General features: G+C 71.5%; 113 protein-coding genes and 5 pseudogenes (2 of these 118 running past the window's edge). 43 read left to right on the forward strand and 75 right to left on the reverse strand.

What is annotated here, in order from left to right:
• Positions 1–138: the beginning of a DUF6193 family natural product biosynthesis protein gene (locus OG730_RS17650; protein WP_327305131.1), read on the reverse strand. 261 nt of this gene lie to the left of the window's left edge; the window shows 138 of its 399 coding nt (coding positions 1–138); the start codon lies at positions 136–138; its stop codon lies off the left edge, out of view.
• A gap of 192 nt (positions 139–330) precedes the next feature.
• Between OG730_RS17650 and OG730_RS17655 the strand changes: the two genes are divergently transcribed.
• Entirely contained in the window at positions 331–1,644 is a 1,314-nt protein-coding gene (locus tag OG730_RS17655; protein ID WP_327305132.1) for a M28 family metallopeptidase, read from the forward strand.
• A 57-nt stretch (positions 1,645–1,701) separates the two neighbouring features.
• The gene (locus OG730_RS17660; RefSeq protein WP_327305133.1) at positions 1,702–2,121 is read left to right on the forward strand and encodes a hypothetical protein; all 420 of its coding nucleotides are present in this window, start codon (positions 1,702–1,704) and stop codon (positions 2,119–2,121) included.
• Here OG730_RS17660 and OG730_RS17665 read toward each other — a convergent pair.
• The 4 genes from OG730_RS17665 to OG730_RS17680 all read right to left on the reverse strand — a co-directional run bounded on the left by OG730_RS17665 (position 2,095) and on the right by OG730_RS17680 (position 5,339).
• On the reverse strand, positions 2,095–2,511 hold the full coding sequence (locus OG730_RS17665) for a hypothetical protein (protein ID WP_327305134.1): 417 nt from the start codon (positions 2,509–2,511) through the stop codon (positions 2,095–2,097). The genes OG730_RS17660 and OG730_RS17665 overlap by 27 nt on opposite strands.
• Complete coding sequence (locus tag OG730_RS17670) at positions 2,508–2,711, reverse strand: ribbon-helix-helix domain-containing protein (RefSeq protein WP_239516343.1); 204 nt, start codon at positions 2,709–2,711, stop codon at positions 2,508–2,510. Before OG730_RS17670 ends, OG730_RS17665 begins: the two co-directional genes overlap by 4 nt.
• Before the next feature lie 116 nt (positions 2,712–2,827).
• Positions 2,828–4,060: a LolA family protein gene (locus tag OG730_RS17675; protein ID WP_327305135.1), complete on the reverse strand. Its 1,233-nt coding sequence runs from the start codon at positions 4,058–4,060 to the stop codon at positions 2,828–2,830.
• Between the two features lie 268 nt (positions 4,061–4,328).
• Positions 4,329–5,339 carry a polyprenyl synthetase family protein gene (locus tag OG730_RS17680; RefSeq protein ID WP_327305136.1) on the reverse strand — a complete coding sequence of 337 codons (1,011 nt, stop codon included), beginning with the start codon at positions 5,337–5,339 and terminating at the stop codon, positions 4,329–4,331.
• Positions 5,340–5,540: 201 nt separating this feature from the next.
• Between OG730_RS17680 and OG730_RS17685 the strand changes: the two genes are divergently transcribed.
• On the forward strand, positions 5,541–7,058 hold the full coding sequence (locus OG730_RS17685) for a peptide MFS transporter (RefSeq protein ID WP_327305137.1): 1,518 nt from the start codon (positions 5,541–5,543) through the stop codon (positions 7,056–7,058).
• A gap of 67 nt (positions 7,059–7,125) precedes the next feature.
• Positions 7,126–9,132 carry a CocE/NonD family hydrolase gene (locus tag OG730_RS17690; protein WP_327309309.1) on the forward strand — a complete coding sequence of 669 codons (2,007 nt, stop codon included), beginning with the start codon at positions 7,126–7,128 and terminating at the stop codon, positions 9,130–9,132.
• A 46-nt stretch (positions 9,133–9,178) separates the two neighbouring features.
• On the opposite strand, the gene OG730_RS17695 is transcribed toward OG730_RS17690, so the two are convergent.
• Genes OG730_RS17695 through OG730_RS17705 form a run of 3 tightly spaced genes read right to left on the reverse strand, consistent with a single transcriptional unit; the run spans position 9,179 to position 10,420 of the window.
• Positions 9,179–9,373 carry a DUF397 domain-containing protein gene (locus OG730_RS17695; protein ID WP_327305138.1) on the reverse strand — a complete coding sequence of 65 codons (195 nt, stop codon included), beginning with the start codon at positions 9,371–9,373 and terminating at the stop codon, positions 9,179–9,181.
• Positions 9,374–9,392: 19 nt separating this feature from the next.
• Positions 9,393–9,587: a DUF397 domain-containing protein gene (locus OG730_RS17700; RefSeq protein ID WP_327305139.1), complete on the reverse strand. Its 195-nt coding sequence runs from the start codon at positions 9,585–9,587 to the stop codon at positions 9,393–9,395.
• Complete coding sequence (locus OG730_RS17705) at positions 9,584–10,420, reverse strand: helix-turn-helix domain-containing protein (RefSeq protein ID WP_327305140.1); 837 nt, start codon at positions 10,418–10,420, stop codon at positions 9,584–9,586. Before OG730_RS17705 ends, OG730_RS17700 begins: the two co-directional genes overlap by 4 nt.
• A gap of 115 nt (positions 10,421–10,535) precedes the next feature.
• Between OG730_RS17705 and OG730_RS17710 the strand changes: the two genes are divergently transcribed.
• Genes OG730_RS17710 through OG730_RS17720 form a run of 3 tightly spaced genes read left to right on the forward strand, consistent with a single transcriptional unit; the run spans position 10,536 to position 11,304 of the window.
• Positions 10,536–10,766 carry a hypothetical protein gene (locus OG730_RS17710; RefSeq protein WP_327305141.1) on the forward strand — a complete coding sequence of 77 codons (231 nt, stop codon included), beginning with the start codon at positions 10,536–10,538 and terminating at the stop codon, positions 10,764–10,766.
• Positions 10,763–11,002, forward strand: a complete 240-nt coding sequence (locus OG730_RS17715; RefSeq protein ID WP_327305142.1) for a hypothetical protein — start codon at positions 10,763–10,765, stop codon at positions 11,000–11,002. Before OG730_RS17710 ends, OG730_RS17715 begins: the two co-directional genes overlap by 4 nt.
• Positions 10,999–11,304, forward strand: a complete 306-nt coding sequence (locus OG730_RS17720) for a hypothetical protein (RefSeq protein WP_327305143.1) — start codon at positions 10,999–11,001, stop codon at positions 11,302–11,304. The genes OG730_RS17715 and OG730_RS17720 overlap by 4 nt, the downstream gene beginning before the upstream one ends.
• Positions 11,305–11,536: 232 nt before the next feature.
• Here the strand turns inward: OG730_RS17720 and OG730_RS17725 are convergent, their stop codons facing one another.
• Entirely contained in the window at positions 11,537–12,166 is a 630-nt protein-coding gene (locus tag OG730_RS17725; RefSeq protein ID WP_327305144.1) for a hypothetical protein, read from the reverse strand.
• 50 nt (positions 12,167–12,216) lie between these two features.
• Entirely contained in the window at positions 12,217–13,023 is an 807-nt protein-coding gene (locus tag OG730_RS17730; RefSeq protein WP_327305145.1) for a Cof-type HAD-IIB family hydrolase, read from the reverse strand.
• Between the two features lie 140 nt (positions 13,024–13,163).
• Here OG730_RS17730 and fahA point away from each other — a divergent pair, with 140 nt between their 5' ends.
• On the forward strand, positions 13,164–14,387 hold the full coding sequence (gene fahA / locus OG730_RS17735; protein WP_327305146.1) for a fumarylacetoacetase: 1,224 nt from the start codon (positions 13,164–13,166) through the stop codon (positions 14,385–14,387).
• Between the two features lie 150 nt (positions 14,388–14,537).
• A pseudogene (locus tag OG730_RS17740) lies at positions 14,538–14,705 on the forward strand (GntR family transcriptional regulator); the annotation flags it as partial.
• Here OG730_RS17740 and OG730_RS17745 read toward each other — a convergent pair.
• Entirely contained in the window at positions 14,660–14,857 is a 198-nt protein-coding gene (locus tag OG730_RS17745; protein ID WP_327305147.1) for a zinc ribbon domain-containing protein, read from the reverse strand. The pseudogene OG730_RS17740 and the gene OG730_RS17745 overlap by 46 nt on opposite strands.
• 86 nt (positions 14,858–14,943) lie before the next feature.
• Between OG730_RS17745 and OG730_RS17750 the strand changes: the two are divergent.
• From OG730_RS17750 to OG730_RS17760, 3 genes and pseudogenes are all read left to right on the forward strand, one after another.
• Positions 14,944–15,426 (forward strand): annotated as a pseudogene (locus tag OG730_RS17750) (HEAT repeat domain-containing protein); the annotation flags it as partial.
• A 155-nt stretch (positions 15,427–15,581) separates the two neighbouring features.
• On the forward strand, positions 15,582–16,172 hold the full coding sequence (locus tag OG730_RS17755; RefSeq protein ID WP_327305148.1) for a hypothetical protein: 591 nt from the start codon (positions 15,582–15,584) through the stop codon (positions 16,170–16,172).
• A gap of 106 nt (positions 16,173–16,278) precedes the next feature.
• Positions 16,279–16,899 carry a Uma2 family endonuclease gene (locus tag OG730_RS17760; protein ID WP_327305149.1) on the forward strand — a complete coding sequence of 207 codons (621 nt, stop codon included), beginning with the start codon at positions 16,279–16,281 and terminating at the stop codon, positions 16,897–16,899.
• Positions 16,900–16,974: 75 nt separating this feature from the next.
• Here the strand turns inward: OG730_RS17760 and nuoN are convergent, their stop codons facing one another.
• The 14 genes from nuoN to OG730_RS17830 are packed head-to-tail and all read right to left on the reverse strand — an operon-like array spanning position 16,975 to position 32,891.
• A complete protein-coding gene (nuoN, locus tag OG730_RS17765) occupies positions 16,975–18,594 on the reverse strand; it encodes an NADH-quinone oxidoreductase subunit NuoN (RefSeq protein ID WP_442815199.1) in 1,620 nt (539 codons plus the stop codon).
• Positions 18,595–18,632: 38 nt separating this feature from the next.
• Complete coding sequence (locus tag OG730_RS17770) at positions 18,633–20,234, reverse strand: NADH-quinone oxidoreductase subunit M (protein ID WP_327305150.1); 1,602 nt, start codon at positions 20,232–20,234, stop codon at positions 18,633–18,635.
• A gap of 1 nt (position 20,235) precedes the next feature.
• Positions 20,236–22,131 carry an NADH-quinone oxidoreductase subunit L gene (nuoL, locus tag OG730_RS17775; protein ID WP_327305151.1) on the reverse strand — a complete coding sequence of 632 codons (1,896 nt, stop codon included), beginning with the start codon at positions 22,129–22,131 and terminating at the stop codon, positions 20,236–20,238.
• A gap of 9 nt (positions 22,132–22,140) precedes the next feature.
• Positions 22,141–22,440: an NADH-quinone oxidoreductase subunit NuoK gene (gene nuoK, locus OG730_RS17780; protein WP_112449176.1), complete on the reverse strand. Its 300-nt coding sequence runs from the start codon at positions 22,438–22,440 to the stop codon at positions 22,141–22,143.
• Positions 22,437–23,288, reverse strand: a complete 852-nt coding sequence (locus OG730_RS17785; protein WP_327305152.1) for an NADH-quinone oxidoreductase subunit J — start codon at positions 23,286–23,288, stop codon at positions 22,437–22,439. The genes nuoK and OG730_RS17785 overlap by 4 nt, the downstream gene beginning before the upstream one ends.
• Entirely contained in the window at positions 23,285–23,902 is a 618-nt protein-coding gene (nuoI, locus tag OG730_RS17790) for an NADH-quinone oxidoreductase subunit NuoI (RefSeq protein ID WP_327305153.1), read from the reverse strand. The genes OG730_RS17785 and nuoI overlap by 4 nt, the downstream gene beginning before the upstream one ends.
• Positions 23,895–25,265 (reverse strand): NADH-quinone oxidoreductase subunit NuoH, encoded by a 1,371-nt coding sequence (gene nuoH, locus OG730_RS17795; RefSeq protein ID WP_327305154.1) that lies wholly within the window; start codon positions 25,263–25,265, stop codon positions 23,895–23,897. The genes nuoI and nuoH overlap by 8 nt, the downstream gene beginning before the upstream one ends.
• Positions 25,262–27,793 (reverse strand): NADH-quinone oxidoreductase subunit G, encoded by a 2,532-nt coding sequence (locus OG730_RS17800; RefSeq protein ID WP_327305155.1) that lies wholly within the window; start codon positions 27,791–27,793, stop codon positions 25,262–25,264. Before OG730_RS17800 ends, nuoH begins: the two co-directional genes overlap by 4 nt.
• A complete protein-coding gene (gene nuoF / locus OG730_RS17805) occupies positions 27,790–29,139 on the reverse strand; it encodes an NADH-quinone oxidoreductase subunit NuoF (RefSeq protein WP_327305156.1) in 1,350 nt (449 codons plus the stop codon). Before nuoF ends, OG730_RS17800 begins: the two co-directional genes overlap by 4 nt.
• Complete coding sequence (nuoE, locus tag OG730_RS17810) at positions 29,139–29,894, reverse strand: NADH-quinone oxidoreductase subunit NuoE (protein WP_442814945.1); 756 nt, start codon at positions 29,892–29,894, stop codon at positions 29,139–29,141. Before nuoE ends, nuoF begins: the two co-directional genes overlap by 1 nt.
• Positions 29,891–31,225 (reverse strand): NADH-quinone oxidoreductase subunit D, encoded by a 1,335-nt coding sequence (locus tag OG730_RS17815; RefSeq protein ID WP_327305158.1) that lies wholly within the window; start codon positions 31,223–31,225, stop codon positions 29,891–29,893. Before OG730_RS17815 ends, nuoE begins: the two co-directional genes overlap by 4 nt.
• Positions 31,225–31,965 (reverse strand): NADH-quinone oxidoreductase subunit C, encoded by a 741-nt coding sequence (locus tag OG730_RS17820; protein WP_327305159.1) that lies wholly within the window; start codon positions 31,963–31,965, stop codon positions 31,225–31,227. The genes OG730_RS17815 and OG730_RS17820 overlap by 1 nt, the downstream gene beginning before the upstream one ends.
• On the reverse strand, positions 31,962–32,516 hold the full coding sequence (locus tag OG730_RS17825; protein WP_243339941.1) for a NuoB/complex I 20 kDa subunit family protein: 555 nt from the start codon (positions 32,514–32,516) through the stop codon (positions 31,962–31,964). The genes OG730_RS17820 and OG730_RS17825 overlap by 4 nt, the downstream gene beginning before the upstream one ends.
• A gap of 15 nt (positions 32,517–32,531) precedes the next feature.
• The gene (locus tag OG730_RS17830) at positions 32,532–32,891 is read right to left on the reverse strand and encodes an NADH-quinone oxidoreductase subunit A (protein ID WP_030010013.1); all 360 of its coding nucleotides are present in this window, start codon (positions 32,889–32,891) and stop codon (positions 32,532–32,534) included.
• 783 nt (positions 32,892–33,674) lie between these two features.
• Between OG730_RS17830 and OG730_RS17835 the strand changes: the two genes are divergently transcribed.
• Complete coding sequence (locus OG730_RS17835; protein ID WP_327305160.1) at positions 33,675–34,553, forward strand: C40 family peptidase; 879 nt, start codon at positions 33,675–33,677, stop codon at positions 34,551–34,553.
• A gap of 170 nt (positions 34,554–34,723) precedes the next feature.
• On the opposite strand, the gene OG730_RS17840 is transcribed toward OG730_RS17835, so the two are convergent.
• Positions 34,724–35,137: a hypothetical protein gene (locus tag OG730_RS17840; RefSeq protein ID WP_327305161.1), complete on the reverse strand. Its 414-nt coding sequence runs from the start codon at positions 35,135–35,137 to the stop codon at positions 34,724–34,726.
• A 414-nt stretch (positions 35,138–35,551) separates the two neighbouring features.
• On the opposite strand from OG730_RS17840, the gene OG730_RS17845 reads away from it, so the two are divergent.
• On the forward strand, positions 35,552–35,896 hold the full coding sequence (locus OG730_RS17845; protein ID WP_327305162.1) for a hypothetical protein: 345 nt from the start codon (positions 35,552–35,554) through the stop codon (positions 35,894–35,896).
• A 13-nt stretch (positions 35,897–35,909) separates the two neighbouring features.
• On the opposite strand, the gene OG730_RS17850 is transcribed toward OG730_RS17845, so the two are convergent.
• Positions 35,910–36,950 (reverse strand): hypothetical protein, encoded by a 1,041-nt coding sequence (locus OG730_RS17850; protein WP_327305163.1) that lies wholly within the window; start codon positions 36,948–36,950, stop codon positions 35,910–35,912.
• A gap of 188 nt (positions 36,951–37,138) precedes the next feature.
• Here OG730_RS17850 and OG730_RS17855 point away from each other — a divergent pair, with 188 nt between their 5' ends.
• Complete coding sequence (locus OG730_RS17855) at positions 37,139–37,483, forward strand: hypothetical protein (protein WP_327305164.1); 345 nt, start codon at positions 37,139–37,141, stop codon at positions 37,481–37,483.
• Here OG730_RS17855 and OG730_RS17860 read toward each other — a convergent pair.
• Complete coding sequence (locus OG730_RS17860; protein ID WP_243339952.1) at positions 37,449–38,732, reverse strand: geranylgeranyl reductase family protein; 1,284 nt, start codon at positions 38,730–38,732, stop codon at positions 37,449–37,451. The two genes, OG730_RS17855 and OG730_RS17860, sit on opposite strands and share 35 nt — an antisense overlap.
• Before the next feature lie 97 nt (positions 38,733–38,829).
• Between OG730_RS17860 and OG730_RS17865 the strand changes: the two genes are divergently transcribed.
• Entirely contained in the window at positions 38,830–39,360 is a 531-nt protein-coding gene (locus OG730_RS17865; protein ID WP_327305165.1) for a GNAT family N-acetyltransferase, read from the forward strand.
• Between the two features lie 453 nt (positions 39,361–39,813).
• On the opposite strand, the gene OG730_RS17870 is transcribed toward OG730_RS17865, so the two are convergent.
• Together OG730_RS17870 and OG730_RS17875 are read right to left on the reverse strand one after the other, a co-directional pair.
• Positions 39,814–40,725, reverse strand: a complete 912-nt coding sequence (locus OG730_RS17870; protein WP_327305166.1) for a glutaminase — start codon at positions 40,723–40,725, stop codon at positions 39,814–39,816.
• 15 nt (positions 40,726–40,740) lie between these two features.
• Positions 40,741–41,436 (reverse strand): demethylmenaquinone methyltransferase, encoded by a 696-nt coding sequence (locus OG730_RS17875; protein ID WP_327305167.1) that lies wholly within the window; start codon positions 41,434–41,436, stop codon positions 40,741–40,743.
• Between the two features lie 171 nt (positions 41,437–41,607).
• Between OG730_RS17875 and OG730_RS17880 the strand changes: the two genes are divergently transcribed.
• Positions 41,608–42,489 (forward strand): CPBP family intramembrane glutamic endopeptidase, encoded by an 882-nt coding sequence (locus tag OG730_RS17880; protein ID WP_327305168.1) that lies wholly within the window; start codon positions 41,608–41,610, stop codon positions 42,487–42,489.
• Here the strand turns inward: OG730_RS17880 and OG730_RS17885 are convergent.
• The 4 genes from OG730_RS17885 to OG730_RS17900 form a co-directional block, all read right to left on the reverse strand.
• Positions 42,455–43,117 carry an imidazolonepropionase-like domain-containing protein gene (locus tag OG730_RS17885; RefSeq protein WP_327305169.1) on the reverse strand — a complete coding sequence of 221 codons (663 nt, stop codon included), beginning with the start codon at positions 43,115–43,117 and terminating at the stop codon, positions 42,455–42,457. The genes OG730_RS17880 and OG730_RS17885 overlap by 35 nt on opposite strands.
• Positions 43,118–43,124: 7 nt before the next feature.
• Positions 43,125–44,324 carry a cyclic dehypoxanthinyl futalosine synthase gene (gene mqnC, locus OG730_RS17890; RefSeq protein ID WP_327305170.1) on the reverse strand — a complete coding sequence of 400 codons (1,200 nt, stop codon included), beginning with the start codon at positions 44,322–44,324 and terminating at the stop codon, positions 43,125–43,127.
• Between the two features lie 119 nt (positions 44,325–44,443).
• Positions 44,444–45,424, reverse strand: coding sequence for a prepilin peptidase (locus tag OG730_RS17895; protein WP_327305171.1), 981 nt, complete (start codon positions 45,422–45,424; stop codon positions 44,444–44,446).
• 341 nt (positions 45,425–45,765) lie between these two features.
• Entirely contained in the window at positions 45,766–46,629 is an 864-nt protein-coding gene (locus OG730_RS17900) for a menaquinone biosynthetic enzyme MqnA/MqnD family protein (protein WP_327305172.1), read from the reverse strand.
• A gap of 237 nt (positions 46,630–46,866) precedes the next feature.
• Between OG730_RS17900 and OG730_RS17905 the strand changes: the two genes are divergently transcribed.
• Positions 46,867–47,070 (forward strand): cold-shock protein, encoded by a 204-nt coding sequence (locus OG730_RS17905; RefSeq protein WP_112451444.1) that lies wholly within the window; start codon positions 46,867–46,869, stop codon positions 47,068–47,070.
• Positions 47,071–47,195: 125 nt separating this feature from the next.
• Here the strand turns inward: OG730_RS17905 and OG730_RS17910 are convergent, their stop codons facing one another.
• Entirely contained in the window at positions 47,196–47,366 is a 171-nt protein-coding gene (locus OG730_RS17910; protein WP_327305173.1) for a GNAT family protein, read from the reverse strand.
• A gap of 183 nt (positions 47,367–47,549) precedes the next feature.
• Here OG730_RS17910 and OG730_RS17915 point away from each other — a divergent pair, with 183 nt between their 5' ends.
• The 3 genes from OG730_RS17915 to OG730_RS17925 all read left to right on the forward strand — a co-directional run bounded on the left by OG730_RS17915 (position 47,550) and on the right by OG730_RS17925 (position 49,318).
• Positions 47,550–47,714: a TetR/AcrR family transcriptional regulator C-terminal domain-containing protein gene (locus OG730_RS17915; protein ID WP_327305174.1), complete on the forward strand. Its 165-nt coding sequence runs from the start codon at positions 47,550–47,552 to the stop codon at positions 47,712–47,714.
• A gap of 120 nt (positions 47,715–47,834) precedes the next feature.
• Positions 47,835–48,419 (forward strand): TetR/AcrR family transcriptional regulator, encoded by a 585-nt coding sequence (locus tag OG730_RS17920; RefSeq protein ID WP_327309311.1) that lies wholly within the window; start codon positions 47,835–47,837, stop codon positions 48,417–48,419.
• 5 nt (positions 48,420–48,424) lie between these two features.
• Complete coding sequence (locus tag OG730_RS17925) at positions 48,425–49,318, forward strand: alpha/beta fold hydrolase (RefSeq protein ID WP_327309312.1); 894 nt, start codon at positions 48,425–48,427, stop codon at positions 49,316–49,318.
• Here OG730_RS17925 and OG730_RS17930 read toward each other — a convergent pair.
• Positions 49,315–51,051 carry a lytic transglycosylase domain-containing protein gene (locus OG730_RS17930; protein WP_327305175.1) on the reverse strand — a complete coding sequence of 579 codons (1,737 nt, stop codon included), beginning with the start codon at positions 51,049–51,051 and terminating at the stop codon, positions 49,315–49,317. The two genes, OG730_RS17925 and OG730_RS17930, sit on opposite strands and share 4 nt — an antisense overlap.
• Positions 51,052–51,475: 424 nt before the next feature.
• Here OG730_RS17930 and OG730_RS17935 point away from each other — a divergent pair.
• Both OG730_RS17935 and OG730_RS17940 read left to right on the forward strand, forming a co-directional pair.
• Positions 51,476–51,787, forward strand: a pseudogene (locus tag OG730_RS17935) (zinc ribbon domain-containing protein); the annotation flags it as partial.
• Between the two features lie 162 nt (positions 51,788–51,949).
• Entirely contained in the window at positions 51,950–52,750 is an 801-nt protein-coding gene (locus tag OG730_RS17940) for a thioredoxin domain-containing protein (protein WP_327305176.1), read from the forward strand.
• A gap of 23 nt (positions 52,751–52,773) precedes the next feature.
• On the opposite strand, the gene OG730_RS17945 is transcribed toward OG730_RS17940, so the two are convergent.
• Complete coding sequence (locus OG730_RS17945) at positions 52,774–53,292, reverse strand: hypothetical protein (RefSeq protein WP_327305177.1); 519 nt, start codon at positions 53,290–53,292, stop codon at positions 52,774–52,776.
• 109 nt (positions 53,293–53,401) lie between these two features.
• Positions 53,402–53,821 carry a hypothetical protein gene (locus OG730_RS17950; protein ID WP_327305178.1) on the reverse strand — a complete coding sequence of 140 codons (420 nt, stop codon included), beginning with the start codon at positions 53,819–53,821 and terminating at the stop codon, positions 53,402–53,404.
• A 187-nt stretch (positions 53,822–54,008) separates the two neighbouring features.
• On the opposite strand from OG730_RS17950, the gene OG730_RS17955 reads away from it, so the two are divergent.
• Positions 54,009–56,303 (forward strand): tetratricopeptide repeat protein, encoded by a 2,295-nt coding sequence (locus tag OG730_RS17955; protein WP_327305179.1) that lies wholly within the window; start codon positions 54,009–54,011, stop codon positions 56,301–56,303.
• 17 nt (positions 56,304–56,320) lie between these two features.
• Here the strand turns inward: OG730_RS17955 and OG730_RS17960 are convergent, their stop codons facing one another.
• Complete coding sequence (locus OG730_RS17960) at positions 56,321–56,749, reverse strand: ATP-binding protein (protein ID WP_327305180.1); 429 nt, start codon at positions 56,747–56,749, stop codon at positions 56,321–56,323.
• Between the two features lie 264 nt (positions 56,750–57,013).
• Between OG730_RS17960 and OG730_RS17965 the strand changes: the two genes are divergently transcribed.
• A complete protein-coding gene (locus tag OG730_RS17965; protein WP_327305181.1) occupies positions 57,014–57,883 on the forward strand; it encodes a helix-turn-helix domain-containing protein in 870 nt (289 codons plus the stop codon).
• Positions 57,883–58,131, forward strand: a complete 249-nt coding sequence (locus tag OG730_RS17970) for a DUF397 domain-containing protein (RefSeq protein WP_327305182.1) — start codon at positions 57,883–57,885, stop codon at positions 58,129–58,131. The genes OG730_RS17965 and OG730_RS17970 overlap by 1 nt, the downstream gene beginning before the upstream one ends.
• Positions 58,132–58,173: 42 nt before the next feature.
• Here OG730_RS17970 and OG730_RS17975 read toward each other — a convergent pair whose 3' ends face one another.
• The gene (locus tag OG730_RS17975; protein ID WP_327305183.1) at positions 58,174–58,932 is read right to left on the reverse strand and encodes a sporulation protein; all 759 of its coding nucleotides are present in this window, start codon (positions 58,930–58,932) and stop codon (positions 58,174–58,176) included.
• A gap of 556 nt (positions 58,933–59,488) precedes the next feature.
• Positions 59,489–61,342, reverse strand: coding sequence for an AMP-dependent synthetase/ligase (locus OG730_RS17980; RefSeq protein WP_327305184.1), 1,854 nt, complete (start codon positions 61,340–61,342; stop codon positions 59,489–59,491).
• A 120-nt stretch (positions 61,343–61,462) separates the two neighbouring features.
• On the opposite strand from OG730_RS17980, the gene OG730_RS17985 reads away from it, so the two are divergent.
• Complete coding sequence (locus OG730_RS17985; RefSeq protein ID WP_327305185.1) at positions 61,463–62,485, forward strand: AraC family transcriptional regulator; 1,023 nt, start codon at positions 61,463–61,465, stop codon at positions 62,483–62,485.
• 83 nt (positions 62,486–62,568) lie between these two features.
• On the opposite strand, the gene OG730_RS17990 is transcribed toward OG730_RS17985, so the two are convergent.
• From OG730_RS17990 to OG730_RS18005, 4 genes are all read right to left on the reverse strand, one after another.
• Positions 62,569–62,943 (reverse strand): hypothetical protein, encoded by a 375-nt coding sequence (locus OG730_RS17990; RefSeq protein ID WP_327305186.1) that lies wholly within the window; start codon positions 62,941–62,943, stop codon positions 62,569–62,571.
• Positions 62,940–63,488 (reverse strand): DUF6232 family protein, encoded by a 549-nt coding sequence (locus OG730_RS17995; protein WP_327305187.1) that lies wholly within the window; start codon positions 63,486–63,488, stop codon positions 62,940–62,942. The genes OG730_RS17990 and OG730_RS17995 overlap by 4 nt, the downstream gene beginning before the upstream one ends.
• Before the next feature lie 104 nt (positions 63,489–63,592).
• A complete protein-coding gene (locus OG730_RS18000; RefSeq protein ID WP_327305188.1) occupies positions 63,593–64,141 on the reverse strand; it encodes a DUF6232 family protein in 549 nt (182 codons plus the stop codon).
• A gap of 273 nt (positions 64,142–64,414) precedes the next feature.
• Entirely contained in the window at positions 64,415–64,669 is a 255-nt protein-coding gene (locus tag OG730_RS18005; protein ID WP_327305189.1) for a hypothetical protein, read from the reverse strand.
• Positions 64,670–64,911: 242 nt separating this feature from the next.
• Between OG730_RS18005 and OG730_RS18010 the strand changes: the two genes are divergently transcribed.
• The gene (locus OG730_RS18010) at positions 64,912–66,081 is read left to right on the forward strand and encodes a lipase family protein (protein WP_327305190.1); all 1,170 of its coding nucleotides are present in this window, start codon (positions 64,912–64,914) and stop codon (positions 66,079–66,081) included.
• 109 nt (positions 66,082–66,190) lie between these two features.
• On the opposite strand, the gene OG730_RS18015 is transcribed toward OG730_RS18010, so the two are convergent.
• The 3 genes from OG730_RS18015 to OG730_RS18025 form a co-directional block, all read right to left on the reverse strand.
• Entirely contained in the window at positions 66,191–67,813 is a 1,623-nt protein-coding gene (locus tag OG730_RS18015) for a hypothetical protein (protein WP_327305191.1), read from the reverse strand.
• A 147-nt stretch (positions 67,814–67,960) separates the two neighbouring features.
• Positions 67,961–69,559, reverse strand: coding sequence for an alpha/beta hydrolase (locus OG730_RS18020; protein WP_327305192.1), 1,599 nt, complete (start codon positions 69,557–69,559; stop codon positions 67,961–67,963).
• Positions 69,560–69,720: 161 nt separating this feature from the next.
• Positions 69,721–71,589, reverse strand: coding sequence for an AMP-dependent synthetase/ligase (locus tag OG730_RS18025; RefSeq protein ID WP_327309313.1), 1,869 nt, complete (start codon positions 71,587–71,589; stop codon positions 69,721–69,723).
• 224 nt (positions 71,590–71,813) lie between these two features.
• Between OG730_RS18025 and OG730_RS18030 the strand changes: the two genes are divergently transcribed.
• Entirely contained in the window at positions 71,814–72,401 is a 588-nt protein-coding gene (locus tag OG730_RS18030; RefSeq protein ID WP_327305193.1) for a DinB family protein, read from the forward strand.
• Between the two features lie 167 nt (positions 72,402–72,568).
• Here the strand turns inward: OG730_RS18030 and OG730_RS18035 are convergent, their stop codons facing one another.
• Both OG730_RS18035 and OG730_RS18040 read right to left on the reverse strand, forming a co-directional pair.
• A complete protein-coding gene (locus OG730_RS18035) occupies positions 72,569–73,552 on the reverse strand; it encodes a helix-turn-helix domain-containing protein (RefSeq protein ID WP_327305194.1) in 984 nt (327 codons plus the stop codon).
• A 238-nt stretch (positions 73,553–73,790) separates the two neighbouring features.
• A complete protein-coding gene (locus OG730_RS18040) occupies positions 73,791–74,831 on the reverse strand; it encodes a hypothetical protein (protein WP_327309314.1) in 1,041 nt (346 codons plus the stop codon).
• A gap of 141 nt (positions 74,832–74,972) precedes the next feature.
• Here OG730_RS18040 and OG730_RS18045 point away from each other — a divergent pair, with 141 nt between their 5' ends.
• On the forward strand, positions 74,973–75,566 hold the full coding sequence (locus OG730_RS18045) for a GNAT family N-acetyltransferase (protein ID WP_327305195.1): 594 nt from the start codon (positions 74,973–74,975) through the stop codon (positions 75,564–75,566).
• Here OG730_RS18045 and OG730_RS18050 read toward each other — a convergent pair.
• A complete protein-coding gene (locus OG730_RS18050; protein WP_327305196.1) occupies positions 75,542–75,928 on the reverse strand; it encodes a GNAT family N-acetyltransferase in 387 nt (128 codons plus the stop codon). The two genes, OG730_RS18045 and OG730_RS18050, sit on opposite strands and share 25 nt — an antisense overlap.
• Positions 75,929–76,280: 352 nt before the next feature.
• Here OG730_RS18050 and OG730_RS18055 point away from each other — a divergent pair, with 352 nt between their 5' ends.
• Positions 76,281–77,156: a hypothetical protein gene (locus tag OG730_RS18055; RefSeq protein ID WP_327305197.1), complete on the forward strand. Its 876-nt coding sequence runs from the start codon at positions 76,281–76,283 to the stop codon at positions 77,154–77,156.
• A 159-nt stretch (positions 77,157–77,315) separates the two neighbouring features.
• Positions 77,316–77,894 carry an O-methyltransferase gene (locus tag OG730_RS18060; protein WP_327305198.1) on the forward strand — a complete coding sequence of 193 codons (579 nt, stop codon included), beginning with the start codon at positions 77,316–77,318 and terminating at the stop codon, positions 77,892–77,894.
• Positions 77,895–77,918: 24 nt separating this feature from the next.
• Here the strand turns inward: OG730_RS18060 and OG730_RS18065 are convergent, their stop codons facing one another.
• From OG730_RS18065 to OG730_RS18095, 7 genes are all read right to left on the reverse strand, one after another.
• Positions 77,919–78,122, reverse strand: a complete 204-nt coding sequence (locus OG730_RS18065; RefSeq protein WP_327305199.1) for a hypothetical protein — start codon at positions 78,120–78,122, stop codon at positions 77,919–77,921.
• A gap of 145 nt (positions 78,123–78,267) precedes the next feature.
• Positions 78,268–79,668, reverse strand: a complete 1,401-nt coding sequence (locus OG730_RS18070; protein WP_327305200.1) for a dicarboxylate/amino acid:cation symporter — start codon at positions 79,666–79,668, stop codon at positions 78,268–78,270.
• A 465-nt stretch (positions 79,669–80,133) separates the two neighbouring features.
• The gene (locus tag OG730_RS18075; protein ID WP_442815200.1) at positions 80,134–80,406 is read right to left on the reverse strand and encodes a DUF4229 domain-containing protein; all 273 of its coding nucleotides are present in this window, start codon (positions 80,404–80,406) and stop codon (positions 80,134–80,136) included.
• Between the two features lie 195 nt (positions 80,407–80,601).
• Positions 80,602–82,803 (reverse strand): FG-GAP repeat domain-containing protein, encoded by a 2,202-nt coding sequence (locus tag OG730_RS18080; protein WP_327305202.1) that lies wholly within the window; start codon positions 82,801–82,803, stop codon positions 80,602–80,604.
• Between the two features lie 114 nt (positions 82,804–82,917).
• Entirely contained in the window at positions 82,918–83,442 is a 525-nt protein-coding gene (locus tag OG730_RS18085) for a GNAT family N-acetyltransferase (protein WP_327305203.1), read from the reverse strand.
• A gap of 143 nt (positions 83,443–83,585) precedes the next feature.
• Complete coding sequence (gene mqnE, locus OG730_RS18090; protein WP_327305204.1) at positions 83,586–84,749, reverse strand: aminofutalosine synthase MqnE; 1,164 nt, start codon at positions 84,747–84,749, stop codon at positions 83,586–83,588.
• Between the two features lie 103 nt (positions 84,750–84,852).
• Positions 84,853–85,308 (reverse strand): Lrp/AsnC family transcriptional regulator, encoded by a 456-nt coding sequence (locus OG730_RS18095; RefSeq protein ID WP_243340137.1) that lies wholly within the window; start codon positions 85,306–85,308, stop codon positions 84,853–84,855.
• A gap of 130 nt (positions 85,309–85,438) precedes the next feature.
• Between OG730_RS18095 and OG730_RS18100 the strand changes: the two genes are divergently transcribed.
• Positions 85,439–85,573: a hypothetical protein gene (locus tag OG730_RS18100; protein ID WP_266905748.1), complete on the forward strand. Its 135-nt coding sequence runs from the start codon at positions 85,439–85,441 to the stop codon at positions 85,571–85,573.
• On the opposite strand, the gene OG730_RS18105 is transcribed toward OG730_RS18100, so the two are convergent.
• Positions 85,570–86,259, reverse strand: a complete 690-nt coding sequence (locus OG730_RS18105) for a UbiX family flavin prenyltransferase (RefSeq protein WP_327305205.1) — start codon at positions 86,257–86,259, stop codon at positions 85,570–85,572. The genes OG730_RS18100 and OG730_RS18105 overlap by 4 nt on opposite strands.
• A gap of 85 nt (positions 86,260–86,344) precedes the next feature.
• Here OG730_RS18105 and OG730_RS18110 point away from each other — a divergent pair, with 85 nt between their 5' ends.
• A complete protein-coding gene (locus OG730_RS18110; RefSeq protein WP_442814947.1) occupies positions 86,345–86,974 on the forward strand; it encodes a rhomboid family intramembrane serine protease in 630 nt (209 codons plus the stop codon).
• Here the strand turns inward: OG730_RS18110 and OG730_RS18115 are convergent.
• The 4 genes from OG730_RS18115 to OG730_RS18130 form a co-directional block, all read right to left on the reverse strand.
• Positions 86,971–87,555, reverse strand: a complete 585-nt coding sequence (locus OG730_RS18115; RefSeq protein WP_327305206.1) for a Uma2 family endonuclease — start codon at positions 87,553–87,555, stop codon at positions 86,971–86,973. The genes OG730_RS18110 and OG730_RS18115 overlap by 4 nt on opposite strands.
• A 78-nt stretch (positions 87,556–87,633) precedes the next feature.
• On the reverse strand, positions 87,634–88,560 hold the full coding sequence (mqnP, locus tag OG730_RS18120) for a menaquinone biosynthesis prenyltransferase MqnP (RefSeq protein ID WP_327305207.1): 927 nt from the start codon (positions 88,558–88,560) through the stop codon (positions 87,634–87,636).
• The gene (locus OG730_RS18125) at positions 88,557–89,024 is read right to left on the reverse strand and encodes a hypothetical protein (RefSeq protein WP_327305208.1); all 468 of its coding nucleotides are present in this window, start codon (positions 89,022–89,024) and stop codon (positions 88,557–88,559) included. Before OG730_RS18125 ends, mqnP begins: the two co-directional genes overlap by 4 nt.
• Positions 89,021–90,478, reverse strand: coding sequence for a menaquinone biosynthesis decarboxylase (locus tag OG730_RS18130; protein ID WP_327305209.1), 1,458 nt, complete (start codon positions 90,476–90,478; stop codon positions 89,021–89,023). Before OG730_RS18130 ends, OG730_RS18125 begins: the two co-directional genes overlap by 4 nt.
• 117 nt (positions 90,479–90,595) lie before the next feature.
• Here OG730_RS18130 and OG730_RS18135 point away from each other — a divergent pair, with 117 nt between their 5' ends.
• The gene (locus tag OG730_RS18135) at positions 90,596–90,907 is read left to right on the forward strand and encodes a PLD nuclease N-terminal domain-containing protein (protein ID WP_327305210.1); all 312 of its coding nucleotides are present in this window, start codon (positions 90,596–90,598) and stop codon (positions 90,905–90,907) included.
• 54 nt (positions 90,908–90,961) lie between these two features.
• On the opposite strand, the gene OG730_RS18140 is transcribed toward OG730_RS18135, so the two are convergent.
• Positions 90,962–91,873 (reverse strand): LysR family transcriptional regulator, encoded by a 912-nt coding sequence (locus OG730_RS18140; RefSeq protein WP_327305211.1) that lies wholly within the window; start codon positions 91,871–91,873, stop codon positions 90,962–90,964.
• A gap of 153 nt (positions 91,874–92,026) precedes the next feature.
• Here OG730_RS18140 and OG730_RS18145 point away from each other — a divergent pair, with 153 nt between their 5' ends.
• Positions 92,027–93,484, forward strand: a complete 1,458-nt coding sequence (locus tag OG730_RS18145) for an MFS transporter (protein ID WP_327309316.1) — start codon at positions 92,027–92,029, stop codon at positions 93,482–93,484.
• A gap of 9 nt (positions 93,485–93,493) precedes the next feature.
• Here the strand turns inward: OG730_RS18145 and OG730_RS18150 are convergent.
• Positions 93,494–93,811, reverse strand: a pseudogene (locus OG730_RS18150) (hypothetical protein); the annotation flags it as partial.
• A gap of 6 nt (positions 93,812–93,817) precedes the next feature.
• On the opposite strand from OG730_RS18150, the gene OG730_RS18155 reads away from it, so the two are divergent.
• Entirely contained in the window at positions 93,818–94,291 is a 474-nt protein-coding gene (locus OG730_RS18155) for a MarR family winged helix-turn-helix transcriptional regulator (protein ID WP_327305212.1), read from the forward strand.
• 104 nt (positions 94,292–94,395) lie between these two features.
• Here the strand turns inward: OG730_RS18155 and ccsB are convergent, their stop codons facing one another.
• The 7 genes from ccsB to hemL form a co-directional block, all read right to left on the reverse strand.
• Positions 94,396–95,496: a c-type cytochrome biogenesis protein CcsB gene (ccsB, locus tag OG730_RS18160; RefSeq protein ID WP_327309317.1), complete on the reverse strand. Its 1,101-nt coding sequence runs from the start codon at positions 95,494–95,496 to the stop codon at positions 94,396–94,398.
• A complete protein-coding gene (resB, locus tag OG730_RS18165; RefSeq protein WP_327305213.1) occupies positions 95,496–97,334 on the reverse strand; it encodes a cytochrome c biogenesis protein ResB in 1,839 nt (612 codons plus the stop codon). The genes ccsB and resB overlap by 1 nt, the downstream gene beginning before the upstream one ends.
• A 13-nt stretch (positions 97,335–97,347) precedes the next feature.
• Entirely contained in the window at positions 97,348–98,085 is a 738-nt protein-coding gene (locus OG730_RS18170; protein ID WP_327309318.1) for a cytochrome c biogenesis CcdA family protein, read from the reverse strand.
• A 97-nt stretch (positions 98,086–98,182) separates the two neighbouring features.
• Positions 98,183–98,818, reverse strand: a complete 636-nt coding sequence (locus OG730_RS18175) for a TlpA family protein disulfide reductase (protein WP_327305214.1) — start codon at positions 98,816–98,818, stop codon at positions 98,183–98,185.
• Positions 98,819–98,906: 88 nt separating this feature from the next.
• Positions 98,907–100,166, reverse strand: coding sequence for a polysaccharide deacetylase family protein (locus OG730_RS18180; protein WP_327305215.1), 1,260 nt, complete (start codon positions 100,164–100,166; stop codon positions 98,907–98,909).
• Between the two features lie 199 nt (positions 100,167–100,365).
• Positions 100,366–101,079 carry a histidine phosphatase family protein gene (locus OG730_RS18185; protein WP_327305216.1) on the reverse strand — a complete coding sequence of 238 codons (714 nt, stop codon included), beginning with the start codon at positions 101,077–101,079 and terminating at the stop codon, positions 100,366–100,368.
• Entirely contained in the window at positions 101,076–102,398 is a 1,323-nt protein-coding gene (gene hemL / locus OG730_RS18190; RefSeq protein WP_327305217.1) for a glutamate-1-semialdehyde 2,1-aminomutase, read from the reverse strand. Before hemL ends, OG730_RS18185 begins: the two co-directional genes overlap by 4 nt.
• A 293-nt stretch (positions 102,399–102,691) precedes the next feature.
• Here hemL and OG730_RS18195 point away from each other — a divergent pair, with 293 nt between their 5' ends.
• The 3 genes from OG730_RS18195 to OG730_RS18205 all read left to right on the forward strand — a co-directional run bounded on the left by OG730_RS18195 (position 102,692) and on the right by OG730_RS18205 (position 106,608).
• A complete protein-coding gene (locus OG730_RS18195; protein WP_008738524.1) occupies positions 102,692–103,129 on the forward strand; it encodes a hypothetical protein in 438 nt (145 codons plus the stop codon).
• A gap of 138 nt (positions 103,130–103,267) precedes the next feature.
• Positions 103,268–105,793 (forward strand): FG-GAP repeat domain-containing protein, encoded by a 2,526-nt coding sequence (locus OG730_RS18200; protein WP_327305218.1) that lies wholly within the window; start codon positions 103,268–103,270, stop codon positions 105,791–105,793.
• Between the two features lie 317 nt (positions 105,794–106,110).
• Positions 106,111–106,608, forward strand: a complete 498-nt coding sequence (locus OG730_RS18205) for a hypothetical protein (RefSeq protein WP_327305219.1) — start codon at positions 106,111–106,113, stop codon at positions 106,606–106,608.
• Positions 106,609–106,655: 47 nt separating this feature from the next.
• On the opposite strand, the gene OG730_RS18210 is transcribed toward OG730_RS18205, so the two are convergent.
• A complete protein-coding gene (locus OG730_RS18210; RefSeq protein WP_327309319.1) occupies positions 106,656–107,555 on the reverse strand; it encodes an NADP-dependent oxidoreductase in 900 nt (299 codons plus the stop codon).
• A gap of 178 nt (positions 107,556–107,733) precedes the next feature.
• Between OG730_RS18210 and OG730_RS18215 the strand changes: the two are divergent.
• Positions 107,734–108,141: pseudogene (locus OG730_RS18215) on the forward strand (winged helix-turn-helix transcriptional regulator); the annotation flags it as partial.
• 116 nt (positions 108,142–108,257) lie between these two features.
• Positions 108,258–109,007, forward strand: a complete 750-nt coding sequence (locus OG730_RS18220) for a Mut7-C RNAse domain-containing protein (protein WP_327305220.1) — start codon at positions 108,258–108,260, stop codon at positions 109,005–109,007.
• A 170-nt stretch (positions 109,008–109,177) separates the two neighbouring features.
• Here the strand turns inward: OG730_RS18220 and OG730_RS18225 are convergent, their stop codons facing one another.
• Positions 109,178–109,675, reverse strand: coding sequence for a hypothetical protein (locus OG730_RS18225; protein WP_327305221.1), 498 nt, complete (start codon positions 109,673–109,675; stop codon positions 109,178–109,180).
• A gap of 175 nt (positions 109,676–109,850) precedes the next feature.
• On the opposite strand from OG730_RS18225, the gene OG730_RS18230 reads away from it, so the two are divergent.
• Positions 109,851–110,612, forward strand: a complete 762-nt coding sequence (locus OG730_RS18230; RefSeq protein ID WP_327305222.1) for an SDR family NAD(P)-dependent oxidoreductase — start codon at positions 109,851–109,853, stop codon at positions 110,610–110,612.
• Positions 110,613–110,622: 10 nt separating this feature from the next.
• Here OG730_RS18230 and OG730_RS18235 read toward each other — a convergent pair whose 3' ends face one another.
• On the reverse strand, positions 110,623–111,171 hold the 3' portion of the coding sequence (locus OG730_RS18235) for a polysaccharide deacetylase family protein (protein WP_327305223.1). It continues 201 nt past the right edge of the window; 549 of the gene's 750 nt are visible here — the last part of the coding sequence; its start codon lies beyond the right edge, outside the window; its stop codon occupies positions 110,623–110,625.

Consider the following 111,171-nt stretch of genomic DNA (forward strand, 5'->3'; position numbering starts at 1 on the left):
GGCCGCCTCCAGCACCTCGATGGTGCCGGTGCGCCAGTCCTCGGAGCCGAGGCGCTCCAGCTTGTCCGCCCAGGCCCGCCGCGTGCCGGCCCACTGGGCCTCGACGACCGCCGCACGGGTCTCTTCGTTCACGTTCATCCCCCCAGTGTGCTCCCGCCCCGGCCCCACGGGCCGCTCCGTCCGCTTTCCGAACGGGTGTGACCGGATTCAGGTCTTGACGGACTGTCATGTCCTCGCCGACCATCAGGCTCGCACTGACGCACGTTGCTCACTTGTTCCACCCCGCACGTTTCCGCACACATCCCCAGTACGGAATCCCGGAGCCCCCACATGAGCCTGTCCGTCTCCCGGCGTCTGGCCGCCGTGACCGCCCTCGCGGTCGCCGGCCTCCTCTCCGCCACCGCCCCCGCCGCGCTCGCCACGCCGACCTCGGTCGCCGCCGCGCCCACGCCGCCCGACATCCCGCTGGCCAACGTCAAGGCGCACTTGACGCAGCTGCAGTCCATAGCCACCGCCAACGGCGGCAACCGCGCCCACGGCAAGGCCGGCTACAAGGCCTCGATCGACTACGTGAAGGCCAAGCTGGACGCGGCCGGTTTCACGACCACCCTGCAGACCTTCACCTCCAGCGGCGCCACCGGCTACAACCTGATCGCCGACTGGCCGGGCGGCGACCCCAACTCGGTCCTGATGTCGGGCTCGCACCTGGACTCGGTCAACGCGGGCCCCGGCATCAACGACAACGGGTCCGGTTCGGCCGGCATCCTGGAGACGGCGCTCGCCGTCTCCCGCGCGCAGCTCCAGCCCACGAAGCACCTGCGCTTCGGCTGGTGGGGCGCGGAGGAGCTGGGCATGATCGGCTCGAAGTACTACGTCAACAACCTGCCGGCCGCGGAGAAGTCGAAGATCTCCGGCTACCTGAACTTCGACATGATCGGCTCGCCGAACCCGGGCTACTTCGTCTACGACGACGACCCGACCATCGAGCAGACCTTCAAGAACTACTACACGGGCATCGGCGTCTCCACCGAGATCGAGACCGAGGGCGACGGCCGGTCCGACCACGCCCCGTTCAAGAGCGCCGGGATCCCGGTCGGCGGCCTGTTCTCGGGCGCCGACTACACCAAGACGGCGGCCCAGGCCGCGAAGTGGGGCGGCACCTCCGGTCAGGCCTTCGACCGGTGCTACCACTCCTCCTGCGACACCACGGCGAACATCAACGACACCGCCCTGGACCGCAACTCCGACGCCATCGCCTACGCGATCTGGAACCTCGGGGCAGCCACCCCGGTCCCGCCGGGCCCGTCCTTCGAGAACACCGCCGACGTGAACATCCCGGACGCCGCCGCCGCGGTGAACTCGCCGATCACGGTCTCGGGCGTCACGGGCAACGCGCCGGCCACCACCAAGGTCGACGTGAACATCGTCCACCCCTACATCGGTGACCTGGTGGTCGACCTCATCGCCCCCGACGGCAGCGTGTACAACCTGCACAACCGCACCGGCGGCAGCGCGGACAACATCGTCAAGTCCGTCACGGTCAACGCCTCCTCCGAGGTGGCCAACGGCGTCTGGAACCTCCGGGTCAAGGACGCGGCAGCGCAGGACGTCGGCTACATCAACAGCTGGAAGATCACCTTCTAGGGAACCAGCCCCCGAGTGGTCTAGTCCTTTGGAGCTCCGGTGTGATCTGATCGGATCATGCCGGAGCTCCTCGCTGCACTCCTCACCCTGCTGGCCCAGGCCATCTCGGCCCTCAACCCCGCAGTGCTCGTGCGCAGGCGCCGCCGGCTGGCGCGGCTCGCCGACCACGCGCAGGGCCGTACCGTCCTCGTCCCCTGCGATCTGCGCGATCGCGAACTGACCGGGGGAACCTGGGCCGAAGGCCTGCTGGAACTGCCGCCCGGCGGGTCGGCACGGCCGGTCGGGCCGGTCCGCTGGCGCGCGAAGGGGCGTACGGGCGCTGCGCGCACGGCGGAGTTCCCGCCCCTGGAGGCCGCCTCCGCCGACGGGATCAGCGTCGCGTTCCGCTCCGCGGACGGGGCCACCGAGCTGCGGCTGCACCCGGACGAGGCCCCGATGGTGCTGCGCGTCCTACGTGTCCTGCGCGAGGCCCCGTAGCGAGGCCGACAGCGGCTCCTGGATCCGGGCCCGCAGTTCCTCCGCGACCGCGGCGACATCGGCGTGCCCCAGCTTCGCGGCCTCCACCAGATCGCCGAGTTCCTCCGGCGACGGCAGCTGCTTGGCCCCGGCGACCCGCAGGTACGAGCGGGTGGCGGCGGCGGCGTAGAACTCGTTCATCGGGGATTCGAGCGCCGGGCACACCGCGAGCGTGTGCAGAAACGCCGCGGCCCGCCACGCGGTGTCCGGGGCGGGCTGCTCGGGGACCAGGATGAGGTCGTTCTGGTGCCGGGCCACGGCGGCGGCCACTCCGGAGGGATCCCACACGGCGGGATCGGACGGGAGATGGTGGGCCAGGGCCGTCCAGGCCCACTCCATGGTGATCTTCAATGCCCGAACCGCTCCTGGAAGTAGCCCCAGTGGTCGGCGAACTCCTCTATCCCGGACAGGAAGTTCTTCCGGTCCTCGTCGAGCTCGCGTTCCGTGACTTCGGTGATCAGCGCGGTGACCGTCGTGCCCAGGGCCGCCGCTCGCGCCTTCAGGCGTTCGTGGAACTCTTCTTCCAGGCGGATGGTGACGTGTCTCGACATGCTTTTCACGGTACAGCGGGGCTGCTGTACGCAGGGCCGGAACGGCACAAGGGTGGGCAGGGACACAGTCCCCCGCCCACCCTTGGGTGCCTCTACCGGTTGCTTGTCGGCGTCGGCTACTTGTTGGCGTCGGCCGCCTTCACCAGCTCGGCCTTGGTGACCGCGCCGACGTAGACCTTGCCGTCGTCCGTGATCAGCGCGTTGACCACGCGGGTCTTCAGGACGCGGCCCTCGCCGAACTTCCCGGAGACCTTCTCGCCGAGCGAGTCGAGGAACTGAGCGGCCCCCTTGGGCGCGTTCTTGTCCTTGGCGGCGTCGTCCAGGCCCTTGAGGGTGTTGCTCGCGCCGGTCTCGATCCGGGCGATCGAGGTCCAGCCCTCGCCGAGGACCTTCGGCTCGCCCTTGGCGCCGTCGGCGCCGCCGGTCAGGCCGCCCAGGCCGGGGATGGCTTCGAGCGCGTCCAGGCCCTTGTCGGCACCCTTGCCCTCGCCCTTGCCGTGCTCGCCGGCCGCGCCCTCGGTCACCTTGGCGTCCTTGGGCGGGGTGAAGGCGAAGGTGTCGGCGGAGGGCTTGGAGAAGTCCACCTTCGTGAAGCCGGCGTCCACGATCGGCTTGCCGCCGTCGGTGGAGAGCACCTGCACGCGCAGCGGCACGCCGTTCTTCGCGTCCACCGCGATCTTCACCGAGGAAACCGTCGAACCGGTCCCCTTCGGCTTCAGGACCAGCTGGTAGGCGTCGCGGCCGGCCACCTGGGCCGTGTCCCCGACGGTGATGCCGGTGGTGGGTCCGGCGGCCTTCAGGACCTCCTGGGCGATCTCCTGCGGAGAGGCCGGGAGGCCGTCGCCCGCCTTGCGCTCGGCGCTCTTGCCGGCGTCCGTCGCGTCGGTGGGCGCCTTCTCGTGGAAGACCTCCTTCGACTTGGAGTCGTATCCCCAGACGTCGTCGCCGTTGTGGACGAGGCTGTACTCGTCCTTGCCGTCCACGAAGGTGAGCTTCTGGCGGTCGGGGCCGTCGGCGGCCACCCGGAAGGTGTGGGTGCCGCTCGCCAGCTGGGCGAGCTTGTCCTGCGGGTCCGCGGAGCCGCCGGTCACGCCGCCACCGCCGCCCAGCAGGCCGGCCGGAAGGCTCGGCAGCCCCAGGTCCGTGCTGATCTTGGCGCTGCCGGACAGCTGCTGTACGTCCGAGGCCGCGATCTTCTCGATGAGCTGCTGGGCCGTGACCTTCGGAAGGTCCGGTCCACCGGCGTTCGCGAAGGCCGGGACCATCGCGATCGTGCCGGCGACCACACCGAACACCGCGACCGGTACGGCGTACCGAGCGGCCTTGCGGGTCTTTGCGTTCGTTCCCATGTCTGTCTGCCCTACCTCTGTGTGTACGGCGGCGACCTACCCGTCTTGATGTGGCCCACAACCGCGACCACGTCCACCCCTCGCCGCCACTCTCACCCGATCTGGTGGGGATGTGCCTCTATCTGACCAAAGAAGAGGGGGTCGGGGCGTCAGCCCCCGGAGCCAACTGTGCGTACGCCCCAGGGATGACACGACGAGGGCCCGGCCTCCCCCACCCGTAGGGGTCGCCGGGCCCTCGCCCCTGATGTCCGGTGTCGCGTCCCGCCGGTCAGCCCGCGCGGTGGACCACGGCGTCGCACAGCTCCACCAGCGCCGACTTCGCGAAGCACTCGGGCAGCGGGGCCAGCGTGGCCCGCGCCTCCTCCGCGTACCGCACGGTGTCCTTGCGGGCCTGCTCCAGGGCCGGGTGGACCCGCAGCCGGGCGAGCACGTCGGCGTGCCGGGCGTCGTCCGTCAGATCGCCGTCCAGGAGCCGTACGAGCTCCAGGTCGTCGGGGTCGCCGCCCTGGGCCGCCATCTCCCGCAGCCGCAGGACCGGCAGCGTCGGGATGCCCTCGCGCAGGTCGGTGCCGGGGGTCTTGCCGGACTCGTGCGAGTCGGAGGCGATGTCGAGGACGTCGTCGGCGAGCTGGAAGGCGGTGCCGAGCCGCTCTCCGTACTGGGTCAGGATGTCGATGACCGACTCGTCGGCGCCGGACATCATCGCGCCGAAGCGGCCGGAGACCGCGATCAGCGAACCGGTCTTGCCGGCGATGACGTCGAGGTAGTGCTCGACCGGGTCGCGGCCGTCGCGCGGGCCCGCGGTCTCCAGGATCTGGCCCGTCACCAGGCGCTCGAACGCCTCGGCCTGGACCCGTACGGCCTCGGGGCCGAGGTCCGCCAGGATGTGTGAGGCGCGGGCGAACAGGAAGTCACCCGTCAGGACGGCCACGGAGTTGCCCCAGCGGGCGTTGGAGCTCTCCACGCCGCGGCGCACGTCCGCCTCGTCCATGACGTCGTCGTGGTAGAGCGTCGCCAGGTGGGTGAGCTCCACGACCACGGCGGAGGGGACGATCCCCGGCGCGTAGGGATCGCCGAACCGGGAGGCCAGCATCACCAGGAGCGGCCGGAACCGCTTGCCGCCGGCGCGGACCAGGTGCTGCGCGGCCTCGGTGATGAAGGGGACTTCACTCTTGGTGGCTTCCAGCAGACCCGCCTCGACGGCGGCCAGTCCGGCCTGGACATCGGTCTCAAGAGCCTGGTCCCGCACGCTCAGTCCGAACGGCCCGACGACGGTCACGAGGGGTACTCCTGTCTGCTGACGATCACCTTGACGATCACACGGATTGTCGATGTGTCGCTGCCATCACTCAAGCCAGCGTATCCGGTCTGTTTTCGATCACCCAGGGCGCCCGCCCGGCCACCGGCACCCTACCGGCCGGGCGGCGCCCCATGCGCCCCGGTATGTTCGAGAGCAGCCGAAACAACCGGAGAATGCGTTTTGTCCAGAACTGCTACCGATAGAGACGACTCGTCCGACCCGGAGGCCGACCAGCCGCCTCCCGGCGACGACCACGCCTTCCTCGGGCACCCCAGGGGCCTGGCCACGCTCTCCGGGCTGGAGGTCTGGGAGCGCTTCTCGTTCCTGGGCATGCAGGCCATCCTCGTCCTCTACTTCGCGGACGCGGTGGCCAACGGCGGCCTGGGGATGAACCCGGGCACCGCGGCCTCCGTCTCGGCGGCCTACGGGACCATGGTCTACCTCGTCTCCGTCGCCGGCGGGTGGCTCGCCGACCGGATCCTCGGTTCGTACCGCGCCGTGCTCTGGGGCGGCATCCTGATCGCCTGCGGCCATTACGCCATGGCCGTGCCGACCGCCGCCATGACCTGGGTGGGCCTCGGCCTGATCAGCGCCGGCACCGGCCTGCTGAAGCCGAACGTGGCGAGCATGGTCGGCAAGCTCTACAAGACGGACGACGACCGGCGCGACGCCGGCTTCGCCCTCTACTACATGGGCATCAACATCGGCGCCTTCGCCGGCCCCCTGATCACCGCCTGGCTCGGTGAGCACGAGGGCTGGCACTGGGGCTTCTCGGCCGCCGCGATCGGCATGACCGCGGGCCTGATCCAGTACGTGGCCGGCCGCCGCCACCTGGCGGGGCGCAAGCACTCCGCGGAGTTCGCGCTCGCGCCCGACGCGATGCGCTCGGCCGTGATCAAGATCATTGCCGGGATCCTCGTCTTCGCCGCCCTCGCCACTCTTCTGGCGGTACTGGGCTGGCTGACGATGGGCCGGTTCGTCGACCTGCTCACCCTGGTCTCGGTGATCGCGCCGATCGTCTACTTCGCGATCATGTTCCGCAGCGACCGGGTGACGGCCGCCGAACGGGGGCGCCTGCGCCCGTACGTCGTGCTCTTCCTGGCCTCGGTGGCCTTCAACTTCATCCTCTTCCAGGCGTACTCGACGATGATGCTGCTCGCCTCGACGAACGCCCGTACCGAGATCCTCGGCTTCACCTTCCCGGCCGGCTGGTACGCCTCCGCGCTCGGCGCGTTCGAGGTGCTGCTGGCGCCGGTCGTCGCCGCGCTGTGGGTCCGGATGGGGCACAAGCAGCCGCACGCCTCCAACAAGATCGCCATCGGCGTGATCCTGGGCGGCCTGTCCTTCCTCCTGATGGTCATCCCGACCTCGGGGCACTCGGGCGACACGTACAAGATGGCCGCCTGGTGGATCATCGGCTCCTACCTGCTGCTCGGACTCGGCGACATCCTCCTCGAGACCTCCGGCATGTCGGCCACCACGAAGCTCGCCCCGAAGGCCTTCGCCAGCCAGACCATGGCCCTGTGGTTCCTGTCCCTGGCCCTGGCCAACGGCATCCAGGCGCAGGTGGTCAAGCTCTACGACCAGGTCTCCCACCCCGCCTACTTCGGCGTCAACGGCGCCATCGCGGTGGCGGTGGGGCTCGCAGTGATCGCGGCCGCCCCGTGGCTCAAGCGCACGATGCACCCGGTGCACTGACCGTCCGTTGCCCACTGACCGTCCCGCTGTCCGCTGACCCTCCGAGGAGATGGGCGAGAGACCCTCGATGATCATCCGTACCGATTTCCCCTACGGGACCACCCACGAGGACGTCCGGATCCCCCTCCCGGACGGCACCGAGCTGTACGCCCGCATCTGGCGGCCGGTCACCGACGAGCCCGTCCCGGCGCTGCTGGAGTACCTCCCGTACCGCCTCACCGACTGGACCGCCCCGCGCGACTGGCAGCGCCACCCCTGGTACGCGGGCCACGGCTACGCCTCCGTACGGGTGGACGTGCGCGGCCACGGCAACAGCGGCGGAAACCCGGGCGACGAGTACGACGCCCAGGAACTCGCCGACGGCGTAGCGGTCGTCGAATGGCTGGCGGCCCAGCCCTGGTGCACGGGGTCCGTGGGCATGTTCGGGATCTCCTGGGGCGGCTTCAACAGCCTCCAGATCGCGGCGCTCGCCCCCGAGGCGTTGAAGGCCGTGGTCACCGTCTGCTCCACGGACGACCGCTTCGACAACGACGTCCACTACATGGGCGGCTCCGTCCTCGCCGTCGACATGCACGCGTGGGCGGCGACCATGCTCGCCTTCGCCTCCCGCCCCCCGGACCCGCTCTACGCGGGCGAGGGCTGGCGCGACCAGTGGCTGTCGCGCCTGGGCTCCGTCGAACCCCTCGTCCACACCTGGCTCTCCCACCAGACCCGCGACGCGTACTGGCGCCACGGCTCCGTCTGCGAGAACTACGGCGCGATCGGCGCGGCCGTCCTGGCGGTCGGCGGCTGGCACGACCCGTACCGCGACACGGTGCTCCGCCTGGTCTCGGCCCTGCCCGCCGACCGGGTCCGCGGCCTGATCGGCCCCTGGTCGCACCAGTACCCCGACCGGGGACTGCCCCCGGGCCCCGCGATCGGCTTCCTCCAGGAGACCCTGCGCTGGTGGGACCACTGGCTCAAGGGCAAGGACACCGGGGTCATGTCCGAACCCCTGCTCCGCTCCTGGATCTCCGAGTCGCACCCGCCGGCGACCACCTACCCGACGCTGCCGGGCCGCTGGGTGGGCGACCCGTCCTGGCCGTCGCCGAACGTGGACCCCGTCACCTACGCCTTCCAGGGCGCCCCGGTGGTCGTCTCTTCCCCCCAGCACACGGGCCTGGACGCGGGCCGCTTCTTCCCCTTCGGCAACGACGCCGATCTGCCGCCGGACCAGCGCGAGGAGGACGCGAAGTCGGCCTGCTTCGAGTTCCCCGTCGGGAACGGCTCCGGCCCGGTGGAGATCCTGGGCCGCCCGGTGGTCCGCCTGCGCCTGCGCATGGACGTCCCGTACGGCCAGGTCGTGGCCCGCCTCTGCGACGTGGCCCCGGACGGCTCCTCGACGCTGGTCACCCGCGGCGCGCTGAACCTCTCCGCACGCCAGGGCCGGGACAAGGCGGTGCCGTGGCCGGTGGGCTCGTACGAGGACGTGGCCTTCGAGCTGAACGGCATCGGCCACTCCTTCCCACCGGGACACCGGATCCGCGTCGCCCTCTCCTCGGCCTACTGGCCGTGGATCTGGCCCCGCGCCGGCTCGGAGGCGGGCTGGACCCTGGACCCGGCGGGCAGCGCGGTGGAACTCCCGATCCGTGACCCGTCCTCCGATGAGGAACCGATCCTCTTCGAGGCCCCGGAACAGTCGGAGCCGCTGGGCGTCTCGTACCCGGAGACCCTGGACGCCCCTCGCCCGGAACGGCTGGTCGTACGGGACGTCGCGCGCGGCCTGTGGCGCCTGGAAGTGGACCCGCGCTACGGCGGCACCCGGGTCTACCCCGACGGGCTGGAGTTCAGCGAGGACGCGCTGGAGATCTACGAGATCCAGGAGTCGGACCCCTTGTCCGCCCGCACCCACTCCACCTGGACGGTCCGGCTGCACCGCCCGGAGCTGGGCTGGGACGTCTCGGTGGTGACCCGCTCGGAGATCTCGTGCGACGAGGGCGGCTTCCTGACGTCGAACGAGGTGGTGTGCCGCGAGGGCGACGAGGTCCTCTTCCACCGCACGTGGGAACGCCGCCTGCCCCGGACGGCGGGGTAGCCGGGTCGGGGCCCCGGGGCTGGCCGCCCGGGGCCCGGCCTGACGGTCAGACGGCCTTGACGCCGTCCACGAAAGCCGCGAAGGCGGCGGCGGGAACGTCCAGCACGGGGCTGTCGGCCAGCTTGGAGTCGCGGACGGGCACGATGCCGCGCGCGCCGACGAGGTTGGTGGCGACCTCGACGCACGCGCCGCCGTTGTCGCTGTAGGAGGACGTGAACCAGCGGGGGGATTCGGTTGTCACTGGGTGCCCCTTCTCGAAGTCAGACGGCCTTCACGCCGTCCAGGAAGACCGCGAACGCGGCAGCGGGAATATCCAGCACGGGGCTGGCCGAGAGCTTGGAGTCGCGGACCGGCACGACACCGCGCGAGGCGACGAGGTTGGTGGCCACCTCGACGCACTGGCCACCGTTGTTGCTGTAGGAGGACGTGAACCAGCGGGGGGATTCGGTCGTCACGACGTGCCCTTTCTTAGCTGATCGATCATGGCCACAGCTGCCGCCTGGGTGCATGCCTCGGCCTGGAGCTGATGGTAGGCCGTCAGGATGGGCACCACCGAGTTGATATCCCGCTCCAGGTGGCCCCGTTGGGCGGATTCTGCGTAGGACAAGATCGACCGATCCGGCAAGGTCAGTACGGTGACGGGCAGATCGAACGGCCTCAGCTCCCCCATCTCGAACGGTGCGATCTGGAGCACGGTGTTCGGTAGTTCCGCGAATTCGAGCAGGCGTGTGAACTGGTCCCGCATGACGTCCGGTCCGCCGAGGGGCCGACGGATGCAGCTCTCGTCGAGCACCGCGAGGATCAGCGGCGGAGGGGTCCGGACCAGAACGGCCTGCCGGTCCGCGACGATCGCGACACGCTCGGCCGCCTGTTCCGGGGTGCTGGCGCCCCGCTTGACCCCGCTCTCGGCAAGCACCGTCGCGTACTCCGGCGTCTGGAGCAGTCCAGGTATGACGCCCACCTCGTAGAGCCGGATCTCCACGGCCCGGCTCTCATACCCGAGGAACTCGGGGAATCCCTCCAGCAGGACCCCGTGCCGGATCTCGCGCCACTGCCGTTCGAACGTGTCCTCGGTTCCCGCGATCCCGAAGACCACGTCCGCACTGCGCGCGAAGCGCAGAGTCGAAATCTTGCGCCCGGTTTCCACCGCCGAGATGTGCGTGGCGGAGAAGCCCATCCGTTCCCCGAGACTTTCCTGCGTCCAGCCGCGCTCCTCCCGTGAGCTGCGCAGACGCGCCCCGAAGGCCGCTTCGGGACCTTCCTCGGGGTTCAACTCCTTGCGATTCACAGCCTCGTGACCAACTTTCCGTTCCGTACTGGCAAGTTGAAACGTCCCCACGGCCGCGCCACGCTGAACTCACCGAGTAGTGAATCCACTACGGAGAGGAACGGCCATGTGTGGAATGCCCATTCCCCCTACTCCCGCCCCCGGAACCCTCGTGGTGGACACGAGCCGCGACGACCTGGTCGGGGAGTTCCGGGGCCTCGCCGGCCCCTATTGGGCGCTGCGGCCCGTGCGGGGCGGGCCGGAGTGGGAGGCGGAGCCTCGCTGCGTCCGGCCCGCCGACCCGATGGAGCGGCTCCGGGCGGAGACGGCCCGGCGCAACGCGCAGAGCAGTGAAGGGCTGCTGTGAGCGAGAGCCCGCTCGCGGAGCTGGAGCCGCGGCGGATCGAGTCGGACCCCGCCCGCCGGGCCCGGTTCCGCGCGCGGCTGGACGCGGCCCTGGCGCGGCGGGCCGCCGTACGGGCCCTGCGCGGCCTGCTGGAATCCCGTACGGCCGACGAAGCCGCTGCGGTGACCGTGACGCTGGGGGCGGTCGCCTGGACCGGCTGCCTGGCGTTCGCCGCGGCCCGGGGCGGGATCACGTGACCGGCGCGTGCGGTGCCTCCGGGGCGCTGTCAGCCGTACACCTCGACGCGCTGGCACGGCTGCCGGCACTCCGCCGGATACTCGACGCCGGACCGGAGCTGCGGTGCTCCCTGGAGCGGCACACCGGCCCGCACATGGACGTGCTCCACGAGGGCCCGGCCCCCGGGACCGCGCTTTGGGCCCGCTGGCCCGGGGACGCGGTCCTCGCGCTCCCCGACTGCCCGACGACCGGCTGCGGCGAGGGCTGCGGGCAGTACCTCGCCCACCCCGGCGGCCACACCTGGCAGGTCACAAGCCGTTGATGACGTCCCACCGCTGCGAGGGACCCCCGGCGCGGAGCGACACTACGCACGGGGCGGGTTCGGCGGATTCCCGCGGGTGTCCCGGAGCGGACTCGCTCAGCGCGGGTCCGGGTGGCGTACGTACGTGCGCCACGGGCCGTCGGTCCGGTTGCCTTCGTCGGCGACCGCGAGCCCCCTCGTGCGGGGCCATCGTGGCCGCACCGTGCGGAACGTGTCCAGTGCCGGGGCGTTGTCAGGGGCCCGCCTGGCTCCCCGGCCGGTCGGCGAGCCAGGCGGCGATGCGCTGCGTGGACTCACGGTTGGCGTAGGGGGAGGCGTTGCGCGCCCATTGTTCCAGGTGGTGCAGGACGCTCTCCGAGCGGTCCGGGCGGCCCACGGCGAGCACGTCGATGCCCATCTCACCCGTCGAGCAGCTGATGTAGACGCTGCTGTCCAGGGCCATCATCGCGAAGCCCGGGTGACCCGAGTGCACGCCGAGGAAAGCCGACTCGGCGCCCCGGCCCATGACGTCCCAGCGGTCGAGGAGCCGGACCCGGGTCCAGAGCGACGGCGCCGACCCGTTGCCGAAGTGCATGTGGTGCAGGGCTGCCCGGTGCGTACGGGTGCCCTGCGGGAGCTGTAGGAGGAACTCGCGCCGATCGTCGAACAACCCCGAGGACTCCGCGAGGTCGTACCAGTCGGCGTTGAGCCGTTCGACCAGCCGCGGGGTGTCGTAGCGGTGCGAGAAGCTGCCCGTCACGTCCTCTTCGCGGTATCCGACGACGTACGGCATCGTGCCCGCCGGCACCGCGTCCGGGAGCACCTGGAGGCCGGCCCTGCGCAGGGGCCGGTACACCTTGCGGTCGCGTTCCTGGATGCCCATCGACGCGCACCCTAGCAACGGCCGGCCGCCCCCCGGTCGGCAGGCGCCTCCTAGGCGAAGAGCCGCTCCAGGACCACCGCGATCCCGTCCGCCTCATTCGAGAGGGTGACCTCGTCCGCGACGGCCAGCAGTTCCCGGTGTGCGCCCGCCATCGCGACGCCGTGCGCCGCCCAGGCGAACATCGGGATGTCGTTCGGCATGTCGCCGAAGGCGATCGTGGAGGACCCGGTGACGTCCAGGAGTTCCGCCGCCACGGCGAGGCCGCTCGCCTTGTCGATGCCCGGGGGCTGGAGCTCGACCGTGTGCTCCCCCGCCATGGTGACGTTGACCAGGTCCCCGACCACGCCCCGGGCGATCTCCGTCAGCTCGTCGTCGGAGAGGCGGGGGTGCTGGAGCAGGACCTTGTTGATGGGGGAGGTCCAGAGGTCGCAGCGCCGGGCCACCGCCACCACCGGGAGGTGCGGGTGCCACATCCGGTAGCCCGGCCCTATCAGCATCTCCGCGTCGAGGCCCTCCTGGTTGACCGCCGCGTAGACCTCCCCGACCTCCGCCTCGATCTTCCCGAGGGCGACTTCGGCCAGTTCCCGGTCCAGGGCCACGGAGTGCAGCAGGAGACCGGCCGACGCGTCGTAGACCTGCGCTCCCTGCCCGCACACCGCGAGTCCCGCGTAGCCGAGCCCGTCCAGGACGTGGCGCACCTGTGGGACGGGGCGGCCTGTCACGATGATGTGCCGGGCGCCGGCCGCGCGGGCGGCGGCGAGGGCCGTGTGGGAGCGGGCCGAGACGGTGTCTCCGGCGCGCAGCAGAGTCCCGTCCAGGTCGGTGGCCACGAGTGCATAGGGGAGGGCGGAAGTCACGTGTCAAGGATACGGACCCCCTCGGACAAGTCCTACAAATAGTGCCCGAATCCGGCCTCCCGCACGCCCCACCAGCCCCGTAACGTGTCAACCAGCTCCCGGGACACCCCCGGGCCGCGTCGAAAGCGAGGCAGCACCCCATGCCCCAGCAGAGCCCTCTCGACCTCCCCGAGGGCGACCCGTTCGGGCCGCACAACCTCCCTTACGGCGTGTTCTCCACCGCCGGGGACGAGCGGCGCCGCATCGGCGTGCGCATCGGCGGATACGTGCTCGACGCCGGGGCGGCCGCGGCCGCGCTCGGATCCCCGTACGCCGGACTGCTCGGGCAGCCCTCGCTCAACCCGCTGCTCGCCGCGGGCCGCACCGCGTGGAAGGACGTGCGCCGCGCGCTGACCGCCTGGGTCACCGACCCCGGCCACCGGCCCTCCGTGGAACCGCACCTGCTGCCGCTCGAAGACGTCGTGCTGCACCTCCCGTACGAGGTCGCCGACTACGTCGACTTCTACGCGAGCGAGCACCACGCCACGAACGTCGGCAAGATCTTCCGGCCGGACGGGGACGCGCTGACCCCCAACTGGAAGCACCTGCCCATCGGTTACCACGGCCGGGCCGGAACCATCGTGGTCTCCGGCACGGACGTCGTCCGCCCGAGCGGCCAGCGCAAGGCCCCCGCCGACCCGGCGCCCGTCTTCGGGCCGTCCGTGAAGCTCGACATCGAGGCCGAGGTCGGCTTCGTCGTCGGCACCCCCTCGGAGCAGGGCCGCCCCGTGGCCCTCGGCGACTTCGAGGAGCACGTCTTCGGGCTGTTCCTCCTCAACGACTGGTCCGCGCGCGACATCCAGGCCTGGGAGTACGTGCCGCTCGGCCCCTTCCTCGGCAAGTCCTTCGCCACCTCCGTCTCCGCCTGGGTCACCCCGCTGGAGGCCCTGGACGCGGCCCGCGTCGCGCCGCCCACCCGGGACTTCCCGCTGCTGCCCTACCTGGAGGACTCCGCCGCGGACCGCCCCGGCGGCTTCGACCTGCGGATCACCGTCTCCATCAACGGGCAGGAGGTCGCGCAGCCGCCGTTCGCCTCGATGTACTGGACCGCCGCCCAGCAGCTCGCCCACATGACCGTCAACGGCGCCTCCCTGCGCACCGGCGACGTCTACGGCTCGGGCACGGTCAGCGGCCCGGAGACCGGCCAGCGCGGCTCGCTGCTGGAGCTCACCTGGAACGGCCGCGACGCCATCGAGCTCGCCGACGGCAAGCGCACCTTCCTGGAGGACGGGGACACCGTCACGCTCACCGCGTGGGCCCCGGGCGCCGACGGCACCCGCGTGGGCCTCGGCGAGGTCACCGGCCGCATCGTGGGCACCCTGTAGTCCGCATCGCGGGACGACCGCTGACGGCGGGGTGGCGGATCTATCCGCCACCCCGCCGTTTGCGCAGGTCGTAGCCGTACGCCGGCACCCGCGGGTGGCGCAACACTGCGGCAACTCCACCGGCCAGGCCCCGTCGGTATGTTCCGTGCCATGCCAGCCGAACGCACCCGCGAACACACCGTCCCGGTCGCCGCCGCGCGCCGCCGGCGGCTGCGCGCGGACCAGGCGCGACAGCTCGCCGACCTGCTGCGGCACCAGATCCTGGCGGGCGGCTACCCCACCGGCGTCCTCCCCCTGGAGGACACCCTCGCCGCCGACACGTTGACCCCGGCGACGACATCGGCGGGCCCAGCAAGGCCGCACCGACGACACTGAAATTGGTCCCGAGTGGGCCGGTTGGCGCGCTCGGTGTGCCCGCAGCGCGGGCAGTGCTGCGAGGTGCAGGCCGGATCCACTTCCAGGAACGGCACCCCGGCCCGCCGGGCTTTGTACCGAAGGTGCTGTCCCAGCTGGTGGAAGGGCCAAGAGGAGAGTGTGTCCCGCTGGTCGCGTGGCGGATCCGGCGGGCCGGTCGGCGGCGCTCGAAGCCCTACGGGTCCTGCGGCTCGGGGAGCCCGTCCTGTACGAGCGGTCCCTGCGGGACGCCGACGTGGACGTCCGCATCCAGGCGGTACGGGCACTGGTCTCGGTGGACGCGGAGGCCCCGCTGGCCCGCGCCGCCGGGGATTCCTCGCGGGAGGTACGGGTGGCCGTGGCCAAGGCCCTGGGCATCCTGCGGGCCGGCTCCGCCTTGGCCCCGCTCCTGTCGGACCCCGACCCGCTGGTCCGGGCGGCGGCGCTGACCTCCCTCGCCACCACCGGCGGCCACACGGCGCGGGCCGTCTCCGCCCTCTCCGACCCCAACGCGGACGTCCGCAAGGCGGCGGTCCTCTCCCTGCGCGCCCACCGCCTCGACCCGGCCGCTTCCGCGGCCCTGGCCACGGCCGCCACCGACCCCGACCCCGACGCGGACGTCCGCGCCTACGCCACCCGCCCGTAGCCCCGCTCAAACGCCGGAGGGGCCGAACGCGCGGGAACCACCCGTCCGGCCTGAAGGATCGGCCGGCGACCCCCGTTCGGAGCCCCGCCGCGTGCAGCCCCGGCACGCCGCCCGGATGGTGGACGAAAGCCACCTCCCGAACGGCAGGAGCCCCGATGTCCCTCGGTACCCGCAAGGCCTTCCTGACCTGTGCCGTCGCCATAACCCTCGGCCTGACCGCCGTCGCCCCCGCCCACGGCGTCGACGGGCCGGCGCCCGACCCGAGGAACGCCCGGGCCATGCGGGACATGGCGACGGCCATCCGGGTGACGGCCAAGTACGGGGACGAGCAGCAGGCCCTGAAGGACGGGTACGTGCCGCACGGCGAGGCCTGCATGACCAACCCGTTCGGGGTCGGCGCCATGGGCTACCACTACGTCAAGGAGGCCTACTGGGGTTCGACGGACCCCAGCAAGCCGGCGGCGCTGCTCTACAGCACCGCGAAGGACGAGCACGGCCGCCGCAAGCTGGAGGCCGTGGAGTGGATGTCCAAGGACCGGGACCAGGACTTCAAGACCACCGACGACCGCCCGACCATGTTCGGCCTGCCCTTCGACGGCCCGATGCCGGGCCACTGGGCGGGGATGCCCAAGCACTACGACCTCCACCTGTGGGCGTACCGGGACAACCCGGCGGGCCGCTTCCACAACTGGAACCCGGCCCTGACCTGCCCGAAGACCACCACCCCCATGCCCCACCCGCACTGAGCCCCGGGTCAACACCGCGCTCCCGTTCACACGTACGGACGGCCCCGAGCGGATCCCCGGCGATACGCTGGGCATATTCGCGAGACTCCGCCCCATGGGAGCACTGATGAGCGTCGAATCCGCAGCGCCACAGCCTGAACCGGATCCGGGGCCCCGCTGGCCGATCCCGCCGGCAGGCGGCTGGACCGCGGACGACCTGGACACGCTTCCGAATCTGCCTCCGCACACGGAGCTGATCGACGGGAGCCTGGTTTTCGTGAGTCCGCAGAGCGTCTTCCACGAGCGGGCCATCGACTTGTGCAAGTGGCAACTGCAATCGGTGGCCCCTGACGACTTCGAGGTCTTCCGCGAATTCACCATCGACATCGACAAACTGAATCGGCCCGAGCCGGATGTCGTCGTCGTGCGCGCGAATGTCGTCGACGCTCTGGAACAGACGCGCTTCCCTGCCGAGGCCGTGGTTCTCGCCATCGAAGTGGTCTCCCCCGACTCCATCGGGCGTGACCGCGAAACGAAGCCGTTGAAGTACGCCAAGGCAGGAATCCTCCACTTCTGGAGGGTGGAAAACAAGGAAGGCCGGGCCGTGGTCTACGTCTACGAACTCGATCCCGCCACCCGGAAATACGTCGCCACCGGCATCTTCCACGATCGTCTGAAGGTATCCGTCCCCTTCCCCATCGATCTGGACCTGGACGCGATCACACCGAAGCGGCGACGCCCCGAGTAACCCCTCGCACGGCAAAGGGCCCGGCCCCCCAGTGAAGGGGAAGCCGGGCCCCAGACCGTACTTCGTACGGTCAGGTCAGCGCACGAACGTGCTCGCGCTGCCCGCCAGGTCCAGGAAGTACTGCGGGGCCACGCCCAGTACCACCGTGACCGCGACGCCCACCGCGATCGTCGTCATCGTCAGCGGGGACGGGACGGCGACCGTGGGGCCGTCCGCCTTCGGCTCGCTGAAGAACATCAGGACGATCACCCGGATGTAGAAGAACGCGGCGATCGCGGACGAGATGACACCGACCACGACCAGCGCTCCCGCGCCGCCCTCCGCCGCCGCCTGGAACACGGCGAACTTGCCGGCGAAGCCGGAGGTGAGCGGGATGCCCGCGAAGGCGAGCAGGAAGACCGCGAAGACCGCCGCGGTGAGGGGCGAACGACGCCCGAGGCCCGCCCACTTGGACAGGTGTGTCGCCTCGCCGCCCGCGTCGCGCACCAGCGTGACCACCGCGAAGGCGCCGATCGTCACGAAGGAGTACGCGGCCAGGTAGAAGAGGACGGACTTGACGCCCTGCTCCGAGGTGGCGATCACACCGGCCAGGATGAAGCCAGCGTGCGCGATCGAGGAGTAGGCGAGGAGCCGCTTCACGTCGGTCTGGGTGACCGCGATGATCGCGCCCGCCAGCATCGTCACGATGGCCACGCCCCACATGACCGGCCGCCAGTCCCACCGCAGGCCCGGGAGGACGACGTAGAGCAGACGCAGGAGGGCGCCGAAGGCGGCCACCTTCGTCGCCGCCGCCATGAAGCCGGTGACCGGGGTGGGGGCGCCCTGGTAGACGTCCGGGGTCCACATGTGGAAGGGGACCGCGCCGACCTTGAAGAGCAGGCCCATCAGGATCAGCGCGCCGCCGATCAGCAGCAGCGCGTCGTTGCCCATGGTGTCGGCGAGCGCCGGGTCGATGTTCGCCACGGTGCCGTCGACGACCTCCGCGATCGCCGCGTAGGAGACCGAGCCCGCGTACCCGTAGACGAGCGCGATGCCGAAGAGGAGGAAGGCGGAGGAGAAGGCGCCGAGCAGGAAGTACTTGACGGCCGCCTCCTGCGACATCAGCCGCTGTCGGCGGGCGACGGCGCAGAGCAGGTACAGCGGGAGGGAGAAGACCTCCAGGGCCACGAACAGCGTCAGCAGGTCGTTGGCCGCGGGGAAGATCAGCATGCCGGCGACCGCGAACAGGGCCAGCGGGAAGACCTCGGTGGTGGTGAAGCCCGCCTTGACGGCTTCCTTCTCGCTCTCGCTGCCCGGTACGGACGCCGCCTGCGCGGCGAAGGAGTCCACCCGGTTGCCGTGGGCGGCCGGGTCCAGGCGCCGCTCGGCGAAGGTGAAGATGGCGACGACCGAGGCCAGGATGATGGTGCCCTGGAGGAAGAGCGCCGGTCCGTCGACGGCCACGGCGCCCATGGCCGCGATGTGCGCCTTGGAGCTGCCGTACCCGCCGGCGGCGAGCCCGACGACCGCCGCGAAGGCCGAGGCCAGCGCGGCCACGGCGAGGAACACCTGCGTGTAGTAACGGCCCTTGCGCGGTACGAAGGCCTCTACGAGGACTCCGATGATCGCCGCGCCCAGCACGATGAGCGTGGGCGACAGCTGGGCGTACTCGATGTGCGGGGCCGGGATCTTGTCGATCGGCGCCGCGGCCGCCAGGTTCGGCAGCAGGTTCTGGGCTGCGGCAGTCAGTGTGCTCACTTCGCCCCCTCGCTCTCGTTGGCGGGCTTCGCCTCGACAGCCACCTCGGGCTTCGGGTCGGTCTGCTTGACGTCCGACATGGTGTGCTTCACCGCCGGGTTGACGATGTCGGTCAGGACCTTCGGGTAGACGCCCAGACCGATCAGCAGCGCGATCAGCGGGGCGACCACCAGGACCTCCCGCAGGCGCAGGTCCGGCATGGTGCGGACCTCCTCCTTGAGGGGGCCGGTCATGGTGCGCTGGTAGAGGACCAGCGTGTAGAGCGCCGCCAGCACGATGCCGAAGGTGGCGATGATGCCGACGACCGGGTACCGGGCGAACGTGCCGACCAGGACCAGGAATTCACTGACGAACGGGGCGAGGCCGGGGAGCGAGAGCGTGGCCAGGCCGCCGATCAGGAAGGTGCCGGCCAGGACCGGGGCCACCTTCTGCACGCCGCCGTAGTCGGCGATGAGCCGGGAGCCGCGCCGCGAGATCAGGAAGCCGGCGACCAGCATGAGCGCCGCCGTCGAGAGCCCGTGGTTGACCATGTAGAGGGTGGCGCCGGACTGGCCCTGGGAGGTCATCGCGAAGATGCCCAGGATGATGAAGCCGAAGTGCGAGATGGAGGCGTACGCCACCAGCCGCTTGATGTCCCGCTGGCCGACCGCGACCAGTGCGCCGTAGACGATGCTGATCAGGGCCAGGACCAGGATCACCGGCGTGGCCCACTTGCTGGCCTCGGGGAAGAGCCCGAGGCAGAAGCGCAGCATCGCGAAGGTGCCGACCTTGTCGACGACCGCGGTGATCAGGACGGCGACCGGGGCCGTGGCCTCACCCATCGCGTTCGGCAGCCAGGTGTGCAGCGGCCACAGCGGGGCCTTCACCGCGAAGGCGAAGAAGAAGCCGAGGAACAGCATCCGCTCGGTGTTGGTCGCCATGTCGAGCGTGCCCGCGGCGCGGGCGGCGGTGATCTCCTGGAGCGAGAAGTTCCCGGCGACCACGTAGAGCCCGATGACGGCGGCCAGCATGATCAGGCCGCCGACCAGGTTGTAGAGGAGGAACTTGACCGCCGCGTACGAGCGCTGCGCGGCCGCGTTCTCGTCGGACCCGGAGTGTGCCCGGTCGCCGAAGCCGCCGATGAGGAAGTACATCGGGATGAGCATGGCTTCGAAGAAGATGTAGAAGAGGAAGACGTCGGTGGCCTCGAAGGAGATGATCACCATCGCCTCGACCAGCAGGATCAGGGCGAAGAAGCCCTGGGTCGGCCGCCAGCGGGAGGAAGAGGTCTCCAGCGGGTCGGCGTCGTGCCAGCCGGCCGCGATCACGAAGGGGATCAGCAGCGCGGTGAGTGCGATCAGCACCACCCCGATGCCGTCGACGCCCAGTTCGTAGCGGACGCCGAAGTCGGCGATCCAGGCGTGCGATTCGGTGAGCTGGTAGCGGTCGCCACCGGGATCGAAGCGGACCGCGACGAGCACGGCCAGGGCCAGGGTCGCCACCGAGAAGAGCAGGGCGAGCCATTTGGCGGCGGTCCGGCGGGCGGCCGGGACGGCCGCCGTCAGGATCGCACCGACCGCGGGGACCGCGGCCGTCACCGTCAGAAGCGGGAAACTCATCTCACACCGCCCTCATCAGCAGGGTCGCGGCGATCAGGATCGCCGTGCCCCCGAACATCGAGACCGCGTAGCTGCGGGCGTAGCCGTTCTGCAGCTTGCGCAGCCGGCCCGACAGTCCGCCGACTCCGGCGGCCGTCCCGTTGACCACGCCGTCGACCAGGCTGTGGTCGACGTAGACGAGGGAGCGGGTCAGGTGCTCCCCGCCGCGGACCAGGACCACGTGGTTGAAGTCGTCCTGGTAGAGATCCCGTCGGGCCGCCCGGGTGAGGAGCGAGCCGCGCGGGGCGACGACCGGGACGGGCTTCCTGCCGTACATCACCCAGGCGATGGCGACGCCGATGGCGAGGACCACCATGGTGGCCGCGGTGACCGTCGTGGCGCTGATCGGCGGGTGTCCGTGCTGGTGTCCGGTGACGGGCTCCAGCCACTTCAGGAAGCGGTCGCCGATGCCGAAGAAGCCGCCCGCGAAGACCGAGCCGAAGGCCAGGATGATCATCGGGATGGTCATGGACTTCGGGGACTCGTGCGGGTGCGGGGCGTGGCCCTCCGCGTCTGCCTGCCAGCGCTTCTCGCCGAAGAAGGTGAGGAGCATGACGCGGGTCATGTAGAAGGCGGTGATCGCCGCGCCGAGGAGGGTGACCCCTCCGAGGATCCAGCCCTGGGTGCCCCCCTTGGCGAAGGCGGCCTCGATGATCAGGTCCTTGGAGAAGAAGCCCGACAGTCCCGGGAAGCCGATGATGGCGAGGTAGCCGAGGCCGAAGGTGACGAAGGTGACCGGCATGTACTTCCGCAAGGCTCCGTATTTGCGCATGTCGACCTCGTCGTTCATCCCGTGCATCACGGAACCGGCGCCGAGGAAGAGGCCCGCCTTGAAGAAGCCGTGCGTGACCAGGTGCATGATCGCGAACACGTACCCGATGGGGCCGAGGCCGGCCGCCAGGATCATGTAGCCGATCTGCGACATCGTCGAGCCGGCGAGGGCCTTCTTGATGTCGTCCTTGGCGCAACCGACGATCGCACCGAAGAGGAGCGTGACCGCGCCGACCACGACGACCGCGGTCTGCGCGTCCGGCGCCCCGTTGAAGATGGCGCCCGAGCGGACGATCAGGTAGACGCCGGCGGTGACCATGGTCGCCGCGTGGATGAGGGCCGAGACCGGGGTCGGGCCCTCCATCGCGTCGCCGAGCCAGGACTGCAGCGGCACCTGGGCCGACTTGCCGCACGCGGCGAGCAGCAGCATCAGGGCGATCGCCGTCAGCTTGCCCTCGCCGGCCTCGGACACCGAGCCGAGGACCGGGCCGAAGGCGAAGGTGCCGAAGGTGGTGAACATCAGCATGATGGCGATCGAAAGGCCCATGTCGCCGACCCGGTTGACCAGGAAGGCCTTCTTCGCGGCGGTGGCCGCGCTGGGCTTGTGCTGCCAGAAGCCGATCAGGAGGTACGAGGCGAGGCCCACGCCCTCCCAGCCGACGTACAGCAGGAGGTAGTTGTCGGCGATGACCAGGAGCAGCATCGCGGCGACGAAGAGGTTGAGGTAGCCGAAGAAGCGGCGGCGACGCTCGTCGTGCTCCATGTACCCGATGGAGTACACGTGGATGAGCGTGCCCACCCCGGAGATCAGCAGGACGAAGGTCATCGACAGCTGGTCGAGCTGGAAGCCGATGTCGGCCTGGAAGCCCTCCACCGGGATCCAGCTGAACAGCCGCTGGTGGAAGGTCCGTTCCTCGGCGGTCTTGCCGAGCATGTCGGCGAAGAGGGTGAGGCCGATGCCGAAGGAGGCGGCGGCGAACAGGGTGCCGATCCAGTGGCCGGTCTTGTCGAGCCGGCGGCCGCCGCAGAGCAGCACCGCCGCTCCGAGCAGGGGCGCTGCTACCAGCAGCGCGATCATGTTCTCCACAGCGACCCCTTACAGCTTCATCAGGCTGGCGTCGTCGACCGAGGCCGAGTGGCGGGTACGGAACAGCGACACGATGATCGCGAGGCCCACCACGACCTCGGCGGCGGCGACGACCATCGTGAAGAACGCGATGATCTGGCCGTCGAGGTTGCCGTGCATCCGGGAGAAGGTCACGAAGGCGAGGTTGCAGGCGTTGAGCATGAGCTCCACGCACATGAACAGCACGATCGCGTTCTTCCGGATCAGTACTCCGGCCGCCCCGATGGTGAACAGCAGCGCGGACAGGTACAGGTAGTTGACCGGGTTCACTTCGAGGCCTCCTCACGGGCGTCGTGGCCGAGGGCGTCGTGGTCGAGGCCGTCGCGGCCGAGCCGCTCGGACGACCGCTGCTCCAGGGCCTTCAGGTCGTCCAGGGCCTTGCCGGAGACGTCCCTGATCTGGCCGCGGGCGCGCAGCGTCTGGTTGACGGTGAGCTCGGAGGGGGTGCCGTCCGGCAGCAGGCCCGCGACGTCCACGGCGTTGTGCCGGGCGTAGACGCCGGGTGCGGGCAGCGGCGGGAGCTGGACGCCCGCGCGCACGCGGCGCTCGGCGAGCTCGCGCTGGGTGGCGGCCCGCTCGGTGCGCTCGCGGTGGGTGAGCACCATCGCGCCGACGGCCGCGGTGATCAGCAGGGCGCCGGTGATCTCGAAGGCGAACACGTACTTGGTGAAGATCAGCGTGGCCAGGCCCTCGACGTGCCCGCCGGAGTTGATCCGGCCGAGTCCGTTGAAGTGGGTGAGCTTGGCGTTGGAGATGCCGGCGATCAGCAGGATGCCGAAGCCGAGCCCGCACAGGGCGGCCAGCCAGCGCTGCCCCTTGATGGTCTCGGTCAGCGAGTCCGCGGCGGTGACGCCGACGAGCATGACGACGAAGAGGAAGAGCATCATGATCGCGCCGGTGTAGACGACGACCTGGACGATGCCGAGGAAGTACGCGCCGTTGGCGAGGTAGAAGACCGCCAGGATGATCATCGTCCCGGCGAGGCTCAGCGCGCTGTGCACGGACTTCTTCATCAGGATCGTGGCCAGCGCGCCGATGACGGCGACCGTGCCGAGGACCCAGAACTGCACGGCCTCACCGGTGGAGGTGAGGGTGGCGGCTGCCGCGAGTGCGCTCATGCCCCCACCCCCTCGGAAGCGTCCTCGGAGGCCGCGGTCTCGCCCTTGGACACGGCCACCTGGCGGACCGTGCCGGGAGCCGCCCCGGTCACCAGCCCGCGGTAGTAGTCCGTGTCGTCGGTGCCCGGGAAGATCGAGTGCGGTGCCTCGACCATGCCCTCGGTGAGCCCGGAGAGCAGCTGCTCCTTGGTGTAGATGAGCGCTTCGCGGCTGGAGTCGGCCAGTTCGAACTCGTTCGTCATGGTCAGCGCCCTGGTCGGGCACGCCTCGACGCACAGCCCGCACAGGATGCAGCGGGCGTAGTTGATCTGGTAGACCCGGCCGTACCGCTCACCCGGGGAGTAGCGCTCCTCCTCGGTGTTGTCCGCGCCCTCGACGTAGATCGCGTCGGCGGGACAGGCCCAGGCGCACAGTTCGCACCCGATGCACTTCTCCAGACCGTCCGGGTGGCGGTTGAGCTGGTGCCGCCCGTGGAAGCGGGGTGCGGTGGTCTTTTCCTGCTCCGGGTACTGCTCGGTGAGGCGCTTCTTGAACATGGCCTTGAAGGTCACGCCGAAGCCGGCCACCGGGTTCTGCCACTTCTCGCCCTGCTCGGCGTCAGACTTGTCAGACATTTTCAGCACCCTCCTCTCGGTCACTGTCAGTATTCGCCGCGCCACTGACAATGAGCTCCCGCTCACTGCGGGGCCGCCTGCGCGGTACGGGTGCCAGGTGCTGGCCGGGCTTGGGCGGTACGGGGAATCCGCCCGCCAGGGGGTCGAAGGGTTCGGCGGCGGCCGCCTGTTCGGCGTCCGCGAGGGCCGTCTTCTCCTTCTTGTCGCGGAACAGGTCCGCGACGAAGGACAGCAGCAGGAGCGCGATGACCCCGCCGCCGACGTAGAGCACGATCTCCTGGAAGTCGTAGTTCTCGTTGCGCAGCGCCCGGACGGTGGCGACCAGCATCAGCCACACCACGGAGACCGGGATCAGTACCTTCCAGCCGAGCTTCATCAGCTGGTCGTAGCGCACGCGCGGGAGCGTGCCGCGCAGCCAGATGAAGAAGAAGAGGAGCAGCTGGACCTTCAGGACGAACCAGAGCATCGGCCACCAGCCGTGGTTCGCGCCCTCCCAGTACGTGGAGATCGGCGCCGGGGCCCGCCAGCCGCCCAGGAACAGGGTGGCGGAGACCGCGGAGACGGTGACCATGTTGACGTACTCGGCGAGCATGAACAGCGCGAACTTGATGGAGGAGTACTCGGTGTTGAAGCCGCCGACCAGGTCGCCCTCGGACTCCGGCATGTCGAAGGGGGCGCGGTTCGTCTCGCCGACCATCGTGATGACGTAGATGATGAAGGAGACCGGCAGCAGGATGATGTACCAGCGGTCCGCCTGGGCCTCGACGATCGCCGAGGTAGACATCGACCCGGAGTAGAGGAAGACCGAGGCGAAGGCCGCGCCCATCGCGATCTCGTAGGAGATCATCTGCGCGCAGGAGCGCAGACCGCCGAGGAGCGGGTACGTGGAGCCGGAGGACCAGCCCGCCAGGACGATGCCGTAGATGCCGACCGAGGCCACCGCGAGGATGTAGAGCATCGCGATCGGCAGGTCGGTCAGCTGCATCGTGGTGCGCTGGCCGAAGATGGAGACCTCGTTGCCCGAGGGGCCGAAGGGGATCACCGCGATGGCCATGAAGGCCGGGATCGCCGCGATGATCGGGGCCAGGACGTAGACGACCTTGTCGGCCCGCTTGACGATCAGGTCTTCCTTCAGCATCAGCTTCACGCCGTCGGCGAGCGACTGGAGCATGCCCCAGGGGCCGTGCCGGTTGGGGCCGATGCGCAGCTGCATCCAGGCGACGACCTTGCGCTCCCACACGATGGAGAAGAGCACGGTGACCATCAGGAAGGCGAAGCAGAACACCGCCTTGACGACGACGAGCCACCAGACGTCCCTGCCGAACAGGGAGAGGTCTTCGGCGGCGATCTGAACGGTGTTCACGCGCCCACCTCCGCAGGGGAGTCGCTGGTGTCGGCGGGGGTGGCCGGGCCGATGCGGACCAGCTCCCCCGGGCGGGCTCCGGTGTCGGCGAGGACCCCGGAGCCGGTGGAGTTCATCGGGAGCCAGACCACCCGGTCGGGCATCTCGGTGACGCGCAGCGGCAGTTCTACGGAGCCGGCGGGGCCGGTCACCGCGAGGACGTCGCCGCTCTTGACGCCGGTCTCGGCGGCGGTGGCGGCCGACAGGCGGGCGCTCGCCTCGTGCCGGGTGCCGGCCAGGGCCTCGTCGCCTTCCTGGAGCAGACCCTGGTCCAGGAGGAGCCGGTGGCCCGCGAGGACCGCCTCGCCCGCGCCGGGACGGGGCAGCAGCGCCCGGTCCCCGGGCCGTCCCTCGGAACGCTCTCCGGCCCACGGGCCGAGCCCGTCGAGCTCCCGGCGTACGGCGTGTACGTCGGGCAGCGCGATCGGCCGGTCGGCCGCGTCGGCCAGCATGTGCAGCACGCGGGAGTCGGCGGGGGCGAGCCGGCGGGTCATCTGCTCGGGCTTGAGCGCCGCCTCGAACGGCCGGACCCTGCCCTCCCAGTTGATGAACGCGCCGGGCTTCTCGGCGACGGCCGCGACCGGGAAGACCACGTCCGCGAGGTCGGTGACCTCGCCGGGCCGCAGTTCCAGGGAGACCACGAAGGCCTCCTGGAGCGCGAGCTTCGCGCGGGCCGGGTCCGGCAGGTCGGCGAGCTCGACGCCCGCGACCAGCAGGGCCGAGAGTTCGCGGGTCGCCGCGGCCTCGACGATCTGGCCGGTGTCGCGGCCGTAGCGGTGCGGGAGCTCGTCCAGGCCCCAGGCGGCCGCGACCTCGTCGCGGGCGCGCGGGTCGGTGGCCGGGCGGGCGCCCGGCAGCAGGGACGGCAGCGCGCCCGCCTCGACGGCGGCCCGCTCTCCGGCCCGGCGCGGGATCCACACCAGGGTGGCGCCGCTCGCGGAGGCGGCCCGGACGGCCGCGGTCAGCGCGCCGGGCACGCCCGCGAGGCGCTCCCCGACCACGATGACGGCGCCGGGCAGGCGCAGCGCGTCGGCGGCGGCCTGGCCGCCGTCCTCCAGCCCGGCCTGCGAGGCCAGGGCGTTGAGCCACTCGGGCTCGGTGCCGGGGGCGGCGGCCAGCAGGGTGCCGCCCGCCTTCTCCAGGCCGCGGGTGGCGAACGGGGCGAGGGCGAAGGTCCGCTGCTTGTGCTTGCGGTGGGCCTTGCGCAGCCGCAGGAAGACCCCGGGGGCCTCCTCCTCGGCCTCGATGCCGACGAGGAGCACGGCCGGGGCCGCCTCCAGGGAGGCGTTGGTGACGCCGTGCCCGTCGAGGTCCTTGCCGATGCCGGCGACGGAGGAGGCCAGGAACTCGGTCTCCTCCGCGCTGTGCACGCGGGCACGGAAGTCGATGTCGTTGGTGTCGAGCACGACCCGGGCGAACTTGGCGTACGCGTAGGCGTCCTCGACGGTGAGGCGTCCGCCGGTCAGCACTCCGGCCCGGCCGCGCGCGGCGGCGAGCCCGTTGGCGGCGGCCTCCAGGGCCTCGGGCCAGCTGGCCGGGGCCAGGACCCCGTCGCTGCCGCGGACCAGGGGGGTGGTGAGCCGGTCGGGGCGCTGCGCGTAGCGGAACCCGAAGCGGCCCTTGTCGCAGATCCACTCCTCGTTGACCTCGGGGTCCTCCGCGGCCAGCCGGCGCAGCACCTTGCCGCGGCGGTGGTCGGTGCGCGTCGCGCAGCCGCCCGCGCAGTGCTCGCACACGCTCGGGGAGGAGACGAGGTCGAAGGGGCGGGAGCGGAAGCGGTAGGCGGCCGAGGTGAGGGCGCCGACCGGGCAGATCTGGATGGTGTTGCCGGAGAAGTACGACTCGAAGGGGTCGTCCTCGCCGGTGCCGACCTGCTGGAGCGCGCCGCGCTCCAGGAGCTCGATCATCGGGTCGCCGGCGATCTCGTTGGAGAAGCGGGTGCAGCGGGCGCAGAGCACGCAGCGCTCGCGGTCCAGGAGCACCTGGGTGGAGATCGGGACCGGCTTCTCGTAGGTGCGCTTCTTGCCCTCGAAACGCGATTCGGCGTTGCCGTGGGACATGGCCTGGTTCTGCAGCGGGCATTCGCCGCCCTTGTCGCAGACCGGGCAGTCCAGCGGGTGGTTGATGAGCAGCAGCTCCATCACCCCGCGCTGGGCCTTGTCGGCGACCGGGGAGGTCAGCTGGGTCTTGACGACCATGCCGTCGGTGCAGGTGATGGTGCAGGAGGCCATCGGCTTGCGCTGGCCCTCGACCTCGACGATGCACTGGCGGCAGGCGCCGGCCGGCGAGAGGAGGGGGTGGTCGCAGAACCGGGGGATCTCGATGCCGAGCTGTTCGGCGGCCCGGATGACCAGGGTCCCCTTGGGCACCGACAGTTCGATGCCGTCGATGGTCAGGGAGATCTGGTCCACGGGCGGGACCGCGGCCTCTCCGCCGCCGGAGGTGCCGTTGCCCGCGGCAGAGCCGCTAGACGATTGCAGTACGGTCATGCGGTCACCTCCGTGTCGGCCCAGAGGGTCGACTTCTTGGGGTCGAAGGGGCAGCCCTTGCCCGTGATGTGCTGCTCGTACTCCGCGCGGAAGTACTTGAGCGAGGAGAAGATGGGGCTGGCGGCACCGTCGCCGAGCGCGCAGAACGACTTGCCGTTGATGTTGTCGGCGATGTCGTTGAGCTTGTCGAGGTCGGACATGACCCCCTTGCCCGCTTCGATGTCGCGGAGCAACTGGACCAGCCAGTACGTGCCTTCGCGGCAGGGCGTGCACTTGCCGCAGGACTCGTGGGCGTAGAACTCGGTCCAGCGGGTCACCGCCCGCACCACGCAGGTCGTCTCGTCGAAGCACTGCAGGGCCTTGGTGCCCAGCATGGAGCCGGCCGCGCCGACGCCCTCGTAGTCGAGGGGGACGTCGAGGTGCTCCTCGGTGAACATCGGGGTGGAGGAGCCGCCCGGGGTCCAGAACTTCAGCCGGTGCCCGGGGCGCATGCCGCCGCTCATGTCGAGGAGCTGGCGCAGGGTGATCCCGAGCGGGGCCTCGTACTGGCCGGGGCCGACCACGTGCCCGGAGAGCGAGTACAGGGTGAAGCCGGGGGACTTCTCGGTCCCCATCGACTTGAACCAGTCCTTGCCCTTGTTCAGGATCGCGGGAACCGAGGCGATGGACTCCACGTTGTTCACCACGGTGGGGCAGGCGTAGAGTCCCTCGACCGCGGGGAAGGGCGGACGCAGCCGGGGCTGGCCGCGGCGGCCTTCGAGGGAGTCCAGGAGGGCCGTTTCCTCGCCGCAGATGTAGGCGCCCGCGCCCGCGTGCACGGTGATGTCGAGCTTGAGTCCGCTGCCGAGGATGTCTTCCCCGAGGTACCCGGCCTCGTACGCCTCGCGGACCGCCTCGTGCAGGCGCCGCAGGACCGGCACGGTCTCGCCGCGCAGGTAGATGAAGGCGTGCTCCGAGCGGATCGCGTAGCAGGCGATGATCATTCCCTCGATGAGGGAGTGCGGGTTCGCGAAGAGGAGCGGGATGTCCTTGCAGGTGCCCGGCTCCGACTCGTCCGCGTTCACCACGAGGTAGTGCGGCTTGCCGTCGCCCTGCGGGATGAACTGCCACTTCATGCCGGTGGGGAAGCCCGCGCCGCCGCGTCCGCGCAGACCGGAGTCCTTCACGTAGGCGATGAGGTCGTCGGGGGTCATGGCGAGCGCCTTGCGCAGGCCCTCGTACCCCTCGTGGCGCCGGTAGGTCTCCAGCGTCCACGACCGCGGCTCGTCCCAGAAGGCCGACAGGACGGGTGCGAGGAGCTTCTCCGGACTCGTGCCGTTCTTACTCAGTTCAGTGGACACGGTCATCACTCCCCTCCCTCGATGGTGGCCTCGCCGCGCGGGTGCACGATCGGGGCGTGCGGGGCTTCGCCGCGCGCGATGCGCAGGCCGATCAGGGAGGCGTGGCCGGCGCCGCCGCTCGCCTCGACCGCGCCCTCGCGCTCGTCGGGGAAGCCCGCCAGGATCCGGGCGGTCTCCTTGTACGTGCACAGCGGCGCGCCCCGGGTCGGCTCGACGGGGCGGCCGGCCAGCAGGTCGTCCACCATGGCCTTGGCGGACTCGGGGGTCTGGTTGTCGAAGAACTCCCAGTTGACCATCACCACGGGGGCGTAGTCGCAGGCCGCGTTGCACTCGATGTGCTCGAGGGTGACCTTTCCGTCGGCGGTGGTCTCGTTGTTGCCGACCCCGAGGTGTTCCTTGAGCTCGTCGAAGATGGCGTCGCCGCCCATGACCGCGCACAGGGTGTTCGTACAGACACCGACCTGGTAGTCCCCGGAGGGCTTGCGCCGGTACATCGTGTAGAAGGTCGCCACGGCCGTGACCTCGGCGGTGGTCAGGCCCAGCACCTCGGCGCAGAACCGGATGCCGGTGCGCGAGACGTAGCCCTCCTGCGACTGGATGAGGTGGAGCAGCGGCAGCAGCGCGGAGCGGCTGTCGGGGTAGCGGGCGATGACCTCCTTCGCGTCCGCTTCGAGCCGGGCGCGCACGTCCGCCGCGAAGTCGGGTGCCGGAAGCTGGGGCATGCCCAGGCTCACCCCTGATACGGGCTGATTGGCCGTCATCGGTCGACGCCTCCCATCACGGGGTCGATGGAGGCGACGGCCACGATGACGTCGGCGACCTGGCCGCCCTCGCACATCGCCGCCATGGCCTGCAGGTTGGTGAAGGACGGGTCGCGGAAGTGGACCCGGTAGGGGCGGGTGCCGCCGTCGGAGACCACGTGCACGCCGAGCTCGCCCTTGGGCGACTCCACGGCCGCGTAGGCCTGGCCGGCCGGTACCCGGAAGCCCTCGGTCACCAGCTTGAAGTGGTGGATGAGGGACTCCATGGAGGTGCCCATGATCTGCTTGATGTGGTCGAGCGAGTTGCCGAGGCCGTCGGGGCCCATGGCGAGCTGCGCCGGCCAGGCGATCTTCTTGTCGGCGACCATGACCGGGCCCGGCTCCAGCCGGTCCAGGCACTGCTCGACGATCCGCAGGGACTGGCGCATCTCCTCCAGGCGGATCAGGAACCGCCCGTAGGAGTCGCAGGACTCGGTGGTCGGCACGTCGAACTCGTAGTTCTCGTAGCCGCAGTACGGGTCCGTCTTGCGCAGGTCGTGCGGGAGGCCGGCCGAGCGCAGGACCGGGCCGGTGGCGCCGAGCGCCATGCAGCCGGTGAGGTCGAGGTAGCCGACGTCCTGCATGCGGGCCTTGAAGATGGGGTTGCCGGTGGCGAGGCTGTCGTACTCCGGCAGGTTCTTCTTCATGGTCTTCACGAACTCGCGGAGCTGGTCCACGGCGCCCGGGGGAAGGTCCTGGGCGAGACCGCCGGGGCGGATGAACGCGTGGTTCATGCGCAGGCCGGTGATCAGCTCGAACACGTCGAGGATCAGCTCGCGGTCGCGGAACCCGTAGATCATGATCGTGGTCGCGCCCAGCTCCATGCCGCCGGTGGCGATGCACACCAGGTGGGAGGAGAGCCGGTTGAGCTCCATCAGCAGGACGCGGATGACGGAGGCGCGGTCCGGGATCTGGTCGGTGATGCCGAGCAGCTTCTCGACGCCCAGGCAGTACGCCGTCTCGTTGAAGAACGGCGTCAGGTAGTCCATGCGCGTCACGAAGGTGGTGCCCTGCGTCCAGTTCCGGTACTCGAGGTTCTTCTCGATGCCGGTGTGGAGGTAGCCGATGCCGCAGCGGGCCTCGGTGACCGTCTCGCCGTCGATCTCCAGGATCAGGCGGAGCACTCCGTGGGTGGACGGGTGCTGGGGGCCCATGTTGACGACGATCCGCTCGTCGTCCGCGCGGGCCGCCGACTGGACGACCTCGTCCCAGTCGCCGCCGGTGACGGTGTAGACGGTGCCCTCGGTCGTCTCGCGGGCGGAGGCGTGGTTCGAATCCTTCTGGGTGTTCATCAGCTGTACGACCTCCGCTGGTCGGGAGCCGGGATCTGGGCGCCCTTGTACTCGATGGCGATGCCGCCGAGCGGGTAGTCCTTGCGCTGCGGGAAGCCCTGCCAGTCGTCCGGCATCATGATCCGCGTGAGGGCCGGGTGCCCGTCGAAGACCAGGCCGAAGAAGTCGTACGTCTCGCGCTCGTGCCAGTCGTTGGTCGGGTAGACCGAGACGATCGAGGGCACGTGCGGGTCGGCGTCCGGGGCGGTCACCTCCAGCCGCAGGATCCGGCCGTGGGTGAGCGAGCGCAGGTGGTAGACGGCGTGCAGCTCGCGGCCCTTGTCGTCCGGGAAGTGCACCCCGCTCACTCCGGTGCAGAGCTCGAAGCGCAGGGCCGGGTCGTCGCGGAGGGTCTTCGCCACGAGGAGCAGGTGCTCGCGCGCGATGTGGAGGGTCAGCTCCGCCCGGTCGACGACGACCTTCTCGATGGCGTTCTCGGGGAGCAGGTCCTGCTCCTCCAGCGCCCCTTCGAGCTCGTCGACGACCTCGTCGAAGTACGAGCCGTACGGGCGGGCGCTCGCGCCGGGCAGGGCCACGGTGCGCACGAGGCCGCCGTAGCCGCTGGTGTCGCCGCCACCGCCGGCGCCGAACATGCCCTTGCGGACGCCGATCACCTCGGGACCGGCCGCTCCGCGGGGCGCGGGCACGTTGTCGCCGTCGCCGGCATGGGGGCCGCTGTGCACGGCCGGGTCCTCGCTCACCGCAGGAGCCCCTTCATCTCAATGGTGGGGAGCGCCTTGAGGGCCGCCTCCTCCGCCTCGCGGGCCGCCTCTTCCCGGTTCACGCCGAGCTTGCCGCCCTGGATCTTCTGGTGGAGCTTGAGGATCGCGTCGAGCAGCATCTCGGGGCGGGGCGGGCAGCCGGGCAGGTAGATGTCCACGGGGACGATGTGGTCGACGCCCTGGACGATCGCGTAGTTGTTGAACATTCCGCCCGAAGACGCACAAACACCCATAGAGATGACCCACTTGGGAGCGGGCATCTGGTCGTACACCTGCCGCAGCACCGGCGCCATCTTCTGGCTGACCCGGCCGGCCACGATCATCAGGTCGGCCTGGCGCGGGGATCCGCGGAAGACCTCCATGCCGAAGCGGGCCAGGTCGTACCGGCCCGCTCCCGTGGTCATCATCTCGATCGCGCAGCAGGCCAGGCCGAAGGTGGCCGGGAAGACGGACGCCTTGCGCACCCATCCCGCGGCCTGTTCGACGGTGGTCAGCAGAAAGCCGCTCGGCAGCTTCTCTTCCAGTCCCATGGAAAATTCAGCCCCTCAGTCCCATTCCAGGCCGCCGCGGCGCCATACGTAGGCGTAGGCGACGAAGACGGTGAGCACGAAGAGGAGCATCTCGACGAGCCCGAAGATCCCCAGCGAGTCGAAGGTGACCGCCCAGGGGTAGAGGAAGACAACCTCGATGTCGAAGACGATGAAGAGCATCGCCGTCAGGTAGTACTTGATGGGGAAGCGTCCGCCACCGGCGGGCATGGGAGTGGGCTCGATGCCGCACTCGTACGCTTCAAGTTTTGCCCGGTTGTACCGTTTTGGACCGATCAGCGTGGCCATGACCACGGAGAAGATCGCAAACCCTGCGCCGAGGGCGCCGAGCACGAGGATGGGCGCGTACGCATTCACGCTCCTCGCTCCTTCCAGTCGTCCTTGACCGTTGGACCGCTGCCGGCGCCGCGCGCCCCGCCTCGCATGTGAGGCAGTTCACAAGCCGGACTGGTGCGCATCTTATGCCCGCCCATCTGTGATCTGCGACACGGGTTACAACAACGAGTTTGTGATCTCCACCACCTGACGAACGATCATGAAGCCCAATGAGTGGTGATCTTCATACGTGAAGCTTCCACATGATCACCAAAGGTGACATCCGCACCTGTCGTCGCAGGTGGAAGGCCTGTCGCACTATCAAATCGTGGCCTCTGCACGCAAATTGGCGAGGGGAAGCGCGTGATGATAAAGGGATCGGCGTCCCCCGGTCGGGGGACGCCGCGCGTACGGGAGTGGACGCGTGCATGCGTTCACGAAGTCGGGGCAGAGGTCGGAGTAGAGGTCACCCCGAGACGCCCCGGGATCGATCGCGGCCCGGCTCCGAGCCCTCGGCGCGTTCACGGTTCGATCACAGGAGGGCCACAGCGTCCGCATCGCGTGACACTCCTGTGACCTGTGCCACTCGGAATTCGGGGTACCGAAAGGGGGCTTGGCCATCTGTGCGGGTGGATGGTAGGCCCGGGATCAATTCGGACTTATTACGGATACCCCATGATCACAGCCCTGCGAACGGCTGTCCGATTCGCCCGTTACGGCGTCAATAAGAGGTCCGACGCGCCCGGTTAGCCCGCTTCGCGCACAACTGTGGCGCAGACCACGTTTCTTGAAGGGAACCGGCGTGCCCTGATAGCGGTTGTACCCATGTCCCTCACCGCTCACATACCCAGCCACCGGAAGCCCCGCCGCAGCGCCTCGAAGCTCGCGGTCCGCGCCGGAGTTGCCGGTGGCGTCCTCAGCACCCTGGCCATGGCCGGCACGGCGAGCGCCACCCCCTCCGCCGAGCCCGTGCACGAGACCACCCTCGAAATGCCGGTCCTCGACCTGGACCTGGCCGCCGAGGTGTCCTCGTCCGTCACCAAGGCCGCGGAGAACACCCGCGCCGCCGCCGTCGACGGCGAGCTCAACGCCCTGGAGGAGACCGCCCGCACGGGCGCCGCCGCCGAGGCCAAGCAGCTGAAGGCCGACGCCCAGCAGAAGGCCGACGCCGAGGCCGAGGCGAAGGCCAAGGCCGAGGCGGACCGCAAGGCCGAGGCCGAGCGCGCCAGCCGCAGCACGGAACGCACCTCGATCCAGAGCAACTCCGGGTCCTCCTCGTCCTCCGCCCCGAAGGGGAACTCCTCCGCGGGCTCCTCGCAGGGCAAGGGCACCGTCACGGCCCCCGCGACCGGCTCCGCCGCCGCCATCGTCAACTTCGCCCGCGCGCAGGTCGGCAAGGCCTACGTCATGGGCGGCACCGGCCCGTCCTCGTTCGACTGCTCGGGCCTCGTCCAGGCCGCGTACCGCCAGGCCGGCATCAGCCTGCCGCGCATGTCGCAGGCGCAGTCCTCGGCCGGCACCTCGGTCTCCCTGAGCGCCCTTCAGCCGGGCGACATCCTGTACTGGGGCTCCAAGGGCAGCGCGTACCACGTCGCCGTCTACGTCGGCGGCGGCAAGTTCGTCGGCGCGCAGAACCCCAGCACCGGCATCGTCGAGCGCTCCCTGAGCTACGACAGGCCGACGGGCGCCGTTCGCGTCCTCTGACATCTCCCCGCAGTCCCGGGCCGCTCCCGGTGACGCACGAAAGGCCGGTACTCCCCCGCTCGGGGGTGGAGTACCGGCCTTTCGGCGTCCTGAAGGCTCCCTGGGGGCACCCGGAGGCTCCGGGGGAGGTCCCGGAGCCTCGGAGGGGGTCGAGCGCCGCCTTGGCCCCGTCAGTCGAGGAACGTGGCCGAGGTGATCTTGTTCTTGAAGTTGACGCTGGCGTTGCCCACGTAGCCCGGGGGGAGCGAACCGATGAGACCGGTGAGGTTCACCTCGGTGGCCACCTTCCAGGTGTACGTGTCGCGGTTCCGGTAGGACGCGGTGTCGTCGTTCGTCACCCGGTTCCGGCCCTCGCAGTTCTCCGGCCCGACGAAGAGGTTGTTGTAGAAGTTCCAGTCCGAGGACATCAGGTCGAAGACACAACCGCCTTGGTTGGAGTTGTAGTAAAGCCCGAACTCGCTGGTTTCCAGATAGCCGTTGCGTTCCGTGTTGGCGGCGGCCGGAGCGGCCGAAGCCAGCAGAACGGCGCCGACGGATACCGCGGCGGCGCAGCCCGCGGCTATTTTGTTAAGAGTCTTACTCATGGGTGATTTCTCCATCTTCAGGAAATTGATTCCGGCCGGGATTAAACCTTCCGGAGCACGGCAGGGCAAGGGGCTTCTCGGCTGTTCAGGCCACAACCAGCATGGCGGGTAACGGACTTGTCCGCTTTCCGGGCACCCGATTACGCTCTCCCGCGGCCTTCCGCCCCTTTTCCGCCGCTATCCAGTCGCCATCCGGTCGCCATCCGGCCTCTCCCTCCCGCACCAACGCGCGCCCTTCCACTCCGCCGACCGCAAGGGAAACACCTCGTGCGTGTACGCGAAATATCCTCGGCACTCCTTTTATGCCTCGTACTGACCGGATGCGCGGGCGGGGAAGCCGCGGGAAATTCCGGAACCGGAAAGTCCGGAGTTGCGGCCGGGCCCACCGCCTCACCCTCGATCGCGGCGGCGGACGTGCCGTTCTACACGTGCATGCGGCAGCACGGGATGACCGTCTCCTACGGGACCGACGGGGCTCCGCACTTCGTGGAGAAGGACAGCCCGCGGTACCCCCCGGCGCAGCAGGCCTGCCTGTCGCTGCTCCCGTCCCCCGTCCCCGTACAGGCGAGCCCGCAGGACCTCGCCTCCGCGCGCAAGTCCTCCGCGTGCATGCGGGAGAAGGGCATCTCCTGGTATCCGGACCCGGATCCGGTCACCGGCGAGGTGCAGCAGAAGGACGGCGGCACCTCCGAGCAGTGGCAGGCCCTCAAGCGGGACCACCGCGACGCGTACCGCGACTGCCTGCCCCGGCCCTCCTGACGGGCCCCGCGGCTCAGATGACCCCCGCCGCCAGCTTGTAGCGGGCCTCGCGCTGCTTCTTGTACAGCGCGAGGGTCTCGGCCTGCTCCTCCACCAGCCGCTGCTGGTACGCCTTCTCCACCGCGGCCCAGATGCCCACGAGGTTCACCTCGCGCTTGCAGGCGACGTCGGCCTTGGCCGCGACGACGGCCTTGGGGCCGCCCGGATCGGCTTCCAGGCCGAGCTTCTGGACGACCTCGTAGGGATCCTTCAGGCCCGTGTACCCCGACTTCTCCATGCACGCGGACCAGTTCCTCAGCACCGCGACCACCCGCGAGTCCCCCTTGGAGCGTTCGTGCGCCTCCGAGGCCAGCCCGAACGGGAACAGCAGGTCCACGCTGCCCTTCGTCGGCGCGTACAGCTTGCGGTACGCCTCCCGGATGCACCCGCCGGCCGGCACCTTCTGGCCCGAGACGTCGATGCCGCTGTCCACCTGCGCGGCCTCCTCCTCGGTCGCGGCGTCCGGGGGCTGCTCGGCGCCCTGCCGCCCGCCCGGCCGCTCGCCGTGCATGACCAGGGTGGCGCTCTCGCTCAGCGGTGCCGCCGGTCGCTTGACCGGCTGCCCCTTGCCCGCGGTCGTGTCGTAGCCGTGGGCCGCCGCGAACTCCGCGTCGGCCACCCCGAAGAGCGCCCGGTGCCGCCCCTCGGGCCCCTGGGCGCCGGCCGCGCCGGAGGGCCTGACCTCCTCGTACGGGAACCCGTACCGGGCCATGCACCGGGAGAGCAGCCGCTGCTGCACCTGTCCCATGCGGGCCGTCTCGGCGTCGGTGTCCGTGTACGCGTCCAGGGGCAGCGAGATCGAGGCGGTGGGCGGGGCGAGCGCCACCTCTCCGAGCTTCGGCTCCCCCTGCGCGCTGCCGCCGCCGCTGCCGCCGCCGTCGGAATCCGAACAGCCGGCCAGGACCAGCGCCAGCAGGACGGCGGCCGGGAGGGCGGGGCGAAGGGCGGCACGGAGGGCGGGGCGGGGCGCGGCGCGGCCGAGCGGACGCGGGCGTATGCCGGAAGACCTGTTCATTCTCGGGAATTGAACAGCCCGGCCGGTACCGGGACAAGGCCTTCTCACCTGCTGGTCAGCCAAACTTCTTGCCTGGAAACCGACTTGCCGCCCCGTCCCGCCCGGCGGACATCCGGTGCCGAACGGGCCGGGCCCTGCGAAGATGGCCGGGGCGAGCACGCCCGAGTCGCCCCAGGAAGCGGTGATCCGTGACGACCAGCCCATCCGGCGAAGCCCCGTGTTCCGGTCCGGGCACCGCCCCGGCCGCCGCCGGGCTCGGCATGCTGTCCCTCGGCGGCTGGCTGCTGACCACCACCCGCCCCTGGCAGAAGCCCGGCTCCCCGCTCGCGCTCAGCCTGGAGTGGACGGCGTCGGGGACCCTGATGCTCTGCGGCCTGGTCCTGCTGGCCCGCTGCGTCCGCCAGGTCCACGGCGCGCCCGAGCCCGAGCGGGAGGCCCCGGACGGAGCCCCGGACGGGATCGCGTACGGGGCCCCGCGGGTCGGGATCAGGGGCAGGATCAGGCCTTGGGAGCGACCTTCGAAAGGCCGTTGATGACGCGGTCCATCGCGTCGCCGCCCGTCGGGTCGGTCAGGTTGGCCAGCATCTTCAGGGTGAACTTCATCAGCACCGGGTGGCTCAGTCCGCGCTGGGCGGCGATCTTCATGATCTTCGGGTTGCCGATGAGCTTCACGAAGGCGCGGCCCAGGGTGTAGTAGCCGCCGTAGGTCTCCTTCAGGACCTTCGGGTAGCTGTGCAGGGTGAGTTCGCGCAGGGCCGGGGTGGCGCGGGAGTGGGCCTGGACGATGACGTCGGCGGCGATCTGGCCCGACTCCATCGCGTAGGCGATGCCCTCGCCGTTGAACGGGTTGACGAGCCCGCCCGCGTCACCGACGAGCAGCAGCCCCTTGGTGTAGTGCGGCTGGCGGTTGAAGGCCATCGGCAGCGCCGCGCCCCGGATGGGCTGGGTCATGTTCTCGGGGGTGTAGCCCCAGTCCTCCGGCATCGAGGCGCACCAGGCCTTGAGGACCTCGCGCCAGTCCAGCTCCTTGAAGGCGGAGGAGGAGTTGAGGATGCCGAGGCCGACGTTGGAGGTGCCGTCGCCCATGCCGAAGATCCAGCCGTAGCCGGGCAGCAGCCGGTCCTCGGCACCGCGCCGGTCCCAGAGCTCCAGCCAGGACTCCAGGTAGTCGTCGTCGTGGCGCGGCGAGGTGAAGTACGTCCGCACGGCCACGCCCATCGGACGGTCCTCGCGCCGGTGCAGGCCCATCGCCAGGGAGAGCCGGGAGGAGTTGCCGTCGGCCGCGACCACCAGCGGGGCGCTGAAGGTGACCGGGGTCTTCTCCTCGCCGAGCTTCGCCGTCACGCCGGTGATGTGGCCGGTACGGGGATCGCGTACGGGCTCGCCCACGTTGCAGCGCTCGTACAGCCGGGCACCGGCCTTCTGCGCCTGGCGGGCCAGGGTCTCGTCGAAGTCGTCGCGCTTGCGGACGAGTCCGTAGTCGGGGAAGGAGGCCAGCTCCGGCCAGTCCAGCTGGAGCCGCTGGCCGCCGCCGATGATGCGCAGGCCCTTGTTGCGCAGCCAGCCGGCCTCTTCGGAAATGTCGATGCCCATCGACACGAGCTGCTTCGTGGCGCGCGGCGTCAGGCCGTCGCCGCAGACCTTCTCGCGCGGGAACGCGGTCTTCTCCAGCAGCAGGACGTCAAGTCCGGCCTTGGCCAGGTAATAAGCAGTGGTCGAGCCGGCGGGACCGGCCCCGACGACGATCACGTCCGCGGAGTGCTCGGAGAGGGGCTCGGTCACGGCGGGTCTCCCGAAGGCTCGATAAAGGGTGCCCATTGGCACAAGACCTGTGCAGTCTATGCAGCGAGAGAGATCGCGATCCGAAGGGCTGCCCCCTGTGACCACCTCGCCGACCCGGCCGCTCCCCGTCGTCCAGCTCCGTGTGCCCACGGACGAGGACGCGCACGCCTGGCACCGGGTCTTCCACGACCCCGACGTCATGGAGTTCCTCGGCGGCCCCGCCGAGCTCTCCTTCTACGAGGAGATCACCGCCCGGCAGCGGATGCACGACGCCCGGCTCGGCTTCTGCCTGTGGACCCTGCTGGACGGGGACGGTGAGGTCATCGGCTTCACCGGCGCGCAGCCGTGGCCGGAGTCGAAGGCGTGGGGGCCGGTGGGCGAGATCGAGATCGGGTGGCGGCTCGGTCGCTCCGCGTGGGGGCGGGGCTATGCCTACGCGGCCGCGCTGGCGACGCTCGATCGGGTGCGGGGGGCCGGGGTTTCGGATGTGGTGGCGATGATCGACGATGCGAATGTCCGCTCGATCGCGGTGGCGGAGCGCCTGGGCATGACCCTGGCGGCCCGCCACCCCATCCCGGGCGGCCCCCGCACCGCCCGCCGCTACGAGCTGACCCTCCCCCCGTCCTGACCCCCGCTGCGACCCTTTGCCGCTGCGCGGGGCGAAGTCCCCTACCCGCCCTTCGCCCGTTCCCCGGGCGCTGCCCGGACCCCGGTCCTCAAACGCCGGACGGGCTGAAGAGCAGGGGTACCGGGCTGCGCCCGGACCCCCTGGGGCTCCGCCCCGGACCCCCGCTCCTCAAACGCCGGCGAGGCTGGGTATATCCAGCCCCTCCGGCGTTTGAGGAGCGGGGGTCCGGGGGCTGGCCCCCGGAACGGGTCCGGGCAGCGCCCGGGGAACGGGCGAAGGGCGGGTAGGGGACCCAGCCCCGCAGGGCCGACCCAGCCGCACCCGCCCACCGGCCCCAAGCCGGGACGACAGTGGCGCCAGCCCCGCCCGGCCACCGCCGGACGGAGTCCGGCGCAGCGGCGCGAAGCCGGGGAGGCCCGCCAGGGCCGAGCCGTGCGAGGGGCGCGTCAAAAGCTAGAAAACGCTCAGGCCCGTCAGGGTCGTGAAGCGGTCCAGGGCGGCGACCGCGGCGACGGAGTTGCCCTGGGCGTCCAGGCCGGGGCTCCACGCGGCCAGCGTGCACGCGCCGGGGACCACTGCCACGATGCCGCCGCCCACGCCGCTCTTGCCCGGCAGGCCGACCCGGTAGGCGAACTCCCCCGCCGCGTCGTACGTCCCGCAGGTCAGCATCACCGCGTTGACCTGCTTGGCCTCGCTGCGCGTGAGGAGGCGGGAGCCGTCCGCGCGCAGGCCGTGCCGGGCCAGGAAGCGGCCGGCCCGGGCCAGGTCGGCGCAGCTCATCTCGATGGAGCACTGCCAGAAGTAGTGCTCCAGCAGCATCGGCACCGGGTTGTCGATGTTCCCGTAGGCGGCCATGAAGTGGGCCAGGGCCGCGTTGCGGTCTCCGTGTTCCTGTTCGGAGGCGGCGACCTCCGCGTCGAAGCCGACCTCCGGGTTCTGGCTCTCCTCCCGGAGGAAGCGCAGCAGTTCGCTGCTCGCGTCGCCCGTCAGCGTCTGGAGCCGGTCGGTGACGACGAGCGCGCCCGCGTTGATGAAGGGGTTGCGCGGGATGCCGTTCTCGTACTCCAGCTGCACGAGGGAGTTGAAGGGGTTGCCGGAGGGTTCCCGGCCGACCCGCTCCCACAGGCTGACGCCGCCCTCGGCGAGCGCGAGGGCCAGCGCGAAGACCTTGGTGATGGACTGCGTGGAGAAGGGGGTCTGCCAGTCCCCCACCCCGTACACGTTGCCGTCGAGGTCGGCGACGGCCATCCCGAACTGCCGGGGGTCCACGGACGCCAGCGCCGGGATGTACTCGGCGGTGGTGCCGCTGCCGATCAGCGGGGCGATGTCGGTGGCGACCTGCTCCAGCAGGGCCTGGTAGTCCATCTCCGCGGTCCCGTACTACGCGTGCTTGGTGCCGCGGTGCAGGGCCACGATGCCGCCGCTGAGGTTGCGCCAGGCCACCTTGGACCAGCCGGCCTTCTGCAGCAGTCCGGCCAGCGCCGGCTGGTCGGGCCAGGCGCGGATGGAGTCGGCGAGGTAGACGTAGGCGTCGGGGTTGGAGGAGACCGCGCGGGCCACGGGCGGCATCGCGCGCATCAGGTACTCGGTGTACACGGTCCGGAAGGGGGCCCAGGTGGGCTGCGAGAACTCGCAGATCACGACCTGGCCGCCGGGCTTCGTGACCCGGTGCAGCTCGCGCAGGGCGGCGTCGGTGTCCTGGACGTTGCGCAGGCCGAAGGAGATGGTGACGGTGTCGAAGGCGTCGTCCTTGAAGGGGAGCTTCGTCGCGTCGCCGGCGGTCAGCGGGAGCCAGGGGTTGCGCTTCTTGCCCTCGCGGAGCATGCCGAGGGAGAAGTCGCAGGGCACGACGTACGCGCCGGCCGCCGCGAAGGGCAGCGAGGAGGTGGCCGTGCCGGCGGCCAGGTCGAGGACCAGCTGCCCGGGGCGCGCGCCGACCGCCTTGGCGACCTCCTTGCGCCACAGGCGGGCCTGCCCGAGGGAGAGGACGTCGTTGGTGAGGTCGTAGTTCGCCGCCACGCCGTCGAACATGGAGGCGACTTCGTGCGGCTGCTTGTCCAGGGAAGCGGTGGTCACTGGCGTGGGCCCCTCGGGTGTGGTGCGAGTGGTTCGGCAGGTCCTGTGGACCCCACGTCATTCTCGCAGGCCCCCGTCCCCGGCACCCGGCCGCCCGTATTGGCCCATCAGGGGAGGTTGCGTGGCTTATTGTGCGATAGGCATAAAAGTTTAGAGATAAGTGGGTACGTCATGGTTGAGCCGACGGACGACGGTCCGGTCACGTCCCGAATACCCTTCTTCGACCGGCCGACCCTGGGCAAGACCGTCCTGGTGATCGTCGGGTACCTGGCGTACTACCTGCTGGTCGGGCGTGCCATCGACGCCGTTTTCGGCGACGAGATCGACAAGGACGACGTGCTGGCGACGGGTGCCGGCGTCTTCTTCGCCTTCGTCCTGCCGATCGCGATCGGCGCCGTGACGCTCCTCGGCTTCGCGGCCGCCATCGGCCGGCTCCGCTCGATCTTCGCCAGGCGGACGCCCGCGGGCCGGCCCTGGATGTGGATCGGGCCCGCGCTCGCGCTCACCGCCGTCGTCGGCCATGTCGCGGCCACCGACTGGAACAGCTGGCGGCCGGAGCAGCTCCTCCTCATCGCCCTTCTCGGCATCTGCGTGGGACTCGCCGAGGAGCTCGCGACGCGCGGCCTCGCGGTCGATCTGCTCCGCGGCGCCGGGCATTGCGAGCGGTTCGTGATGGTGGTCTCGTCGCTGCTGTTCGCCCTCATGCACGTGAGCAACCTGCTGTCCGGGATGAAGCCGGGCACGGTGCTCCTCACCGTCGTCTACACCTTCGGCTTCGGCGTGTGCATGTACCTCGTCATGCGTCTCACCGGCACCATCTGGTCCGCGATCGCCCTCCACGCCGTCACGGACCCGACGACCATGTTCGCCAGCGGTGGCGTCGACGAAGCCGTCGCGCACCACGCCGGCGGCTGGTCCGTCCTCGCCTCGACGGCCACCGTCCTCATGGTCGTCTTCGCGTTCGTGGCCGTCTTCCTGGTCCGCGAGGACCGCCGCGGGACGGCGGACCCCGCCGCGCTCAGCGGCGGCGGTGGAGCAGCCTGCCGCCGATGACCGTGGCCACGCAGGTCGTCGGGCCCTCCACCAGCAGCTCCGTCGGCCCGGGTACCGCGAAGACCGCGAACCGGGCCGGGGCGCCCGGCTCCAGGACCCCGTGGAAGGCCTCCTCGGCGGTGGTCCGGCCGGCGAGCGGGTCCAGGGAGGCGGGGCCCTCGTAGGGGGCGGGCGGGACGACGGTGAGTCCGGAGCGGACCACGGCCGTCCGGACGGCCGGGCTGGTGAACCGGCCGGCCACCGCGACCACTCCGCGGGCGAGCAGCTTCTGGGTGCCGCGCCGCGCGCTGTTGCCCCAGCGCGGCTCGGTCATCTTCAGGTCCGCCAACGCCTCGGCGCCGCTGATCGGTTCGGCCCCGAGCTCGGTGATCTCGTAGGGGTCGTCCGGGTAGTACGTGCGCTCCAGCAGCTCGTCGCCGCCGCGCACCAGCAGCCCCGGGGTCAGTACCCCGGGCCAGCTGCGGGCGCGCGCGTGCGGGTGGGCCGCGGCGAGCTCCTCGTACGGGCCCACCCGGGCGATGCGGTCGCCCTCGACCAGGACCGCGCCGCCGGGCAGCGGCGCGGGCCCCTGACCGGGTCCGTTGGCGGCCCCGGTCACGAGGAGTTCGGCGGTGTGGATCGTCAGCACGGGCGCGTCAGTTCGTGGAGATGAGCTTCAGCTCGGGGTGGGCGGTGCCGCCCTCGATGGCGGTGGAGGAGATGTGCGAGACGACGCGGTCGTCGACCGGGTCGTTGGCCGGGTCGTCGTGCACGAGGAGGTGCTCGTACGTCGTGGCGCGCTGCGCCGGGGTGCGGCCCGCCTTGCGGATCAGGTCGATGATCTCCATGCGGTTGGAGCGGTGCTTGGCACCGGCCGAGGAGACGACGTTCTCCTCCAGCATGATCGAACCGAGGTCGTCGGCGCCGTAGTGCAGGGAGAGCTGGCCCGCCTCCTTGCCGACGGTGAGCCAGGAGCCCTGGATGTGGGCGATGTTGTCGAGGAAGAGCCGCGCGATGGCGATCATGCGCAGGTACTCGAAGACGGTCGCCTGGGTCCGGCCCTTGAGGTGGTTGTTCTCGGGCTGGTAGGTGTACGGGATGAAGGCGCGGAAGCCGCCCGTACGGTCCTGCGTGTCGCGGATCATCGCGATGTGCTCGATGCGTTCGGCGTTGGTCTCGCCGGTGCCCATCAGCATGGTGGAGGTGGACTCCACGCCCAGCGTGTGGGCGATCTCCATGATCTCCAGCCAGCGCTCGCCGGACTCCTTGAGCGGGGCGATCGCCTTGCGCGGGCGCTCCGGGAGCAGCTCGGCGCCGGCGCCCGCGAAGGAGTCGAGACCGGCGGCGTGGATGCGCCGGATCGCTTCCTCGGCCGACACCTTGGAGATCCGGGCCATGTGCTCGACCTCGGACGCGCCGAGGGAGTGGATGACCAGCTGCGGGTAGGCCTGCTTGATGGCGGAGAAGTGGTGCTCGTAGTACTCGACGCCGTAGTCCGGGTGGTGGCCGCCCTGGAACATGATCTGCGTGCCGCCCAGCTCGACGGTCTCCGCGCAGCGGCGCAGGATGTCTTCGAGGTCGCGGGACCAGCCCTTCTTCGTGTCCTTGGGGGCCGCGTAGAAGGCGCAGAACTTGCATGCGGTGACGCACACGTTGGTGTAGTTGATGTTGCGCTCGATGATGTACGTCGCGATGTGCTCGGTACCGGCGTAGCGCAGCCGGCGGGCCGCGTCGGCGGCCTGGCCCAGCGCGTGCAGGGGCGCGTGGCGGTAGAGGTCGAGCGCCTCTTCCTGGGTGATCCGGCCCCCAGTGGCGGCTCGGTCGAGGACTGACGGGAGAGCGGCCTGGTCGGTCACCGGTGCGTCACCTTTCGGCTGTGTCGTTCGGCTGGCGCCCGGCTGCGGTCAAGATTCCCCGGACCGATCCAGCCTACGCCAGCCCGTCCGGCTCCCGGGCTGGCCCCCTGCGGGATGCCTCACGGCCCCGGTCCCGCGCCCAGGACCGGACCGGACCCCAGGTCGAGTCCCATGCCCAGGCCCAGGCCCGCGTAGATCACGCCCGCGAGGGCGCCGCCCGCCATGAACGGGCCGAAGGCCATCGACGTCCCGCGCTCCACCCGGCGCAGCGCGACCTGGGCGTACCCGTGCACGGCCGCCGCGACGAAGGCGGCGAGGGTGCCCGCGAACAGCACGAACCACCCGTACCAGCCCAGGACCTGCCCCACGGTCAGAGCCAGGGTGACGTCGCCGAAGCCCATGCCGGGCGGGTAGACCAGGTGCAGGACGAGGTACACGGACCCGAGGGTGAGCCCCCCGAGCAGCGCGCGGGTCCAGGATCCGCCGGTACCGGTGAACAGGGCGGCCACGCCGAGGGCGACGGCCGCGGTGGCGGCGAGCGGCAGGGTCAGTACGTCGGGCAGCCGGTGCACGGCCTGGTCGACGAAGCAGAGCAGGACGGTGAACGGCGCCAGCAGCAGCCAGGCCACCAGCTCGGGCCGCGCCCCGACCCCGGTCCCGAGCGCGAGACACACCAGGACGGTCGCAAGGGCGGCCCCTCCGACGGGCGCGTAGCCACCCCGCCCCCGTGCCCGGTACCGCTGCCGGCGGCCAGGCCCGCCGTCAGGGGCCGGGGCCGGAGCCGGGGTCGGAGCCGTGGCCGGGTCCGGAGCCCGGGCGGCGTCCCGAGCCGGGGCCGCGTCCGAAGCCGGGTCCGGAGCCGGAGCCGGGTCCGGAGCCACGTCCGGAGCCAGGGCAACGTCCGGAGCCGGGGCGCATCGGGGGCAGAGGGGTAAGCCCAGCCAGCCTCCCGCCGGGCCGGTCAGGGGGTGGCCGGCCGGGCAGGACGAGCGCCAGGGCAGGCCCACCTCGACGGAGAGCCGGTAGGCGGCCCGGGGCAGGAGGAGTCCCGCCGCCGCGCCCCACAGCGTGACCCCGGCCACGAACAGCGTGATGCCCATCTCAGCCCGCCCCCGCGGCTCCGCGGCCCGGTGCGGCCGCCCGTTCCCGGAACCTCATCACATGCCCCCGCCCCACACCCCGTGACTTGGCGACGCACGCTAGCAGCGCCACCGGGCGCCCTCAAGAACCGGCGGAGCCCGCCGCACCTCAGGCGGCAGCGGCGGCGGCGCTCGGTTCGAACCCGGCCAGCGTCTGTTCCAGGGCCCGCACGCCCGGCCCCGCTGCGAGCCGGGAGGTGAAAGGAGAACGCATTCGCGGTAAACGGCAGGCGGGCGGGGCGGGCATTCGCCTTTCCGCTCCATTCCGCTCTGCGGAAAGGCGAATACCCTCATAAGCCGCGCTAATGACCCGGCACGGCCACCGGCAGGAGCTCCACGTTCACATCGGGCGCATAGCCCGTCGTGAGTCCCGTCCGCCGCGCGAATTCACGTACGCCGGCCAGTTGGTCGGCGCCGAAGCGGAAGTCGAGCGTCGTGAAGTAGCGCTCCAGGAGTTCCGCGTCGAAGGCCTCCCAGCGGGCCGCCTGCTCCGCGACCTTGCCGACCTCTTCCAGGGACACGTCCCGGGAGGCGAGGAAGGCCTCGTGGACCTTGCGCACGACCTCCGGCTCCCGCTCCAGGTAGTCCTTGCGGGCGGCCCAGACGGCGAAGACGAACGGCAGCCCCGTCCACTCCTTCCACATCGCCCCCAGGTCGTGGACGGCGAGCCCGAGCCGGGGCGCGTCGTGCAGCGAGGCCCGCAGGGCGGCGTCGCCGATCAGCACCGCGGCGTCCGCCTCCTGCATCATCACGCCCAGGTCGGGCGGGCAGGTGTAGTAGTCGGGCCGCACCTCGTACTTCTCCGCGAGCAGCAGCTGCGCCAGGCGCACGGACGTTCGTGAGGTGGATCCCAGAGCGACGCGGGCGCCGTCCAGCTGGTCCAGGGGGACCTGCGAGACGATCACGCAGGACATGACGGGACCGTCGCAGCCGACCGCGAGGTCGGGGAAGGCGACGAGGTCGTCCGCGTTGCGGAGGAACTCCACGAGGGTGATGGGACCGATGTCCAAGCCGCCCTGGACGAGGCTCGCGCTGAGCTTCTCCGGGGTGTCCTTGGTCAGCTCCAGGTCCAGCAGCGTGCCGGTTCTGGCCAGCCCCCAGTAGAGGGGCAGGCAGTTCAGGAACTGAATGTGGCCGACACGGGGCCGGCTGCGATAGACGTCCACATCGCGAGACTAGCCCCCGCGTCTCCGTCAGCCGTCTGGCGGGTCTCAAACGTCCGAGTGACGTGATCTTTCCCTCTGGTCTCGGCCGGGAGGTGCGTGCTAGGCTCGACGCAAGTTGCAGTTTGGTTTCCCTTGCAGTACGAGGCCTGCGGAGAATGTGACCCGCAGGCTTTTGTAGTTTTCAGACTTCTTAGCAGGTTCTGGAGCAGGGCGACCCTTTGGCCCATAGGAGGGCTCATGGCTACCGGAACCGTCAAGTGGTTCAACGCTGAAAAGGGCTTCGGCTTCATCGCCCAGGACGGCGGCGGCCCGGATGTCTTCGTCCACTACTCCGCGATCAACGCCGCCGGCTTCCGCTCCCTTGAGGAGAACCAGCTGGTGAACTTCGACGTCACCCAGGGTCCGAAGGGCCCGCAGGCGGAGAACGTCACCCCGGCCTAGTCGCCTGGGCCAACCAATCGCGGTTGGATATGCAGTACCCAAGGAGCCCTGTCTTCTCTGTGCGAGCAGAGTCGACGGGGCTCCTGCCTTTTGCCCGCCGCCCCGCCCCGCCCCGCCCCGCCCGATCAGCCGGCCATCTTGGCCGCGATCCGGGTGAGCAGCCTGTCGCGCAGGGACGGCCACTCGTCCGCGAGCACGCTGTAGTACAGCGAGTCCCGGCGCGTGCCGTCCCGCCGCACCATGTGGCTGCGGAGCGTCCCCTCGTGGACCAGGCCCAAGCGGGAGCCGAGGGTCATCACGGCACCGTAGACGGGTGGTCGCGAACCCGCGGCCGGAACGGTGATTTACGCCGGTTCGCCCCGCTCCGCGGCTGTCGTCCCGGCCGGTCACCGGGTGGTGAAGGAGCCCATGTGCGGTGCGCCCGCGTCCCCGCTGCCGCGGCATCGCCTTCCGGCGCCTGGCGGACGAGGGGCCGCTCCGTGTCGACGACGCCGAACCGGCCCGCCAACCACTTCTCCGGCCTGCTGCTGGGGATCCCGGTGAACGAGGCCATGTTCGCCGGCCGTTCCCAGTGCACCGATGCCGACCTCGACCGGCACGCCGCCGCCGGCACCCGCGTCTTCCTCGCCGCCCATCGGGATTGAGGCCGAGATTGAGATCGAGATCGAGACCGGAACTAGGGTTCCTAGGGTTGTGCCTAGTGATCAAAGTTGTAGCCTAGGACCCTTAGGGACAACGGGGAGGATGTCGTGGTGGGCGTACGCATGGGGCTGACGGCCGAGAAGGTGACCGTCGTGGGGGCCGAGGTGGCGGATGACGTCGGGCTGCACCGGTTGACCATGGCGCAGGTCGCGCGGCGGCTCGGGGTGCAGGACGCGAGCCTCTACGCGCACGTCCGCAGCCTGGAGGACCTCCGCGGGCGGATCGCGCTGCTGGCGGCGGACGAGAAGACGCTGCTCATCGCGGAGGCGACGGCGGGGCTCGCCGGTAAGGACGCGCTCTTCGCGTTCGCCAACGCCTGGCGGGAGTACGCCCACAAGCACCCCGGGCGTTACGCGGCCACCCAGGCCCCGGGCAGGATCGACCCCGAGCTGGCCGCGAAGGCCGCCGGGCCGGGCCGCGCGATCGCGCTGACGTACGGCATGCTGCGCGGCTACGGGCTGGCGGAGCCCGATCTGACCGACGCGGCCCGGCTGTTGCGCAGCACGTTCCACGGGTTCGTGGCCCTGGAGGCCTCGGGCGGTTTCGCCCACGCGCGGGAGCCGCAGGCCTCCTGGCTCTGGTCCCTCGACGCCCTGCACCACCTGCTGAGGCAGCGCGGCATCGCCCGCCGGGGAGACTGCGCGTGAGCGCCGTGAGCGCCCCGACCGTCGGCCGCCTGCGCGTGCCGGGCGCGACCCTGCGCTACGAGGTGCGCGGCCGGGGCCCGCTCCTGCTGCTGATCCCCGGCGGGACCGGCGGCGCGGCCGCCTTCGACGGAGTCGCCGAGGCCTTGGCCGCCGAGTACACCGTCGCGTCCTACGATCCGCGCGGCCTGTCCCGCAGCCCGCTGGACGCACCGGAGGCCGGGCAGAGCGTGGCCGAGCACGCCGAGGACGCGCTGCGGCTGCTGGATCTGCTGTCGCCCGGCGAGCCCGCCCGGGTCTTCGCCTCCAGTTCGGGCGCGATCGCGGCCCTGCACCTGCTGGCGGCCCGGCCCGAACGCTTCGTACGGCTCGTGGCGCACGAGCCGCCGTTGGTGGAGGTGCTCCCGGACGCCCCCGCGCACCGCGCCTTCCTCGCCCGCGTACGGGACACCCTGGACGCGGAGGGGCTGATGCCGGCGATCGGGGTGTTCGCGGCGGGGCTGAAGGGCGGGCCGGACGGGGACGCCCCCGTTCCCGAGCTACCCGCGCCGGCCGCCCCGCCGCCGCACGCGGCCGCCCGGGCCGCGCGGACGATGGCCGACCTGCCCTACTTCCTCGGGCGGATCGTGCCGAGTTTCATGGCCCACTCCCCGGACCTCCGGCGGCTGGAGGCGGTCTCGGACCGGCTCGTTCTCGCCGGCGGCCGGGATTCGCGGGGCGAGCTGCCCTACCGCCCGGCCGCGTACCTCGCCGAGCGCTTCGGCGGAGAGCTGCTGCACTTCCCCGGCGGGCACACCGGCCTGACCACGCACCCCGCCGAGTTCGGCGGGGTGCTCCGGCAGGCCTTCCGGGACCAGGCCTTCGGGGACCGGGCCTTCCGGGACCAGGCCTTCGGGTACTAGGCCTTGCGGGTCCGGCGCTCGGTCGTCGCCGACTTCGTCGTCGCCGGCTTGTCGGTGGCCGGCGGGTCGGTCGGCTCGGTCGGGTCGGTGACCGGGGGCGCGGTGACGGTGATCTCCAGGAAGAGCACCACCTGGTCCGAGATCCGCACGCGGAGCGTGTACGTACCCGCGGCGACGCCCGTGGTGGACAGTTCCGGCAGGGCGGTCTTGCCGTCCGCGCCGGTCGCCGGGAGCGCCAGCTCCGTCAGCTTCTTGCCGTCCTTGTCCAGGAAGTACGGGGTCTCCCCCGCCTTGGCCGGGTCCGCCGGGACCCACTTCCCGTCCTTGTCCTTGGCGCCGAGCCCGGCCGTGGCCTTGGCCCCGGCGACCGGCTTGTCCTTCGCCGTCGCCAGGAACTGCACGCCCTTGATCCCGGTGCCGGCCACCGCGGTCAGCGGCTTGCCCGCGTTCTCGTCGCTGCGGATCAGCTGGTCCGCCTCGGGGACGGGGACCGGCGTGGCCGGGGTGACCGTGCCCGCGATCCTCACGGAGACCTCGGACGAAGCGTAGGCCGAGGCGCGCAGGGTGAAGTCGCCCGCCTTGCGGCCCGCCTTCAGCTTCGGGACCCGGATCAGGCCCTTTGCGTCGGTGTTCAGGACGGCGAATTCCTTGCCGTCGGCCGCGAACACGGTGCGGCCGGTGGTGTCGTCGTCGATCGAGACCACGATCCGCTGGCCGACGGCCGGCATGCCGTCGCTCAGCACCGCCTTGATGAGCGGAGTGCGCGCGAACTCGGTCCCGGCCTCGGCCGTGAGCTCCCGCGTGCCGATCCTGACCAGCTTGTCCAGGGTCGGGGTGGGCTTCGGGGTCGGCGTCGGAGTGGGAGTCGGCGTCGGCGTGGGGGTCGGCGTAGGCGTCGGCGTCGGAGTGGGGGTCGGCGTCGGCGTAGGCGTTGGCGTGGGGTTGTTGCCGGCCGGCGGGTTCGTGACCGGGGTCGTGCCCTGGCCGGCCTGGTACTGCCGCATGTAGCCGAGCACGGTGTTCACGTAATCGCGCGACCTGTTGTAGCTGAGGACCGCCTCGTCCAGGTCACCCGCCTTGGTGAGGTCGCGCTGCCCCGCGCAGAGGTAGAGGCCGGCGCCCAGCGCCGCGTCGTAGATGTTGTTCGGGTCGCGCTTGGCGTCGGCGTTGCCGTCGGCGCCCCAGGTGGACCAGGTGGAGGGGATGAACTGCATCGGGCCGACCGCGCGGTCGTACTGCGGGTCCGCGTCCCACTCGCCCTTGTCGGTGTCCTTGACCTCGGCGAAGCCGTTGCCGTCCAGGCGGGGCCCGCGGATCGGCTTCTCGGTGTACCCGTCGGCCTTGAGCCCGTAGCCGGAGGCGTGTACGGACTCCACCCGGCCTATGCCCGCGAGCAGTTGCCAGGGCAGGTGGCAGCCGGGGAGGGCCGCGGCCACCGAGATCCCGGCGCGCTTGTAGGCGTCGAGGGCGGTCGCGGGTATGCCCGCGGTGGCTCCGTCGGGGCTGGCGGCGCCGGGGATCGCCGGCGGCGGGTCGGCGACCAGGTCCGGAAGCTCCAGGCGGGCGTCACCGCGATCGGTCGCCTGGGGGCTGTCGGGGGTCGGCTCGGCTTCCCCCGCGCCCGCGATCGGCGTGTTGGTCACGACGGCGGCGGTGGTCAGGCTGGCCGCGAGGGCGGCCGTGCACACGACTTTGCGCGAGGTGTTGACGAGGTGACGGTGAAGTGGCTTCACAGTGCGGCGATCCCCCCAGAGCGGAGGCCGGTCCGGGCCCCCGTAAAACGTAAATAACTCACATGTCGCTCCGCGCACCCCATACTGCTTCGCGCGGACGGCCGAACGGGGCCGTGGAGGTTAACTGTCTATCAGTTCTTCGCCCAAGACTCACCGGCACCCCTGGAGATGTGGCCCACCCTTCGCCTTCCCTTCACCGGATTTCTCCAAGGACGCCCCGGCCTTCAGGCCGGGAGCAATGGGTCCTCGGGTCGGAGGTGTGTCGTCCACCGCTCTCGGCCTGCTCCTAGCTGAGTGGGACCCGTGCCGGCGGATCTGGAACGAGCGCTGCGCGAAGTCGAAGCAGACGCACCTTTGGAACAAGCGCCGGCCCGATGGCATGGACAAGCGGATGTGTGGTCCGGGGCAGCTCGACAAGATGCTGACCGAGGCCCGCAAGGCCGCCGACGCGGCGATCTGCGCGACGAAGGCGGCTCTGGTCGAGATGGGCCGAAGGCGCGGGCGGACCGTGCACCTGGTACACCCCGCGCACACCACCATGGACTGTGCGCAGTGCGGAGCGAGAACCAAGCACGCGCTACCCCTCTCGGAACGAACGTATACCTGCACCGCGTACGGAGCCGTGTCCCCCAGGGACAAGAACTCCGCCCGCGTGATGCTGGTCCGGGCTGGTCTCAATCCGGCTGGTGCTGAGGGCACAAGACCACCCGGGGCGCCGCCCCAAGTGGCCGCCTGAGCCAGAAATCCCCGATCAGCCCTGGAGGGCGAGGAATCCCCTCCCTTCAGGGAGGGGAGGATTCAAAGGACCTTGCCCGGATGTGGACGAGGGACTTAGGTCCCTGCCCGATTCGCACCAATGGCACCTACTTGAGCGCTCTACGATCTTTATCCTTGGGGAATGGCAACCAGCAAGAAGGACCAGCGGCGCGAGGCCCGGACGCGGATGCGCGAGGAGCGCGAGGCGCAGGCCCGGCGCGAGAAGCTGCGCGGGCGCGTGCTGATCGGCGGCGCGCTGGTCGCCGTACTGGCCCTGGCCGTGGGCATCGGCCTGTACACGGCGAATTCCTCGGACTCCGGTGACGAGGCGGCCGGCAAGCCCTTCGTCCAGCCGGCCAACACCACCGGCAAGGACGGGATCGTCATCCCGTACGGCAAGGCCGACGCGAAGAACGTCCTCTCCGTGTGGCTCGACCCGCGCTGCCCCTACTGCGCGGGCGTGGAGATCGGCCTCGGCAAGACCCTCAAGGAGCAGGCCGACGCGGGCACCTACCGCGTCGAGTACCACTTCGCCACGTTCCTGGACAAGGCTCTGGGCGGCGGCAAGGGCTCCAAGCGGGCGGTCAACGCGCTGGGCGCGGCGGCGAACGAGAGCCCGGAGAAGTTCATGGAGTACCTCCAGGTGCTCTACGCGAACCACCCGGAGAAGGAAACGGACGACAAGTTCGGCTCCACGGCCACCCTGCTGGACCTCGCGGACCAGGTCCCGGGGCTGCGCACGCCCGCCTTCAACAAGGCGGTCAAGGAACTCACCTACATGCCGTGGGTCGAGAAGGTCGGCCAGGCCTTCTACGACCAGAACATGCAGGGCACGCCGGACGTCTCCATCAACGGCAAGAAGCTCACCGTGAACTCGGGCCAGGGCATCGACTCGATCACCCCGGACGCCTTCAAGAAGCTGATCACCGAGAACCTGAAGTAACGGGCCGGGCGGCGGCGGTCGAGTCAGCCCTGCCCCGGCGCCGCCTTGGCCTTCTCGTCGAGCTGGTCCCCGTACCCGCCGGCCGTCCAGACGTGGTGGCGGAACCGCTCCGGGCTCGCCACGCCCTCCCACGGACCGCCCGACGCGAAGAACACCCCGTCGCACGCGGAGCAGAACCGGGCCCCCGCGGCGGCCGCGGCCGCCCGGTCGGCGCCGGCCTCCACGCGCCGCTTGTCCTTGCCCTCGCTCCGGATGACGGCGACCGTCCCCCACATCACGAGCAGCGCGGCGACGATCCCCACCGGCAGGAGCCACGGCCAGTCCCGGTCGTCGGCGTAGTACGCGGCCGCGGCGACGGCCAGCCCGGCGATGACGGTGCCCTCGATGAAGTTCGAGCAGCCGTCGCCGAACGTGTTCGGCGCCGGAGCGAGCCGTATCCGGTCCTTGCCTCGCCGCACGTCGCCGACCGGGACGGTGTCCCCCGTCCCGCAGCCGGGGCACATCACCGGCCCGCCGTACACTTCCCCGCTGTTGTCCGTCATAGGCTCCATGATGACGGTGGTCCCGGAACCAACGGCCGCAGCCCGGCGTTTCCTTGGTCGTACGTACGGGATCCGGGAACACGGGGGTGGGCACGAGATGCTGGCCGAATCATTGGCGGCGTTGGCCGCGGCGGGGGGCGCCGCGGTCGTGCAGGCCGCGACGACGGACGCGTGGACGGAACTGCGCGACCGGGTCGCGCGGTGGTTCGGGCGGGGCGACGGCGAGCTGGAGCGGGTGCAGCTGGAACGGCTGGACCGGAGCGCGGCAGAACTCACGGCGGGGGCCGGGTCGGAGCAGGCACAGACCCTCCAGGCGACGGTGTGGCGGACCCGCATCGAAGACCTCCTCGAGGGTCTGGACGATACGGAGCGCGAGCAGGCGGCCGCAGAACTGCGCGCCCTGCTGGCGGACACGAATACGGCCGGCGCGGTCTCGGCCGGAGCCGGTGGCGTGGCCGCCGGGCGGGACGTCAGCGTGAAGGCCGAGGGCGGATCGATCGCGGCGGCCGTGCTGCACGGGGGCGCGCACATCGGCCCCCTCCGGTGCCGGATCCGGCCCAGGGCTGACCGGACCGGCGTTCCCAAGCCTCCCCACACCGCCGGTCGGTGGCATTCAGGTCCACGCTGCGCAGGGCAGCCTGGCGGCGCACCACATCGACCAGGTCACCTACCAGGCAGCTCCCCGGCCTGCCGTCTCCTGGCCGCACCAGGTCGGGGTGATCCCCCGCCGGGCCGGTTCGTTCCAGGACCGGGCCGAGGTGCGGCAGCTGAGCTCCGCCGTGGAGGGCGGCGGCACGGCGGTGCTCTGTCAGGTCCTGGCCGGGATGGGCGGGGTGGGCAAGACCCAGCTCGCGGCCGACCACGCCCGCCGCGCCTGGGCCACCGGGCAGGTCGACCTCCTGGTCTGGGTCACCGCCGCCACCCGCCAGGCCGTCATCGACGCCTACTCCCGGGCCGCCGCCGACATCCTGCACACGGACCCCGCCGACCCCGAGCGGGCCGCGCAGGCGTTCCTGGCCTGGCTCGAACCCAAGCCCGTACCCGGACCCCGCTGGCTGATCGTCCTGGACGACGTCGCCGACCCGGCCGACCTGCGCGACCTGTGGCCGCCCGTCCACGCGGTCGGCCGGACCCTGGTCACCACCCGGCGCCGCGACGCCGCCCTCGCCACCCACGGCCGTCTGGTCCCGGTGGGCCTGTTCACTCCCGCCGAGGCCACGGCCCACCTCCGGCAGGCCCTGGCCGCCCAGGGGCGCGACGAACCCGAGGCGAACCTCGCCGCCCTGGCCGAGGACCTGGGCCACCTCCCCCTCGCCCTGTCCCAGGCCGCCGCCTACCTCGTCGACACCCACATCACGGTCGCCCGCTACCGCGCCCGCCTCGCCGACCGCGCGCGCCACCTGGCCGACCTGCTCCCCGAGCCCGACGCCCTGCCCGACGACCAGGCCACCCCCGCGACGGCCGCCTGGTCCCTGTCCGTGGACCGCGCGGACGAGCTCCGCCCGGCGGGCCTGGCGCGGCCGATGCTCCAGCTCGCGGCGATGCTCGACCCGAACGGGATCCCGCACCGGGTCCTGGCCGGTGAAGCGGCCCTCAGGTACCTCACGGGGCACCGCGCGTTCCTGCACCGCCACAGCCCCGCCCCGGAACCCCCCGCGGTCACCGAGGAGGAGGCGACCGGAGCGCTGCGGGCGCTCCACCGCATGAGCCTGATCGACCACTCGCCCGACGAGGCCCACCAGGCCGTACGCGTTCACCAGCTCGTCCAGCGGGCCGTACGCGACCCGCTCTCCCCCGATCACCTGGACCTGCTCGCGCGCATCGCGGCCGCCGCTCTGAACAACACCTGGCCCGAGACGGAACGCGACGCCGTTCTGGCCGGCGCCCTGCGCGCCAACACCACGGCTCTGAACGCGTGCGCCGAAGGTTCGCTGCACCAGCCCGCCGTCCACCGGGTGCTGTACCGCCTCGGAGACAGCCTCGGACGGGGCGGGCAAGTGGCCGCCGCCGTCCAGCACTTCCAGCACCTCACGGACACCGCCACCCGCTACTTGGGCCCGGACCACCCCAGCACCCTCACCAGCCGGGCCAGCCTCGCCACCTGGCACGGGCAGGCGGGGGACGCCGTTGGGGCCGTGGAGACCATCACCCTCCTGGTGGAGGACCACCTTCGCGTACTGGGCCCGGACCACCCCAACACCCTGACCGCCCGTTCCAACCTGGCCACCTTGCAGGGAAGGGCGGGGAATCCGGCCGGGGCGGTCGCCGCACTCGGTGCCCTGCTGGAGGACTGCGTGCGGGTCCTGGGCCCGGACCACCCGGACACCCTCACCACCCGGAACAACCTCGCCTCCTGCCTCGGCGAGGCGGGGGACCCGGCCGGGGCCGTGGCCGCGTTCACCGACCTGGTGGAGGACTACCTGCGGGTGCTGGGCCCGGACCACCCCAACACGCTCGCGACCCGGAACAACCTGGCGGGCTGGCGCGGGAACGCGGGCGATCCGGCCGGGGCCGCAGCCGCGTTCACCGCGCTGCTGGAGGACCAACTGCGGGTCCTGGGGCCGGACGATCCCACCACCCTCACCACCCGCTTCAACCTCATCCATCTGCGGGGCGAGGCCGGCGATCCGGCCGGGGCCGCGGACGCGGCCGCCGCCCTGCTGGAGGACCGCCTGCGGGTGCTGGGCCCGGACCACCCCGACACCCTCATCACCCGGCACAAGCTCGCCTACTTGCGGGGCCGGGCGGGGAATCCGGCCGGGGCGGTCACCGCACTCACCGCCCTGCTGGAGGACCGCCTGCGGGTGCTGGGCCCGGACCACCCCGACACCCTCACCACCCGCTTCAGCCTCGCCGCCTGGCAGGGCAAGGCAGGAGATCCGAGCGGGGCGGCCAGGAGCACCGCCGCCCTGATGGGGGACTTCCTGCGCCTACTGGGCCATCGGCCGTCCCACACCGTCACCACCCGGGCGCACCTCACCCACTGGCGCCGGGAGGCCGAGGAGGAATGACGCTCCCGGGGCGCCCTTCACAAGCACGCCCACACCGTCTTCCCCGGCCCGCCCGACGCCCTCGGCACGACGCCCCACTCCCGCGCCAGGGCCCGGACGAGCACCAGCCCGCGCCCGCCCTCCGCCGACCAGGGGTCCACGGCCTCCTCCACCTCGGGCGGCAGCCGTTCCCCCCGGGCGTCGCTCACCTCCACCCGGACCCGTAGGCCGTCGTAGCCGAGCCGCACCTCGAAGTCCCGTCCGGGCACCTGCCCGTGCAGCACGGCGTTCGCGGCCAGCTCCCCCACCACCAGCTCGACATCGTCCGCGAGCGCGCAGCCGTGCGGAATCCCCCAGGCGGCGAGCTGCACCCCGACCAGCCGCCGGGCCAGCCGGGCCCCGCGCGGGGTGGCGGAGAGGTGCTGCCGGAACTCCACGGGCGCCATGTCACTCAATTCGGTCGTCACCTCACCGAGCCTGGCCGGTGCGGGGCCCGGTTTCCATGGCCGGCGGCGCTACCGCGGCACCCCGTAGGACCGCCGCCCCGCGCCCGTACGGCCCGTACGGACACACCTCCCGCGCCCGGTGCCATGTCACCCTTTTCGGCCGTCCCCTCACCCAGCGTGGCCGCCGCGCCGTAGGCTTTCCGGGAACGGCGGCGCTCGGGCGAATCCCCGTAGGGCCGACGCCTGTTGCGTGTACGGCCTGTACGGACGAGGGCGGTTCAGCAGATGAACGACCTGTCGGAGCGCGAGGAAGAGCCGGAACGACCGGTGGAGGTCGACGGCACCGCGTACCTCTTCAAGGCGCTCGGCAAAATGATCAAGGTGCTACGGGAACGGGCGGGCCTCCAGCAGAAGGAACTCGCGGCGCTCGTGCACGTGGGAGAGGACCTGGTGTCCTCGATCGAGCGGGGCGTACGGACACCCCAGCCCGACTTCCTGACGAACGTCGACCGAGCGCTGGGCGCCGGGGGCGTCCTGAACGCGGCGATCCCGGACGTGAGGGAGGCACTGAAGCGGGCCCGGACCCGGCACCCGGATTGGTTCCGGGACTACGCGAAGGCGGAGGCCGCCTCCAACGCCATCCACGACTACAGCCACCAGGGCGTGATGGGTCTCCTTCAGACGGAGGGGCACGCGCGCGCCGTCTTCGAGAAGCGGCGCCCGCTGCTGAACGAGGCGACCATCGAGAAGCGGCTCGCCGACCGACTGGACCGTCAGCAGATCTTCGAGCGGTGGCCGTCACCCACCTTCAGCTTCGTCCTGGACGAGAGCCTGTTGCTGCGCGCGGTGGGCGGCCGGGTCGTCCACGAGGGCCAGCTCCGACGGTTCCTGGAGATCGGACGGCTACGCACCGTGGAACTTCAGGTGATGCCGTTCAGTAGGGGTGAACACACAGCCATGGGCGGGTCGTTCAGCCTTCTCCACCCCAAGGGGCGTCAACAGATTGCCTACACGGAGGTCTACGGCCGCCCGAACCTGGTCACCGATCCCGAACAGGTCCGGATCTACAGCGAGCGCTATGGGATCATCCGGGCACAGGCACTCACGCCCCACGAGTCACTGGCCCTGATCGAGAAGATGCTGGGAGAACGGTAATGAACACCACGGACCTGGCCTGGTTCAAGAGCAGCTACAGCTCCGGCGAGGGCGGCGAGTGCCTCGAAGTCGCCTTCGACTGGCGGAAGTCGAGCTATAGCGACGGCGAGGGCGGCCAGTGCGTAGAGGTCGCCGGCTGCGCCGACTCCGTCCACATCCGGGACTCCAAGGTCCAGGCCGGCCCCCAGCTGGCCATCGCCCCCGGGGCCTGGGCCGCGTTCCTCGGTGGGGTCACGGAAGAGGCGTAAGACAAAGGGGGCCAATGCCCGTGGCCCCCTCGCCTTCCGTTTTCAGCGGGACGGCCAGTGGCCGAGCACGTGCTTCTCCAGCTTCTGCGTCCAGGCCGACTGGTTCAGCCTCGCGTAGACGAAGGTGGCCGCCGGGAGCCCGCCCGGGTGGGCGTCGAGGGAGTCTTCACGGGCGACGAAGACCGTCTCCAGCTCCTGCCGCCCCGGCTTCCAGGACTCCGGGAAGATGAAGTCGATCTCCTGCCAGCACTCCAGCGTTTGCCGGGACTCCATCCGCGGGGCCATCTCCGGCAGGAACCCGATCTTGACCTCGGCCTCGCGCAGCTCGAATCCCAGGTCCGTGAAGGCCTGGAGGACGGCGTCCTGCGCAGGCAGGGCGTGCACCTCGATCTCGTCGAAGTCGCCCTGGTCCACGGACTTGTCGACCGCCAGCTCGGTGCGGATCGCGGCCCGTCCGCCCGCGAGGGGCGCGCCCAGCGCATGCGTGAGCGGCATCTCCCACGGCAGCACGACCTCACCGCGGACCGTCACCGTCTCACCGGCGGGCAGTCGGAAGCCTTCGAGATCGACCGTCGCCACCGCGTAGGGGTGCTTCCAGGAGGCCTTGCCGCCGAGTTCGAGGTCCTCTGCCCGTACGACCACCTCCAGCCGCACCCGCTCGATGTCCACATCGGCGCCGCCGCCCACGGCGGTGACCACGACGCGCACGGTCCCGCCCGGGCTGACCTTCGGGTTCTCGACGACCGTCTCCACGCTCGGCGCGTTGACGCCGAGAGCGCTCAGGAACGTGCGGCATGCCATGACTCTCCCCGTTCACTGACCGGCTCCCCCGCCGGTCGATGGGGGTCACTCCAAGCAGCGGTCCCGGCAGGAGAGTCGAGGACCATCGCCAAGCCCCAGACGGCGGCCAGTCGCCAAGCCGAGTGGGAGTGTGTAGCGATCTGTCGCGCCCACCGACCCTGAGGCGCATCTCGCCCCCTCCCGCTCGTGGTGGCGGGCGACCGTCACGGGAAGGGTGTCCAGACGCCCGGCCCTGGATGCTCTGATCGCCCCGCGCGTCCGTCCTCGCTGAGCTCACTGTCCTGCCGGGGCCGTGTCCTGATGCCCCCGGCCTCAGGGGGCTGCGAATGTCCGACTCGGCCGCTCCTCCCCCTCCTCCCTCCCGGCCGTTCCCCGGGGGGGATCCCGGAAGTCTTGTGGCGTTTCGGGGTGGGTCGGTCGGTCAAGGGTGGCCGAAGGCCATCGCGAAGCGACGCGACCGAAGGGAGCGCCCTTGAGGGACCGGCCCGCACCGAAAGGACACTGGACTGCCGGGCTCCCCCCGGAACCACCGCAGCCAAGGGCAACCCTCACCCCCTCACCCCCCGTACAGCTCCTCGATCTCCCCCGCGTACCGCTCCGCCACCGCCCTCCGCCGGAGTTTCAGCGTCGGAGTCAGCGTCCCCGCCTCCACGGTGAACTCCCCCGGCAGGACCCGGAAGGCGCGGACGCGGGCCGGGCGGGAGACCGTGGCGTTGGCCGCCTCGACCGCTTCCGCGACGAGGGCCCGTACGGCCGGGTGGTCGCCGGGGGCGGCGGGGTCCAGGGTCACCGACTCGCGTACGGCCCAGGCGGCGATCTCCTCCGCGTCCAGGGTGATCAGGGCCACCGGGTGCGGGCGGCGGTCGCCGATCATGACGGCGCGGGAGACGTAGCGGGAGCGCTGCACGGCGAACTCCAGCTCGGTCGGGGTGATGTTCTTGCCCGCCGAGGTGATGATCAGCTCCTTCTTGCGGCCGGTGATGTGGAGGTAGCCGTCGCCGTCCACCTCCCCCAGGTCGCCCGTGTGCAGCCAGCCCTCCCCGTCCAGCGCCTCCGCCGTCGCGGTGTCGTTCGCGTGGTACCCGGGGAAGATCATCGGCCCCCGGGCCAGGACCTCCCCGTCCTCCGCGATGCGGACCTCGCACCCGGCGATCGGGCGGCCCACCGACCCGTAGCTGACCCCGTCCGGGTGGTTGAGGCTGATGACCCCGCCCGACTCCGTCATGCCGTAGCCCTCGAAGACCGCGATCCCGCAGGCCCGCAGGAAGTCGAGGGTGGCCGGGGCGATCGGGGCCCCGCCCGTCAGCGCCCATTTCAGGCGGCCTCCGAAGGCGCCCCTGACCAGGGAGTACAGAGATCCCTCGGCAGCCTCGTACGCGGCGCGGTCCTCCACCGGCAACTGCCCCTCCGCCGCCAGCAGCCCCAGCCGGACCGCCTCCGCGAAGCGGGCGGCGCCGCCTTCCTGGGACTCCGCGAGGGACAGGACCACCGAGTGCAGCTTCTCGAACAGGCGCGGTACGGACGGAAGATGCGTCGGGCGGGCCTCGGCGAGCTCCCCGATGACGTCCTCGATCCGGCCGCCGAAGTAGCAGAGCTCCCCGCCCTCCAGGAGGGTGGTGAACTGGATGAGCTGGGCCAGCAGGTGGGCGAGCGGAAGGTAGAGGTACGTGGAGTCCCCCGGCCCGCCCTTGACCAGCGGCAGCGTCGCGTCCTGGATCGCGCCGAGGTTGGCGTGCGTGAGGCGGCAGCCCTTGGGCAGGCCGGTGGTGCCCGAGGTGTAGACGATGGAGGCGTCGGCGGCGGGGTCCACCGCGGCGGCGCGGGCCAGGAGTTCGGCCTCGGGCGCCGCGCCGGGGAGGGCGCGCAGCCCGTCCATCTCCACCACCGCGCGCAGCGCCGGGAGCTTCGGGCGCAGCGCCTCCACCCGGGCCGCCTGCGCGGGGTCGTCGCAGACGACGACCACGGCCTCGGAGTCCGACAGCACCCAGGCGAGCTCCTCCTCCCCGGCCGTCGGGTACACCGGCACGAGGACGGCGCCGGCGGCCAGGACCCCGAAGTGGGTGTACGTCCACTCCGGCCGGGTCTCCGCGAGGACCGCGACGCGCTCGCCGGGGGCTACCCCCAGGCCGAGCAGGGCGCGCCCGGACTCCCTTACTCGGGCGCGGAGTTGCTCGTAGGAGACGCCCTCCCAGCGCCCTTCCCCGCGGCCCTCCCCGCAGCCCTCCCCGCGGCCCTCCGCGCCCTTGTGCCGCAGCGCGGTCTCGGCCGCGTACCGCTCGCCCGTCCACTCCGTGAACAGCGCCAGCGTGCGCGGCCGCACGGCGCCGTCCGTCTCGCTCCCCCTCATCGGGCTCACCGGGCTCACCGGGCTCATCGGGCTCATCGGGTCCATCGGGCTCCTCGCGCTCATCGTGGCTCGCCTCCCCCTCGGGTCGTACCGATGACGCTAGGCACCGCGGTGGCGTCCGCGGCATGACCGGAAGCGTCACCCCCGCTGACCTCAGCGCTCATTGCGGCTACCGTCGGACCCATGGGGAGGCGGACGGTCACCGTGCACCACGTGCGTGCCGTGCTCGCGGGGGCGCGCGGCCGCGGGCTCGACGTCGTGCCGCTGCTCCAGGAGGCGCAGATTCCGCCGCTGCTGCTGGGCGACGACCGGGCGCGGGTGACACCGGCGCAGTTCGCGCGGCTGTTCCGGGCGCTGTACCGGACCACGCAGGACGAGTTCCTGGGCCTGTCGGCCGTCCCCAGCCGGCCCGGCACCTTCGCGATGATGTGCAGGGCCTCGCTCGGCTGCCGGGATCTCGGTGCGGCGGTGGAACGCTCCGCCACCTTCTACGGGCTGTTCCCGGGCGGGCCGGAGCTGGCGCTCGAAGTCGAGGACGGGCAGGCGTGGTTCGCGGTGCGCAACGAGTTCGCGCGGGACGAGGAGCGGTTCCTCACCGAGTGCGTGCTCGCCATCTGGCACCGGCTGAGCAGCTGGCTGATCGGCCGGCGCATCCCCCTGGCCCACGCCTCCTTCGCGTATCCGGCGCCGGGCCACGAGGAGGAGTACGAGCTGCTCTTCGACTGCCCGGTCCGCTTCGGCGGGACGCGCACGGGTGCGGGCGCGGCCGTGGCCTTCGACGCGCACTGGCTGACGGCCCCGCTGGTACGGGACGAGCCCGCGCTCGACGCGATGCTGCGGCGGGCCCCCTTCGACCTGCTCTCCCGGCCGGCGTACGGGACCACGGTCGCGGAGCAGGTCCGCCGGACCCTGACCCAGGCCCTGCGCGGCTCGCCGCGCCTGCCCGAACTGGGTGAGGTGGCGGCGCGCCTGGCGGTGTCACCGGCGACGCTGCGGCGACGGCTCCAGCAGGAGGGCACGTCCTTCCAGCAGCTGAAGGACCACGTCCGGCGCGATGCGGCGATCGCCGGACTGGCGGAGGGCCGCGAGCCCATCGCGGAGCTGGCGGCCCGGCTGGGCTTCTCGGAGGACACGGCCTTCCACCGCGCCTTCCGCCGCTGGACGGGCACCACCCCGGGGGCGTACCGGATCGCTTCGGGAGGGTAGGGGGCCTGCCGTCGGGGCAGGGAGCCGGGGGTGGGGGCGGGACCCCGGTGGATGACCCGACGCGTGCACCTATCCGACCTCGGCTAGGCCAAGCCCAAGAGCTCCAGCACCCGGCCCACCGCCTCGATGATCGACCGCCCGGCCTCTCCCCCCACGAAGGTCGCGACGCCCAGTACGGCCATCAGGGCCCCGTGCCGCGCCTCCGGGTCGCTCTCCTCGGAGACGATCACCGGCAGGTTGCGGTCGATGGTGCCGGCCCCCGCCGGTGTGACCTGGGCGCGCAGCTCCAGGAGCAGCCGCTCCAACTGCTGGATCGCCTCCTGCGGGGGGTTCGGCGCCGCCTGCCGGGCGTCGATGGTCGGGGACTGGTTCTTGACGATGCCGATGTTGCCCGAGCCGTTCACGGTGACCTTGTCCCCGTAGTGGTAGGAACCGCCACTGCCGCTTTCCCTCGTCATTTCTTCACCACTCCGATGTTTCCCGAGCCGTTGATGTTCGCGGTGTCCCCGATGTGGACGTAGTGCCCGATGTTCACCGTCGGCTGGGCGACGTAGAGGGAGAACTCCGTCTCCGGGTGCTCGATGGCGTCGACGATCCGCGCCACCAGCCTCCGCAGCTCGGCCCGGTCCCCGAGGGTCACCACCGCGCTGGGACCACCGGAGGTCTCCACGCCCATGACGTACAGGTCCGGCCGGGTCAGCCGGCGCACGAAGAACCAGGCGAGGAAGGCCACCGGAGCGGCCGTGGCGAGCATGCCCAGCGCGTTGCCGTCCACGGTCTGCGCCGCGAAGAACACCAGCACGAGGACCAGCCACGGCACGAAGTCGGCGGCGGCCTTCTTGCGGTCGGGACTGAGCACGTAGGTCTGCACCCGGACGATGTTGTGCAGCGGATAGACCGCCTCCCCCACCCAGAGCAGGCGGTTGCTGACCCGCAGCACGAGGTCGGGCGCCTCGAACTCCTCCCGCCGGGCCGCCTTCACCGGCTGAGTCGGCGCGGGCACCCACAACGGCACCAGCGGAGGCGACTGCGAGGGGGGCTGAGGAGACGGCGGAGACTGCAGAGGCTGAGACGACGGCGGGGGCTGCGGCGGCTGCGGCGGCACCGTCACGTCCTCACCACCCCCGAGTTGCCCACCCCGCCGTTGATGTTCACGCTGTCGCCGAAGTGGTAGTTCTTCAGGTTCACTTCCACCCGGTCCATCCGGATCGAGATCTCCGCCTCCGGGTGGTCGATGGCGTGGACCACGTGCTGGACGACCACGTCCAGCTGGCTTTCGTCGGGCAGCGACACCAGCGCGAGGGACCCGCTGGCGACCTCCACGGCCATGACGTGCAGGTCCGGCCGGCTCAGCCGGTGGACGAGCAGCCCCACGAGGAACATCCCCGCGAGGGCCCCGACGCCCCACAGCGCCTCGACGGTGGAGTCCGTGCTTTCCTCGTAGCCGTAGTCGCCGTACAAGTAGTCCGTGTTGTCCTCCGCGTACCACGCGAGCAGGAAGTAGGCGGCGGTCAGCACCGCCGCCCACCGCAGGAACCGGATGAGGGCCCTCACCCGGTCCGGCGTCAGTACGACGGTCTGCACCCGGACGATGTTGTGCAGCGGATAGGCGGCCTGCCCCACCCACAGCAGCCGTCGGCTGATCCGCAGCTGCACGCCGCGCGCCGCCCCCGTGCCCGGCGGCAGGGGCGGCAGATGCTGTCCCTGCGGCGACGGCGAGGCCGAAGGCGGCCGCGTCGGCGGTGGTGGCGGTGGCGTGGCCCCGTTGAATTCCATGGATCCCCCCGAATCGAACGCGCAGTTGACTGCGCGGGGAACCATTAAGCACCCGGACTCCCGACTGTGTAAGCGTCAATTACTCGCCAACTAGCAAGCAGCCAAGGGCTTTTGGAGCCAAAGGGGGGGGCAGGACCGGGACCCCCAGGACCCTCAGGGCCGCCTACGCGCCCGCACCAGCCCCAGCGCGGCGACCTCGTGCCAGTACGGCGTGCCGGTCCGGACCTGCCCATCGGAGGTCCACCGGGTGCCCTCGCACGTCGTGAGCGCGCTCGTCCGGTGCGTCTCACAGCTGCCCGGGAGCCGGACATCGCTGACCGGGTCGCCGAAGGTGAAGGCCAGACCCCAGCCGGTGGGCAGCTGGGGGGCCAATCCGAAGAAGAAGAGCGCGCCGATACCGATCCCCATGAGGGCCGGCCCCGAATGGCGCGTCCGCGCCACGCCCACTGGTCCGCATGGCTGAATTCCACCCCGAGTACCGCGTGGCCGTGCCGCACCCGCGGCCGTGCCGACAAGGTGGGCGGGGCCGGCGGGGCGGCTGCGGTCCCGGGCCAGGAAAGCTGAGCTGTGCGGTCAGCGACGTTCCTACCGGTCGGTCACTACCTTCTCCTCACCTACCACCCCCACCGGACCCTTGGGAGAGCCGCCCCATGCGCATCCGAAGCTCAGCACTCGCCGCAGTGGCCGCCCTGGCCCTCTCGGCCGCGATCCCCACCGCCGCCACCGCCGCCGCCACCGCCCAGGCGGAGGAGGCCGCCGCCGCCCGCCCCGGCGACATCGTCAGCAGCGCGCCGTCCGCCTTCCACCCGCTGCCCGGCCAGCCCACCAACACCAAGGCCTGGAAGATCCACTACAACTCGACGACCGCCGACGGAGCCCCGAACGTCGTCTCCGGCACCGTCGTCGTCCCGCAGGACGGCCGCACCGGCCCGCGCCCGCTGATCACCTACGCCGTCGGCACCGTCGGCATGGGCGACTCCTGCGCGCCGAGCAACAACCTCCCGTACGGCACCGCCATGGAGGCCAACCTCATCCAGCAGCTCACCCTGCGCGGCTGGGCCGTCGTCGTCACCGACTACGAGGGCCTCGGCACCCCCGGCACGCACACCTACACCGTCGGCCCCTCCGCCGGCCACGCCGTCCTCGACGCCGCCCGCGCGGCCACCCGCCTCCCCGAGGCCGGACTGTCCGCCACGACGCCCGTCGGCATCATGGGGTACTCCCAGGGCGGCCAGGCCAGCAGCTGGGCCGCCGAGCTGCAGGGCTCGTACGCACCGGAGTTGCAGGTCAAGGGCACCGCGACGGGTGGGGTTCCGGCCGACCTGCTGAAGGTCGCCGACTTCAACAACGGCTCCTACGGCTCCGGCCTCATCTTCATGGCCGCCGCCGGCCAGGACGCGGCCTTCCCGGAGCTGAAGCTCGACTCCTACCTCAACCCGGCCGGAAAGGTCCTGGTCGGCGCCATGAAGGACAACTGCGTCGCGATCGACTCCATCGCCGGCTCCTTCAAGCGGATCTCCGACCTGACCACCCGCAACCCGCTCGCGCAGCCGGACTGGCAGGCCCGCCTGAACCAGAGCAGGCTCGGGCGCACCGCCCCGGCCGCGCCCGTGTACCAGTACCACGCGCTCGGCGACGAGCTCATCCCGTACGCCGTCGGCAGCCGGCTGCGCTCCGACTGGTGCGCGCGGGGCACGAACCTCGAATTCGACACCATCTGGATCGGTGAGCACGTCAGCGGGGTCATCACGCAGTCCCTGGCGGCGGGCAACTGGCTCGCGGACCGTTTCGCAGGGCGCTCCACGCACCCGAACTGCTGACCTGACAGGGGTATCGCGAGCACGGAGACGGCCCGGCTGCCACAGCAGCCGGGCCGTATCGCCGTCGCCCCGTCTCGGCGCCTCGGCGCCTCGGCGCCTCGTCGCCTCGTCAGCCGGTGACTTCGACGTAGTCCTCGCGACTGCTGCTCGCGAAGTGAGTGGTGCCGTCGTCGTGGAACCGGGCCTGCCAGGTGCCGTCCTTCGTGGCGGTGAACCTCCGGCTGAAGCTGCCGTCGGCGGCGCTCGTGGTCGAACCCACGTAGGCGTAGGAGGTTCCGGTCCCGGCGGGCTTGAAGTAGAAGCGCACGATCTGGGCCGCGTACGGCCGCCAGGTCGTGGCGGACGCGGCCCGCTGCTCGAGCGCGCCGGTGAGCGTGAGGTACTGGCCCTTGCGGACCGGCTCGGGCTTCGCGTTGAAGTCCGCGACGGCGGTCACGGTCCGGGTCAGACGAACGGGCTTCGAGGTCGACCCGTGGAGTTCGGGCGTGCCCGCGTACCGCAGTCGCCAGTAGCCGTCGACCGGCGCGTTCTCCAGCGTGGGCACCTTGAAGTACCGGTTGACGATCGCGTCCACGGTCGTGCGGGTGGACCAGCCGGTGCGGCCGTCGGCCGAGTACTGGACTTCGACCTTGGCGGAACCCGGCGCCGCCGAGGTGGCGTGCTGGACGAGAACTGCCTGCCCGGACACCTTGCGGTCCCTGTCCACCTTCATGGTGACGGAGTCGATGGAGGTTCCCGCCGTCACCGTGGCACTGACGTCGGCGCCGTTGGAAATGACGTACCACGGCTGGTTGTACGCGGTGCCCACCTTCCAGGTCGAGGACTCCAGGACCTTCGCGGACTTGGTGAACCGACCCGCGGCATCGCTCGTGAACGCGGAAGTCGTGAACCGGTTGTTCGCGGCGTTGGGGATCGTCAGCAGCATCGACGTGGCGACCGGCTTCCGCGTGCCGTCCGGGGCGGCTCGCGTGATCGTTCCGCGGATGGTGGCGTCGTGGTCGTACGGGGCCGTCACCGAACGGGAGCCCTCGTCCAGGGTGATCTTCACCGGCAGACGCTCGACCCGGGGGTCGATGGTCGTGAACTCGCCGCGGTGGTCGGCGGAGTCGTGCGCGAGGGTGCCACCGAGATGCTTCTCCGTACCCGTGTAGGTCACCGGCGTGGAGAAATGTCCGGCGGCGTCGGTGGAAACCGCCAGGGACTGGCCTTCGAGGGCAACGGTCACCTTCCTGCCGGCGAGCGGGGTGCCCACCCCGTTACGGGGGTCATAGGCGATCAGGTCGGCGGAGAGCGTGGTGTCCAGGCTGTCGAGGGACACCTTCTTGGACGTGGCTTTGTTCTCGAACCTGGCGAGCGCACGGTAGTCGAGTTCCGCCACGGCCTTGCGGAGGATCCGCTCGCCCTTGGTGCCCTTGTACTCGACGTCCACGGAGTAGAGGCCGAGGTCGGCGAATCTCAACCCGTCGGACTGGTACACCTCCAGGCAGCCGGCGCAGCCGGGGGCGGTGTGCCTGAATTCCTTGACGGTCTGGATCCGGGTCTCGCTGCCCTTCTTGCGGATGTGGGCGACGAAGGCGGGCATGGGCTTCTCGGTCATGACACCGATGCCGTCGGGCCGCGCATAGGCGCTGATGGTGCCGACGGGATCGGCGGCCTGCGCGGTTCCGGATGCGAGCAGGGTGCCGAGAACGGCGGTGGCCGCGACGAGCGCCGCCGAGGTGAATCTCTTCAAGACGTCCCCCAGGAAGTCACAAGAAGGCACAGGAAATCAGTGGCCTTCCCCAGGTGTGACACCTGGGCAGACGTTCTGGTTGTACGCACGTGCGTACGAACTCGCGGGTGTTCCTTGCCAGATGGCCAGCACGCGCCCGGTGCGCTCTCACTCCCCGGCGGGGCAGGAGCGCGTCCCCGACGGCAGCCGGCCGTCGATCAGGAAGTGGTCCACGTACCCCTGCACACAGCGCGAGGCGACGTACCCGGTGTGCCCGTCGCCCTTGTAGTCCACGACCACGGTGTTGCCGAGCCGCTTCGCCGTCTCCTCCGTCCACTCGTACGGGGTCGCCGGGTCTCCGCGCGTCCCGACGAGCAGGATGCGCGGGATGCCCGCGGGGCGGTCGATCCCGCGGATGAAACCGGTGCCCGCGGGGCGCCCGTAGCAGGCCAGGACCGTCATCAGCTGGCGCGGCCCGAAGATCGGCGAGGCGGCCAGGAACACCGGCTGGAGCGCCTCCAGCTCCCGCGCGACGTCCGCCGGGGAGGCCTTGGCGTCGCCGCGGTCCGGGTCGTCGGCGCAGTTCACGGCGACGAGCGCCGCGGCGGCGTTGTCGGCGGGCACGGCGGCGGCGCCCGTGCCGGGCCCGTCGGTGGGGTCCTCGGTCGGCGGTGGCGGTTCCTCCGGGCCGCCGAGCTGCATCAGCCCCACGGGGTCGCCGCGCCGCTCGACGAGGGCGAGCGCGTCCGCGAGGGCGGGCCAGGCCTTCCGCGAGTACAGGGCGATCCCGATGGCGTCGGCCACGTCCTGGCCGGTGAAGCGCAGTCCGCCCTCGCCGGTCAGCGGCGTCGCGTCCAGTCGGGTGACGAGGGCCTGGACCTTCTCCTTGGCGGTACGGGTGTTCGTGCCGTAGACGCAGTCCTGCCGGTGGGCGCACCACACGAGGAAGCCGTCCAGCGCCCGCTGCTGGCCGACCGCCGACAGCAGGGCCTGCTCGCCGAGCGGCTCGGTGAGGGTGTCCACCCCGTCGAGGACCATGCGGCCGGTGCGGCGCGGGAACAGCGCGGCGTAGACCGCGCCGAGGCGCGTCCCGTAGGAGAAGCCGAGGTAGTCGAGCTTGTCCTCCCCGAGGGCCCGGCGCAGCAGGTCCATGTCGCGGGCCACGCTGACGGTACCGACGTACGGGAGCACCGGGCCCGAGTCGAGCGCGCAGCGCTTGGCTTCGGCCCGCAGGGCGGCGAGCTCGGCGGCGGGCCCGGTGGGGGCCGCGCCGGCTCCTGTCTGCGTGATCCCTCCGCAGGTGACGGGGGCGCTGTGGCCGACGCCCCGGGGGTCGAAGGCGACCAGGTCGTAGCGCTTGTTGAGCTCCGCGAAGGCGTTGGGGTCGGCGGCGAGGGTGGAGACGCCGGGGGCGCCGGGGCCGCCGAAGTTCAGCACGAGGGAGCCGATCCGCTTGCCGGCGGGCCCGGTGGCGGGCAGCCGCGCGACGGCGAGCCGAACCGTGCCCTTGGCTTTGCCCTCGTGGTCGATCGGCACGGTGAGGGTGCCGCAGCGCATGTCCGCGGGCGCGGGCCGCTCGGGGCAGGCGCCCCACTGGATCGGCGCGGGCGCGGAGGTCCGCGCAGCAGCCGGACCTGGGACGCGGCCGGATCCGGGACCGGGCACGGCCGCGAGCAGGGCGCCGGCCAGGGCGGTGCCGACGAATCCGACGGCTATTCGGGTACGGGCCCGTGAAGCCGAGCCGGCTGCGGGACGGGAACGGTGCACTGCACCCTCCTGGAGCGGCCCCCCGGACCAGAGAGCCCCACACTAAGCGCGCCCTGCGCACCCCGCTCCGCGAGCCCATCACCCGTCCGGCCCCTTGACGCGCCCCTGGGGCTCCGCCCCAGACCCCGCTCCTCAAACGCCGGAGGGGCTCGAATCGCCCGTCAGGAGGACCGGTACAGGGCTTCGATCTCCCGCGCGAAATCCCGGGCGACCGAGCCCCTCTTCAGCTTCAGCGAAGGCGTCAGGTGCCCGCGCTCCTCCGTGAAGTCCCCTTCCAGCACCGCGAAGCGCCGGATCGACTCCGCCCGCGACACCAGCCGGTTCGCCTCGTCCACCGCCCGCTGGAGGTCCGCCCGCAGTTCCTCGTCGGACACCAGCTGCCTGATCGGCACGCCCACCTTCTTGCGCATCTGGCGCCAGTGCTGGAGCCCCTCCGGTTCCAGGGTGATCAGCGCGGTGACATAGGGCCGGTTGTCGCCGACCACCATGCACTGGCCCACCAGCGGGTGGGCCCGTAGCCAGTCCTCCAGGGGTGCGGGGGCCACGTTCTTGCCGCCCGAGGTGATGATGATGTCCTTCTTCCGCCCGGTGATCGTCAGGTACCCGTCCGCGTCGAGCTCCCCGATGTCCCCCGTGGACAGCCACTGCTCCCCGCCCACCGCCACGCCGCTGTTCCAGTACCCCGCGAACACGTGCGGCCCCCGCAACAGCACCTCCCCGTCGTCCGCGATGCGTACCGCCGTCCCCGGCAGCGGCCACCCCACCGTGCCCAGCCGGGGCCGCAGCGGCGGGGTGACGGTCGCGGCCGCGGTCGTCTCCGTGAGCCCGTAGCCCTCGAAGACCTCGATGCCCGCTCCCGTGTAGAAGGCGGCGAGGCGCCGGCCGAGCGGGGAGCCGCCGCTCAGGATGTACCGGACGCGCCCGCCCAGCGCCGCCCGGATCCGCCGGTAGACGAGCGGTTCGTACAGCGCCCGGCCCAGCCGCAGGCCCAGCCCCGGCCGCTTGCCCTCCACGACCGCCACCTCCCCGAAGCTGCGCGCGATCCGCGCCGCCCGGTCGAAGGAGGAGGCCCGGCCCATCTTCTCGGCCGTCGCCCGCGCGGTGTTGTAGACCTTCTCCAGGACGTACGGGATCGCCAGCAGGAAGGTCGGCCGGAAGCCCGCCAGGTCGGACAGCAGGTCCTCGCCGCGGATGCTGGGCGCGTGGCCGAGCTTCACCCGCGCCCGCATGCACCCGACGGCCACCATCCGCCCGAAGACGTGCGACAGCGGCAGGAAGAGGAGGGTCGAGGCCGGGTCCTTGCTGACCGATTTGAAGACGGGGTGCAGCAGCTCCACCGAATTGTCCACCTCGGCGAAGAAGTTGGCGTGCGTCAGCACGCACCCCTTGGGCTGGCCCGTGGTCCCGGAGGTGTAGATCAGCGTCGCGACGGACTCCGGCGCGCACCCGGCCCGCCGGGCGGCGACGACCTCGTCGGGCACGTGCTCCCCGGCCTTGACCAGCCGGGCCAGGGCCCCCGTGTCGAACTCCCAGAGGTGGCGCAGCCAGGGCAGGTTGGCCCGCTCCGCGCTGATGATCCGCGCCTGCGCCGTGTCCTCCACCGCGCAGGCCACGGCGCCCGAGTCCTGGATGATCCAGCGCGCCTGGATCGCGGAGGAGGTCGGGTAGACCGGTACGGTGATCAGCCCGGCCGCCCAGCCCGCGAAGTCCAGCAGGGTCCACTCGTAGGTGGTCCGCGCCATGATGGCCAGCCGGTCACCGGGGCGCAGCCCTTCGGCGATCAGCCCCTTCGCGACGGCGAGCACCTCGGCGGCGAACTCGGCGGCCGTGACGTCCCGCCAGGTCCCGTCCCGCTCCTTGCGGGCGAGTACGGCTTCCCGTGGAGCCTCGCGGGCATTGTCGAAGGGGATGTCCCCGAGGGACCCGCTGACCGGCACCGGGGCCAGCGGGGGCACCCACACCTGGCGCACGCGCCCCTCGATCACGGTCTTGACGGGCTCGACGGGCTTCGGGGAACTGACGACCCTCACCAGGCTGGATTCGGCGGTCACGGCGTGCCTCTCTGGCCGGCGGAGTGTTACCGCCGGTAATTTACTTAGCGGTAACCACCCCTGAACACCCCTGTGCCCGGCTTTTCACCGATGCTCCACGCCACGCTGCCCACACCCCCACCTCACGCGCACGCCGACGCCCAGGCTCACCACTGCCGCACAAACCCGGTGACCGAAGATCATCGATGCACCAGACTTCCCTCATGCCCTCTCCCGACCCGAACCCCAAGGCCGAGCTGCTCTTCTACCTCCGGTCGGCCCGCGAAGCCCTCCTCTGGAAGCTCGAAGGCCTCTCGGAATACGACGCCCGCCGCCCCCTCACCCCCACCGGCACGAACCTCCTGGGCCTGGTGAAGCACGCGGCCACCACGGAGCTCGGCTACCTCGGCGACACCTTCGGCCGCCCCTCCGGGGAGCCGCTCCCCTGGGTCGCGGAGGACGCCGAACCCAACGCGGACATGTGGGCCACCCCCGACCAGTCGCGCGCGGACGTCATCGGCCTCTACCACCGCGCGTGGGCCCACTCGGACGCCACGCTCGAGGCCCTCCCCCTGGACACGGTCGGCACGGTCCCGTGGTGGCCGAGCCACGACAACCAGGTCTCCCTGCACCACGCCGTGGTCCGCGTCGTCTCCGACACCCACCGGCACGCCGGCCACGCCGACATCCTCCGCGAACTCCTGGACGGCACGGTGGGCATGCAGCCCACCAACCCCGGCGTCCCGTCCGCCGACACCACCTGGTGGCAGGCCCACCACGCCCGCCTGGAACGGGCGGCCCGCGAGGCCTGAGCACCGGACGGGGCCCGTACGGGCCAGCCGCGGCGAAAGCGCTGCCGTCGGGCCGGCGCGACCAGATGGTCATCACGCAGTACCCGCCGGACACGCCGGTGACGTCCACGAGCGGGATCAGCCGCCATGCCCAGAGGTTCCGGACGGCCAGGGCGTCGCCCCGGATCTCACTCCGCGGGCGGGCAGTCCCGGCAGCGGGCGCCCGGCACCGGCGACCTGAAGCCCCGTTCGCAGCCGTCGCAGTTCCGCATCGGGTGCGGGCGCTCGACGGGCCGTACGGGCTCCGGCGCGGGCAGGTGCGGCGGGATCCACGCCTTGAGCCGGTGCTCGACGAGGCCCGCCGGGTGGCGGAGATCGGCGGGCAGTCCGGAGGCGAGCATGACCCGTACGGCCACGGGATCCGCTCCGCGCTCCAGCCACTGCGCGACCAGGGGCGCCAACTTGCGCACGTCGCGGTCGGCGAGCAGCAGCCGCGGATCGTCCCCCCGCAGCCGCGCGAGCAACGCGGGGGCCTCCGGCGGCGGTACGGGACCGGGCGCCGAGCCCGGCACGAACACCGGGGCGGTCTGGGACCGGGGCACCGAGCCCGGCTCCGTTCCCGGCTCGGGCTCCGGCGTCGGCTCGGGCTCGGGCTCCGGCTGGAGGTCCGGCCCCGGGCCCGGCGAGGCCTCCAGGCCGGGTTCCGGTTCCGGGGCGGGCTCCGGGTCGGGTTCCGGTTCCGGGGCCGGCTCCGGGTCGGGTTCCGGCGCGGGTTCCGGCCTCGCCGCGGGGACCGGGCCGCACTTCGCGGCCGGGTGGTTGTAGGACACCGTGCGCGTGATCACCTGTCCGTTCGCCAGCCGGACCCGGCTGCGCTCCAGGTACCCGTACTCCTCCAGCTCCCGCAGCGCGCGCGAGATCCGGTCCTCCCCCTCCGGGAACCGCTCCGCGAGCCGCTTGATGCCGATGCGGGCCCCGGCGGGCAGCGACTGGATGTAGGCACCGAGGGCGATCGCGGTCAGCGACAGCTCGCGGTGCTGGATCAGGTGGTTGCCGATCACGGTGAAGTGGCCGGAGTGCCGGATGTTGACGTGGTCGACACCTGATCGGGGGGTCCCGGCGGGAACACGGGACGATGCGCGCGAGGGCGCGCTAAGCTGCGAAAGAGCCATGGGGAAGGTTGTGCTTCCTGTTTGGTCAGACCCTCGTTCGGGATGCCAGTCCCGGCGGGGGTCGTCTCATGTCTGAGGTGGTGTGGGGCGAGCATATGCCCGGCAACCATCCACAAATCCAGCTGAGTTGGCACAGTTCACCCGTGCGGGTGACGAGGCCCGGCGAGGCCCCGGCGGGGAGCCGGAGGGGTGGGTCTGGTTGGTTTCACCTGGTCTTTTCAAGGGGTTGCGTCCGGCCCTACCGGGTCCCGGCTCGCCACGACCCGGTCCGCAGGCCACGTACCCCGGGCAGCCGGATCAGGGTGTGCTCGAAGGCCTCCCGGTGAGGTACCAGCGGATACCAGGGGTCGGGCGGCAGCACGGGGTAGTCGTCGCGCAGAACACCCTCCGGGAGCACCCCGGTCGCGGGCATCGGCGAGGTCTCGCGCGGGTGGACGAGGTACGCCCAGACCCCGCTGTCCAGCGGCGCGACCACGGCCCCCTCGTCGCCGGGCGGGCGCCAGGGCTCGCCCGTGAGGGGGTGGCGGGGGACGAGGAGGACGTCGGGACGGGGCCGGGGCGTGCGGATCCCCGGCCCGGCCGGCCCCACCGACCGGCCGCCGGGCCCGACGGGGAGGTACGGGCGGACTGCCTGGCCGAGCAACTCGCCGAAGGGGCCCGGGGGAAGACGCACCGGATGCCCCTCCGTGGCCACCACGAGGTGGGCCAGCGCCACCCCGAGGGCCGCCTCCCAACGCCGGCTCCACGAACCGCCGTTCTCGACGGGCGGGACACGGTGCTCGGCGCGCTCCAGGTCGTCCCAGCCGGGAGGCGGGCCGGCGGGGAGCCCCGAGGGGCACCGTACGACCGCCTCCGGCTCCAGCCAGACGGTCTGCCACGATCCGCAGTCGTCCACGCGGGTCGCCACGGCCCGCCCGCAGCCCTCGCACGCCAGGTTGGGGCCGGCCCGGCCGTCCACGCCCCGGCAGTAGCCCTCGCACTTCTCGGGTATCAGGGCCATGGACCGGGAGTCCCCGGGGGCGATGACGATCCTGTTCCGCGCGCCGAAGGAGACGGAGTGCGCCGGCGCGTACACGCCCTGCCGGGCGGCCGCGTCCTCTCCGACCTCCTCCCACAGCCGCCACGGCGGTCCGGTGGGCAGGGGGTCGACGGCGTACGTCGAGGGCTCCATCAGGGGAGGATGCAGCTCCTCCCACGCCCCGTGGTGGGTGTGCACGGGGAGCGCGACCCGCGACACCGGCGCCGTCAGCTCCGTACCGCACCCCGCGCACGCGAACACGTCCAACCGACTCCCCCTCGCCCTGCCCTGCCCTGCCCCGCCCCGCCCGATTCCCCCGGATCGTCCCCCGCTCGCGGCCGCGGATCCACCGGATTTCACACCGCCCGGGGGACGGACGGTGCGGTTTGAGATGATCCGGCCATGGACGTCGGGGTGATGGGGAGCGGGACGCGCGCGAACACCGCCGTGCCCGTACGGGTGGTCACGGCCACGGCGGAGCACGGCGCGGACTGGGCGCTGCGTGCCGCGGTGGCGGCGGACGTCGAGGTGATCGCGGAGTTGCGGGCCGTGGTCATGCGGCCGGACCTGGAACGCCTCGGGCGCTACGACGAGCACCGGGTACGGCAGCGGCTGCGGGACGCCTTCTCACCGCGGCACACGTCGGTCGTCGTCATCGGCCGCGAGATCGCGGGATGCGTCGCGGTCCGGCCCGCCGAAGACAGGCTGTGGCTGGAGCACTTCTACCTCGCTCCGCACCATCAGGGCCGTGGGCTCGGCTCCGCCGTACTGGGCGCGGTCCTGGAGCGGACGGACGCGCAGGGCATGACCGTGGGCCTGAACGTCCTGCGGGGCAGCGCCGCCCGCAGGCTCTACGAACGCCACGGATTCGTCGTGGAAACCCAGGACCCGGTCGACGTCTTCATGACGCGCCCCCCGGGATCGGTACCGAGCCCCCCGCACACGAGCCCGACCTCCGACGGACGCCACCCTCAAGCAAGCTCGACACTGAGCTGAAATCCCAGTCCCCCGAAGCCCAACCCGGCGGCGACCCGCCGGGAGGCGGGAGTGCGCGCCCGCCACTGCGGCAGCAACCCGGCGCCGAGAGCGTGGGCGACCGCCGCCGATCCCGCCGCCCGGGCCAGTCCCCGCCCCCTGGCCCTTGGCGCCGTCAGCACACCGACATGCGCCACCCCTCCCGGCCAGGTCCCGTAGCCGGCGGCGGCGACCACCCGCCCGTGCCGGTCGCGCACGACGAACGCGGGCGAGGTGACCTCGTCGAGCGCGGCCTCACCCGCGTCCTCGGGGCCTGCCGCCCGCTCCAGTTCCCGTACGTCCGGATGAACGGCGGGCAGTCGCTCCACGGTCAACGCACCCACGGTCAACGCCCCTGCCGGCACCGGCCGGGCAGAGCCCGGACCGCGGGGACACCACCACGTCCAGGCCGCCCTGCGGGGCGAACGACACCGGTACGCGGGCCAGTTCCTCCCACATCTCACGGGCGCGCATCACCAGGGGATCCATCGGCATGCCCCGATCCTGCCAACCAGAGGGGAGCTCCGCACCGGGAATGCCCTGTCACACGCCTGTGACGCGGACCGGACCATTCCACCCGCACAAGATCACTAATTTTCTGTCTGTAGCCAGCAGCCCGAACTCGACGGCCTCCACCGGAAGAGACCACGGCATACGGCTCTCCTTATACCCACAGCACAGCTTCAAGGAGTCGTCATGCGCACCGCCCTCCGCGCCACCACCGCCGCCCTCGCCCTCTTCGGCGCGGTGATCGCCGTCCCCGCCACGGCGTTCGCGGCCTCTTCCCCGGCCGAGCAGGGTTCCCCCGCGCGCACCGAGGTGATCGCCGAGAACTGCGTCAAGACCAAGGTGATCCCGTCCGTGTTCGCGGGCCTGACGGTCAAGCTGACCAACAGCGCCCACACCGGCGCCAAGGCCCAGCTGCGCGACGAGAGCGGCAAGGTGCTGGGCACGGTCGACCAGTCCAAGCCGCTGGACCTGTCCAGCGGCCTGCGGATCGACGGCGTGCTGTCCACCGCGCCGGTCTTCAAGCAGCGCTCCCAGGGCGGTGACACGCCGTGGACCGCCACCGCGTTCCCGAAGCTGCCCAAGGACTGCGACACCGCCGGCAGCCTCTTCTCCACGACGAAGTACGGCAGCCTGACCGTCAAGACGTACAAGGCCGGCCCGCAGGTATTCAGCTCGCACATCATCGAGAACGGCAAGCGCGTCGGCTTCCTGCACCCGGCGACCAACGCCTACCAGGACGTCCGCAAGGTCGGCGACCGCTACATCAGCCTCACCATCGACGGCGGGATCCACAGCTGGACCGGCGCCACCACCGTCTCCCCGAAGCTCGGCGTCTACAAGGTCGCGGGCGGCACGAAGGTCCGCCTGGTGAAGAAGGACGGTCTGTACGGCGTCCAGATGACCTCGCGCGGGGCCTGGAGCAACTGGACCTACTTCGCCAAGGGCAAGTCCGCGATCCTCCAGTCCGACAACACCATCATCGTCCTGAACGCGAACGGCACGCTCTCCAACTACATCTACGGCCACGCCCCCCAGACCGCACCGGTCTGGATCAAGGCCTGACCACACCCGCACCACCCCGACCTGAACAGGGGGCCGCCCCGGCAGACACGCTGCCGGGGCGGCCCCCTGTTCGCGTAGCAGCGGATCACCGGGGCGGCGCACGGCCCGACGCCGGAATCCTCCTTGCCCGGGCGGGCAGGACCCTCGCATGATCTCCGCATGGACGATACGCCGAACCAACTCCCCTCCACCCTGCCCGCGTTGCGCGCCCAGGCGGCCGACGCGGGCTTCACCCTCTCCTGCGAGGACCGCACGGGCGGCCTCCTGACGGTGCTGGCCGCCGGCCGCCCCGGCGGCCGGATCCTGGAGCTCGGCACCGGTGCGGGCGAGGGCGCCGCCTGGCTCCTCAGCGGCATGGACGGGGACTCCCGCCTCACCACCGTCGAACTCGACCCCGCCGTGCAGGCCATCGCCCGCGAACACCTGGGCGCCGACCCTCGGGTGACCTTCGTGTCCGGGGACGGCGGTAGGTGGCTGGAGGACTTCGACGGCCCGCCCTTCGACCTCGTCTTCGCGGACACCTGGCCGGGCAAGTTCACCCACCTCGACCGGGCCCTGGCACTGGTGGCTCCCGGCGGGACCTACCTGATCGACGATCTCCTCCCCCAGCCCGGCTGGCCGGACGGCCACAAGGCCTCCGTCGACCGCCTGCTGGCCGAGCTCGACGGGCGCAAGGACTTCCGGTGCGTCCGCCTGGCCTGGGCGAGCGGCCTCCTGATGGCGGTACGCACGGCCTGACGCGGGCTCTGCTTCCGCACCTCATCACCACCCGAGTTGCTCCTCGCCCAGGACCTCGCCGCCGATGCGCGCGGCGAGCTTCCCGGCCCGAGGCAGGTCGCCCCACTTGCCCACGTGGACGAAGACGGTGTGATGTTCGGCCAGCAGCGCGCACAGGCGCATGGCCTGCGCGTACGCCGCGGTCGCGTCGGTGGTCCGGAAGACGGGATAGGCCCTGGAGTTGCCCATGGGCCGAACCGTCACACGCTCTCGCAGGCCTCCGCCAGCCCATTTCGCCGGTCCCGTCGCGGCTCTGCGTACGTCCCCCTGCCCGGGGCACACCGCAGCCCCCGCCCGGACGGGGGCGAGGGCTGCGGCAGTCGAGCGGCGGGGCTCAGGCGGTGACGAGAGCCTTCGCCGGGTCGGCGTCCGAGGAGTCCGAAGCGTCCGAGGAGTCCGAGGCGTCGGACTGGGCCGGGATCTCGGCCTGGGCCGGCTCGTCCAGGAGGGACGAGGAGGCGGTGGCGTAGGCCGCCTTGTCGAGGATTCCCTCGCGGGCCGCGACGATGACCGGGACCAGCGCCTGGCCGGCCACGTTGGTGGCGGTGCGCATCATGTCCAGGATCGGGTCGATCGCCATCAGCAGGCCCACGCCCTCCAGCGGAAGGCCCAGCGTGGAGAGGGTCAGGGTCAGCATGACCGTGGCGCCCGTCAGGCCGGCCGTGGCGGCGGAGCCGACGACCGAGACGAAGGCGATCAGCAGGTAGTCGGTGATGCCGAGCTGCACGTCGAAGATCTGCGCGATGAAGATCGCGGCGAGCGCCGGGTAGATCGCGGCGCAGCCGTCCATCTTGGTGGTCGCGCCGAACGGGACGGCGAAGGAGGCGTACTCCTTCGGGACGCCGAGGCGCTCGGTGACCTTCTGGGTGACCGGCATGGTGCCGACCGAGGAGCGGGAGACGAACGCCAGCTGGATGGCCGGCCAGGCGCCCTTGAAGAACTGGAGCGGGTTGACCTTGGCGACGGTCCACAGGAGCAGCGGGTAGACGCCGAACATCACGAGCGCGGAGCCGACGTACACGTCCACCGTGAAGGTGGCGTACTTGCCGAGCAGGTCCCAGCCGTAGGTGGCGATCGCGGTGCCGATCAGACCGACGGTGCCGATCGGGGCGAGGCGGATGACCCACCACAGGGCCTTCTGGAGCAGTTCCAGCACCGACTCGGCGAGGTTCAGCACCGGCTGGGCCTTGGTGCCGAGCTGGAGGGCGGCGATGCCGGCGACGGCGGCGAGGAAGACGATCTGCAGCACGTTCAGTTCGGTGAACGGCGTGATGATGTCGGTCGGCACGATGCCGGTCAGGAAGTCCAGCCAGGACCCCTCGCGCTTCGGCAGCTTGCCGTCCTGCGGGGTGAGGCCGGTGCCGGAGCCCGGGTTGGTGAGCAGGCCGATGGCGAGGCCGATGGCCACCGCGATCAGCGATGTGATCATGAACCAGAGCAGCGTGCGGGAGGCGAGCCGCGCGGCGTTGTTCACCTTCCGGAGGTTGGTGATCGACACCAGGATGGCGAAGAAGACGAGCGGGGCGACGGCCAGCTTCAGGAGCTGGACGAATATGTCGCCCACCTGCTCCAGGGTCGTACCGAGCCAGCTGATCTCCTGGCTGCGGGAGACCCAGCCGAGCAGAACGCCGAGCACGAGGCCGGTGACGATCTGGGCCCAGAAGGGGAACGAGAAGGAGGACTTCTTCGCCGGGGCGGTGGCCTCGGCGGCAGGGGTCTGCGGTGACGCGGACACGGACACTCTCCGGGTGGATCTGCGGTTTCTGCGGGAGGGGGGGGTGGTGATGCGGTGCGGCAGCACCCGGAAAAGCGAAGAGCCGGGCGGGCGGACCGCTGCTGCGTCAGGGCCGGTCGCGAGGACTCAGCGACAACAGCAACAGGCCGCGGACACGCGGCGGCAGAGGTCGACGTGCAGGCGCGCCACGAGCGGGACGCTCGGGGTCATCTGGTGCGCGGCTGTCGTCAACATGTTGAACACGCTAACACTTCACCTTTGAGAACCTCAAAGCCTGCCTTTGAGAAAGGCGGAGTCAGCACGGGCCGGCGCGAGTCGGCGCGGGCCCGGACACCTCGGCGAACCCCGGCGAATCCCCCGCGAATCCCCGCCGAACCCCCCGGAAAACGCCGAAAGCCCCGGCGTCACGGGCGGCGAGCCCGGTGCCGAGGCATTTCGGTGTGTGATGAAGCTAACTGCTCCGTACTAGCTGGTGCGCACGGCCTCGTCGACCGCGGCGTCCTCCTGGCTGCGGTTCGCGGCGAGCTTGTCCTTCGCGCCCGCGACGCGCCCGGAAATGGCCACGGACATCTCGTCGCGCTGCTTGCGCAGCAGCACGAAGGAGAGCGGCGCGGAGAGCACGAGGGCGAGCAGCACGACCCAGGCGGGGTTGGCGTCACCGAGACCGGAGGGCACCCAGCCCAGCCGGACCAGACCCGCGACGAGGACGAGGCATCCGACGAAGATCCCCAGGCGCATCGCGGTGTAACGGATCGTCGCGCTCGGCTTGAGGGACACGGTGACCCCTTCTCTCTTCGTCGGTCGTCCTACGGCGGCACGTGCCCGTCCAGTGAAGCACGCCCGGGCCACGGACAAGGGCGCCGGGGGGCTTCGGCGGGCAGCGGCCGCAGAGCGGCCGGGCGTCACGCGAAGCCGGTCCCCGGGCCCGTGCCGTCAGGAGATGCGGATGTTCGACCAGTTCGTGGCCTTGCCGACCTGCGTCCGGTTGCCGAAGCCGCCCTTGCCGTTGCCCCGGTTCAGCCAGGCGCGGCCTTCCTTGTCGAGCGAGATCAGGTCGGCCCGGCCGTCCCCGGACAGGTCGAGCCCGCCGACCACGTCCTTGTAGGTGGTGCCCCAGTCCTTGAAGACCAGGGACCGGGCCTTGAAGGTGCCGGTGCCGGTCCCGCCGAACCGCCACAGCTCGTTCGACGCGTCGAGGGCCAGCAGGTCGTTCTCGCCGTCGCCGTCGATGTCCCCGGCGGCGATCAGCTTCTCGTACGCACCGAAGCCGGACCCGCCGAGCGTGCGGGCCTTGAAGCCGACCGCACCGGTGTTCGCGTACACGTAGAGCTTCCCGGTCGAGGTTGACCGGGCCACCAGGTCGGCCCGGCCGTCGCCGGTCACGTCGCCGGGCGAGAGGACCTGGTCGTACGCGCTCCAGTCCGAGGAGACCCTGACGTAGGCCGACTGCAGGTCGGGCAGCCCGCCGCAGGCCGTCAGGTAGACGCGGGCCTCGCCCTTCGGGAAGCGGGCGAACACGTCGTTGCAGCCATCGCCGTCGAGGTCGCCGAAGGGCAGCACCTGCGTGTCCACCGACGGCCAGGTGATCGCGCGCTTCCCTGCGGTCAGCTTCGTCGCGTCGCCCGCGTACACCTTGAGCCCGGTGCCGTCCCGGCCGAACAGGTCGGCCTTGCCGTCGTCCGTGTGGTCACGCCACTTGGGCAGCGCGCGGCTGGTGGTGGTGGCCTGGTAGACGCCGGTCAGGACGACGCTGTTCGTCTCGGACCACTTGTACTCGTCCCACAGGACGACGGGCCGGCCGAGCGCGTCGGCGGTGATCCGGGGCGCCCCGGCCCAGCTGGTGCCCGTCGAACTCAGCCGCCGCGGGGCGGACCAGGTACCGCCCTTGAAGACGGAGGCCATCACGTACTGCGCTTGCGCATACCCCTCCCGCCAGGTCAGCGTGACGGTGCCGCCCGACGTGGCGGCCGCGGAGACCGCGCTGACCGCCTTGTGCGTGGAGAAGGGCTGCGTGTACGGCAGCCAGTCCCCGGTGGACGCCGAGCGCACCGCGTACGAGAGCTTCCCCTGGGTGAAGGGGTCGATGGCGACGAAGAGGTCGCCGCCCGGCAGGTAGACGGGGTCCCCCGCCATCTCGTACGTGTTGCCGCTGGGGAGCGCGGCATGCGGGGTGCTCCACTCCCCGACGGCCGGGGACCAGCGCGTGTTCATGAGGGGCCCGACGCCGCCGTAGAACACGTCGAAGCCGCCCTGCGGATGGGCGACCACCTTCGGCAGCGCGTTGACCACGCCCGGGACCGGGAAGTTCTGGACCGCGGTCCACCCGGCCGCGCCCGGGGCCTTCTGCAGGGCGACGACGGCCTTGCTCGCCTTCCACTGCCACACCAGCAGGGCGGTGCCGTTGCCGGCGACCGCCAGGTCCATGGAGACGATGTCCCGGCTGCCGGACGGCGGCTGCTCGTTGAGGGCGGCCGGAGCCGTCCAGGCGGCCTTCGGGCCGGCCTTCTCGGCGGCCTTCACGACGCCGGAGACCGACCACACCGCGACCAGCCGGCCGTCGGGGGCCGCCGCCAGGTGCTGGTAGCCCTTCTCGGGGACCGCGGCGACGTACTCGGGCTCGGAGAAGGCGGTCGCGCCGGGCGCGAGGGTGGCCACCTTCAGCCAGTAGTTGTTCTGGTCGTCGGCCCGCTTGGCCCGCCAGACCAGGCACACCGAGCCGTCGCCGAGCGCGACCAGCTCGGTGTTGTACCCGCCGGCGTCCGGCCAGGACTTCGGGGCGAGCCAGGTGGTGCTGCCGGCGGGCCGGATCCGGGTGGAACGGCTGAGCCCGTCGCCGGTGAGGGAGACGAGGGTGCCGTTCCCCGCCGACACCAGGGCGTTCAACCCGCCCGAGGAGGAGGCGGGGTCGGGGTTCGGAGCGTGCAGGACGCTGGTGCCCCACGGGCCCGGCGCACGCGTCGCGGCGGCCGCCGGAGCCGCGTCGGTCGCCGGAGCGGTGCCGGTCGCCGTAGCGGTGGCGTTGCCGGTGCCGGTCGCCGTAGCGGTGCCGGCGGCGGCAGAAGCCGCGGCCGCCAGGACGAGGACGGGAGTGAGCGCGATGCCCAGCAACGCGCGGGAATACGAGGTCGAAGTCATGGAATGCCCCCCCGGGCAAGGCGATCCGGTGGCCCGGATACGCCGGACTGTTCGAACAGATCGTGCGCAGCGTATATCAGCCAAGATCGTCCCGAGCAGGGGTTTCCCCGCCCGCTAGTGCAGCGGCAGCAGCATCGTGATGTCGTCGCGGTCGTCGCCCGGGGCCACCCGGATCGCGCCGGGGACGCGGCCGACCTCCTTGTAGCCGCAGGCGGCGTAGAAGTGCTCCAGGCCCAGCCCGCCCCGGCAGCCGAGGCGGATCGCCTCGATGCCCTCCATCGTGCGGGCGGCGTCCGCGACGGCCTCCATCAGCGCGCGCCCGGCGCCGCCGCCCTGGAGGGCGGGATCGACCATGACGGTGTAGGCCCAGACCCAATGCGTCTGGAGCCGGTGCTGGTTGAGCGCGATGACGGCGGTGGCGCGTACCCGCCCGGCGGCGTCGCGCCCGACGAGCAGCCGGCTGCGGCCCTCGGAGGCCGCGGCGAGGTGCGCGTCCAGTCCGGGGCGGACGTCCTCGACGGTGACGGGCGGTACGAAGCCCACCGCGCCGTCGGCGTTGGACACGTCGGTCCAGAGCGCGGCGAACTCCTCGACCAGGGCGGGGTCGACGACCGGATCGAAGATGAAAGTAAGGGCCATGCGGCTAGTTTAGCCATTACTCAATCTGGCGCGCAAAAGGCCCCGGCACCCCGCCAGGGGAACCGGGGCCCACAGAGCACCAGATGTCAGACGTCAGGCCTCAGACGTCAGGCCTCAGGCGTCAGGCCCGCGGGCCTCAGACGTCAGAGCCGCATCGCCTGCGGCGTCTCGCGGAGTTCCGCGTCCGGGCCGGGGTACTCGCGGATGATCTCGTAGCGCGTGTTGCGCTCGACCGGGCGGAAGCCCGCCTCGCGGATCAGTTCCAGCAGGTCCTCGCGGCCCAGCTTGTTCGGGGTGCCGTAGTTGTCCGCGTCGTGCGTGATCTTGTACTCGACGACCGAGCCGTCCATGTCGTCCGCGCCGTGCTGGAGGGCGAGCTGCGCCGTCTGCACGCCGTGCATGACCCAGAAGACCTTCACGTGCGGGACGTTGTCGAAGAGCAGGCGGGAGACCGCGAAGGTCTTCAGCGCCTCGGCGCCCGTCGCCATCGTCGTACGCGCCTGGAGCTTGTTGCGTACCTTGCCGTCCTTCATGTCCACGAAGTCGTGCTGGTAGCGCAGCGGGATGAAGACCTGGAAACCGCCGGTCTCGTCCTGCAGTTCGCGCAGCCGCAGCACGTGGTCCACGCGGTGGCGCGGCTCCTCGATGTGCCCGTAGAGCATCGTCGCCGGGGTCTTGAGGCCCTTGGAGTGCGCCAGGCGGTGGATGCGCGACCAGTCTTCCCAGTGGGTGTTGTGGTCGACGATGTGCTGGCGGACCTCCCAGTCGAAGATCTCGGCACCGCCGCCGGTGAGCGACTCCAGACCGGCCTCGATCAGCTCGTCCAGGATGTCGGAGGCCGACATGCCGGAGATCGTCTCGAAGTGGTGGATCTCGGTCGCCGTGAACGCCTTCAGCGAGACGTTCGGCAGCGCCTCCTTCAGCGCGGAGAGCGAGCGCGGGTAGTACCGCCAGGGCAGGCTGGGGTGCAGGCCGTTGACGATGTGCAGCTCGGTGAGGTTCTCGCCCTCCATGGTCTTGGCCAGGCGGACGGCTTCCTCGATGCGCATCGTGTACGCGTCCTTCTCGCCCGGCTTGCGCTGGAACGAGCAGTACGCGCACGAGGCCGTGCACACGTTCGTCATGTTGAGGTGACGGTTGACGTTGAAGTGGACGACGTCGCCGTTCTTGCGCATGCGCACCTCGTGGGCGAGGCCGCCGAGCCAGGCCAGGTCGTCCGACTCGTAGAGGGCGATGCCGTCCTCACGGGTCAGCCGCTCGCCGGAGCGAACCTTGTCCTCCAGCTCACGCTTGAACCCAGCGTCCATGCCGGTCCTCTCCTCTGTCCTCTGTCCCCAGGCCCGCTCTTGCGCGGTCCGCGGCGCGGTACGTGTGCCCCACAACCGCGCCCCAACCGTACTCTCAGCGACCTCAGGCTTCTTCCGGCAGGCCCCCGACCCGGTTCTCCCACTTGGTGGAGAGCACGATGGTCGTGCGCGTGCGCGAGACGCCCTTGGTGCTGGAGAGCTTGCGGATGATCCGCTCCAGCCCGTCCACGTCGCCGGCCCGGACCTTGAGCATGTACGAGTCGTCGCCGGCGATGAACCAGCAGTCCTCGATCTCGGAGAGGTCGCGCAGCCGGCGGGCCACGTCCTCGTGGTCCGCCGCGTCGGAGAGCGAGATTCCGATCAGTGCCGTGACGCCGAGGCCGAGCGAGGCCGCGTCCACGGTCGCGCGGTACCCGGTGATGACTCCGGCCGTCTCCAGCCGGTTGATCCGGTCGGTGACGCTGGGGCCGGAGAGGCCCACGAGCCGGCCCAGCTCGGCGTACGAGGCGCGTCCGTTCTCACGAAGTGCCTGGATGAGCTGCTTGTCCACCGCGTCCATGTACCTGGAACCTTCCATTATTCGGCATTCCCTCAAGTTTACGTATAGAATCAAAGGCACACAGGGTCGACACCCTGTGAATCTTTCAACAGATCAAAGACGATCTGACAATTTTCAGGAGTGGTTCACCGTGTACACGATCGAGATGGCCTACGCGCACATGCGACAGCTCCAGGAGCTGGCCAACCGATCCCGCACCGACCAGCCCGTCGCCGCACACCGTGTCGACAAGATGCGCAAGCCGGGGCGCGCCAAGAAGCGCTAAGCGCCACCGCTCGCCCCCCGGGGAGGACGGGAGCCTCCGAGCTCCCCTTCCCACCGGCGGTACAGCCCGTGCGGCACCCCTGCCGCGTCGAGCACCCGCCCCGCGACGAAGTCCACCAGATCCTGGATGTGCGTCGCACCCGCGTAGAACGCCGGAGAGGCGGGCAGCACCACTGCGCCCGCCTCGTCCAGGCTCACCAGATGCTTCAGCGTCTGCCCGCTCAGCGGGGTCTCCCGCACCGTCACCACCAGCCGGCGCCGCTCCTTGAGCGTCACGCTCGCGACCCGCTGGAGCAGGTCCTTCGACAGCCCGAGCGCCACCCCGGCCACGCAGGCCGTGGACGCGGGCACGATCAGCATCCCCTTCACCGGGTACGAGCCGCTGCTCGGTCCGGCCGCCAGGTCCCCCGCCGCCCAGTGGCGCACGCCGTCCAGGTCCGGGCGCGCGAAGGTGCCGGGCTTGCCGTCGGCGCCCCGCTCCAGCCACTCCCCCAGGTCGTCCTGCCAGTGCGCGTCGCGGAAGGCGATCCCGGTCTCGTCCAGCAGGGTCAGGCGCGAGGCCCGGCTCACCACCAGGTCCACGCTCTCGCCCGCCGCCAGCAGCCCGCGGATCACGGCGGCCGCGTACGGCGTCCCGGACGCCCCGGAAACCCCGACCACCCACGGGGTGCGCTTGCCCTCAGTCATACCTCCGAGACTATCCGGCCACCGCCGGGGGGCACTGGCTAAGGTGGCCGCACGTTCAAGGGGTGGACACGGCGGAGGGATCGTCATGAGCGGAAGCAGCACACACCCGGGCGGTACGGGTCGTACGGGCTCCTTCGCCTGGAGCCGGACCGGCCGGACCGGCCGGGCCGTGGCCGCCGCGAAGCTGATGCTGGGCTGGGTGGCGCTGCTCTGGCTGATCGAGGCCGTCGACTACGCCACCGGCCACGCCCTCGACTCCTACGGGATCACCGCGCGGGAGGCCGACGGCCTGAGCGGGATCCCCCTGGCGCCCTTCCTGCACTTCGGCTTCGACCACGTGGCCTCCAACAGCGTCCCGCTGCTGGTCCTCGGCTTCGTCACCGCGCTGAGCGGCATAGGCCGCTTCCTGGCCGTCTGCGCGGCCATCGTCCTGGCCGACGGGTTCGCGGTCTGGCTGATCTCCCCGCCCCACAGCATCACGGCGGGCGCCTCGGGCCTGATTTTCGGCCTCTTCGGCTACCTGCTGGTCCGCGGCTTCGTGGAGCGCAGCCCCCTCGGCGTGGCGGTCGCCGTGGTCATCGCCGCCGTCTGGGGCACGACCTTCCTGGCCGGAGCCCTCCCGACGGACTCGATGGTCAGCTGGCAGGCCCACCTCTTCGGCCTCCTGGCCGGCGCCGCGGTGGCGCGGCCGCGCCCGGAGGTGGCGGCGGTCTAGGCTCCCGCTCCCGGGTCCACCGGAAAGTCCGAGGTGTCCACGAGCAGCTTGCCGATCCCGGTCTGCACGACGACGGTCTCCCCGTACGGGATGACGTCCCGGCCCCGGTAGCCGTCGGAGCCCGGGTTCCACAGAGTCGTGCACTGCGCCCGGTACGGGTCGAAGATCAGGTAGTGCGGGATCCCGCGCCGGGCATAGGCCCGGTCCTTGACCTCGTAGTCGTTGCGCACGCTGCTCGGGGAGACGACCTCGATCGCGAGCTCGATCAGCTCCGGCGGGTAGGCACTGAGGTTCTTCCGTACCTCCGCCCGCGGGATCACGGCGAGGTCCGGGCAGAGCTCGTTGTCCGGATCGAAGGGAACGGCGACGTCGCTGATGAATCCCCACTCTGCCGAAAGCTGACCTTTGAGGGCCGTACGGACCTCCCAGATCGTTTCGTTGTGGTGCGGCTTGACCGGACTCATCATGATGTTGCCCTCAACGATCTCCATCCGGTAACCGGGGAACATGTCCTCGAACCGGCTGAGCTGTGAGTGCAGGCGGTCGCTCTCCGAAACGGTCACGTCGGCCTCCCTGTCCATGCACCCGATGGTAGGCCGCACGCTAGCCACACGGGCAGGCCGCGAACCGCCGGATAGGGCGGGGCACACACGATCGAGTTACAAGGACAGCCCCCGCACCACCAGGTCCGCCAGCGCGCACACGAACAGGGCCATGCCGATGAAGCCGTTCACCGTGAAGAAGGCGCGGTTCAGGCGGGACAGGTCGTGCGGCGTGACGATGGTGTGCTCGTAGACGAAGGCCGCCACGACGATGAGGAGGCCCAGCCAGAACAGCCAGCCCGCGTCCGTCGCCACCGCGTACCAGGCCAGCAGGCCCGTGGTCACGACGTGCGCGCCGCGCGCGCCCCACAGGGCGGCCGGGATGCCGAAGCGGGCCGGGACGGACTTGACGCCCTCCGCGCGGTCCGCGGCCACGTCCTGGCAGGCGAAGATCAGGTCGAAGCCGCCGATCCACACGCCCACCGCGAGGCCGAGGATCACCGCGTCCCAGGACCACTCGCCGGTGATCGCGATCCAGGCCCCGACCGGGCCCATCGCCTGGGCGATGCCGAGGATCGCGTGCGGGAAGTTCGTGAACCGCTTCCCGTACGGGTACACCACCATCGGTACGACGGCGATCGGCGCCAGCAGCAGGCAGAGCGGGTTCAGCAGCGCCGCCGAGCCGAGGAAGACGGCCAGGGCGATGCCGGCCCCGGTCCAGGCGGAGCGGACCGAGACGGCGCCCGTCACCAGCTCGCGCCCGGCGGTCCGCGGGTTCCGCGCGTCGATCTCCCGGTCGATGATCCGGTTGGCGGCCATCGCGAAGGTCCGCAGCCCCACCATGCAGACGGTGACGAGCAGCAGCTTCGTCCAGTGCATCCGCTCGTCGAGCGTGTACATGGCGGTGAGCGCGGCGATGTAGGCGAAGGGCAGCGCGAAGACCGAGTGCTCGATCATCACGAGCCGCAGGAACGCCTTGACCTTGCCGACCGGCTGCGGCGCCGGGCCGGACGAGCCGAGCAGTTCGTCGGCGGTCGTCATCATGCGAGGCTTCTCCGGAAGTCTTCGAGGTCGGCCAGCAGGTCGGCCGTGGGGAGCGTGCCGAGCTCCAGGGTCCACGGGCCCGCGTCGTGGCCCTCGGGCGGGGTGACGTGGGCGGTCAGCTGCCAGGTGGTGGGGGTCGGGCGCGCCTCCAGGCGCAGGAAGTTCCCCGCCTCCGCCGTGAACGGCTCGCCCGCGACCAGGTCGCGCTGGAGCTGCTCCGCGAAGTCGTCCGCCTCGATGTCCCGCGCGCCGGGCAGCTCGAAGCCGTCGCCCTCGCCGTCCTGGTCGAGCATCAGCGCCCAGACGTTGCCGGGGCCCGCGAACTCCTCGGGCGAGACGCCCGCCTGCTCGGCGGCGAGCCGGACACCCGGGTCCGCCGGGTCGAGCTCCGGACGGACCAAGGCCACGTAGACCTCGTCGGTACCGATGAAGAGGGCGGGGCCGCCCATGGCTACAGGGCTCACAAGCCGTATTCCTTCCAGCGGCTGTCGACCAGGGCCGCGGTCGCGGGGTCGGACTCGACCATGTCAGGCCAGCCGCCGTCCCGGGTGTAACCCTCCGTCGGCAGCTTCTTCGTGGCGTCGATGCCCGCCTTGCCGCCCCAGAACTGCTGGTACGAGGCGTGGTCCAGGTGGTCCACCGGGCCCTCCACGACGGTGAGGTCGCGGGAGTAGTCCGTATTGCCGAGCGCGCGCCAGGAGACCTCGTGGAGGTCGTGCACGTCGCAGTCCTTGTCCACCACGATGATCAGCTTGGTCAGCGACATCATGTGCGCGCCCCAGATGGCGTGCATGACCTTCTGCGCGTGCTTCGGGTACTTCTTGTCGATCGAGACGATCGCGCAGTTGTGGAAGCCGCCCGACTCGGGGAGGTGGTAGTCCACGATGTCCGGGACGATGATCTTGAGGAGCGGCAGGAAGAAGCGTTCCGTCGCCCGGCCCAGCGGACCGTCCTCCGTCGGCGGCCGGCCCACCACGATCGACTGGATCAGCGGACGCTTGCGCATCGTCACGCAGTCGATCTTCAGTGCGGGGAAGGGCTCCTGCGGGGTGTAGAAGCCGGTGTGGTCGCCGAAGGGGCCCTCGGGGAGGGTCTCCCCGGGCTCCAGCCAGCCCTCGATGACCACCTCGGCGTGGGCCGGGACCTGGAGCGGGACCGTCTTGCAGTCCACCATCTCGATCCGCTTGCCCGCCACGAACCCGGCGAAGAGGTACTCGTCGATGTCCCCCGGCAGCGGCGCGGTCGACGCGTACGTCACGGCCGGCGGGCAGCCGAAGGCGATCGCGACGGGCAGCCGCTCACCGCGGGCCGCGGCCACCGCGTAGTGGTTGCGGCTGTCCTTGTGGATCTGCCAGTGCATGCCGATGGTGCGCTTGTCGTGGCGCTGGAGGCGGTACAGGCCGAGGTTGCGCACGCCCGTCTCCGGGTGCTTGGTGTGCGTCAGGCCGAGGTTGAAGAAGGAGCCGCCGTCCTTGGGCCAGGTGAAGAGGGCCGGCAGCTGGTCCAGGTCCACGTCGTCGCCGGTCAGGACGACCTCCTGGACGGGCGCGGACTCGCCCTTCACCTTCTTCGGCGGCACGTGCACCATCGAGCCGAGCTTGCCGAAGGCCTCGCGGACGCCGATGAAGCCCTGCGGCAGCTCGGGCTTGAGCAGGCCGCCGATCTTCTCGCTGATCTCGGCGTACGACTTCAGCCCGAGGGCCTTCAGCAGTCGCCGGTCGGTCCCGAAGACGTTCATGGCCAGCGGCATCGCCGAGCCCTTGACGTTCTCGAAGAGCAGCGCGGGTCCGCCCGCCTTGTTCACTCTGTCGACGATCTCCCCGACCTCTAGGTACGGGTCCACTTCGGCCTTGATGCGCTTGAGGTCGCCCTCTCGCTCCAGAGCCCGGAGCAGCGAGCGGAGATCGTCGTAAGCCATGCGGCCAATTGTGGCATCCCCGCTCAGAGCCCGAAGCGCGGCGGGGCCTCTACCCTGGAAGAGTCCACGGCGGGCCTGCCCGGTCCGCACCGTTCTTCTGGGGGTCGGTCCCACACCGTGCTGCGCTATCTGCCGTTCCTGCTGATCATCGCGCTGACCATCTACACCTTCATCGACTGCCTGAACACGCCGGAGGAAGAGGTCAAGCACCTCCCGAAGGTCGTCTGGGTCCTGATCATCCTGCTCTTCTCGATCGTCGGGCCGGTGGTGTGGCTGTTCGCGGGCAAGAAGCGGGTGCCCGGCGGCGCCGGCGACCGGCCGCGCCCGGGCCGCCGCACGTGGGTGGCCCCCGACGACAACCCGGAGTTCCTGAAGTCCCTGCGCGAGGAGCAGGACGAGCGGGACGGCAAGGAGCAGGACAAGGAGTAGGGCCGGAGCCCCGTAGGACCGGAGTCCGGTAGGGCCGGAGCCTCGTCTGCCCCTCTACGGAGCTTCCGCGCCCGTCCGGGCCGCCGCCCGCTGCGCGGCCTGCGCGAAGGCCCGTACGGCGCCGGTGTCCTCACCCGCGCGCCAGACCAGCCCGTACCCGACCGGCTCCGCGTCGGCCACGGGCACGTGGGTGACGCCCGGCCGGGCGTGGTACGCCGCGGCGTGCGCCGAGGTCAGCAGGGCGCCCCGGCCCGCCGCGACCAGCATCAGCGCCTCCTGCAGGTTCGTCACCTCCGGCCCGCGCCGGATCGGCCGCCCGCCCGGGGTGCGCGCCGGGGCCTGGTGTTCGCGCAGGTACGCGGGCAGGTCCCCGGCCACGGCCAGCAGCGCGACCCCCGCCAGCTCCTCCAGCGTCACGGAGTTCCGCACGGCCAGCGGATGCCCGGCGGCCACGGCCAGCGCCCGCGCCTCGGTGAACAGGGTCGGCCCCTCCCCCAGATCGGGTTCGCGGACCGGGAACTCGGCGAAGGCCACGTCGAAGTCCCCGCCGCGCAGTTGCCCGTACGGGTCGGAGAGCGGCACCTCGCACACCTCGACGCTGAGGCCGGGGTGCGTGGTGCGCAGGGCCTGCGCGGCGCGCAGGACGAGTTCGCCGGCGGGCGGGGTGGTGAAGCCGACGTGCAGCACCCCGTCCGCGGCGCGGGCCGTCGCCGCGGCCCGGTCCAGGGCGGCGGCGATGCCGCGGTGGTGGGGTTCCAGGTCGGCGCGGAGCTGGGCGCCGAGCGAGGTGAGGGCGACGCTGCGGCTGGTGCGCAGGAAGAGCCGGGCGCCGACGCGCCGTTCGAGGCGCTGCACGAGCTGGCTGACGCGGGCCCGGGAGAGCAGCATGCGCTCGGCGGTGCGGCCGAAGTGCAGCTCCTCGGCCAGGATCAGGAAGCAGTCCAGCTCATCGCGATCGGTAAGCATGGCTGAACGAACGTTGAGATCTTCGCCGTTGTTCCCGGACGGGCGGCGGGCGAGGGTGGTTGAGCCGGCAACTTCCGCTCTTCCTCTCCTTCTTTCCCTCCCTTCCTTCCTCCCTCGATCCTGCGAGGTCTTTCCGTGGACTCCAACCCTTCCATCCGCGGGCGCCGGCTCGGCGTCCTGCTCGTCCTGTGCGGCGCCATCTTCCTCGAAGGCATCGACGTCGCGATGCTGAACGTGGCCCTGCCGTCCATCCGCGCCGATCTCGGCCTCGAAACCGGCGTGCTCCAGTGGGTGATGAGCGCCTACGTGCTCGGCTACGGCGGCTTCATGCTGCTCGGCGGCCGCGCGGCCGACCTCTTCGGACGCCGCCGGATGTTCATCGGCTGGCTGACGGTGTTCCTGCTCTTCTCCGGGCTCGGCGGGCTCGCCACCGAGGGCTGGCAGTTGATCGCCGCCCGCTTCGTGACCGGGGTCGCCGCCGCCTTCATGACCCCGGCGGGCCTGTCCATCATCACCACCGGCTTCGACGAGGGGCCCCAGCGCGAGAAGGCGCTGCTCGTCTACTCGGGCACGGCCGCCGCCGGGTTCTCCGTCGGGCTGGTCGCGGGCGGGCTGCTCGCCTCGGTGGGCTGGCGCTGGGTGTTCTTCGCTCCCGTGGCGCTGGCCGCGCTGATCCTGGCGGGCGCCCTGGCCTTCGTACCGAAGGCGCCGAAGGAGCTGTCCGCCTCGCTCCGGGAGCGGGGCCGGATCGACCTGTGGGGCGGGGTGCTCGTGACCGCGGGCGTCGTGCTGCTCGTCCTCGGCGTCGAGGAGCTCGCGGCGCTGCCCGCGGTGGCGGGGCTGGCGCTGCTCGGGGCGTTCGCCCTCGTCGAGCGGCGCACGGCCGAACCCCTGGTCCGGCTGGGCATCCTGCGCTCCCCCGGGCTGCTGCGGGCGAACGCGGCGGCGCTGCTGTTCTCCGCCGCGTTCTTCGGCTTCCAGTTCCTGGTGGTGCTCTACCTCCAGGAGGTGCGCGGCTGGTCCACCCTGCAAACCAGCCTGGCGATGCTGGTGATCGGGATCGACGCGGTCCTCTCGCCGACCGTGGTGCCGAAGCTGGTGGCGCGGTACGGGAACGGCCGCCTGATCTTCGGCGGACTGCTGCTGGCGGCGCTGGCATACGGGCTGTTCCTGCCGCTGGGCGCCGACTGGTCCTACCTGCTGATGCTGCCGAGCCTGATCCTGCTCGGGCTGGCCTTCGCCCTGGTCTACGGGCCGCTGACCATCGTCGCCACCGAGGGGGTCGCGGAGGAGGAGCAGGGCCTGGCGGGCGGGCTGCTGTACACGGCGTTCCAGTTCGGCGCGGCGCTCGGGCTGGCCGGTGTGACGGGGGTGGCGGCCGGCGCCGCCGATCCCCTGGAGGGGTACCGGGCGGCGCTGCTCGTCCCCTTCGCGGCCGTCCTGGTGGCCGCGGCCGTCAGCCTGCCGGGGCTCCGGCGGGGCTCACACCGCCCAGGGCAGGGGGCGGGCGCCCTCGGTGCCGGGGACGGAGACGAGGCCGTCGGCGCGCATGGCGACGTACACCTCGGTGTCCGCCAGAGCGTGGACGTGGCGCAGGACGTCCGGGGGTAGCACCACGGCTTCACCTGCGGCGACCTTCTCGGTGCGGCCGCCGCAGGTGACGTCCAGGGCTCCGGCGGTGACCGTCCAGACCTGCTCGCGGCTGACGGAGTGCTCGGGGCCGGTGATCCCGGCGGGGATGGCGGCGCGCCAGGTGCTCAGCTCGGCGCTGCCCCGGCTGGGGGAGGCGAAGCCGGTCATGGTCGCGTTCGGGGTGGTGATGACCTGGTCGGGGGACGGGGTGATGACGCGCACGGCGTTTCCTTCGCTTCCGGGGACAGGTGAGTAAAGGTGCTTTACTCGAGCGAGTAAAGCACCTTTACTCACCTGTGTCACCATGTTTCCGTGACCACCCACCAGAGCGACGACGGCATCGAGCTGGCCTTCCTCCTCGGCCTCGGCTTCCAGCTCCTCCTCGGCGAGTTCACCCGCCGCCTCGACGAGGCCGGGTACGCCGACGGCCTGCGCCCCCTGCACGGCATGGCCTTCCAGGCCCTGGGGCCCGCCGGCGCCACCGCGACCGAGCTCGCCGAGCGGCTCGGGGTGACCAAACAGGCCGCCGGACAGCTCGTCGACGACCTGGAGCGGCGCGGCTACCTGCGCCGCACCCCGCACCCCGAGGGCGGCCGCCGCAAGCTGGTGGTCCTGACCGAGGCCGCCACCGCCCACCTGGGAGCCGCCGGCCGCGTCCTGCACGAGCTGGAGGCCGAGCTCGGCCGCGGCAGCGTCGACCTCGGCGCCCTGCGCACCGAACTGGGCCGCCTCGTCCGCACCCTGAACGGGGACGGCCCCCTCCCGCCGCTGCGCCCCTCCTGGTGACGGGGCGGGAAGGCCGGGAACGCCGGAGGGGCCGGGTGCCTTTCGGCTGCCCGGCCCCTCCTGTCCTGCGGTCCTGCGATCCTGCGGTCCTGCGGTCCTACGCGTCAGACTCCCGCGTACGAGTGCTTTCCGCTCAGCAGGATGTTCACGCCGTAGTAGTTCCAGATCCAGCAGGCGAACGCGAAGAGCGCGAGGTACGCGGCCTTGCGGCCCTTCCAGCCGGCCGTGGCGCGGGCGTGCAGGTAGCAGGCGTACGCCACCCAGGTCACGAAGGACCAGACCTCCTTGGGGTCCCAGCCCCAGTAGCGGCCCCACGCGTCGCCGGCCCAGATCGCGCCCGCGATGATCGTGAAGGTCCACAGCGGGAAGACCGCCGCGTTGATGCGGTACGAGAACTTGTCGAGCGAGGCCGCCGACGGGAAGCGCTCCATGACCGAGGTGGCGAACCTGCCCGGCTTGCCGCCCCGCTCGAGCTTGGCCTCGTAGGAGTCGCGGAAGAGGTACATGACCGCGCCGGCCGCGCCGATGTAGAAGACCGCACCGCAGATGATCGCGGTGGAGACGTGGATCAGCAGCCAGTACGACTTCAGGGCGGGGACCAGCTGGTCGCTGTCGGTGTAGAGCACCGTGGTGGCGATGCCCAGGTCGAGCAGGACCGTGGTGACCAGGAACAGGCCGAGCCAGCGGACGTTCTTCTTCAGCACCAGGAGCAGCAGGTACGCGCCGACGGCCACCGTGGAGAAGGTGATCGAGAACTCGTACATGTTGCCCCAGGGGGCCCGCTCCACCGACAGCGCGCGGGCGCCGACCCCGCCCGCCGCGAGGAGGAACCCGAGGGTGGTCAGCGAGACCGCGATGCGCCCGTACAGGTCGCCCTGGACGGTGCCGCCGGCCGCGCCGGGGCCGTCCGGGACGTCACGGGTGCCGGCGGCGCTGCGCGTGACCACCTTGGGCTTGTCGAGGACGGCGGTGCCGCTGCCCTTGCCCCGCACCTGCACGGCGGGGGCGGCGGCCTTGGCCGCGGCCTTGGCCGCGGCCCCGGTCTGGGTGAGCGCGGCGGCCGTACGGGCCACCTTGCTGCGGCTGCCGAAGATCCACTCGGCGATGTGGGCGAAGAAGGCGAGGGTGTAGACCGCCATGGACGCGTAGATCAGGTTGTTGCTGAGGTGAGCCAGGTTCTCGTTGGCTGCGGCCGCGAGCTGCATCACGCGCGCTCCCCTTCGACTTCTTCGGCAGGTTCTGCGGGTTCGGGATCGGAATCGGGTTCGGTATCGGCGGCAGGTGCCGCGGGCGCCGCGCTCGGCGCCTGCTCGTGGAGCGCGCCGGCCAGGACCGCCAGCTCCTCGGGGAGGTTGGCGGACTCGCTGCGGCCCAGGCCCGCCATCTCGACGACGGTCACGCCGTCCTTGCCGCGGGTCGCGCGCACCCAGATCCGGCGGCGCCGGATGAAGAGGGAGCCCGCGAGGCCCGCGATCGCGGCGACGGCGCCCGCGAGGGCGAGACCGCTGCCGGGCTGGTGGGTGATCGAGAAGGTCGCCCAGCGCTCGATGCCCTCGAACTTGACGGTGCCCTGGCCGCCGGGCAGTTCCATGGACTCGCCGGGCTTGAGCAGCTTCTTGAAGAGCTCGCCCTTCTCGTCCTTGAACATCTCCATCTTGGCCGTGTCGAGCTGGTAGACGTTCTGCGGCAGGCCGGAGTCCACGCCGAGGCTGCCGTGGTACGCGTTGAGCGTCATCGCCGGATTGTCCAGTTCCGGGAACTGGGAGAGCATCGTGCCCTTGCCCTGGCCGGCGTAGGTCGGGATGAACCAGGTCTGGAAGCCGAGCTGCTCGGACTTCCCGTCCTTGTTCTTGTACCCGTCGGTGACCTTGACGGCCCCGGAGGACGTGAGGTTGCCGTCCTGCGGCAGCATCGGCACGGCGTCCTTGTAGATCACCTTGCCGGTGGGGTCGGTCACCGAGATGACCGGCGCGAAGCCGTGGCCGAGCAGGTAGACCTTGGAGCCGTCCACCGCCAGGGGCTTGTTGACCTGGATCTCGCGCTTCTCCGGCTTGCCGTGCGCGCCGTCGCTGAAGGTGACGTACGCCTTGAAGTCGCGCGGGGTGCCCGTCTGCGGGCCCGTGCGCTCGAAGGTGGCGTCGAACTTGTCCAGGGTGAAGGAGAAGGGCGGCAGGTCGTCCGGGTCGAAGAGGCCGCCGGACTTGAAGTCGTCGTACTGGGTGAGCGTGTTCGAGAAGCCCTTGCCGCGCAGGACGAGCTTGCCGCCCTCGGACTTGAAGTACTGGCCCCAGGCGAAGGCGATCAGCATCACGATGAGCGCCACGTGGAACATCAGGTTCCCGGCCTCGCGCAGGTAGCCCTTCTCGGCCGAGACCGATCCCGACCCCTGTCCCCGCCCCGATCCCGCGCCGGCCTCCGTACGGAAGCGGCGGCGGCCGAGCAGGCCGCGCGCGGAGGCGAGCACCTCGTCCGGGGAGCTGTCGGTGCGCCAGGTCGTGTACGCGGGCATCCGGTCGAGCCGCTTGGGCGCGGCCGGCGGCCGGCCGGTGAGCTGGCCGACGAACTGCCAGGAGCGCGGCAGGATGCAGCCGATCAGCGAGATGAACAGCAGCAGGTAGATCGCGGAGAACCACACCGAGCTGTAGACGTCGAAGAGCTGGAGCTTCTCGGCGACGGTCACCCAGGAGGGGTGCTCCTTCTTCCAGCCGGCGACCTTCATCAGGTCGACCTGGTTCTGCGGGATCAGCGAGCCCGGGATGGACGCCAGCGACAGCAGGAAGAGCAGGATCAGCGCGACGCGCATGGAGGTGAGCTGCCGCCAGAACCAGCGGGCCCAGCCGAGCACCCCGATGCCCACGGGGCCGCCGGGGGCGTCCTCCAGGGGGGCGGTGGACAGCTGCGCGCCGGCGGCTGCCTCGGTGGAGGCCTCGGCTTCGGCGGCTGCCTCGGTGGAAGCTTCGGCTTCGGCAGCTGCTTCGGCGGCTGCCTCGGTGGCGGCGGAGTCGTGGGGCGCCTCGGGGGACGCCTTGTCGGTCGCAGTCATGTCCTCGTAGTCCTCAGATCCCCACCGTGAAGCCGTTGGTCCAGCTCTGCATTTCGCTGACGATGCTGCTCCACATTCCTGTGACGAGCAGCAGACCGGTCAGGATCAGCATGCCGCCGCCGATCCGCATCACCCACGCGTAGTGCTTCTTCACCCAGCCGAACGCGCCGAGCGCCTTGCGGAAGGCGAGCGCGGTGGCGATGAACGGCAGGCCCAGTCCCAGGCAGAACACGGTGGTCAGCAGGGCGCCCCGGCCGGCCGTGGCCTGGTCGATGGAGAGCGTGCCGACGGCCGCGAGGGTCGGGCCCATGCAGGGGGTCCAGCCGAGGCCGAAGAGCACTCCGAGCACGGGCGCGCCGATCAGCCCGACCGCCGGCCTCTTGTGGAAGCGGAACTCGCGCATCGTCAGGCCGGGGATGGCGCCCATGAAGAACAGGCCGAGCAGGATCACCAGGCCGCCCAGCACCCGGGAGATGACTTCCTTGTTCGCGTCGAGGGTCTGCCCGAAGTAGCCGAACAGCGCGCCGGTCGAGACGAACACGGAGGTGAAGCCGAGGACGAACAGGCTCGCGCCGCCCAGCATCCGGCCGCGCCGGGCCTCGGCGAGGTCGGCTCCGCCGACGCCGGTCACGTAGGACAGGTAGCCGGGGACCAGGGGGAGGACGCAGGGCGAGAAGAAGGAGACCAGCCCGGCGAGCAGGGCGATCGGCAGGGCGAGCAGCAGGGCGCCGTTGAGGACGGTCGTGTTCACGCCGGTCTGTTCGGCTGCGAGGACGACGTCGGAGAGGCCGGCGAGACCGGAGACCGGGGAGGGGCCCGCGAGTGCGGGGAGCGCGGTGACCACGAGGTCACTTCTCCGCGAGGAGCGGGTCGATCATCGAGCGCAGCTTCGCCTCGTTGACCGCGGCCAGGGTGCGGGCGGCGATCTTCCCGTCCTTGTCGAGGATGAGGGTGGAGGGGATGGCGTTCGGGTTGAGCGTGCCCTTGGGGAAGCGGAGCATCAGCTTGCCGTTCGGGTCGAAGAGGCTCGGGTAGGTGATCCCGTAGGTCTCTTCGAAGGAGGTCGCGGCCTGCTTGGTGTTGTCGCGGGTGTTGATGCCGACGAAGGCGACGGGCTGTCCGGCCGCCTCCAGCTCCTTGGCGACCTTCGCGAAGTACGGGGCCTCGGCCCGGCACGGCGGGCACCAGGAGCCCCAGACGTTGAGGACGACGACCTTGCCCTTGAGGGTGGTGGTGTCGAGCGTCTTGCCGTCGACCGTCTCCCCGTCGAGCTTGGGGGCGTCGGTGCGGTCGGCCTTGGCGACGGTGGCGATGCCGGTGGAGCCCACCACGTAGTTGCCTCCGGCGGACCCGGAGGATTTGCTGCCGCCGTCCGCATCGCCGCACGCCGTGAGGGTGAGTGCGCCGGCGAGGGTCACCGCGGTCAGCAGGGTGGCGCGGCCGCTGGTCGAGCGGCTGCGGCGGGGGGCGCGGCTAAGGCTCATGTGAAAAGTTTCGCATGTGCGGTTTGCGGATCTTCCGCACCCCCCGGGGGTCTGCCAATCCGCTGGTCAGGTGCCGACCCGGGCCCGGTCAGGCCGCCGTGAGATACGTGCCCCAGCCACCGGTCGGCGCCTGGCCGGGGCCGAGCGTGCGCAGCTTGTCCAGGACCTTGGGGTCCTGGACGTCCAGCCAGTCGGTGAACTGCCGGAAGGATACGAGTCGTACGTCCTTTTTGTCCGCCATGCCCTTGAGGGACTCCTCGACGGCGTCCATGTAGATGCCGCCGTTCCACTGCTCGAAGTGGTTGCCGATGAAGAGGGGCGCGCGGTTGGTCTCGTAGGCCCGCTTGAAGCCGCCCAGGTAGGCGGCGGTGGCCTGGGTGCGCCAGGCCGGGTAGTTGGACGGGACGCCCTTGGTGGTGTTCTTGGACTGGTTCGCGAGGATGTTGTAGTCCATCGACAGCACCTCGAAGGAGTGCCCGGGGAACGGGAGCGACTGCAGCGGCAGGTCCCACAGGCCGCCGCGCTTGACCGGCCACTGCTGGAGGCCGCCGGGCGAGCTGGAGTCGTAGCGCCAGCCCAGCTTCTTGGCGGTCGGCAGCAGGTTGTCCTGGCCGAGCAGGCAGGGGGTGCGGGCGCCGACCAGCTCCTTGCGGTAGTCGAAGGGCAGCGGGTCGAGGTCGGTCCAGCCGGTGTTGGTGCGCCAGTTGGTGACGAAGGACACGGCCTGGTCGATCTCGCTCTGCCAGTCCTCGGGGGTCCACCTGCCGACCGAGCCGGAGCCGCCGCAGAAGTGCCCGTTGAAGTGGGTTCCTATTTCGTGGCCGTCGAGCCAGGCCTCGCGCACGTACTTGAGGGTGTTGCGGACGTTCTCGTCCTTGAGGTACCCGATGTCCGAGGCGCCGACGGGGTTCTTCGGCGGCCGGTAGAGGCCCTTCTTCGACTCGGGCAGGAGGTAGATACCGGAGAGGAAGAAGGTCATCGCCGCGCCGTGGTCCTTGGCGAGCTTGAGGAAGCGGGGGAAGAGGCCGTTGCCGATCTCCCCCGCGCCGTCCCAGCTGAACACCACGAACTGGGGCGGGGTCTCGCCCGGCTGGAGGGGTACGGGGGCCGCCGGCTGGTGCGGCTGCGGCCCGGTGTCGGCGGTGGATCCGTCGCCGATGGGCTTGACCACCGGGCCGGACGGGGCGGCCGGGCCGCCCGGCGGCGTACCGCCCGACGGGTCGCCCGCTCCGGCGTTGCCCGCGTCGGACGGTCCGCCGACGCTGCAGCCGGCGATGCCGGCCGCGGCTGCGGCCCCAAGTCCGAGTCCGAGCACTCCTCTTCGGCTGAAGCCGCGCGTATCGCTCATAAAATGTCATACAAACGGACAATTTGATGAAGCGTAAGAGCGACACGGGCCAGTCGGCGTATTTGTATGAAATAAGGCCGAGTCTTGACCAGTCTTGACCAGTCTTGACCAACGGCACACGGTCCGGCCCCGACGACACAGGCCCGGCCCCACAGGGGCCGGGCCGTGCCGTCGGTACCGCCGGGGTCGGGGCCGGGGCCTACGCCCCGAACGCCTTGGACTTGCCCTTCACCGGCTTCGCCCCCGCGAGGAGGTGCGCCGGGACCAGGTCCCGGGCCGGCTCGCTGTAGCCCACCGACACCAGGGTGTCGCCCTGGTACGTGAACGAGGTCAGCGAGGCCAGCGTGCACTGGCGGCGGCGCGGGTCGTGCCACAGCCGCCGCTTCTCCGCGAAGCTCCGCACGATCCAGATCGGGAGCTGGTGGCTGACCGCCACCGCCTCGTGGCCGCGGGCCGCGTCACGGGCGGTCTCGATCGCGCTCATCATCCGCACGACCTGCTCGACGTACGGCTCGCCCCAGGACGGCTTGAACGGGTTCGTCAGGTGCTTCCAGTTCTCGGGCCTGCGCAGCGCGCCGTCGCCGACGCCGAAGGTCTTGCCCTCGAACACGTTGCCCGCCTCCAGGAGGCGGGCGTCGGTCGCCAGGTCCAGCCCGTGCGACTTCGCGATCGGCGCGGCCGTCTCCTGGGCCCGCTCCAGCGGGGAGGCCACGACGTAGGTCACGTCGCGGTTCTCCAGGTGCTCCGCGACCCGGTCCGCCATCCTGCGGCCCAGCTCGGAGAGGTGATAGCCGGCGCGGCGGCCGTACAGGACCCCGTCCGGGTTGTGCACCTCGCCGTGGCGCACCACGTGCACGACGGTGATCTCGTTGCCCGCACCAGCGGATCCCTCACCAGCGGATACGGCGCTCATGCGGTGGCCTCCGCGGCGGCCCGGGCGGCGGCCGGCAGGGCGGCCGCGATGCGCTCGATCGCCTTGTCGTCGTGGGAGGTGGACACGAACCACGACTCGAACGCCGACGGCGGCAGGTAGACGCCCTGCGCCAGCATCGAGTGGAAGAAGCCGTTGAAGCGGAAGGCCTCCTGCTTCTTCGCGTCGTCGTAGTTGCGGACCTCGTCCTCGGTGAAGAACACCGAGAACATGTTCGAGGCGGTCTGCAGCCGGTGCGCGACGCCCTCCTTGGTGAGCGCCTCGGTCACCAGCCCCTGGATCTGGAGCGACACGGCGTCGACCTTCTCGTACGCCGCCTCGTCCAGCAGCCGCAGCTGCGCCAGACCGGCGGCCGTGGCGATCGGGTTGCCGGACAGCGTGCCCGCCTGGTAGACGGGACCCGCGGGCGCCAGGTGGCCCATGACGTCCGCGCGGCCGCCGAACGCCGCCGCCGGGAAGCCGCCGCCCATGACCTTGCCGAAGGTCATCAGGTCGGGCGTGACCCCGTCCACGCCGTACCAGCCGGCGCGCGAGGTACGGAAACCCGTCATGACCTCGTCGGAGATGTACAGGGCGCCGTTCGCCCGGCACAGGTCGGCGAGCCCCTGGTTGAAGCCCTCCCCCGGGGTCACGACGCCCATGTTGCCGGGCGCGGCCTCGGTGATCACACAGGCGATCTCGCCGGGGTGCGCGGCGAAGGCCGCCCGCACCGCTTCGAGGTCGTTGTAGGGGAGCACGATCGTGTCCCCGGCCTGCGCGCCCGTCACCCCGGGGGTGTCCGGCAGCGCGAAGGTCGCGAGACCGGAGCCGGCGGCGGCCAGCAGCGAGTCCACGTGACCGTGGTAACAGCCGGCGAACTTCACGATCTTGGCGCGGCCGGTGAACCCGCGGGCGAGACGGATCGCGGACATGGTCGCCTCGGTGCCCGAGGACACCAGGCGGACCTGCTCCACGGGTGCGATCCGCGCGACGATCTCCTCGGCGAGCGCGACCTCGCCCTCACCGGGGGTACCGAAGGAGGTGCCGCGGACGACGGCGGCCTGAATGGCCTCCACCACGGCCGGGTGGGCGTGGCCGAGGATCATCGGCCCCCACGAGCAGACCAGGTCGACGTACTCGCGCCCGTCGGCATCGGTCAGGTACGGACCGGTACCGGACACCATGAACCTGGGCGTTCCGCCCACGGCACGGAAGGCGCGCACCGGAGAGTTCACGCCGCCAGGCGTCACGAGGGACGCGCGGTCAAAGAGAGTCTGCGAGACTTTGGCTTCATACGGGTACGGGTAGCTCACACCAGCCATGGTCTCATCAGGCCGCGACTGACTTGCGGACGGGCGTTTCACCGCGCCGCCCCGGGGGAGGTCACTGCCATGATGATCAGGCTGCGTGGCGGGGGTCACGGGGCCGGGGCAGGCAAGACACGTCGGGTGGAGATATGCAACGCGGTGGTGGACCGGGCGAGGGCACGGACGGCCTGGACCCGCAGCGCGCCCGGGAACGTCGCCGCGGCAAGCACCGCCGTCGTGCCACGGACGCGGCAGAACCCGTACCGGGCCCCACACGGGACCCCGACGGCCTCCCCAGGGGCCGCGGCATGGGCGTGACGTACAAGTACTTCGGCGCCCCCGACGGGGCCACGGCCGCGCGCGTCCCGGTGACGATGCGGCCGGAGGAGCTCGGCGGCGACGAGCTCGGCATGGGCGGCATGTTCACCAAGATCAAGCCGGAGACCGTCGCCGCGATGGTCCTGACCGGCATCGAGGGCATACCCCTGCACAAGGTGCCCCCGCTGGAGCTGGTCGTCCTGCACCCCGACTACGCCGTCGTGAAGCTCCCGATGACCGTCGTCGACCCGCTGCGCGGCATCGGCGAGGAATCGGTCGGCGCCGCCGCCTTCATCTGGTCCACGGTCCCCGACCGCGGCGGCCCCCGCGACGCCTTCAACGTCTACCAGCTCCTCCACGAATGGCAGGATTTCAGCCACCGCCTGCACGAAGCCGGGCACCAGCCGTACTGCCTCGTCTGGCCCTGACCGGGCCTTCCCTCCCTGCGGGCGGCCCTCCACGAGGGCTCCCCGGCCCCGCCCGGAATCAAGGGGCGCGGCCGTACAACCCGGCGGGGTGCTCGGGTGTCTCCCTTGCGAGTAACTGCCTTTCGCCCAGGGGGATCCGTGCACCTGTCCGCTTCCGTCCGTCCCGCACGCGGCGCGCGCCGCCGCGGCCTGTCCGCGCTGGTCGTCGCCGCCGTCGTGGCCGGCACCGCCCCGGCACTGGCCGGCACCGCCCACGCGGCGGTCCTGCCGCCGTGGACCGCGGGAACCAGCGTCACCCCAAAGATGATCTTCAGCGACAGCCAGGCACTGGTACGGACCGACGACGGCACCGACGTCGTCCTCTACCACCAGGAGCTGGGCTCCGACCGCGCCCTGTACGCGGCGGTCCGCCCGGCCGGCACCGGGGCCTGGGGAGCCCCGGTCCTGCTGTCCGTCAAGGCACCGATCTCCGGCGAGGGCCGCCTCGCGGTCGTCGGGAACAAGGTGGTCGCCGCCTGGACCGACTACCCGGCGAGCAGCATCGGCGACGGGGGCACGACCCCGGGCCGGGTCGTCACCGCCACCCTCGACCAGGGCACCTGGTCGGAGCCCACCGTCCTGCTCGGCACGGACCAGAGCCGCCGCCCGTCCGCGCCCGACCTGGCCGCCGGCGCGGACGGCACGATCCTCATCACCTGGCAGCAGCGCAGGCCGAACGGGACCGAGTCCTCGGTCTGGGCCGCCACCCGCTCCGGCGCGGGCGCCTGGTCCGCCCCGGCCCAGGTCAGCAACGCGGCCGGGGACGACGACGCCGGGGCCGACCGCCCCCAGGCCGCCGTGGACGCCAAGGGCACCCCCGTGGTCGCCTTCCACCAGCAGACCCAGGACGGCGGCTCCAGCATCCGTACGTCCACACTGCCCGCGGGCGCCTCCGCCTGGCCCCGGCCCACCGCGGTCGCCGAATCCGCCTCAGCCGAACTGGGCGCGCCCGCCCTGACCGGCTCCGCCTCCGGCACCGTGGCCCTCACCTGGTCCGAGCCGCGCCCCGCGCAGGGCGACCGGCTGCTGCGCACCGCCACCGCCGCCGACGCGTCCGCCGCCTGGAGCACGGCGGAGCCGCTCGCCGTCGCGGCGGCCCTGCAGGAGACCCCCGAGCCGCTGATCGAGCCCGACGGCGACGTGACCCTGGTCTGGAACGGCGGCCCGGACCGCGGCACGGGCCGCATCCGCTCCGCCACCCTCGGCCACACCGACCGCCACTGGTCGGCCGTCGCCACCGTCTCCGCCAAAGACCACTCGATCAACGCCGAAGACCACTCCGTGTCCCTGGGCAAGGACGGCACCGTCTGGGTGACCTGGGCGCACAGCGCCGACCGCGAGGAGATGCGCCAGGCACGCCTCAAGGACGGCGTGTGGAGCGGCAGCGGCAGGCTGTGGAACTCCAGCGCCGACAGCGTCAAGGGCCTGATCGCCGCCGGCCCGGACGGCAGCGCCACCGCCGTCTGGGACCGCAACGGCGAAGGCGACATGGGGCTGCTGAGCGCCCACACCACGGACGCCCCGGTGACCGTCGTCAGCTCCTCCGCCGAGGCGGAGTACGACCACGCCGGCGGCTCCTGGCGCGCGCGGTGGCAGCTCAGCCGCCCCGTCTCCTCCTGGACCCTGACCCTCACCGAAGCGACCGGGACCTTCAAGCGCACCGTCAAGGGCGGCGCGACGCTGAGCCCCGCGCTGTCGTGGGACGGCTACGGCGACGACGCGGCCGCCGTCGCCGCCCCCAACGGCCCGATGGCGTGGACCCTCACGGCCACGCCGTACGCCGGGGACACCAGCACGCGGACCCTGGCCACGGGCACCGTCACCGTCGTCAACGGCACCGCCCCCCTCCGCGACCAGGGCAGCGCCACCGGCCGGCCCGACGGCATCGGCGACGCGTTCGTCCTGACCGCCAGCGGCGGCATCCGCTCGATCTACGGGGACCGCGCCACCGGCGCCTTCAAGGGCTCCGCCACCGGCTACGGCTGGGCCGCCGGCACCCTGCCCATCCCGGTCAAGGACGCGAACGGCGACCGCTGCAACGACCTGCTGGTCCGCGACTCCAAGGGCGAGCTCCGCCGGTACACCCCCGCCTGCGGCCGGACCGTCACGCCGAAGACCAGCCACAAGCTCATCGGCGGCGGCTGGAACCAGTACGACGTGCTGACCTCCCCCGGCGACGTCGCCGGCGGCGGCCCGGCCGAACTCGTCGCCCGCAACGCCTCGACCGGCGCCCTGTACCGCTACGCCCGCGCCACGGACGGCACCCTCGCCCCGCGCGTGCTGATCCCCGGCTCGTACAAGGGCTACAAGAAGATCCTCGGCGCCGGCGACCTCAACGGCGACCGGTTCGGCGACCTGATCCTCCAGGACAAGTCCAACCGCCTGTGGCGCATGAACGGCACCGCCAAGGGCAGCTTCACCGCGCCGGTGAAGCTCTCCGACAGCTGGGGCTCGACCTACGACTCCGTGGTCGCCGCCGGCGACCTGAACGGCGACGGCCGCGCGGACCTGCTGGCCCGGGACACCTCCGGCACCGTCTGGCGGATCCCCGGCACCGGCAAGGGCACCTTCGGCAGCCGCGTGAAGGTCGCCACGGGCTGGCAGGTCTACAAGGGCCTGTACTAGGAGGGCCCGCACTAGGAGGGCCCGCACAAGGAGGGCAAGAGCCCCGCTCCACCAGGTGCGGGGCTCGATTCGACGGGGTGGGGGGAGCGCTCATGCGTCTGCGTCACGGATGGCGAGCCGCTGTGGGGACGGCGCTGCTGCTGGGCACGGCCGCGACCGCGGCGGGATGCTCCGGAGGGGCCGGGCCCTCCGGAGCATCCGGGAGCTCTCCGGTTCCGACGGCCGCGCCGTCGTCCGCGCCCGCCACTGCGCCGGCCGGCACCCCGTCGCCTGCGGAAGCGAACCCGTCGGCGGTCGCCGACCGAGCCCGGAACGCGTTGCGGACGGCACGTTCCACGGGGCCCTCGGGCCCCGACGCCCCGGGCGACCAGGGCTTCCTGCTGATCCGGGCGTCGCCCGCCGGCGCCACCTTCGTGTGGGAGACCGCCTCGGGGCGGCAGTGCTGGGCCGCGGTCAACGGAGCCTTGGTCTCCGAGCTGGCCTGCACGAACGAGCCGGTGCCGGTCAAGTCGCCGGCCGGGATCACCGACCTGGGGACCCTCTTCCCCGACGACGGCTGGATGCGGCTCTTCGCCGCCGACCACCAGCTGGTGGTCGGAGCGAACTGCGGCGGCCGGCCCGTCGAGGTCCTCCGGGCCGGCACCGCCGCGGGCGGCGCCCGGACGCTGTACGCCGTGTGGTTCCCGGACTACACGAAGGGCGCCATCGGGCTCCGGCTGAGCCGCGCGGGCACGGTGTCCGAGGACCGGCTGGCCCTCGGGGACGCCGGCGAATCCAGCTGCGACCCGGCCCCGGCCCCGGCCCCCGCCGCGTAGCCGGGGCGGGGACGGGCCCGACCCGCTCCGGCCGGGGTCCGGTGGGGTCAGGCCGTCAGGATGATGCGGCCGCGCGTGCCCGGGTCCGCGAGGTGGGCGTGGGCCTTGGGGGCCTCCGCCAGGGGGAAGGTGCGCGCCACCCTGAGCGTCAGCTCACCCGCGTCGACCAGCGTCACCAGGCGGGCCAGGTGCGCGCCGTCCGCCGCCACCTCCTGCTCCACCACGCGGACGCCGCGCTCCGGCGCCGGGGCCGCGTGGGGGATCAGGCCGACGTAGGAGCCGCCGTCCCGGACGAGGGCCAGGGCCGGGCCGCCGAGCACCGCCGTGTCCACGACGCCGTCCACGCTGCCCGCGGCCGGAGCCGAGCCGCGCGGGACGAAGTGGGCCGCGCCCAGGGACCGTACGAGTTCCTCGTCATCGGCTCCCGCCAGGGCCGTCACCACGTAGCCCGCCCGCGCCGCCAGCTGGACCGCGAGCCCGCCCACCGCTCCCGCCGCGCCGGTGACCAGGACCGTGGCCCCGGCCGGGAGTTCCAGCAGGTCCACCGCACGGGCCGCGGTCAGGCCGCTCAGCGGCAGGGCCGCCGCCGTCACCTGATCGACCGTGACGGGGGCCGCAGCGAGCGCCGACGCGTCGAGCACCGCGTACTCCGCGTGCGTACCGAGCGGCTTGACCGGCCCGTAGTGCAGGCCGACCACCCGGTCGGACACCGCCCAGCCGGCCACGTCCGCGCCGAGTTCGTCGATCTCGCCCGCCACGTCCCAGCCGAAGCCGAGCCGCTGCCCCTCGCCGCCGAAGACCCCGGCCCGTACCGCGCCGTCGACCGGGTTCAGACCGGCCGCCCGGACCCGTACCCGGACCTGCCCGGCGCCCGGCCGCGGGACCGGCACCCGTACGATCTCCACCCGCTCGGGGCCGCCGAAGCCCTCGGCCACCGCCGCCGCCATCGTCGCCGTCGCCGTCGCCTGGCCGGTCGTCTGCTTGGTCTCGCTCATCGCCATCGCCTCTTCCGCGGGCTCGCTCTCTCGTTCCGGTGTTCCCGGTGAGAACCAACCTAAGGAGAGCTACTCTCTATTGGTAAGTACGTACCTCGAAGTGCGTACCCGACCCGGAAGTGGGGCACCCATGGCCACCCGTACCGCCGAAGCCCGCCGCGAAGAGGCCCGCGAGTCCTACGACGCCTTCCTCAAGGAGTGCCCCACCAGCCAGCTCCTGGCCCGCATCAGCGACAAGTGGGTCGGCCTCATCGTCAGCGCGCTCACCCAGGCCGAGGACCGCACCATGCGCTACAGCGAGCTCGGCCGCAAGATCCCCGGCGTCAGCCAGAAGATGCTGACCCAGACCCTGCGCTCCCTGGAACGCGACGGCCTCGTCGCCCGCACCGTCACACCCACCGTCCCCGTCCGCGTCGACTACCGGCTCACCGAACTCGGCGCGAACCTGGGCTGCCTCCTCAGCTCCGTGAAGGAATGGGCCGAGAACCACTTCGACCAGGTCAACGCCCACCGCGAACTGCACGACGCGGTGGCCGCGGGCACGGATGCGGACTCGGACACGGATGCGGACACGAATCCGACCACGAACGCGAACGCGCGCGCGGGGGTGTAAATCCCCCGCCTCGCCTCGCCCCGCGATGGCATGCTGACCCCGTGAACGGACCCGGAATTCAGCTCACCCTCGCCCCCGACCTGCACGTGTTCGCCGCGCCCGCGCGCCGCGGCACCCGCGTACCGACCACCACCGACGGCGTCTCCAGCCTCGGCCACGTCGTCGAATCGGCCGGCGTCCCCCTCACCGAAGTCGGCCGGATCCTCGTCGACGGCGCCGAAACGCCCCTCGCCCACGTACCCCGGGCCGGCGAATCCGTCGAAGTCTTCGCCGTCGACCGCCCCCAGCACCTCCCCGGCGTCCCCGGCACCACCCCGCTGCGCTTCCTCCTCGACGTCCACCTCGGCACCCTCGCCCGCCGCCTGCGGCTGCTCGGCGTGGACGCCGCGTACGAGAACGAGGACATCGGCGACCCGGCCCTGGCCACCCGCTCCGCCGCCGAGCAGCGCGTCCTGCTCTCCCGCGACCGCGGACTGCTGCGCCGCCGCGAGCTGTTCGCCGGCGCGTACGTCTACAGCGACAACCCCGACGAGCAGGTCCGCGACATCCTCGGCCGGTTCGCCCCGGCCCTCGCGCCGTGGACCCGCTGCACCGCGTGCAACGGGACCCTGCGCGAGGCCGACAAGGACAGCGTCGGCGACCGGTTGGAGAGCGGCACGCAGCGCTCGTACGAGGTCTTCGCCCAGTGCGCCGACTGCGAGCGCGTCTACTGGCGCGGCGCCCACCACGCCCGGCTGGAGCGGATCGTCGACGAGGCCGTGGCCGAGTTCGGCGGCGTGGGCACGCCGTAGCGGCACGCACGCGGGCCCCGGCGGGCCCACCCCGGGCTCACGCGGACTCCCGCCGGGGTCACGCGGACTCACCTGGGCTCACGCGGAGTCGCCCGGGCTCACCCCACGCCCACCCGGGCCACCCGACCCACGCGGCCGACGCGGCCCACCCAGCCCACCCGGCCCACGCCTCAGAACGCGTACGTGTCCCCCGTGTCCAGGGCCAGCACCACGTGCTCGTTGTTGGTGTGGTTCCGGTCCGTCGCACCGCCGTTCCACCACGTGTCCACCCGCACCACCACCTCCGAAGCCGGCTCCTTCAGCCGCAGCACCAGCCCGATGTGCCGCCCCCGCCCGTGCAGCGGCAGCGCCCCGGTCTCGCACACCACCTCGCGCAGCCCGGCCCGCGCACAGCCCTCCGCCAGTTCCTGCCGGTCCGCGAGATCGGCCGACAGGCGCAGCCGTACGGTCGCGTTCGCCAGGGCGGACGGACCCTCGTTCTCCGGGACCAGCAGGATCCGCAGCCGGCCGCCATCCAGGGCGACCCGCCCGTGATAGGCCACATCGGCCTCCGGCCCGGCCCCGGCGAGGGCACTGCCCACGCCACTGCCCAGCCCGCCGAGCAGCACCAGCAGCCCGGCCATCACCACACTCCGTACGGCACCTCGGCGCACCGCGACCACCTCCACGCGCGGACGCTAGCCCTCCCGGCCGCCCGATGGTCGGACCATCACACGAACGAGGGCGAGCCCTGCCCCGCGCGGCCGGTGACCTGCGCGGGGACCGGCCTATGCTGGCCGGTAAGCACCGTACGAACAGACGACCACACGAACGCACGACCACACGAACGCACGAGGAGCCCGCATGAGCACGGCCACCCGAACCGCCGTAGTCACCGGCGCGAGCAGCGGCATCGGCGCGGCCACCGCCCGGCAGCTCGCCGCGGCCGGCTACCACGTCGTCCTCACCGCCCGCCGCAAGGACCGCATCGAGGCCCTCGCCGCCGAGATCCAGGCCGCCGGCCACTCCGCGGCCGCCCACGCCCTCGACGTCACCGACCGCACCGCCGTGGACGCCCTCGCCGCATCCCTCGACCGCTGCGACGTGCTCGTCAACAACGCCGGCGGCGCCATCGGAGCCGACCCCGTCGCCACCGGCGACCCCGCCGACTGGCGCACGATGTACGAGGTCAACGTCATCGGCACGCTCCACGTCACCCAGGCCCTGCTCCCGGCCCTGACCGCCTCGGGCGACGGCACGGTGGTCGTCCTCTCCTCCACCGCCGGCCACGCCACCTACGAGGGCGGCGCCGGCTACGTGGCCGCCAAGAACGGCGCCCGCGTCCTCGCCGAGACCCTCCGCCTGGAGATCGTCGGCCAGCCCGTCCGCGTCATCGAGATCGCCCCCGGCCTGGTCAAGACCGAGGAGTTCGCCAAGACCCGCTTCCGCGGCGACGCGGAGCGGGCGGAGAAGGTCTACGCCGGCGTGGCCGAGCCCCTCTCCGCCGACGACGTGGCCGACACCATCACCTGGGCGGTGACCCGTCCCAGCCACGTCAACATCGACCTCCTGGTGGTCCGCCCCCGCGCCCAGGCCTCGAACACGAAGCTCCACCGCGAGCTGTAACGGGACTCCGCTACTGCACCAGCCCGGCACTCTTCAGGTGCGGCATCAAGGCCGCCGGCTTCAGCCCGGCGGCCTTCGCCGCGTCCAGGGCCCGCTTCAGGTCCGCGCCGAGCGTCGGCGTGAAGTGCAGCAGCACGATGTCACCGGCGTTCAGCCGCGGCGTGGCCGGCGTCTCGCTCCACGTCGTGAAGTCGTGCGTCCACGTGATCAGCGCCTTGACCCCGCACGCCTTGGCGGCCAGCCGCACGTCGTCGTTGACGGCCCCGTACGGCGGCCGCAGCAGCTTCGGCTCCCGCCCGAAGGCCGCGGAGACCTGCTCCCCGGCCCCGCACACCTCGGCGTCCCTGCCGGCGGCGTCGAGCGTCGTCAGATCGGCATGATTGACGGTGTGGTTCTCCACACTCACCGACCGCCCCTGCGCGACCAGCCCGGTGAAGTACTGGGCGTCGTACGAGAACGCCCCCGGCAGCAGGAACAGCGAAGCGGGCACCCGCTGGTCGACGAGCGTCTGGGCGACAGCCGGATCGTGCGCCCACCCGTCGTCGATGGTGATGAACAC

The organism is Streptomyces sp. NBC_01298 (genome assembly GCF_035978755.1).
In the GTDB taxonomy this organism is placed as follows: domain Bacteria; phylum Actinomycetota; class Actinomycetes; order Streptomycetales; family Streptomycetaceae; genus Streptomyces.

Bases quoted from the DNA above. Each gene is read 5' to 3' on its own strand.
- OG730_RS17655 (WP_327305132.1), top strand. From the start codon at position 331: ATGAGCCTGTCCGTCTCCCGGCGTCTGGCCGCCGTGACCGCCCTCGCG.
- OG730_RS17660 (WP_327305133.1), top strand. From the start codon at position 1,702: ATGCCGGAGCTCCTCGCTGCACTCCTCACCCTGCTGGCCCAGGCCATC.
- OG730_RS17670 (WP_239516343.1), bottom strand. From the start codon at position 2,711: ATGTCGAGACACGTCACCATCCGCCTGGAAGAAGAGTTCCACGAACGC.
- OG730_RS17675 (WP_327305135.1), bottom strand. From the start codon at position 4,060: ATGGGAACGAACGCAAAGACCCGCAAGGCCGCTCGGTACGCCGTACCG.
- OG730_RS17690 (WP_327309309.1), top strand. From the start codon at position 7,126: ATGATCATCCGTACCGATTTCCCCTACGGGACCACCCACGAGGACGTC.
- OG730_RS17710 (WP_327305141.1), top strand. From the start codon at position 10,536: ATGCCCATTCCCCCTACTCCCGCCCCCGGAACCCTCGTGGTGGACACG.
- OG730_RS17725 (WP_327305144.1), bottom strand. From the start codon at position 12,166: ATGGGCATCCAGGAACGCGACCGCAAGGTGTACCGGCCCCTGCGCAGG.
- fahA (WP_327305146.1), top strand. From the start codon at position 13,164: ATGCCCCAGCAGAGCCCTCTCGACCTCCCCGAGGGCGACCCGTTCGGG.
- OG730_RS17755 (WP_327305148.1), top strand. From the start codon at position 15,582: ATGTCCCTCGGTACCCGCAAGGCCTTCCTGACCTGTGCCGTCGCCATA.
- OG730_RS17760 (WP_327305149.1), top strand. From the start codon at position 16,279: ATGAGCGTCGAATCCGCAGCGCCACAGCCTGAACCGGATCCGGGGCCC.
- OG730_RS17770 (WP_327305150.1), bottom strand. From the start codon at position 20,234: ATGAGTTTCCCGCTTCTGACGGTGACGGCCGCGGTCCCCGCGGTCGGT.
- OG730_RS17785 (WP_327305152.1), bottom strand. From the start codon at position 23,288: ATGAGCGCACTCGCGGCAGCCGCCACCCTCACCTCCACCGGTGAGGCC.
- nuoI (WP_327305153.1), bottom strand. From the start codon at position 23,902: ATGTCTGACAAGTCTGACGCCGAGCAGGGCGAGAAGTGGCAGAACCCG.
- OG730_RS17800 (WP_327305155.1), bottom strand. From the start codon at position 27,793: ATGACCGTACTGCAATCGTCTAGCGGCTCTGCCGCGGGCAACGGCACC.
- nuoF (WP_327305156.1), bottom strand. From the start codon at position 29,139: ATGACCGTGTCCACTGAACTGAGTAAGAACGGCACGAGTCCGGAGAAG.
- nuoE (WP_442814945.1), bottom strand. From the start codon at position 29,894: ATGACGGCCAATCAGCCCGTATCAGGGGTGAGCCTGGGCATGCCCCAG.
- OG730_RS17815 (WP_327305158.1), bottom strand. From the start codon at position 31,225: ATGAACACCCAGAAGGATTCGAACCACGCCTCCGCCCGCGAGACGACC.
- OG730_RS17825 (WP_243339941.1), bottom strand. From the start codon at position 32,516: ATGGGACTGGAAGAGAAGCTGCCGAGCGGCTTTCTGCTGACCACCGTC.
- OG730_RS17835 (WP_327305160.1), top strand. From the start codon at position 33,675: ATGTCCCTCACCGCTCACATACCCAGCCACCGGAAGCCCCGCCGCAGC.
- OG730_RS17840 (WP_327305161.1), bottom strand. From the start codon at position 35,137: ATGAGTAAGACTCTTAACAAAATAGCCGCGGGCTGCGCCGCCGCGGTA.
- OG730_RS17850 (WP_327305163.1), bottom strand. From the start codon at position 36,950: ATGAACAGGTCTTCCGGCATACGCCCGCGTCCGCTCGGCCGCGCCGCG.
- OG730_RS17870 (WP_327305166.1), bottom strand. From the start codon at position 40,725: ATGGACTACCAGGCCCTGCTGGAGCAGGTCGCCACCGACATCGCCCCG.
- OG730_RS17880 (WP_327305168.1), top strand. From the start codon at position 41,608: ATGGTTGAGCCGACGGACGACGGTCCGGTCACGTCCCGAATACCCTTC.
- OG730_RS17895 (WP_327305171.1), bottom strand. From the start codon at position 45,424: ATGGGCATCACGCTGTTCGTGGCCGGGGTCACGCTGTGGGGCGCGGCG.
- OG730_RS17905 (WP_112451444.1), top strand. From the start codon at position 46,867: ATGGCTACCGGAACCGTCAAGTGGTTCAACGCTGAAAAGGGCTTCGGC.
- OG730_RS17910 (WP_327305173.1), bottom strand. From the start codon at position 47,366: ATGACCCTCGGCTCCCGCTTGGGCCTGGTCCACGAGGGGACGCTCCGC.
- OG730_RS17920 (WP_327309311.1), top strand. From the start codon at position 47,835: ATGGGGCTGACGGCCGAGAAGGTGACCGTCGTGGGGGCCGAGGTGGCG.
- OG730_RS17940 (WP_327305176.1), top strand. From the start codon at position 51,950: ATGGCAACCAGCAAGAAGGACCAGCGGCGCGAGGCCCGGACGCGGATG.
- OG730_RS17945 (WP_327305177.1), bottom strand. From the start codon at position 53,292: ATGACGGACAACAGCGGGGAAGTGTACGGCGGGCCGGTGATGTGCCCC.
- OG730_RS17965 (WP_327305181.1), top strand. From the start codon at position 57,014: ATGAACGACCTGTCGGAGCGCGAGGAAGAGCCGGAACGACCGGTGGAG.
- OG730_RS17970 (WP_327305182.1), top strand. From the start codon at position 57,883: ATGAACACCACGGACCTGGCCTGGTTCAAGAGCAGCTACAGCTCCGGC.
- OG730_RS17975 (WP_327305183.1), bottom strand. From the start codon at position 58,932: ATGGCATGCCGCACGTTCCTGAGCGCTCTCGGCGTCAACGCGCCGAGC.
- OG730_RS17980 (WP_327305184.1), bottom strand. From the start codon at position 61,342: ATGAGCGCGAGGAGCCCGATGGACCCGATGAGCCCGATGAGCCCGGTG.
- OG730_RS17985 (WP_327305185.1), top strand. From the start codon at position 61,463: ATGGGGAGGCGGACGGTCACCGTGCACCACGTGCGTGCCGTGCTCGCG.
- OG730_RS17990 (WP_327305186.1), bottom strand. From the start codon at position 62,943: ATGACGAGGGAAAGCGGCAGTGGCGGTTCCTACCACTACGGGGACAAG.
- OG730_RS18005 (WP_327305189.1), bottom strand. From the start codon at position 64,669: ATGGGGATCGGTATCGGCGCGCTCTTCTTCTTCGGATTGGCCCCCCAG.
- OG730_RS18010 (WP_327305190.1), top strand. From the start codon at position 64,912: ATGCGCATCCGAAGCTCAGCACTCGCCGCAGTGGCCGCCCTGGCCCTC.
- OG730_RS18030 (WP_327305193.1), top strand. From the start codon at position 71,814: ATGCCCTCTCCCGACCCGAACCCCAAGGCCGAGCTGCTCTTCTACCTC.
- OG730_RS18035 (WP_327305194.1), bottom strand. From the start codon at position 73,552: ATGGCTCTTTCGCAGCTTAGCGCGCCCTCGCGCGCATCGTCCCGTGTT.
- OG730_RS18045 (WP_327305195.1), top strand. From the start codon at position 74,973: ATGGACGTCGGGGTGATGGGGAGCGGGACGCGCGCGAACACCGCCGTG.
- OG730_RS18055 (WP_327305197.1), top strand. From the start codon at position 76,281: ATGCGCACCGCCCTCCGCGCCACCACCGCCGCCCTCGCCCTCTTCGGC.
- OG730_RS18060 (WP_327305198.1), top strand. From the start codon at position 77,316: ATGGACGATACGCCGAACCAACTCCCCTCCACCCTGCCCGCGTTGCGC.
- OG730_RS18065 (WP_327305199.1), bottom strand. From the start codon at position 78,122: ATGGGCAACTCCAGGGCCTATCCCGTCTTCCGGACCACCGACGCGACC.
- OG730_RS18075 (WP_442815200.1), bottom strand. From the start codon at position 80,406: ATGCGCCTGGGGATCTTCGTCGGATGCCTCGTCCTCGTCGCGGGTCTG.
- OG730_RS18080 (WP_327305202.1), bottom strand. From the start codon at position 82,803: ATGACTTCGACCTCGTATTCCCGCGCGTTGCTGGGCATCGCGCTCACT.
- OG730_RS18085 (WP_327305203.1), bottom strand. From the start codon at position 83,442: ATGGCCCTTACTTTCATCTTCGATCCGGTCGTCGACCCCGCCCTGGTC.
- mqnE (WP_327305204.1), bottom strand. From the start codon at position 84,749: ATGGACGCTGGGTTCAAGCGTGAGCTGGAGGACAAGGTTCGCTCCGGC.
- OG730_RS18095 (WP_243340137.1), bottom strand. From the start codon at position 85,308: ATGGACGCGGTGGACAAGCAGCTCATCCAGGCACTTCGTGAGAACGGA.
- OG730_RS18105 (WP_327305205.1), bottom strand. From the start codon at position 86,259: ATGACTGAGGGCAAGCGCACCCCGTGGGTGGTCGGGGTTTCCGGGGCG.
- OG730_RS18110 (WP_442814947.1), top strand. From the start codon at position 86,345: ATGAGCGGAAGCAGCACACACCCGGGCGGTACGGGTCGTACGGGCTCC.
- OG730_RS18115 (WP_327305206.1), bottom strand. From the start codon at position 87,555: ATGGACAGGGAGGCCGACGTGACCGTTTCGGAGAGCGACCGCCTGCAC.
- mqnP (WP_327305207.1), bottom strand. From the start codon at position 88,560: ATGATGACGACCGCCGACGAACTGCTCGGCTCGTCCGGCCCGGCGCCG.
- OG730_RS18130 (WP_327305209.1), bottom strand. From the start codon at position 90,478: ATGGCTTACGACGATCTCCGCTCGCTGCTCCGGGCTCTGGAGCGAGAG.
- OG730_RS18140 (WP_327305211.1), bottom strand. From the start codon at position 91,873: ATGCTTACCGATCGCGATGAGCTGGACTGCTTCCTGATCCTGGCCGAG.
- ccsB (WP_327309317.1), bottom strand. From the start codon at position 95,496: ATGCAGCTCGCGGCCGCAGCCAACGAGAACCTGGCTCACCTCAGCAAC.
- resB (WP_327305213.1), bottom strand. From the start codon at position 97,334: ATGACTGCGACCGACAAGGCGTCCCCCGAGGCGCCCCACGACTCCGCC.
- OG730_RS18175 (WP_327305214.1), bottom strand. From the start codon at position 98,818: ATGAGCCTTAGCCGCGCCCCCCGCCGCAGCCGCTCGACCAGCGGCCGC.
- OG730_RS18180 (WP_327305215.1), bottom strand. From the start codon at position 100,166: ATGAGCGATACGCGCGGCTTCAGCCGAAGAGGAGTGCTCGGACTCGGA.
- OG730_RS18185 (WP_327305216.1), bottom strand. From the start codon at position 101,079: ATGAGCGCCGTATCCGCTGGTGAGGGATCCGCTGGTGCGGGCAACGAG.
- hemL (WP_327305217.1), bottom strand. From the start codon at position 102,398: ATGGCTGGTGTGAGCTACCCGTACCCGTATGAAGCCAAAGTCTCGCAG.
- OG730_RS18195 (WP_008738524.1), top strand. From the start codon at position 102,692: ATGGGCGTGACGTACAAGTACTTCGGCGCCCCCGACGGGGCCACGGCC.
- OG730_RS18210 (WP_327309319.1), bottom strand. From the start codon at position 107,555: ATGGCGGCGGCGGTGGCCGAGGGCTTCGGCGGCCCCGAGCGGGTGGAG.
- OG730_RS18230 (WP_327305222.1), top strand. From the start codon at position 109,851: ATGAGCACGGCCACCCGAACCGCCGTAGTCACCGGCGCGAGCAGCGGC.